We start from the raw sequence: 108,595 nt of genomic DNA on the forward strand, positions 1-108,595 counted from the left end.
GACTGGGCCGAACGTTTTGCCCTGACCGTGCGCAGCCTGGTGCGCGAGAACGACCCGACCGGACTGTTCTGCGATACCGGCGTGGCCCTGCACCCGGGCTTCGTCAGCGAGATGGTGGGCCGGCTGCAGAACCGCTTCCTGCCGCCGCCGCCCAACCGCAGCGACATGGCGGGGCTGTTTGCGCTGGTGTTCGTCGGTGATAAAGACGCGGAGTGGGTCGAGGCCGTCGACGATGAGCTGCTGGCCCGGCTGGCGCGCGTGCTGCAGGCCGGCAGCACCAAGGGCGAAGCGGCGGGCATGGCGCACTATCGCGATGCGCTGGGCCAGACGCTGGCCACCAGCATCGCGGTGCTGGTCAGCCAGGTGCGCGCCACCGGCCTGAGCCAGGCGATCCGTTCGCGCCTGGCCGGGCGCGTGGACGAGACGCCGTTCTTCCGCCTGGACGAGGCCGTCCAGGCCTTGCGTGAAGAGGGCCTGCGCCATGACGACAACAGCTTCGGCCATCGCCTGAACTATTTCCGCGCGCTGCTGGACGGCTGCCATGCCGCGATCCGCCATGTGTATGAAGACCTGGAAGAAAACGGCGTATCGATCGAGGTGGTGTTCCAGATCGAGCGCATGAAGGTGCAGCTCAGCCGCATCGAGCTGCTGCTGGCGGCCTGGGTCGAGCCCCACCGGCCCGGCATGCATGCGCACCTGGTGGCGGAACTGATCCGATCGACCCAGGCCCGGCGCAGCATCTCGCACCTGGCCGGCACCTCGTTCGCGCAGCTGGCGCGCAAGGTGGTGGAGCGCTCGGCCGAGACCGGCGAGCACTACATCACGCGCGACCGCAAGGAATACGCCGAACTGGTGCGCGCCGCAGCCGGCGGCGGCCTGGTCTCGGTCGCCACGGTGTACCTGAAGTTCCTGATCTACGGCCTGCACCTGGACAAGTTCAGTGAGGGGTTGCTGGCCTCGCTCAACTACGCCGGCAGCTTCCTGGCCATCCACTTTGCGCACTTCACGCTGGCGACCAAGCAGCCGGCCATGACCGGCCCCGCGCTGGCGCACCGGCTGGACGGGGCAGGGCGGCCGGAAGGGCGCGAGATATTCGTCGACGACACCATCGCCATGATCCGTTCCAACGCGGCGGCGATTGTCGGCAACCTGGCGGTGGTGTTCCCGGTGGCGCTGGGGATCCAGTGGCTGGCGCACAAGCTGCTGGGCGCCAACCTGATCACGCCGGCCAAGGCGATTGCCACCATCGAATCGTTCTCGATCCTGGGCCCGACACCGCTCTACGCCGCCTTCACCGGCGTGCTGCTGTGGCTGTCCAGCCTGATTGCGGGCTGGGCCGACAACTGGTTCGCGCTGCACCGCGTGCATGACGTGATGGCCTACAACCGGCGCCTGCGCTACGTGCTGGGTGCACGCGGCGCCACCCGGCTGGCGGATTTCTGGAAGCGTAACCTGTCGGGCATTGTCGCCAATGTGTCGCTGGGCTTGCTGCTGGGGTTGGGGCCGGAAATCCTGAGCTTCTTCGGGCCGCATATGGAAGTGCGTCATGTGACGCTGTCGACCGGCTCGGTCGGCGCGGCCATCGGCGTGCTGGGGATGGATGCGCTGCGCATGCCGTCGCTGTGGCTGGCGGTGGCGGGCATTGCGCTGATGGGGATGCTGAACGTGGCGGTGAGCTTCGCGCTGGCGTTCAATATGGCGCTGCGGTCACGCAACCTGCGGCGCGTGGACCGCGCCGAACTGAGCGCGGCCGTGCGGCGGCGCATCCTGACGCACCCGCTGTCGCTGGTGATGCCGCCGCGCGTGGCAGGCCCGGAGACGGCCGCAGGCGGGCGCGAAGCGTGATGGGGACGTGGTGCGGTGCGGCAGGGTAGTTGACTGAATTAGTCGGGTACCTTTATACTTGACGGAAACGATCAAGTATTGGCATCACCCCCAGAGCCCTGCACCATGAGACTGACCACCAAAGGCCGCTTCGCGGTCACTGCGATGATCGACCTGGCCATGCGCCAGGACCAGGGACCGGTCACGCTCGCCGGCATCAGCCAGCGGCAAAAGATCTCGTTGTCCTATCTGGAGCAGCTGTTTGGCAAGCTGCGCCGGCACGAGATCGTTGAAAGCGTGCGCGGCCCGGGCGGCGGCTACAGTCTGGCGCGCAAGGCCGAAGACGTCACCGTGGCGGACATCATCATCGCCGTGGACGAGCCCCTGGATGCCACCCAATGCGGCGGCAAGGGCAATTGTAACGGAGATGACGGCTCCGGGCGCTGCATGACCCACGAACTGTGGGCCACGCTGAACCAGAAGATGGTCGAGTACCTCGACTCCGTTTCCCTCAAGAACCTGGTGGACCAGCAGCGCGAGCGCCAGCCTGCCGTGCTGCACGACATGCGCGAAGACGCCGCGCAGCCGGTCGCGACCGCTGCGCGCGGCAAGGCCGACAAGCAGGAAAAGCCGGTCCGGGCCAGAATGGTGAATTCAGTTTTCAGCCTGGCGCAGTCCTGAGCGTGCCCAGGCAACGACAGCAAAACAGCGATCAGCGGTCCCTAACAAGGCAGTCATAACGATGAGCACCCCACATTTCCCCATCTACATGGATTACTCGGCCACCACGCCGGTGGACCCGCGCGTGGCGGACAAGATGATTCCGTACCTGCGCGAGCAGTTCGGCAACCCCGCCTCGCGCAGCCATGCGTACGGCTGGGAAGCAGAGCGCGCGGTGGAAGAAGCGCGTGAGCAGGTGGCCGCACTGGTCGGCGCCGACCCGCGCGAGATCGTGTGGACGTCGGGCGCGACCGAATCGAACAACCTGGCGATCAAGGGTGCCGCGAACTTCTATTCGGGCAAGGGCAAGCATCTCATCACCCTGAAGACCGAGCACAAGGCCGTGCTCGACACCACGCGCGAGTTGGAGCGCCAGGGCTTTGAAGTGACCTACCTGGACGTGAAGGAAAACGGCCTGCTCGACATGGAAGTGTTCAAGCAGGCACTGCGCCCGGACACGATCCTGGTCTCGGTGATGCTGGTCAACAACGAGATCGGCGTGATCCAGGACGTCGAGCAGATCGGCGAGATCTGCCGCGAGAAGGGCATCATCTTCCACTGCGACGCCGCGCAGGCGACCGGCAAGGTGGCGATCGACCTGAACAAGCTGAAGTGCGACCTGATGTCATTCTCGGCCCACAAGACCTACGGCCCCAAGGGCATCGGCGCGTTGTACGTGCGCCGCAAGCCGCGCGTGCGCATCGAGGCGCAGATGCACGGCGGCGGCCATGAGCGCGGCATGCGCTCGGGCACGCTGGCCACACACCAGATCGTCGGCATGGGCGAAGCCTTCCGCATCGCCCGCGAAGAGATGGCGACCGAAAACGAACGCATCCGCATGCTGCGCGACCGCCTGTGGAACGGCCTGTCGGACATGGAAGAGGTCTACCTGAACGGCGACCTGGAACAACGCGTGCCGCACAACCTGAATGTCAGCTTCAACTTCGTCGAGGGCGAATCGCTGATCATGGCGATCAAGGACGTGGCGGTGTCGTCGGGTTCGGCCTGCACCTCGGCCTCGCTGGAGCCGTCGTATGTGCTGCGCGCGCTGGGCCGCAACGATGAACTGGCCCACAGCTCGATCCGCTTCACGGTGGGCCGCTTCACCACCGAGCAGGAAATCGACTACACCATCGAACTGCTCAAGAGCAAGATCGGCAAGCTGCGCGACCTGTCGCCGCTGTGGGAGATGTTCAAGGACGGCGTCGACCTGAATTCGATCCAGTGGGCCGCGCACTGACGCGCCCGCCACAGATCAAAAAGCAATACCCCCGCAAAGATACGCAAGAGGTAAGCAAAATGTCATACAGCACCAAGGTTCTCGACCACTATGAAAACCCCCGCAACGTCGGTTCGTTCGACAAGAACGACGATGCGGTCGGCACCGGCATGGTCGGCGCGCCGGCCTGCGGCGACGTGATGAAGCTGCAGATCAAGGTCAACGAGGCTGGCGTGATCGAAGACGCCAAGTTCAAGACCTACGGCTGCGGCTCGGCCATTGCCTCGTCCTCGCTCGTGACCGAGTGGGTCAAGGGCAAGACCGTGGATCAGGCGCTGGAGATCAAGAACACCCAGATCGCCGAAGAACTGGCGCTGCCGCCGGTGAAGATCCACTGCTCGATCCTGGCCGAAGACGCGATCAAGGCCGCCGTCGAAGACTACAAGAAGAAGCACGGCGCCGAGCAGAAGGCTGCCTGATTCTGTCGCACTGACCACGGCATCGACGAAGGAAGACGCAACGATGATCACCATGACCGAGAAGGCGGCCAAGCATGTGGCCCGCTACCTGGAACGCCGCGGCAAGGGCGTGGGCCTGCGCCTGGGCGTGAAGACCACCGGCTGCTCGGGCCTGGCCTACAAGCTGGAATACGTGGACGAGCTGCTGCCGGAAGACGCGGTGTTCGAATCGCACGGCATCAAGGTCATCGTCGACGCCAAGAGCCTGCCGTATATCGACGGCACCGAACTCGACTACGCACGTGAAGGGTTGAACGAAGGTTTCCGCTTCAACAACCCCAACGTCAAGGACGAGTGCGGCTGCGGCGAGTCTTTCACGGTCTGAGCAAGCCAGCGCAAGCAAGCCCCGGTGGAGCGCAGCATCGTCGGGTTCCGCCGGGACGAGGAAGGCCACTGGGTGGCCGAACTCGAATGCGGGCACGGCCAGCATATGCGGCACGACCCGCCGTGGCAGTCGCGGCCATGGACGCAAAGCGAGCAGGGCCGCGCCGGCATGATCGGCATGCGGGTGAACTGCCTGAAGTGCGACCGCAACGAACCGCCGGCCGAGTGGGCACGCAAGCCCGCCTGAGCGGCACCGTGGCGGCAATGGACAAAGGGGCGGCGCGGCCGCTCCTTTTTCTTGGGGAAGCAGTTGAAAGACGATTTTTTTGCGCTGTTCGGCCTGCCGGCGCAGTACGGTGTCGACGAGGCCGCGCTGGATGCGGCATACCGCACCGTGCAGTCGCAGGCACATCCGGACCGCTTTGCCAAGGCGGGCGACGCCGAGCGTCGCGTGGCCATGCAGTGGGCCGCGCATGCCAATGAAGCCTACCGTACGCTGCGGCAGCCGTTGCGGCGCGCGACCTACCTGCTGAAGCTGCGCGGCGTCGATGTGCAGGCCGAGAACAACACGGTCATGACGCCGGCCTTCCTGATGCAGCAGATGGAATGGCGCGAAGCGCTGCAGGAAGCGGTGGAAGAGCGCGCAGTGGACCGGCTCGATGCGCTGCTGCGCGAGTTGCGCCAGGAAAAGCGCGAGCGCCACGAAACACTGGGCGCGCTGCTGGATTCCGGCGACAACGAGGCGGCCGGCGGCGCGGTGCGGCAACTGATGTTTATCGAGAAGATCGAACACGATACCAGCGAGGCCATCGACCGGCTGGAAGACTGACCGGCACGTTTGCCGGGCCCGTGACAAAATGGCGCCCGGCGCGAGATCCGCCCGCATGGCGGCTTCCCCTGCCGCACAAGACAGCGAAGAATTACCATGGCACTGCTCCAGATTTCCGAACCCGGCATGTCGCCGGCGCCCCACCAACGCCGCCTGGCCGTCGGCATCGACCTCGGCACCACCAACTCGCTGGTGGCCGCGGTACGCAGCAGCATTCCCGAAGTGCTGGGCGACGAACGCGGCCGCGCGCTGCTGCCGTCGGTCGTGCGCTACCTGCCGGACCGCACCACGCATATCGGCTACCGGGCCCAGGATGAAGCGGTGCGCGACCCCAAGAACACCATCGTCTCGGTCAAGCGCTTCATGGGCCGCGGCCTGCGCGACATCGCCAATATCGAGCACAGCCCATACGACTTCGTCGACGCGCCCGGCATGTTGCAGATCAAGACCGCGGCCGGCGTGAAGAGCCCGGTCGAGATCTCGGCCGAGATCCTCGCCACGCTGCGCCAGCGCGCCGAGGACACGCTCGGCGACGACCTGGTCGGCGCGGTCATCACCGTGCCGGCGTACTTCGACGAGGCCCAGCGCCAGGCGACCAAGGACGCCGCGCGCCTGGCCGGCCTGGAAGTGCTGCGCCTGCTGAACGAACCGACCGCGGCGGCTATTGCCTACGGGCTGGACAATGCGTCGGAAGGCATTTACGCGGTCTACGACCTGGGCGGCGGTACCTTCGATATCTCGGTGCTCAAGCTGACGCAGGGCGTGTTCGAAGTGATGGCCACGGGCGGCGACTCGGCGCTCGGCGGCGACGATTTCGACCAGCGCGTGCTGTGCTGGATCGTCGAGCAGGCCGGCCTGCAGCCGCTGTCGGCGCAGGACATGCGCCTGCTGATGGTGCGCGCGCGCGCGGCCAAGGAAGCGCTGTCGGAAGCGGACAGTACCGTGATCGATGCCGTGCTCGATTCCGGCGAGATCGTTCACCTGGCTCTGACCGACGAAACCTTTGAACAGATCACCGCACACCTGGTGCAGAAAACGCTGGCGCCGGTGCGCAAGGCGCTGCGCGACGCCGGTGTGACCCCCGATGACGTCAAGGGCGTGGTGCTGGTGGGCGGCGCCACGCGCATGCCATCGATCCGCAAGGCCGTGGGCGACTACTTCGGCCAGACCCCGCTGACCAACCTGGACCCGGACCGCGTGGTGGCGCTGGGCGCCGCGATGCAGGCCAACCTGCTGGCCGGCAACCATGCCCCTGGCGAAGACTGGCTGCTGCTCGACGTGATCCCGCTGTCGCTGGGCGTCGAGACCATGGGCGGCCTGGTCGAGAAGATCATCCCGCGCAACAGCACCATCCCGGTGGCGCGCGCGCAGGAATTCACCACCTTCAAGGACGGCCAGACCGCGATGGCGATCCACGTGCTGCAGGGCGAGCGCGAGCTGGCCAGCGACTGCCGCTCGCTGGCGCGCTTCGAGCTGCGCGGCATCCCGCCGATGGTGGCGGGCGCGGCGCGCATCCGCGTGACCTACCAGGTCGACGCCGACGGCCTGCTGTCCGTGACCGCGCGCGAGACCCATTCGGGCGTGGAAGCCTCGGTCACGGTCAAGCCGTCGTACGGCCTGGCCGACGACGATATCGCGCGCATGCTGCAGGACAGCTTCCGCGAGGCCGAGCACGACATGAAGAGCCGCGCGCTGGCCGAAGAGCGCGTGGAAGCCGACCGGCTGGTCGAGGCCACGCAGCGCGCGCTGGAAACCGATGGCGACCTGTTGTCCGCCGAGGAGCGCACTGCGGTGGAAGCGCTGATGGCCACGGTGCGCGAGATCGCCACCGGCGACGACCACCACGCCATCCACGCCGCGGTGGAAAAGCTGTCGCACGGCACCGACGAATTCGCTGCCCGCCGCATGGACCGCTCGATCAAGAGCGCGCTGGCGGGGCGCAAGGTGCAGGAGCTGGGCTGATCACCACGCCTGCACCGCATTACAGATACCAGGACACGAGATGCCACAGATCATAGTTTTGCCCCACGTCGAATACTGCCCGGATGGGACGGTGATTGAAGCCGAGACGGGTGTCAGCGTCTGCGATGCGCTGCTCTCGCACGGCATCGCGATCGAGCATGCGTGCGAGAAATCGTGCGCCTGCACCACCTGCCACGTGATCGTGCGCGAGGGTTTCAACTCGCTCAACGAGGCTGAAGAGAAGGAAGAAGACCTGCTCGACAAGGCCTGGGGGCTGGAGCCGAATTCGCGGCTGTCGTGCCAGGCCATCGTCGATGAGGAAGACCTGACCATCGAGATCCCGAAGTACACCATCAACCACGCCAAGGAAGGCCACTGAGCGGCCCGGCAGACCTCAGCGGAGAATAACCCCATGAAGTGGACCGATACCTACGACATCGCGGCAGCCCTGTACGACAAGTATCCCGATGTGGATCCCATGTCGGTGCGATTCACCGACCTGCGCCGCTGGGTGCTGGAACTGGATGGCTTTGCCGATGTGCCGGAGCGTTCCGGCGAGAAGATCCTGGAAGCGATCCAGGCTGCCTGGATCGAAGAATCCCAATAAGCAAGAACTCCCCTGAAACAGGCCGGCTCCGCCGGCCTGTTTGCTTAGAAGCGGTAGCCGACGCCCGCCAGGATCACGTCGGTATCGTGGTCGTAGCCGGTCATGGTGCGGTTCCATGTCAGCCGCGTCAGCCAGTGGTCGCCGAGCCGGTAGCTGGCCGACATCGACATCAGGCCAGACCATCGCGACGGCGAGCTGGCTGCGCTCAACCCTTTCTGGCTCAGGTCGATGGCGTAGTACGGGCCCACGCCGACCCCGAGTGTCAGTTTGTCGTGGAAGAACGCGCGCGTGAGCCACGCCTGCGCGGCCACGCCGTTGCGGCGCAGCACCGCGTTTTCTCCTTCGTTGATGTAGCTGATGGTGCCGTCCACGTATTGCCACAGCCCGCGCCGGTATTCCACCGCTTTGGCGAAAGAAGTCTGTGGATCGAAGCTGTTGACGATGGTTCCGCCAAGGAGCGCCGTCAGCTCATTCTGCGTGACATTGTCTGTCCGGCCCGGCGGCGGCACCACCGGCCCGCCGCGGTCACCGCGATCGAGCTGGTAGCCGACGCCCACCAGCAACGTGTTGGTCTTGATGCTTGACGACGTCTGTGTTCGGTTGTAGCGCGCCTGCAGCATCCAGGGGCCACCGTTCACATACCAGGTTGCCGCAGCGCTCAGCAGCGCGCCCCAGCCGTGGTGGTTGTCGTAGGTGCCGTCCGAGCGCTGGTCGGTGGTATCGAAATAGCGGTAAGGGCCGGCACCGAGGGCCAGCGTCAGCCTGCGGTCCAGGGCCAGGTAGCGCCACCAAAGCTGGACGCTGTGGCCGTCGCGGTGATGGTTGGTGACATGGCCTTCATTCAGGTAGGTGAAGGTCGCGTACCAGTTCTCGCCGAGGTTGTGCTGGTAGGAGTAGGCGTAGCCGTAGCTGCGCTCGCCGAGGGACTCCGTCGACTGGAGGCCGCCGAGCACAAGCAGTTCCTGCCCGAACGCCGCGTGGTGCGACAGCGCCAGCAGCAGCGCGCCGGCCAGTGGGAGAAGCCGTTGCCAGGTCCTGCAAGTGTTGTGGGTGGCTGGCTGCATGGTATGGACTCCGGTTCACCGGGAGGTGGCGCCCAAGAATCATAGCAAAGCGACCATGAAAAAGGCCGGCGACAAGCCGGCCATGGTTTGTAACGGCACACTAAATGCGCCGGCGCGTGCTGTGGGCGGTCACCCGGTCACCAGCGCACCATTCTCCAAGTGCACGCGCTGGCCCACCTGCACGCCAGGGTTCTGCTCGTAAGTGAAGCTGCGATGGCTGCCATCGTCCATGCGTACGCGGACTTCGTAATGTGTGTCCTTGCTGACCGCCTTCTCGATCTGGTTGCCGGCTACGCCGCCGCCCACGGCACCGACCACGGTGCCGACGATGCGGCCGTTGCCCTTGCCGACCTGGTTGCCCAGCAGGCCGCCCACCACAGCGCCGCCGAGCGCGCCCAGGCCGCTGGTGTTGGGCTTCTGGGTCTGGACCGGCGTCACGGCGACGATACGGCCGGCGTAGGGGCTGCCCTTGGCAGCTTGGCGCTCGGTGTCGGCGCGCTGGCTGGCGCGCGGCTCGCTGTCGCGCTGCGCGGCCTGGCGTGCCGGGGCGGTGCGCGGTGCGGTTTGCGACGAACGGGCAGCGTCCTGATTGGCCGGGCGCGGCTGGCCGTCATCGTAGACCGGTGGGCGCGTGGTGCTGCCCGGCGGGGGCGCGGTTTCCGCGGTGACTGGCAGCGGGCCCTGCGGACCTTGTTGCGTTTGCAGGTCCGGGTTGGCCTTGCTGATTGGCAGCACGCCGGTCACGGCGGCGACAGCGGTCAGGCTGGCGATCACCACGGCCACGGCCGCCGCGCCGATCAGCGGATGCAGCCGGCGTTGCGGCGGCAGCGGTGCAGGGGTGTGGTCTGGCGAGGTGGCTTGGCTCTGCATTGTGGCTCCGGTGCGGCGAAGGCCGCGATGGGATGGAGCCAGTGTGGCCGAAGCGGGTGCCGTTTTCCGTTTGTTTTTGTAAATATATGTAGGCGGAAAAATCCTTTCGATTCAATGGGTTGTGGTCGTCCTGGCGGCGCGGTTGCGGACCGGGTTGTAACAATCGACACGCTGGAGTGCCTTTCGCGACCCTAAGAAAAACCCCACCGCAGGCGGTCACCGCAGGCGGTGGCGTTCACGGTTTCCGCAGTGGGGCGTCCTGCCGGACGCCGCCTGCATCAGTCTTCCCGGCGCAGGTGCGGGAACAGGATGACGTCGCGGATATTCGGGCTGTCCGTCAGCAGCATCACCAGGCGGTCGATGCCGATGCCGCAGCCGCCCGTCGGGGGCATGCCGTATTCCAGCGCGCGGATGTAGTCGGCGTCGAAGTACATGGCTTCTTCATCGCCGGCGTCCTTCTGCTCGACCTGCTTGCGGAAGCGGTCGGCCTGGTCTTCGGCATCGTTCAGCTCCGAGAAGCCGTTGGCGATCTCGCGGCCGGTGATGAACAGCTCGAAGCGCTCGGTGATGCCCGGCACCGTGTCCGAAGCGCGCGCCAGCGGCGAGACCTCGACCGGGTAGTCGACGATAAAGGTCGGCTCCCACAACTGGCTTTCCGCGGTTTCCTCGAACAGCACCAGTTGCAGCGTGCCCAGGCCGGCGTTGAGGAACTGCGGCGCGTTGGTGTTGACGCCGAACTTCTTCAGCTCGGTGCGCAGGAACCCGGCATCGGCCAGTTGCGCATCGGTGTACTGCGGCGCGAACTTCTGGATCGCCTGGCAGATGGTCAGGCGATGGAACGGCTTGGACAGATCCAGCTCGCGGTCCTGGTACGTCAGCACGGCGCTGCCGCGCGCATCGATGGCGGCCTTGCGGATCAGGTCCTCGGTGAAGTCCATCAGCCAGCGGTAGTCCGTGTAGGCCGCGTAGAACTCCATCATGGTGAACTCGGGGTTGTGGCGCGGGCTCACCCCTTCGTTGCGGAAGTTGCGGTTGATCTCGAACACGCGCTCGAAGCCGCCCACGATCAGGCGCTTCAGGTACAGCTCGGGCGCGATGCGCAGGAACATCTGCATGTCCAGCGCATTGTGGTGCGTGATGAAGGGCTTGGCCGCGGCGCCGCCCGGGATCGGGTGCAGCATCGGCGTTTCCACTTCCATGAAGCCGGCATCGGCCATATGGCGGCGCAGCGACGAGATCGCGTTGGTGCGGGCGCGGAAGGTGTTGCGCGTTTCCGGCGACACGATCAGGTCGACATAGCGCTGGCGGTACTTCATTTCCTGGTCGGCCAGGCCGTGGAACTTGTCCGGCAGCGGGCGCAGCGACTTGGACAGCAGGCGCAGCTCGCGCACCTGCACCGACAGCTCGCCCTTATTGGTGCGGAACAGCTCGCCGCGGGCGCTGATGATGTCGCCCAGGTCCCAGTGCTTGAAGGCCGCGTAGACCTCTTCGCCGACCTTGTCGCGCGTGATGTAGAACTGGATCTGGCCGCTGCCGTCCTGCACCGTGGCAAAGCTGGCCTTGCCCATCACGCGCTTGAGCATCATGCGCCCGGCGATGGCGACCTCGACCGGCGCGGCCTCGAGCGTGGCCTGCTCGGTCTCGGCGTACTGCGCCTGCAGCGCGGCGGCCTGGTGGGAGGGGCGGAAATCGTTGGGGAAGGGCACGCCCTGCTGGCGCAGCGCGGCCAGCTTCTCGCGCCGCTCCGCGATGATCTTGTTCTCGTCGACGGCGGGGGTGTCTGCGGCGGCTGGCTTGGCCTGGGCGCGGTTCGGTTCAGTCATGATGTCTTGTCGGATCGCGCGCGGCTTGCCGCGCGCGGATTCAGATGGCTTTGATGGGTGCGGCTTAGTAGTTGCGGAGATCGTCCAGCTCGGTGCTGCCGAAATCCGGGCGGTGCAGGTAGGCGACGATGCGGCCGGCGGTTTCCTCGGCCGACGCCAGCTGTTCATTGGCTTTCAGCTCGCGGAAGCGCTGCACCTGGGCGAAATCGGCATTGCGGATGGTGGCCTGCATGCCGGTGTCGATCACGCCCGGGGCCAGCGCCACGGCGCGCACGGTGCGCGGGGCTTCGGCCTGGGCGTACTCGGCGTTGACCGAGCGCATGAACATGTCCAGCCCGGCCTTGCCGGCGCAGTACGCGCTCCAGCCTTCGACCGGGCGGCGCGCCGCGCCGGAGGAGATAGCCAGCACCTTGCGCGGGCAGTCGAACTTCTCGGTGCGCTCCAGGAACGCAGCGGTCATCGTCATCGGCGCCGCCAGGTTGGTCAGCAGGTGCGGCACCAAAGTCTTTTCCTGCAGGCGCGCGACCGGGCCGATCGGCTCGACCACGCCGGCGTTCAGGATCAGCGTGGCGCTGGTCGGCGGGATGTCGAGCGTATCGAGCACGCTGGCGAGCCAAGTCGCGGCGGGGCCGGCCTGCGACAGGTCCTGCAGGTGCCAGGCCACCGGCACGCCGCTCATGGTGGCGATGCGCTCCAGCTCGCTGTTGCGGCTGCGCGCCACGCAGATCAGACGGTTGCCCGGCACGAGCAGGGCATTGGTCAGTGCCGCGCCCAGCCCGCGCGAGGCGCCGGTGATGATGTAGAGGTGATTGGCTTCGCTCATGGTGCCCCGGTCGGAGATGTCGCCCTGCCGCCGTGCCGGTGTGGCGCGGGCGGCGGTACAGCGGTGGATGGAATGCTGTGCCGCCGCCGGCCGCGCCGGCAGGGCGGACGGCGGGTGCTGCCTTACAGTCCCTGCTTGAGGCTGGCCTCGATGAACGGGTCCAGGTCGCCGTCCAGCACCTTCTGGGTGTTGGACATTTCCACGTTGGTGCGCAGGTCCTTGATGCGGCTCTGGTCCAGCACGTAGGAGCGGATCTGGTGGCCCCAGCCCACGTCGGTCTTGCCGGCTTCGAGCTTGTCGGCCTCGGCCTGGCGCTTGCGCATCTCGTGCTCGTACAGGCGCGATTTCAGCATCGACATGGCTTCGGCACGGTTGCGGTGCTGCGAGCGGTCGTTCTGGCACTGCACCACGATACCGGTCGGGATGTGCGTGATCCGCACGGCCGAATCGGTCTTGTTGATATGCTGGCCGCCCGCGCCCGAAGCGCGGTAGGTGTCAACGCGCAGGTCCGCCGGGTTGACCTCGACCTCGAACGAATCATCCACCTCGGGGTAGACGAACACCGACGAGAACGAGGTATGGCGCCCGCCCGACGAATCGAACGGCGACTTGCGCACCAGGCGGTGCACGCCCGTTTCCGTACGCAGGTAGCCGAAGGCGTATTCGCCCTCGATCTTGATGGTCGCGCTCTTGATGCCGGCCACGTCGCCTTCGGACTCTTCCAGCACCTCGGCCTTGAAGCCCTTGCGCTCGCAGTACTTCAGGTACTGGCGCAGCAGCATCGAGGCCCAGTCGCACGCTTCAGTGCCGCCGGCGCCGGCCTGGATGTCGATAAAGGCGTTGGCCTGGTCCATCTCGCCAGAGAACATGCGGCGGAATTCCATGCCCGCGACGATCTCCTCGAAGCCCTTGACGTCGGCCTCGATCGCTTCGAGGGTGTCGTCGTCGCCTTCTTCCCTGGCGAGCTCAAACAGCTCTTCGGCACCGCTGAGGTCGTCGGTGAGCTTGCTAAGCACGCTTACCACGCCCTCGATTGCCTTCTTTTCCTTGCCGAGGTCCTGGGCCCGCTTGGGGTTGTTCCAGACGTCGGGGTCTTCCAGCAAACCGTTGACTTCGTCCAGCCTTCCTACTTTGACATCGTAGTCAAAGATACCCCCGTAGATCTTCCGTCCGGGAACGGAGATCGGAGATGGCACCGGAGATGGCGTTGAGGCGTTCTGCTTCCATGATGTTCCTGCGCTTAGAAAACCCCGAATTATAGCGGATCGGCGCGGCAACCCGGGGCTTCCGGGCCGCCTCGGGCGGGCCGCGGACCGAACGGAATGGCCGCCGCGCGGTCTATCCGCCGGTGCCGGGCGACGCACGCGGCGATAATACGGGTCGCAAGCCGCTCCCCGGCTAGACAAAGAACAGGGACGAATGACGCAAACCAGACATGACATCGAGCCAGGCCGGCGCCGCGCGCTGGGCCTGCTGCTGGCCGCCGCGGCCGCGGTCGCGGCCGGCTGCGGTACCACGGGCGGGCCCGTGCCGGACGGCTACTACCGCGTTGAGCGCGGCGACACGCTGTATTCGATCGCGCGCAAGCACCGCCGCAGCGTGCGCGACCTGACCCGCTGGAACAGCGACATCACCAGCCCCAGCCAGATCGAGGTGGGCCAGCTGGTCCGCGTGCGGCCGCCGGGTGGCAGCGCCCCGGCCTCCACCGGCACCGACCAGACCGTGACCGATACGCCGCGCGTCGACAGCGGCTCGTCCAGGCCGCCCGCCAGCGGCATCCGCCTGCAGTGGCCGGCCGATGGCCGCGTCACCGGAGGCTACGCGCCGCCGGCCAGCAAGGGCCTGCGCATTGCCGTGCCAGCCAATGGCACGGTGCGCGCCGCCGCCGCGGGGCGCGCCATCCACGTGGGCAACCTGCGTGGCTACGGCATGCTGGTGATCGTCAAGCACAACGACGACTGGCTGACCGTCTACGGCAACCTCGACCAGCCGCTGGTCACCGAGGGCGCCTCGGTCGCGGCCGGACAGGACGTGGGCCGCATGGGCGCCAGCTCGAGCGAGCTGCATTTCGAGGTGCGCGGCAACGGCAAGCCGGTCGACCCGATGGCCTACCTGCCGTCGCGCGGCTAAACGGGGCTAACGCCCCCCGGAGCACGCTACTGCGCGTGCTCGATCACCAGTTGCACGCGGGTGACGCCGTTGAAGGTGTTGTTGTCGAGCCGGTAGGCCACCTGCGCGCTGGCACCGAGCGAGTCGGCGTGGTTGAACCAGATCGCATCAAAGCGCTGGCTGCCGCGCCCCAGCTGCAGCTTCAGGTGCTTGCCCTTGAGCACGCTCTGGCGCAGCACGTCGAACTCGCCGCAGAAGGTCGGCGCCGGGAAGCCCTGGCCCCATACCTGCTGCTCCAGCAGGGTGACGAATTCCGGGCTGAAGCACTGGTCCTCGATATCGCCGTCGGTCTCGATCACGCGCGCCAGCTGGTCGTCGGTCAGCCATTCGCGGCCGACCGCCTCGAAGGCTTCCTGGAACTCGGCAAAGCGCTCTGCGCGCACGGTCAGCCCGGCCGCCATGGCGTGGCCGCCGAACTTGAGCAGCATGCCGGGATGGCGCTTGGACACCAGGTCCAGCGCATCGCGCAGGTGGAAGCCGGGGATCGAGCGGCCCGAGCCCTTGACGGTGGTCTCGTCGCCGGGGGCGAAGGTGATGGTGGGGCGGTGGAACTTGTCTTTCAGACGCGACGCCACGATGCCGATCACGCCCTGGTGCCAGGTGTCGTTGAACACGCTGACGGTAAAGCGTGCCGACGGATCCGGGCCGGCCAGCGGCTGCTCCAGGATCTGCAGCGCCTCCTGCTGCATGCCGGCCTCGATGTCGCGCCGCTCGCGGTTCATACCGTCCAGCTCCTGGGCGATTTCCCAGGCGCGGTTGGCATCTTCGGTCAACAGGCATTCAATGCCCAGCGACATGTCCGCCAGCCGGCCGGCCGCGTTCAGGCGCGGACCCAGCCCGAAGCCCAGGTCGAAGGTATTGGCGCGCGCCGCCTCGCGCCCGGCGGCACGGAACAGCGCCGCCACGCCCGGCTGCATCCGTCCGGCGCGCATGCGGCGCAGGCCCTGCGCCACCAGGATGCGGTTGTTGGTGTCCAGCTTGACCACGTCGGCCACCGTGCCCAGCGCCACCAGGTCCAGCAGCGTCTGCAGCGGCGGTTGCGTGGCCTGGGTATAGACGCCGCGCTGGCGCAGTTCCGCGCGCAACGCGAGCAGCACATAGAACATCACACCCACGCCCGCCAGGTTCTTGCTGGGGAATTCGCAGCCCGGCTGGTTCGGGTTGACGATCACCGCGGCCTGCGGCAGCTCAGATCCAGGCAGGTGGTGGTCGGTCACCACCACGTCGATGCCCAGCGCATTGGCCGCGGCCACGCCGTCGACGCTGGCGATGCCGTTGTCGACCGTGACGATCACGTCCGGCTGCTGCCTGGCCGCCAGTGCCACGATCTCCGGGGTCAGGCCGTAGCCGTACTCGAAGCGGTTCGGCACGATGTACTCCACCTGTGCGCCCAGCATGCGCAGCCCGCGTACGCCCACCGCGCAGGCGGTGGCGCCGTCGCAGTCATAGTCAGCGACGATCAGCAGGCGCTTGCCGGCGGCGATGGCGTCAGCCAGGTAGGCCGCGGCGTGGCCGATGCCCTTCATGGCCGCGGGCGGCACCAGTTCGGGCAAGTCGGTGGCAAGCTCGGCGGCGCGGGCCACGCCGCGCGCGGCCAGGATGCGGGCCAGCGTGGGGTGGAGGCCGGCGGCGGCCAGCGAGCTGGCGTGTTCGGGGGAAAACTGGCGGATGGCGATCCGGGTCATGGGCGGGGCGGCAGGTGATGTTTCGGTAGGGGCGGCGCGTGTCAGGCGGCTTCAGGCAGATTTATGCGGCATAGGCGAGGTCGGACAGCAGCGCGCGCCAGTCGCCGCGCTGGCCCATGCCGCGCCAGAACTTGCGCAGGTCGGCGCGGCGCACGGTGAACTCGGCAAAGTGGTTCTCGCCGCCCAGCACCAGCGTGATGGCGCCGACCTGGCCGGCCACCAGCGCTTCCAGCGCCGGCGCGAACCAGTCGGCATCCAGCACATGCATGCGGTCCAGCCACAGGCCCCAGTCTTCGGCGATATGGGCTTCGGTGGCGCTGTCGAGCATGGCCAGCACCGTGCCCTCCACCCCGGTGGCGCCGGCCAGGCCGGCCGGCACCGGCAGCACGCGGCTGCCGGCGGCCAGCGCCAGCCCGCTCAGGAAGGGATCGTTGCTCAGCACCGTATCGGCCAGCCGCGGCACCGGCTGCAGCGCGCCGCCGCCGTACAGCCAGACCGAATTGACCGGCGCCTCGCCGGCAGCCTCGCGGGCCTGGTTGACGCGGTGGTCATGCCAGGTCATCTGGACCTCGTTCTGCAGGCGGCGCCAGTCGCGGGCGCGCTCGCCGGCCTGCATCCAGATATCGATATTGCGGCCCGCCGCGCGCAGCGGCGTGGTCGCCTCCAGCGGGCCGAATGCGGCCTCGGGCAGGTACCAGCGCTGCGGGCAGGGCGATTCCAGCGCGATGCCCGATTCCAGCAGCAGTGCGTCGATGGCGGCGCGCAGGGCGGTGGCTTCCTGCGGCCGGATGCCCAGTTGGGCGGGCGGCATCAGCACCAGGTGATCGCGCGCGGCATGGATGTGCACCGGCTGCAGGCAGGTCCAGGACTGGCCATCGGAGCTGGCGGGGACGGCGCCGCCACTGTCGGCCAGCCGCATATAGGGCGCCAGCGGCACCCGGACCGGGTCCAGCCCCGCCTTGCCGGCCAGCCAGCGCTCCTGCGGCAGGCTGCGCAGGAAGGGGTCTTCATGCCGCTCGCGCGGGCCGGGCTCGGCCCGGGTCAGCAACTTTCCGAGCGCCGGCAGCTCCAATTGCCGCAGCAGCGCGCCGGGAACGACATCGTCGCGGCCGTCGTCGCCGGCGCCCGGTGGGACGGAAAAGGGCACAATCAGGGTCAGGTGCGTCATCATGGTGGCGAGATTGTAAACTCCCGGCTGGCCGGCGCCAGTCCCGGGCGACGCCGTGGCGTGACCGGGACGGCGCCCGCCAAGGCTGCATGAGTGCCGCCAGCGCCCCCGGGGGGGCACCGGCGCTTTCCCGAAACAACAGGAATCCTCTTGAACTTTCCCTACGAGTGGCAGATCGGCTGGCGATATACCCGCGCAAGCAAGCGCGCCAGCCGCAATACCTTCATTTCGTTCATCTCGATGATCTCGATGTTCGGGATCGCCCTTGGCGTGGCCGCGCTGATCGTGGTGCTGTCGGTGATGAACGGGTTCCAGAAGGAAGTGCGCGACCGCATGCTGTCGGTGCTGGCGCATATCGAAGTGATCGGCCCGTCGGCGCTGCCGGACTGGCAGAAGACCGCCGCCGAGGCCTTGCAGAACAAGGAAGTGGTCGGCGCCGCGCCCTACGTCGCGGCCCAGGCCATGCTGACCCGCGACGACGCTGTGCGCGGCGTGCTGCTGCGCGGCGTGGAGCCGTCGCAGGAGCCCAAGGTCTCTGACATCGGCAACCAGTTCCGGGCCGGCAGCATGACGGCGCTGGCGCCGGGCGGCTTCGGCATTGCGCTGGGCAACGAGCTGGCCAACGCCATGGGCGTGCAGGTCGGCGACAAGGTCACGCTGGTGGCGCCGCAGGGCACCATGACGCCGGCGGGCGTGCTGCCGCGGCTCAAGCAGTTCACCGTGGTGGGCGTGTTCTCGTCCGGGCATTTCGAGTTCGACAGCGCGCTGGCGCTGGTCAACATGCACGACGCCGAGACCCTGTTCCGCCTGAGCGGCCCCACCGGCGTGCGCCTGAAGCTGCAGGACATGCAGCGCGCGCCGCAGGTGGCCAACGAGCTGGCCGGCACCATGTCGGGCGAGCTCTACCTGCGCGACTGGTCCAAGCAGAACCGCAACTGGTTTGCCGCGGTGCAGACCGAGAAGCGCATGATGTTCATCATCCTGACGCTGATCATCGCCGTGGCGGCATTCAACCTGGTGTCCACGCTGGTGATGACCGTCACCGACAAGCAGGCCGATATCGCCATCCTGCGCACCATGGGCGCGCAGCCGGGCTCGATCATGAAGATCTTTATCGTGCAGGGCGTGGCCATCGGCTTTATCGGCACCATCCTGGGCGTGGCCGGCGGCACGCTGATCGCCACCAATATCGACGTTATCGTGCCTTTCATCGAGCGGCTGCTGCACGTGCAGTTCCTGCCGCGCGACATCTATTTCATCAGCGAACTGCCTTCGGATCCCCGCGTGAACGACATCGCCACCATCGGCATCATTTCCTTTGTGCTGGCCACGCTGGCCACGCTCTATCCCAGCTGGCGTGCCGCCCGCGTCAACCCGGCGGAGGCGCTGCGCTATGAGTGAAGCCGTGTTGCACGCCGATACCCCCACGCCCGCCGCGGACCAGCCGCGCACCGGCTCGCCGGTGCTGGTGGCCGAGGGCCTGACCAAGCGTTTCCGCCAGGGCGAACTCGATGTGGACGTGCTGCGCGGCGTCGACGTGCGCGTCAATGCCGGAGAGAAGGTTGCCATCGTCGGCGCCTCGGGCTCGGGCAAGAGCACGCTGCTGCATGTGCTGGGCGGGCTGGATGAGCCCGACTCCGGCCGCGTCGCGCTGCTCGGCAAGCCCTTCACGGCGCTGCGTGAACGCGAGCGCAACGTGGTGCGCAACCGCCAGCTGGGCTTCGTCTACCAGTTCCACCACCTGCTGCCGGAATTCACCGCGCTGGACAACGTGGCGATGCCGATGCGTATCCGCGGCCTGACCCAGCATGACGCGCGCGGCGTGGCGCAGGCCATGCTGGAGCGCGTGGGCCTGGGCGGGCGCGCGAAGCACCGCCCGGGCGAGCTGTCCGGCGGCGAGCGCCAGCGCGTGGCCATCGCGCGCGCGCTGGTAGGGCAGCCGGCCTGCGTGCTGGCCGACGAACCCACCGGCAATCTCGACGACCACACCGCCGGCGGCGTCTATGACCTGATGCTGGAACTGTCGCGCACGCTCGGCACCAGCTTCATCATCGTCACCCACGACCTGGACCTGGCCGGCCGCTGCGACCGCGTGCTGCGGCTGCGCGACGGGCACCTGCACCAGGAACGCTGAGCCGGGCCGGCCCATGTGGATCGACACTCATTGCCACCTCGACGCCAGCGAGTTCGACGCTGACCGCCAGCAGGTGGCCGACGCGGCCGAGGCTGCCGGCGTGCGCGGCATCGTGGTGCCGGCGGTGGCCGTCTGGAACTTCGATGCCGTGCGCGCGCTAGCGCGCCACGATGCGCGCTGCGTCTATGCACTCGGCATCCATCCGCTGTGCTCGCCCGGCGCCGGCCAGGCCGACCTTGACACGCTGCGGCGCGAGGTGGCGGCCAGCATGGGCGACCCGCGCTTTGTCGGCATCGGCGAGATCGGGCTCGACTTCTTCGTCGCGGGGCTGGATGCGGAGCACCAGACCTGGCTCTACGCGGAGCAGCTGAAGATCGCGCGGGAATTTGACCTGCCGGTGCTGCTGCATGTGCGCAAGTCACAGGACCAGGTTGGCGCGCAGCTGCGCAAGCTGGGCGTGAAGCGCGGCATTGCCCACGCTTTCAACGGCAGCAATGAACAGGCGCGGCGCTTTGTCGAGCAGGGCCTGAAGCTCGGCTTCGGCGGCAATGTCACCTTCAGCCGTGCGCGGCAGATCCGCCGGCTGGCGACGAAGCTGCCGCTGGAGGCGCTGGTGCTGGAAACCGACGCACCCGACATGGCGCCGGCGTGGCTGTCTGACGATCAGTTCGGCGAACAGCACAAGGCGCGCAACTCGCCCGCGGAGGTGGCGGGCGTAGCCCGTGTGATGGCGGAATTGCGCGGCATCGATGCGATGGCGCTGGCGCAGGCGACATGGCGCAATGCCGTGGATGCGATGCCGCGGCTGGCAGCGTTTGCGGACACCATGGCGCCTCCGGTTTCCGCCGGACACACAACTTCCAATTCTTCTTGACCAGGTGCGCGGCAAGCCTCGGCCTTTAGGCCGGAGAAGGATAGCGCGGACGCCGTCGGCGTCCTTTCGGCGGCTAATGCGGCGTCTGTTGTTGCTCAATGTATTGGCGGATGATCTCGATGGGCGCACCGCCGCAGCTCCCTGCGAAGTAAGACGGCGACCACAGCGCACCGCCCCATAGCTTCTTGCTGATGCTCGGGTAGTTCTTCTTTCGGATCATACGGCTGGACCCCTTTCAAGCTGTTTACCAGTGCGGACACCGCGACCTTTGGCGGGTAGTTCACAAGAAGGTGAACGTGATCGTCCTCCCCATCGAACTCCACCAGTTCAGCTTCGAAATCTGCGCAAACGCCGGTAAATATGTCGCGCAGGTCCTCTGCCGAATGTCATTGTCGTCGCTCATAGGCCAAGAGTATGATTGGGCCATGCAGCGTCTTCAAGCCTTCAAATACGAATTGATGCCGAACGGCGAGCAGCAGCGCAACATGCGCCGTTATGCCGGATCGTGCCGGTTCGTCTATAACAAGGCGCTGGCGTTGCAGAAACAGCGTTACGATCAAGGCGAAAAGAAGCTCAGCTATGCCGGTCTGTGTAAGCAACTCACGGAGTGGCGCAACAGCACGGAAACAGCATGGCTGGCCGATGCACCAGTCCATCCTCTTCAACAGACGCTCAAGGACTTGGAGCGGGCCTACACAAATTTCTTCGCAAAACGGGCCGACTTCCCGCGTTTCAAGAAGAAGGGTCTGGGCGACAGTTTCCGCTATCCCGACCAGAAGCAAATCAAGCTTGATCAGACCAACTCGCGTATCTTTTTGCCCAAGCTGGGCTGGCTGCGATACAGGAACAGCCGCGACGTACTCGGTGAGGTACGCAATGCCTGCGTCAGCCTGTCGGGCGGCAAGTGGTTTGTTTCGATCCAGACTGAGCGGAAGGTCGAGCGACCTGTGCCGAAAGCCACCAGCGCCATCGGCATCGACATGGGCATCGCTCGCTTTGCCACCATGAGCGATGGCACTTTCCTCGCGCCGCTCAACAGCTTTAGGAAGCACGAAGCCAGACTGCGCCGTGCGCAGCGGGCGATGAGCCGCAAGACGAAATTCAGCAACAACTGGAAGAAGTCCAAGGCCCGAATCCAGCGTATCCACGCACGCATCGGTAACGCCCGCCTCGACTACCTGCACAAAGCCACGACCACGATCAGCGAAAATCAAGCGATGGTGTGTATCGAGGACCTGAAGGTACGGAACATGTCCAAGTCAGCGGCCGGTTCAAGCGGGCAACCGGGCAAGAACGTCAGGGCCAAGTCCGGCCTGAACAAGGCCATCCTCGATCAGGGTTGGTACGAGTTCGGGCGTCAACTGGAATACAAGCTAGCGTGGAATGGCGGCTGGCTAATAGCTGTGCCGCCACAGCACACCAGTCGCACGTGCCCTTGCTGCGGGCATGTATCTACCGAGAACCGGCAGAGCCAGGCGAGCTTCGCCTGTGTGGCATGCGGCTATGCGAATCACGCCGACGTGGTCGGCGCGATCAACATTTTGGCGCGGGGGCACCGCGTTGCAGCCTGTGGAGAGTCGGCGTAGTCAAGCCGCTCTACGAAGCAGGAACCCACCGAAGTGACTACGTAGAGCATCACGTAGCGCCGTAGGAATCCTCGTCCTTTCCGCCGTAAGGCGGCAGCCGAAGGCTGAGGACGGGGGGATGTCAATACGCCTATTGGCTGCTGGCGCAAGGCTATGGCGCCACCGGCTATGTGCGCAGTGCGCAGGGCCCGCTCCAGGATGTGTCAGGAGAGCGGCTGGCGTGGCAAATAGAAGCCTGGCGCGCCGCCGTGCGCGATCACCTGCGCGCGGCACTGCCGGCCGATGCGCGCTTCGGTCCGGTGCTGATCGCACTGGTCATTGGCGACCAGCGTGGCATCGACGCGGACGACTGGCAACTGTTCCAGCGCACCGGCGTCAGCCACCTGGTTGCGATCTCCGGGCTGCATATCACCATGATCGCCGGCATGGCGGCGTCGCTTGCCGGGCTGCTGTGGCGGCATTCGTTCTGACTCGGCCGCTGGCTGCGCCGGCCGTTGCCGCTGTGGCTGCCGGCCCGGCAGGCCGCGCTGGTGGCGGCCGTGGCCAGTGCGCTGGCTTACGGATTGCTGGCCGGCATGCAGATCCCGGCGCTGCGCACCGTGGCCATGCTCTGCGTGGCGGCCATTGCGGTGTGGGGTGCGCGTGCGCCGCCCGCCTCGGTGGCGCTGGCCTGGGCGGCGCTGGTGGCATTGCTGCTGGATCCGTGGGCGGTGATGTTGCCCGGCTTCTGGCTGTCCTTCGGCGCGGTGGTGGTGATCTTCTTCGCGGCCCGGCCCGGGCGGGATGCTTCGACGCAAGGGCGTTGGCAACGCATGCGTTCCACGCTCGCCGCCGGGGCGCGCACGCAGTGGGCCGTGACCATCGGGCTGGTGCCGCTGACGTTGGTGCTGTTCGGCCAGGTATCGGTGGTGTCGCCGTTGGTCAATGCGGTGGCGATTCCGCTCGTCAGCCTGGTGGTGACGCCGCTGGCATTGCTCGGCGCGGCCTTGCCGATGGCACTGGCCGGGCCGGTGCTGGCGGTGGCCCACCTGGCCATGGTGGCGCTGGCCGCGGTGCTGGGCTGGCTTTCCGCGCTGCCATGGGCGATGTGGGAAGCGGCCAGCGCGGGGCCGTTGGCGCTGGTGCTGGCCGCGCTCGGGGTCGGGCTGCTGGTCGCGCCGGTCGCCACCGCGCGCGTGCGCCTGCACGGCGGGCTAGCGGTTGGCATAACCCAGCTGGAACACCGCCGCCGACGGGCGCACCGCCTCCAGCCAGGCTGCGCCGGACGAGGTGCCGCTGCCATGGTGGGCCACCACCAGCACGTCGGCACGCAGCGCCTCGGCCGGCAACCTGTCGATCAACGCACGCTTGCGCTTTACCGTGCTGCATCCGCTCGCGGAGCAGGCGCAGCAGGCCGCCATTGCCAGCAATGCGCGCAGCTGCGTTCGCCACCCGACTGGCGAAGTGTGGGAGCGCTGCGGCCGCGCGGGTGTCCTGCGCTACCGGACCGATGAAACCGGCGCGGTGACCATGGACACCGCGCCCGGGGGCTTTGCGTTGTCAATGTTCCGGCAGGCGCAGCCGCGCTACTGGCGGGCGCGACCGCCGGCGCCGCGTTAGCGAGTCAGCTGGCCTTGCGGCGGCGCGTGCGGGTGGCGGGCGTGGCTGGCTCGGCCGCAGCGGGCCTGGCGCGGCTTCGTGCCGGCGGTACTGGCCGGGCCGGCTCCGCACCGGCGATGCGCCGTTCGCGCAGATGCGCCTTGGCGCGCTGCAGGCGGGGGGCGACGGTGTCCGCGCGCGCCAGCGCCACGCCGGCGGCCAGGACGTCGCCCAGCACCAGGTGGCTGATGCGCGAGGTCATCGGCGTGTAGACCTCGCTGTCTTCCTCGACGTCGGAAAACACACACACGTCGGCCAGCCGAGCCAGCGGCGAGCCGCTGTGCGTGATCGCCAGCACGCTGGCGCCGCTGCTGCGCGCCAGCGTGGCGGCGGTCAGCATGTCCCAGGTGCGGCCGCTGTTGGAGACCAGCACGGCCACGTCGCCACGGGCGAGCAGCGCGGCCGACATGCTGAACACATGCGGGTCGGAATACGCAACGGTCGGCATGCCCAGGCGGAAGAACTTGTGCTGGATATCCAGCGCGACGATGCCGGAGTTGCCGCAGCCGTAGAACTCGATGCGCCGCGCGCCGGCGAGCAGCTGGATGCCATGCTCGATCTGGTCGGCGGAGAGCGCATTGCGCACGCTCATCAGCGTGGCAATGGTGCGGTCGAAGACCTTGCCGGCGATGTCCGCGGGGCGGTCGTCGGCCGCTACGTCCTGGTGCACGAAGGGCGTGCCGCCACCGACGTTCTGCGCGAACTGCAGCTTGAATTCGCGGAAGCCGTCGTAGCCCAGCGCCGCGCAGAAGCGCGCGATGGTGGGCTGCGACACGCCGGCGCGCTCAGCCAGTTCGGGCATCGACAGCCGGATCACGGCGGCGCCATGCCGGGCGACATAGTCGGCCAGGCGGCGTTCAGAAGGGCGGAGCGTGTCGTAGACGGCTAGGATTCGGTCGCGCATGGCGGCGGGGTGGCAGTGTCGGGGGTTCGGATATGTAGAGATTCTACATCGGATGGCGCCGCATCTTGCCCGAAATGGTGCGTCGTCCGCCCTCGGGGTTTGCCCTGATTCCGGGAATTTCTGCGCAATTGTGATGCATGAGCAGGTCGACGGCGCGCTTGTGCTCGGTATAATGGCAGCGATCTGTAGAAAATCTACATGCGATGGCGCGGCATTGCCGCGCTGCCACCCAGCCCACAAGGAACGTCTCCGCCATGCCTTCTGCCGTCCATGCCGAGCTTCTTGCCGTCACCGAGCGCATCGTTGCGCGCAGCCGCGCCAGCCGTGCAGCCTACCTTGCCCGCTGCGAGCGCGCGCAGGCTGAACTGGGGCCGCTGCGCGGCATGTCCTGCGCCAACCTGGCGCACGGCTTTGCCGCACTGCCGGCCAACGACAAGCTGAAGCTGCGCGTCGACCATGCGCCCAACCTGGGCATCGTCACCGCGTACAACGACATGCTGTCGGCGCACCAGCCGTACGAGCGCTACCCCGCCGTGATCCGCGAGGCCGCGCGCGCGGTCGGTGCGGTGGCGCAGGTGGCTGGCGGCGTGCCGGCGATGTGCGACGGCATCACGCAGGGCAACCCGGGCATGGAGCTGTCGCTGTTCTCGCGCGATGCGATTGCCATGGGCACCGCGGTGGCGCTGTCGCACAACACCTTTGATGCGGCCCTGATGCTGGGCGTGTGCGACAAGATCGTGCCGGGACTGCTGATGGGCGCGCTGCAGTTCGGCCACCTGCCGATGGTGTTCGTGCCGGCGGGCCCGATGGCCAGCGGGCTGCCCAACAAGGAGAAGGCGCGCGTGCGCCAGCTATACGCCACCGGCCAGGTCGGGCGCGATGCGCTGCTCGAGGCCGAATGCCAGGCCTACCACGGCGCCGGCACCTGCACCTTCTACGGCACCGCCAACAGCAACCAGTTCCTGATGGAAATCATGGGCCTGCACCTGCCGGGCGCGGCCTTCGTGCACCCGGACAGCGGCCTGCGCGATGCGCTGACCGCGGCGGCCGCGCAACGCGCGATCGCCCTGCGCGCGCGCGGCGACGAATACCTGCCGCTGGCGCGCATCGTTGACGAACGCGCCATTGCCAACGCCATGGTCGGCCTGCTGGCGACCGGCGGCTCCACCAACCACACCATCCACCTGGTGGCGATGGCGCGCGCCGCGGGCATCGTCATCGACTGGAATGATTTCGACCTGCTGTCACGCATCACGCCGCTGCTGGCGCGCGTCTACCCGAATGGCTCGGCCGATGTGAACCACTTCCATGCCGCGGGCGGCGCCGGCTTCGTCATCCGCGAACTGCTGCAGGCCGGTCTGCTGCACGAGGACGTGCAGACCGTGGCCGGCCCCGGGCTGGCCCGCTATGCGCAGGAGCCGGTGATGACCGACGGCGTGCTGCGCTGGCGCGACGGCGCGGCGCACAGCGGCGACGCGCAGGTGCTGGCGACGGTCGCGGAGCCTTTCTCGGCCGAGGGCGGGTTGCGGCTGATGCAGGGCAACCTGGGCCGCGGCGTGATCAAGGTCTCGGCGGTGGCGCCGGAGCACCGCGTGGTCGAAGCCCCGGTGCGGGTGTTCGATGCGCAGGAGGCGCTGCAGGCGGCCTTCGATGCGGGCGAGCTGACCGGCGACCTGGTCGCGGTGGTGCGTTTCCAGGGGCCGAACGCCAACGGCATGCCCGAGCTGCACCGCCTGACTCCGGTGCTGGGCGCGCTGCAGGACGCCGGCCACAAGGTGGCGCTGGTGACCGACGGCCGCATGTCCGGCGCGTCGGGGAAGGTGCCGGCGGTGATCCACGTCGGCCCCGAGGCGCTGGCCGGCGGCGCGCTGGCGCGCGTGCGCGATGGCGACCGCATCCGTGTCGATGCCGTTGCCGGCACGCTGCAGTGGCTGGGCGACGAAGGCGAATTCGCGGCGCGCGAACTGGCCGCGGCGCCGGACGACGATTTCGCGCAATTCAGCCTGGGGCGCGGCCTGTTCGGCCTGTTCCGGCGCCACGCGCGCATCGCGGAAGAGGGCGGCAGCGCACTTGACCTGTCTGAGGCGGATGCCGAGGCCGGCGCAGGCCGGCGCCAACGTACCGCAGCGGCGCAATCCGTCGCACAATAGCCAGGCCTGAGGCCGATTTTCCCCTGAAGTTTCCTGCGGGGCGGCAGCGCCCCCGGGCGTCCTTGCGCCGCCGCAAGGACGCCCAGCTGGACCGACAAGGACAGACAAGGATGGCGACACCATCCGATACCAAGACCGACGGAGCAGACATGATCTATATCCTGATGGGCGTTTCCGGCAGCGGCAAGACCACGGTCGGCCAGTTGCTGGCGCAGCGCCTGGGCTGCGGCTTCCATGACGCCGATGCATTCCACAGCGACGCCAACAAGGCCAAGATGCACGCGGGCATCCCGCTGACCGACGAAGACCGCTGGCCGTGGCTGGCGGCCATGCGTGCCGCCATCGACGCGGCCCGGGCCGAAGGCCGCACCCATGTGTTCACCTGCTCGGCATTGCGCCAGGCCTACCGCGACCGGCTGACTCCGCCCGACGGCGGCGTGACCTTCGTCTTCATGAAGGGCGACGCATCGCTGATCGGCACGCGCCTGTCCGCGCGCACGGAACACTTCTTCAACCCCGACCTGCTGCAAAGCCAGTTCGATACGCTGGAAGAGCCCAGCGACGCGCTGGTGCTCGACATCCGCCAGTCCCCCGAGGCGCTGGTCGCCACCATCCTGCAGGCCACGGTGTCGCAGGGCGCCGGCGCGGCGCGCTGACCGCGCCGGCCGTTCCGGTCGGCTCGTTCCCGCGCAGCCCGCAAGCGGCCGCCAGCCTGGCTGGCGCCCGTTTTTGCGTGCGCTGGCAGACATCTTGCTAGTTCACTTTCCGTGCCGGCCGGCACCCGCCAGCTTGCGGGATTCGCCGGTACGGGTATGCTGAAAGGGCCAGTGACTCGACAGTATCGCCGTGGGCGCCCCGAACGGGCAGGCGCGGCGGGCTGGGGACAGGAAAGCCAGGGCAAAACCAGGGCAGCCGGTAGCGACCACGAAGTCGCAATGAAGCGGTAGCACCGGAAGCCCGCGACATGGAGGAACGGCCATCATGGCGGGGCGGTATTTCGACGAGATGCTGGACTGGCGCACGGACGGGGCGCAATTAGTCATCCAGGCGGGGCAGGCATTGCCTGAAGGCGCGGTGCGCCCGCATTACCGGCATTTCGCTGACTGGCTGGCGCGGCAGTCTGAAAGCACGATGGGCAACAAGCGCGCCGAGGCCGACCTGATCTTCCGGCGCGTGGGCATTACCTTTGCCGTCTACGGCGACAAGGATGAGGCCAACAGCGGCACTGAACGCACCATTCCGTTCGACGTGATCCCGCGCATCTTCCCGGCCAGCGAATGGGCGCTGCTGGAAAAGGGCCTGCGCCAGCGCGTGGCCGCGCTCAACCGCTTTGTCCACGATATCTACCACGGCCAGGACATCATCCGCGCCGGCGTGATCCCACCCGACCAGATCTACAACAACGCCCAGTACCGGCCCGAGATGCTCGGCGTCAACGTGCCGCACGACATCTATGCGCACGTGGCCGGCATCGATGTGGTGCGCGCCGGCGAGGGCGAGTTCTACGTGCTGGAAGACAACCTGCGCGTGCCCTCGGGCGTGTCGTACATGCTGGAAAACCGCAAGATGATGATGCGGTTGTTCCCGGATCTGTTCGCGCGCAACCGCGTGGCGCCGGTGGCCCACTATCCTGACCTGTTGCTCGACATGCTGCGCGGGGTGTCGCCGCAGGCCATTGCCGATCCTACCGTGGTGGTGCTGACACCGGGCATGTACAACTCGGCGTACTTCGAGCATGCCTTCCTGGCGCAGCAGATGGGCGTGGAGCTGGTCGAAGGCAGCGATCTCTTCGTCGAGGACGACCACCTGTTCATGCGCACCACGCAGGGCCCGCAGCGCATCGACGTGATCTACCGCCGCGTCGACGACGACTTCCTCGACCCGCTGGTGTTCCGCCACGATTCCTCGCTGGGCGCGGCCGGCCTGCTGTCGGTCTACCGCGCCGGCAACGTGACCATCTGCAATGCCATTGGCACGGGCGTGGCCGACGACAAGTCGATCTATCCGTACGTGCCCGACATGATCCGCTTCTACCTGGGCGAAGAGGCGATCCTCAGCAACGTGCCGACCTATATGTGCCGACGCCCGGACGACCTGCAGTACGTGCTGGACCATATGGAAGAACTGGTGGTCAAGGAGACCCACGGCGCCGGCGGCTACGGCATGCTGGTCGGCCCGGCCGCGACGCGGGCCGAGATCGATGCCTTCCGCGAAGTGGTGAGGGCGCGCCCGGAGCAGTACATCGCGCAGCCGACGCTGGCGCTGTCGACCTGCCCGACCTATGTGGAGTCGGGCATCGCGCCGCGCCATATCGACCTGCGCCCGTTCGTGCTGTCGGGCAAGGAGGTGCGCATGGTGCCCGGCGGCCTGACCCGCGTGGCGCTGCGCGAAGGCTCGCTGGTGGTGAATTCCTCGCAAGGGGGCGGCACCAAGGACACCTGGGTGCTGGAACGATGAACGCGAACCACGTGATGACCGCCGCAATGACCGCCATGGCGACCGCCGCCATGCCAGGAGAGCCCGCATGCTGAGCCGCACCGCCGACCACCTGTTCTGGATGGCCCGCTACACCGAGCGCGCGGAGAACACCGCGCGCATGCTCGACGTCAACTACCAGACCTCGCTCCTGCCGCAATCGGCCGAGGTGGCCGAGCAGGGCTGGTGGGCCATGCTCGATATCTCCGAGCTGACCGACGTCTTCGACCACAAGTACGGGCTGCTGTCGCGCGACGATGTGATCGACTTCATGGTGCGCGACATGACCAACGCCTCGTCCATCATGAGCTGCCTGCGCGCGGCGCGCGAGAACGCGCGCGCGGTGCGCGGGTCGCTGACCACCGAGGTCTGGGAGACCGTCAACACCACCTGGCTGGAGGTGCAGCGCCTGATCGCCGACGGCGTGCTGAAGGAAGACCCGTCGCGCTTCTTCGAATGGGTCAAGTTCCGCTCGCACCTGGCGCGCGGGGTGCAGTTCGGCACCATGCTCAAGGACGATGCCTTCCACTTCATGCGGCTGGGCACGTTCCTGGAGCGCGCCGACAACACCGCGCGGATCCTCGACGTCAAGTTCCAGGCATCGGGCAGCGACGAGAGCGATGCCAACCGCGACCAGAACGATTTCTATCACTGGGCCGCGGTGCTGCGCTCGGTATCGGGCTTCGAGGTCTACCGCAAGGTCTATCGCGCGGTCATTACGCCGCAGCGCGTGGCCGAGCTGCTGATCCTGCGGCCCGACATGCCGCGCTCGCTGGTGTCGAGCATGGACGAGGTGGTGGCCATCCTGCACACGGTGCGCAACCAGCAATCGGCGGAAACCGAGCGCCAGGCTGGTAAACTCCACGCCGACCTGAAGTACGCGCGCATCGACGACATTTTCGCTGTCGGCCTGCACGCGTACCTGACCAGCTTCCTGGAGCGCATCGGCGATCTCGGCAATGGCATCAGCCGGGACTTCCTCGTGCCGCTGCTGGCTGCCTGAGATGGGCCGCCGGCAGCCTCCATGTGCCGCCGCGCCCTGATACCGTGAAATACAAGATCCACCACCATACTGTTTACCGCTACGCCGAGCCGGTGCGCCGCAGCGTGCACGAAGTGCGGCTCGAGCCGCGTTCGGGCCCGCTGCAGACCGTGCACCGATGGCAACTGGTCGCGCCTGGCAATCCGTCAGCGGCGCATGACGGCTTCGGCAACATCGTGCACAACTTCACGGTGGCCGGACCGACCAGCACCATTTCGATCGAAGCCAGCGGGGAGGTGGAAGTGCTGCAGCCGCATGGCGACCTCGACCGGGACGGCCACCATGCGTTCTGCGACGCACCGCCCCCCGGCGAAGCGCGGGTGTCGCCGCTGTACTTCCTCGGCAGCACGCCACTGACCTCGGCTCCGCCGGAGATGCAGGCGTTTGCCGCACCGTTCCTGGCGGCCGGGCACGAGATTCCGGCGCTGCTGGCGCTGGCCCAGGGGATTGCGGAGCGGGTGCGCTACAAGCCCAACACCACTGACGTCGGCACCTCGGCGGCCGAGGCCTTCAGCCTGGGCAGCGGCGTGTGCCAGGACCAGGCGCAGGTGATGGTGGCGGCGTGCCGGGCGCTGGGTATCCCGGCACGCTATGTGAGCGGATACTTTTACGATCCGGCCGCGATCGAGATGGCCAGCCATGCCTGGGCCGACGTATGCCTGGACCCGGCGCGCGAGGTGTGGTGCAGCGTCGATATCACCCACGGCTGCCTGACCGACGAGCGTCATATACGCCTCGCGGTGGGGCGCGATTACGCGTCGGCTGCGCCGGTAAGGGGCATCCTGGAAGGGGGTTCCGGCGAGACGCTTGAAGTCGATGTGGGCATAACGCCGCTTTTTCCCTGATTAGGTGCCTGATTCCAGACAGGGCGCGGTGCCGCGGCACCGGCGCTAGAATCCGGGGTATGCAGGCCATCGGCTGGCCACTTCCGGCCGCCGCGAAGCACACCAAAACAAGACCATGACTTACTGTGTAGCCATGCGGCTGGATGCCGGCCTGGTATTCCTGTCCGATTCCCGCACCAATGCGGGGGTAGATGCCATCTCCACGTCGCGCAAGATGACGGTGTTCGAAGAACCCGGCGACCGCGTGATGGTGCTGATGACCGCCGGCAACCTGGCGATCAGCCAGTCGGTGCGCCAGATCCTGGCCGAGAACCATGACGAGAAGCGCTCGCTGTGGACCGCGCGCGACATGTTCGAGGCCGCTTCCATCGTCGGCGAGGCGGTGCGCCAGGTGCACAAGCGCGATGCGCATGCGCTGCGCGATGCCGGCATCGAATTCAATGTCAGCCTGATCTTCGGCGGCCAGGTGCGCGGCGAGCGGGTGCGCCTGTTCAACATCTACGCGGCGGGCAATTTTGTCGAGGCCACGCCCGAGAACTGCTATTTCCAGATCGGCGAGGCCAAGTACGGCAAGCCCATCGTTGACCGCGTGGTGCACCCGTCGCTGCCGCTGGCCGAGGGGGCCAAATGCGCGCTGATCTCGATGGATTCGACGCTCAAGTCGAACATCTCGGTCGGCCTGCCGCTGGACCTGCTGGTCTATGAGGCCGATACGCTGTGCGTGACGCGCTTCGTCAACATCGACGAGCGCAACGCCTACTTCCGCATGATCCGCGATACTTGGGGGCAGCGCCTGCGCCAGGTCTTCGGCGAGATCCACAACCCGGAGTGGGATCCGGCCGCGCCCGCCGAATTCTCGCTGGCGCGTCCCGGCGAGGCCGACCGCTGGGGCCAGCCGGTGCGCGCCAAGCGCAATCCGTCGCGTACCCAGGACTGAGGGCCGGGCGAGGAAGCAAGCGATGCGCGAGATCATTCATTTTTCCCATGCCAACGGCTTTCCGGTGACCACCTACCGCAAGCTGTTCGGCGAACTGGACGGCGACTTCGAATTCCGCGCCGTGGACCGCTACGGGCACAAGCCCGAATTCCCGGTGACGCGCGGCTGGCCGCACCTAGTGGAGGAGCTGCTCGGCGAGATCGACCGCCAGTACCGCGAGCCGGTGTGGCTGGTGGGCCATTCGCTGGGCGGCTTCCTGTCGCTGATGGCGGCGCTGCGGCGCCCGGCGCGCGTGCGCGGCGTGGTGATGCTGGATTCGCCGATCATTGCCGGCTGGCGTGCTTCGCTGCTGAAGACCGCCCAGATGTTCGGCATGGACGAAAAGCCCGGCCCGGCGGCGGTGACCAAAAACCGGCGCACCCACTGGCCGGATGCCGAGGCGGTCTGGGAACACTTCCGCGCCAAGCCCAACTTCGCGGTATGGGACCAGGAAGTGCTGCGCGACTACGCCATCCACGGCACCGAGCCGACCGGCAAGGACAACGAGCGGCGGCTGCGCTTTGACCGCGAGGTCGAATACTGGATCTACCGCACGCTGCCGACCAGCCTGGGGCGCAAGGTGGCGCGCGGCGCGCCGGTGCCGGTCGGCTTTGTCGCCGGCACCCGTTCCCGCGAGGTGCGCCAGTGCGGGCTGGGTGCCACCCGCAAGCTGGTCGGTCCGAACCTGCGCTTTATCGAAGGCGGCCATCTGTACCCGATGGAGCGGCCGCAGGAGACAGCGCAGCTGGTGCGCGACCTGATCGGCGCGATGCGCCGCGAGGGGCGCTGAGGCGGGTGTTGCGGCGCATGCGCCGCAACACACCGGAAAACCCTGTTGCAGCCCCGCCGAGGAGGGGTGCTGTCACAATTTCCGGGTCGGCGGGAATCGGGCTCTCATGTATAATCCCGATTTCCCCGGCAAGCTCGGTTTATGACCAAATTCGTCTTCGTCACCGGTGGCGTCGTCTCTTCTCTCGGCAAGGGCATCGCTGCTGCCTCGCTCGCGGCCATTCTTGAGTCGCGCGGCCTCAAAGTCACCCTCCTCAAGCTAGATCCCTACATCAACGTCGATCCCGGCACGATGAGCCCTTTCCAGCATGGCGAGGTGTTTGTCACGGAAGACGGTGCTGAAACCGACCTCGATCTCGGCCACTACGAGCGTTTCGTCTCGGCCAAGATGCGCAAGTCGAACAACTTCACCACGGGCCAGATCTACGAATCGGTGATCCGCAAGGAGCGCCGCGGCGAATACCTGGGCAAGACCGTGCAGGTGATCCCGCATATCACCAACGAGATCCAGGCCTTCGTCGAAAGGGGCGCCGCGGCGTCGCACGACGGCAAGGCCGACGTGGCGCTGGTGGAAATCGGCGGCACCGTGGGTGACATCGAATCGCTGCCGTTCCTGGAAGCCGCGCGCCAGATGAGCCTGCGCATGGGCCGCAACCACTGCGCCTTCGTGCACCTGACGCTGGTGCCGTTCATTGCCAGCGCCGGCGAGCTCAAGACCAAGCCGACCCAGCACTCGGTGCAGAAGCTGCGTGAAATCGGCATCTCGCCGACCGCGCTGCTGTGCCGCGCCGACCGCCCGATCCCGGACGACGAGCGCGCCAAGATTTCGCTGTTCGCCAATATCCCGCAAGACGCCGTGATTTCGGTGTGGGATGCGGACAGCATCTACAAGATCCCGCAGATGCTCAACGAGCAGGGCCTGGACCGCCTGATCTGCGAGGAGCTGCGCCTGGACCCGAAGCCCGCCGACCTGTCGATGTGGCAGAAGCTGGTCAACGCCCAGGAAAATCCCGAGCACGAGATCACCATCGGCATGGTCGGCAAGTACGTCGACCTGACCGAGTCGTACAAGTCGCTGATCGAAGCCCTGCGCCACGCCGGCATGCACACCGCCACGCGCGTCAACATCGAGTACATCGATTCCGAGGAACTGGAATCGGGCCACCTCGAAGTGCTGGCCCCGCTGGATGCCATCCTGGTGCCGGGCGGCTTCGGCAAGCGCGGCACGGAAGGCAAGATCCGCGCGATCCAGTACGCCCGCGAGAACAAGATCCCGTACTTGGGCATCTGCCTGGGCATGCAGCTGGCCGTGATCGAGTTTGCCCGCCACCTGGCCGGCATGACCGATGCCAACTCGACCGAGTTCAACCTGGAAACCGAGCACCCGGTGGTCGCGCTGATCACCGAGTGGGTGGACCGCGAAGGCAAGGTCGAGCAGCGCTCGGCCGATTCCGACCTGGGCGGCACCATGCGCCTGGGCGCCCAGCGCGTGCCGGTCAAGGAAGGCACCAAGGCAGCGACGATCTACGGCGCCGAGGTCAATGAACGCCACCGTCACCGCTACGAGGTCAACAATCACTACGTGCCGACGCTGGAAAAGGCCGGCATGGTGATCTCGGCGCGCACGCCGACCGAGAACCTGCCGGAAATGATGGAGCTGCCCGAGTCGATGCACCCCTGGTTCGTCGGCGTGCAGTTCCACCCGGAATTCACCTCGACGCCGCGCGACGGCCACCCGCTGTTCAAGGCCTACGTCGAAGCCGCGCTGGCCAGCCAGCAGCGCAAGGGCGCGTAAGCCCCGGCGGCAAGCAGGAGAGACAGTCATGAAACTCTGTGGATTCGAGGCCGGCCTCGACAAGCCGTTCTTCCTGATCGCAGGTCCGTGCGTGATCGAGTCGGAGCAGATGGCGCTGGATACGGCCGGCGAGCTCAAGGCCATCACCGCTGAACTGGGCATCCCGTTCATCTACAAGTCGTCGTTCGACAAGGCCAACCGGTCTTCGGGCAAGTCGTTCCGCGGCCTGGGGATGGAAAAGGGCCTGGAGATCCTGGCGACGGTCAAGCGCGAGATCGGCGTGCCGGTGCTGACCGACATCCACGAGATCGACGAGATCAAGCCCGTCGCCGCCGTGGTGGACGTGCTGCAAACGCCGGCCTTCCTGTGCCGCCAGACTGATTTCATTCGTGCCTGCGCTCAGAGCGGCAAGCCGGTGAACATCAAGAAGGGCCAGTTCCTGGCGCCGCATGACATGAAGAACGTGATCGACAAGGCGCGCGACGCCGCGCGCGAAGCCGGTCTGCCCGATGACGTCTTCATGGCCTGCGAGCGTGGTGTCTCGTTCGGCTACAACAACCTGGTGTCCGACATGCGCTCGCTGGCGATCATGCGCGAGACCGGTGCTCCGGTGGTGTTCGACGCCACCCACTCGGTGCAGCTGCCGGGCGGCCAGGGCACCAGCTCGGGCGGCCAGCGCGAGTTCGTGCCGGTGCTGTCGCGCGCCGCCGTCGCCACCGGCGTCGCGGGCCTCTTCATGGAAACGCACCCGGACCCGAGCAAGGCCATGTCCGATGGCCCCAACGCGGTGCCGCTGTCGCGCATGAAGGAACTGCTGGCCGTGCTCAAGGACCTGGACACGTTGGTCAAGCGTGCCGGCTTTCTGGAAGACAACTTCGGCTGGCCGGCCTGCGCCTGAGCAGGCCCGGTTTTGTCACCACCGCAATGCCGGTGGTGACAAACCATATCGAAAGACAATACAAAAAATCGGGAGATTTTCCATGGCCGCGGGCTATATCATCGCCTACGTCGACGTGACCGACCCCCAGCAGTACGAAGAGTACAAAGTGCTTTCGAGCAAGGCCATGCAGATCCATGGCGCCGAAGTGCTGGTGCGCGGCGGCAAGACCGAGCCGCTGGAGGGCGAGTGGGCGCCGACCCGCGTCGTGGTGCTGAAATTCCCCAGCTATGAAGCCGCCAAGTCGTTCCACGACGGCGAAGCCTATCGCGCCGCCCGCAAGGCGCGCGAGCACGCGGCAAAGATGAACATGATCGTGGTGGAAGGCGCTGCCTGAGGGTTGTCGGGCAGTTTGACATGCGCCTGACACGGGCACAGCTTGAAGTAATCAGCAGCAGCAAGAATCAACAGTCAGAGAGGAATTCATGAGTGCAATCGTAGATATCATCGGTCGCGAGGTTCTCGACTCGCGCGGCAACCCCACCGTCGAATGCGACGTGCTGCTGGAATCCGGCGTGATGGGCCGCGCAGCGGTGCCGTCGGGTGCGTCGACCGGCTCGCGCGAAGCCATCGAACTGCGTGACGGCGACAAGTCGCGCTACCTGGGCAAGGGCGTGCTGAAGGCCGTCGAGCACATCAACACCGAAATCTCCGAAGCCATCATGGGCCTGGATGCCTCCGAGCAGGCCTTCCTGGACCGCACCCTGATCGACCTCGACGGCACCGAGAACAAGGGCCGCCTGGGCGCCAACGCCATGCTGGCCGTGTCGATGGCCGTGGCCAAGGCCGCCGCTGAAGAAGCCGGCCTGCCGCTGTACCGCTACTTCGGCGGTTCGGGCGCGATGCAACTGCCGGTGCCGATGATGAACATCGTCAACGGCGGCGCGCACGCCAACAACAGCCTGGACATCCAGGAATTCATGATCATGCCGGTGTCGCAGACCAGCTTCCGCGAAGCCCTGCGCTGCGGCGCGGAGATCTTCCACGCGCTGAAGAAGATCCTGGCCGACAAGGGCATGTCCACCGCGGTCGGCGACGAGGGCGGCTTCGCCCCCAACTTCTCGTCCAACGAGGAATGCCTGAACACCGTGGTGCAGGCCATCGAGAAGGCCGGCTACCGCGCCGGTGAAGACGTGCTGCTGGCACTGGACTGCGCCGCCAGCGAGTTCTACCACGAAGGCGAGGGCGTGTACCAGCTGGAGGGCGAAGGCCTGAAGCTGACCTCGACGCAGTTCGCCGACTACCTGGCCAACCTGTGCGACAAGTTCCCGATCGTGTCGATCGAGGACGGCATGGCCGAAGGCGACTGGGACGGCTGGAAGACGCTGACCGAGAAGCTGGGCACGCGCGTGCAGCTGGTGGGCGACGACCTGTTCGTCACCAACACCAAAATCCTGAAGGAAGGCATCGAGAAGGGCATCGGCAACTCGATCCTGATCAAGATCAACCAGATCGGCACCCTGACCGAAACCTTCGCCGCCATCGAGATGGCCAAGCGCGCCGGCTACACCGCCGTGATCTCGCACCGCTCGGGCGAGACCGAAGACAGCACCATCGCCGACATCGCCGTGGGCACCAACGCCGGCCAGATCAAGACCGGCTCGCTGTCGCGCTCGGACCGCATGGCCAAGTACAACCAGCTGCTGCGCATCGAGGAAGACCTGGGCGATATCGCCAGCTACCCGGGCAAGGGCGCGTTCTACAATCTGCGCTGACACCTTGCCCCGTCGTTCCCGCTCGCGCGGGAGCGGCAGCAAGCGGATGGAATGGCGGCGGCCGGGATTCCCTGGCCGCCGCCGTTTTTGTATCGAAATCTGCCTGGCAATTGCCTTATAGGCTGAGTTCGCAGATCATTGTGCGGAATTTCCTGTCCGCCATCTTTCATGCGCCTGATCTCGCTGCTGTTGTTCGTGCTGCTGCTTGCCATCCAGTACCCACTCTGGCTGGGCAAGGGCGGATGGCTGCGCGTGTGGGACCTGAACCGGCAGCTGACCGAGCAGGGCACCCGCACCCAGACGCTCAAGCTGCGCAACGCCAAGCTGGAAGGCGAAGTCGCCGACCTGCAGGACGGCACCGGCGCGATCGAGGAACGTGCCCGCTATGAGTTGGGCATGGTGAAGGAAGGCGAGGTCTTCGTGCAGTTTGTCGCGCCGGCGCCCAAGGTCAGCGCCACGCCGCCGTTGCCGCCGCCGCCGAATTCGGTCGCCGGCAGAGGTGGCCACTAAGAGGCGCCTTGCTTCTCGCTGTCGTCACCACCAGCCGTACGGATAACCGCCCCAGCCCCAGCCGGGCATGCCGACGCTGACGCCGCCGCCCCAGTGGCCGCCACCCCATCCCCCGTAATACAGGTTCCAGCTGGTGTTCGGATAGCCATAAGCCGCGCGCGCGGCCGCGGCCTGCTGGTCGAGCGCGATCGCGGCCGCCTGCTCGCGCAGTATCTGCTGGTTCAGCGTGTCGAGCTTCTCCTTGTCGTCGGCCGTCAGCGGCGCTGGCGGGATGGCGTTGGGCGTGAGCCGCGCCGTGGGCGGCGAGCCGTTGACGTCGCGCGGCAGCTCTGCGCAGCCGGCGGCCAGCAGCAGTGCGCCGGTCGCGGCGCAGGCGGCAATGCCGCGCAGCACGGCCGGCACGATGGCGGGAGATTCAGGCAGGGAGGAGGTGGCTCGGGCGGACATGGCTGTTCTCAGGCTCGCTTGCGGCAGTTGGATGCTGCCATCGTACAGCCGTTGGACAGGGCGGCAGGGCGGTTGTTTCCGCCGTGCCGCCCCGCGCCCGCCGCTCAGTGGTGCTGGTGCGCGCCGGCACCGGCGCCGGTGGCGATATGGGTGGCCGAGAACAGCTGGGCGCAGTCGACCGGATCAAACTCATAGCGCAGGCCGCAGAAGTCGCAGTGGATCTCGACCTGGCCGCGCTCGGCGATGATGCCTTCGATCTCTTCCTGGCCCAGCGACTGCAGCATGCCCGCCACCTTGGGGCGCGAGCAAGAGCAATGGAAATGCGGCGTCAGCGGCTCAAACACGCGCAGGCCGGCGGCCTGCAGGTCTTCCCAGAACAGGCGGCGCAGCAGGGTGTCGGGGGTCTCGGCCAGCAGTTCGTCGGCCTTGAGCGTGGCGCCCAGCTGCACGGCGCGGTCCCAGGTGTCCAGGTCCTGCGCGCGGGCATGGCTGGCCAGCGGCGCGCCGGTCTCGCCGACTTCCGCGGTGCCGCCGTAGGCCGGCAGCTTTTGCAGCAGCATGCCGGCGGCGACGTGGTCGTCCGCCGCCAGCCAGAGGCGCGTGTCGAGCTGCTCGGACGCCTGCATGTAGTGCTCCAGCACGGCGCTGATCGAGGCCAGCGGGCCGTGCGCGTCGGCCAGCGGCACTATGCCCTGGTACGCCTGCTGGCCCGGCAGCTTGTCCTTCGGGTCAAGCGTGATGGCAAAGCGGCCGTGGCCGTGGGCGTTGACCATCTGCGCCAGCGTGGCGTCGTCGGCGATGTGCGCGTCCTCGGCCAGCTTGGCGGTGGCGCGCATCGACAGGTCGGACAGGCATTCCACCACCAGCATGCGCACCGGGCCGTCGCCGTGCAGCTGCATCACCAGCGCCCCGTTGAACTTCAGGTTGGCCGACAGCAGCGCCGCGGCGGCCATCATTTCGCCCAGCAGCCGGCGCACCGGTGCGGGGTAGCTGTGGCGGCCCAGCACTTCTTGCCAGGTGGCTTCCATGCGCACCAGCTCGCCGCGCACGGGAGCCGCGTCGAACAGGAATTTCTGCAGGGTGTCGGGGGTGGTGGTATCGGTCACAATAATCTGTCGATGATTCGGTAAGTGCCGCCGCGGTCGTCAGCCGATCCGCTTGAGCTGTTGCTTGTACATGGCCTGCCGGGTGGCGTAGGTCTCGGCGTTGCGGTACAGGTTGGCGACGTCGGCGTCGGTCAGCTGGCGCACCACCTTGGCCGGCGCGCCCAGGATCAGCGAGCGGTCCGGGAAGACCTTGCCTTCGGTCACCACGGCACCGGCGCCGACCAGGCATTCCTTGCCGATCACGGCGCGGTTCAGCACCACGGCCTGGATCCCAATCAGCGAGCCTTCGCCCACAGTGCAGCCATGCAGCATGGCCTGATGGCCGATCGAGACCTTGTCGCCCAGGGTCAGCGGGCAGCCCGGGTCGGTATGCAGCACCGAGCCTTCCTGGATGTTGGTGTCCTCGCCCACCACGATCGGTTCGTTGTCGCCCCGGATCACGACACCGGGCCAGGCGCTGGCGCGGGACTTGAGGGTCACGTTGCCGATGACGGTGGCTTCGGGGGCCACGTAGGCATCGCTGTCGATATTGGGCTTGACATCGCCGAGCTGGTAAAGCGCCATGAGGTCTCCTGCACGAAAGGCTTTTGTTGAAGTGGGGGTTGCCGCCGGACTTTAAAGGGCCAGGGTGGGGTGCGGGCGCGCGGCGCCAAGGCGACTGCGCGGCTTGCCCGGCAGTCGGGCACCGGCCAGGCCCTACAATGGCGGCAGACCCGGATTTTACGCTCATGCCAGAAAAAACACCCGCCGCCGCCTTGCCTGAACCGTCACTTTCGCCGCGCCACCAGGCGCTGGCGGTGCTGTGCATGACGGATCCCCGGCAGAAGTCCGTGGCGGCGCGGGCACTTTACCGCCATGTGACGACGTTGCCGGACGAGGCGCTTGCCGCCGGCGAGGCGATCCAGGCCGGTGCCGGCCAGGCCATTCCCGGCCGCCCCGCGCGGCCGCCGCTGGTGGCGCCGCAGGGCGTCGAGCGGCGCCGCTCGCTGCATACCCCGGCCGGGCGCGCGGCGATGATCCATGCGCTGTGCCATATCGAGTTCAATGCCATCAACCTGGCGCTGGACGCGGCCTGGCGCTTCGCCGGCATGCCGCCCGGCTACTACCGCGACTGGCTGCGCGTGGCCGATGAAGAGGCGTACCACTTCACGCTGCTGGCCGACCACCTTGGCACGCTGGGCGCGGCCTACGGCGACTTCCCTGCCCACAACAGCCTGTGGGAGATGACCGACAAGACCGCCGACGACGTGCTCGCGCGCATGGCGCTGGTGCCGCGCACGCTGGAGGCGCGCGGGCTCGATGCCTCGCCGCCGGTGCGCGCCAGGCTGGCCGGCGCCGGCGACCACGCCGCCGCGGCCATCATCGACATCATCCTGCGCGACGAGGTCGGCCACGTCGCCATCGGCAACCACTGGTACCGCTGGCTGTGCGCGCAGCGCGGCCTGGACCCCGTTGCCACCTACGCGCAGCTGGCCGGGCAGTACCGCGCGCCGAAGCTGCGCGGGCCGTTCAATCTCGAGGCGCGGCGCGCGGCGGGCTTCGATGAAGAGGAACTGGCCTGGCTGGAGGCATCGGCCGGTTAGGCCTGCCGTCCTGTACCTCAGCCGCGCGGCGGAAAGCCATGCCTGCGCGCCGACCAGACCGCCAGCCAGGTGGCGGCGAGCAGGGCAGCCAGCACGGGCGGGAATGCGCCGATCCCGAAGCCATCGAGCAGCAGCCCGCCAATGACGCCGCCGCCGGCGATGGCAATATTCCAGGCCGTGACCAGCATCGACTGGGCCACGTCCGCGGACTTTCCGGCGGTCTTTGCCAGCGCCGTCTGGAACAGCGTGGAAACGCCGCCGAAGCCCAGGCCCCAGATCGCGGCCGCGGCATAGACCACGGCCGGGTGCCCGCCCCCGGCCCCAAGCGCCAGCACCGCAAGCTCGAACAGCAGGGTGCTGGCCAGCGTCAGCGCCCGCAGCCACTGGTCGATCAGTACGCCGGTGATCCAGATGCCGGCGAGCGAGGCCACGCCGAACACGAACAGGACCAGATCAAGCCGTGCCCCGGCGTTGCCGGCTCGCAGGAACGGCGCGATATAGGTGTAGAGGATGTTGTGCGCCAGCACGAAGGCGAGCGTCACGAACAGCACGGGACGCACGCCCGGCACTGTGAACACGCGCGCGATCGGCAGCCGCTGGCCGGCGGGCTGGCCGGCAAAATCCGGCACGCTGGCCAGCACCCAGGCAACCAGGCCCAGCGTCAGCATGCTGATGATGCCGAAGCACGCGCGCCAGCCCATGAGCGCACCGAGGAAGGTCCCGGATGGCACGCCCAGCGACAAGGCCAGGGGGATGCCAACCATCGCGACAGCAATGGCCCGGCCCTTGAGGTGATCGGGAACCATGCGCGCGGCATAGCCAGCCAGCAGCGCCCACAGCAGTCCGGCCGAGACCCCCGCAAGAAAGCGCGCCGCCATCGTCAGGACATAGTTGCCGGACCAGGCCGTCGCGGCGTTGGCGACGGCAAAGCCCGCGATGGCAAGCAGCAGCAGCGGCCGTCGCCGCAGCCCTTGCGTGGCTGCCGTCAGCGGCATGGCGGCTACCAGAGAACCGAAGGCGTAGATGGTGACGAGCTGGCCGGCAAGCGGCTCGGAGATGGCAAGGCCCGCGCCGATCTGCGGCAGCAGCCCTGCCGGCAAGGCCTCGGTCAGGACGGTGATGAAGCCTGCGACGGCAAGCGCAAGCAGTGCCGGAAGCGGTAGCCGCGCAGGCTGGGTGCCCTGCTGTGCATCGTTCGCAAGCGTGTTGGTGGCTGTGGTCATGTTGGCGCCTTGATCAGGGGTGATGCGTTGCGTGGAGGGTTACGCGGCAGCGGGGGCGACACCGTAGACCGCGTCGCGCAGATCGGTGACAAAGCGGCCGGACATGCCCTCGTACAGCGTGTTGGTGAACGCCACCACGCTCAGCCCCTGGCTGCGGTCGACGAACCAGGCGTGGCCGTAGGCGCCGCCCCAGCGCCAGGTGCCGGTGGATTCCGGGGAGCCCGCCCGGCGCGGATCGCGCAGCACCGAGAAGCCCAGCCCGAAGCCGGTTCCCGGCGCATCGGGCAGGTCCAGGCCGCCGGTCTGGTCGCGCGCCATGTCTTCGACCAGGGCGGATGGCAGCAACACGCCGCCGCCCTGGCGCAAGCTTTCCAGCAGGCGCAGGAAGTCTTGCGCCGTGCCCGCCATGCCGGCGCCGCCGGACGGGAAGGCCCGCGCGTTGAAGAGGCGGGCGGGGCTGTAGGGAATGCCAACCGTGCCTTCGAGCACGGGCACGGTTTCGCCTTCGCGCAGGCGGTGCGGGTGCGGGCTGTCATTCACATACGAGGTCGGCACGCGGTGCGCATCGCGTGCCACGAAGCCGGTGTCGTCCATGCCCAGCGGGCCCGTCACCAGCTGGCGCACTGCCGTGTCGAGCGGCGTGCCATGGACGCGCTCGATCAGCGCGCCCAGCACGTCGGTCGCGAGCGAGTAGCCCCACGCGGTACCCGGTTCGTACAGCAAGGGCACGCTCGCGATGCGCCGCAGGTTTTCCGCCAGGCTGATGGTGGTGTCGTCCATGCCGTCGGAGACACCGGCGCTGGCATAGGGTCCGGCTTCGCCGGACTCGAAGAAGCGATAGCCCAGCCCCGCGGTATGGCTCAGCAGCTGCCGCGCCGTGATACGTGCCGGTCGGCCGTCGGCCAGGCGCGGGCAAAATTCGGGCAGCCAACGGTCGATACCCTGGTCAAGGTCGAGATGGCCTTGTGCCACCAGCACCAGTGCAGCCACGGAGACGATCGGCTTGCTTACCGAAGCCAGCCGGAACACCGCATCCATGCGCATCGACTGTCCGCTTTCCCGATCGGCCAGGCCTGCCGCCTGCTGGTAGACCGGTTCGCCGTCACGGCTGACCAGCACGACGGCGCCGACCAGCCGCCGTTGCTCCAGCGCCTGCCGGACCACGACGTCGATGCGCGCATTCAGGGGGGATACATGGGACACACCTGGACGCGGTGCAATCGTGGGGAGGGACACAGCGGAATCCTTGTTCAATGAGTACCCGCTCACGATAAGGACCCGGCCATTAAAGAAAAAGTGGGCTACAGTTCCTTTTTCTCCGGAACTTTGTGTCCGCAATCGGGGGGGCATCATGGATAGCCTCAGTGGCTTCGCAGTGTTTGTGCAGGTGGCCGAGACCCGCAGTTTTGTCGCGGCGGGACGCTTGCTGGGGGTGTCGGCCTCCGCCGTCGGCAAGAGCGTGGCGCGCCTGGAAGAAAGGCTCGGCGTACGGCTGTTCCACCGCAGCACGCGCAGCGTGACGCTGACCGCCGAAGGCACGCTGTTCCTGGAGCGCAGCCGCCGCGTGCTCGCCGAGATCGAAGCGGCGGAGCTGGAGCTGGCCGAAGCCACCGCGGCGCCGCGCGGGCGCCTGCGCGTGAGCCTGCCGCTGGTCAGCTCACTGGTCTTGCCCGTGCTTGGCGATTTCATGCGCGCGTATCCGGACATCGAGCTGGACCTGGATTTCACCGACCAACTGGTCGATGTCATCGAGGAGGGCTTCGATGCGGTGGTCCGCACCGGCGAGCCCGCCGACTCGCGCCTGTCGGCGCGCAGGCTGGGTGCGTTCCAGGCGATGCTGGTGGCATCGCCCGATTACCTGGCGCAGCGTGGCACGCCGAAGGTGCCTGCCGACCTGGCCGCCCATGCCTGCCTGCATTACCGCTTTCCCCACACCGGCAAGCTCGAGGCCTGGCCGCTGCAACGCGCGCCGGGCGAGCCCGAGCTGGCGCTGCCGACATCGATGATCTGCAACAACATCGAGACGCGCCTGTGTTTTGCGCTGTGCGGCCTGGGCATTGCCTGCCTGCCGGATTTCGCCATCCGCGAGCAACTGGCCGATGGCAGCCTGTGCCAGGTGCTGTCGGGCCATGTGGGGCCGGCCAAGGCCTTTCACGTGCTCTGGCCGGCGAGCAGGCATCCCTCGCCCAAGGTGAGGGCGTTGGTCGACTTTCTGTGCGCGCGGGTCTTTCCTGCAGACGAGGCGCGCTCCTAGCCCTACCTTCGCAAGCTCGGTGTTGTTCCGCGGCGGCATCGAGTCGGAATGCCGCGTAGATACTGGATTTCGCTTGATTCTTTGGCTCGGAGATGCTGCATGAAAAAATGATGCGCATCCTCGAACGGGAAGTCAACGGCCATCGCTACCGCATTGCCGCGCAGGGCCTGGCGCCCAACTGCCCCGCAGAATCCGAAGCGATGCGCATCACCAGAATTGGTTAGTGAGGCAATTTGATACATCCTTCCTTGGGGTGGTATTCGCCAGCCCGCATGGCCCCATACATTGACGTGCGCGGATGAGAAGTCAGCGGTCGTCATAGCCCAAAGAGAGAACTGCAACTTCACGCCGTTCGTGGCACTCCCGCGCAACACAGGAACCCCATAAAAGACCGGGAGGAAGTACCGCATGAAGAGCAATCGCTCCAAACTTGGCCTCGCCATGGCCGGCGCCGCACTGGTAACGCTTGCCGGTTGCGGAGGCGGTGGAGACAGCGCCAGCAGCAACACCACGACCCCGCCGCCTGCGACGACGGCGCCGGCAGCCAAAGCCGTGATGAGCGGGACCGCGGCAACCGGTGCGGCCCTGGCCAATGCCAACGTCACCATCACCAACAGCAGTGGCAACTCGCCTTGCGAGGAATCGTCGATCACGACGACAGCCCTGGGCACCTACACGTGCACCCTCAAGAGCGGAGAGACGGCGCCCTTCTTTGTCGTGGTGACCGACCCGACCGGCAACAGTGCCCCGCTGGTGAGCGTGGCCACCACCACCCCCGCCGCGGGCGCCGCGCTGACGGTCAACGCCACCCCGCTGACCACGGCCATCGTGGCACAGCTTGCTTCAGACGGTAACGCGCTTTCCGTGGTCAGCAGCAAGACCGTGGATACGGCCGCGTTGCAAAAGGTCACCGCTAACGTCTTGACGCAGCTTGCGAGCGTGTTGACGTCGATCGGCGCACCCGCGGACTACAACCCGTTCAGCACCTCTATTTCCGCGGCCACGGCTTCCAGCTCGGGCAACACCGCTGACCAGCTTCTGGATATCGTCAAGGTAACGACCGATCCCGCGAGCGGCAAACCGGCAATCGCCACCGTCGACAATCCGACGCCGGTGCCCCTGGCCACCGCAGACAGCAGCGGCACGGCGCTGCCCGCGCCGGACGCCGGCGTGGCTGATCTGCCCAAGGCCGCGCAACTCGTCGCCAAATCCCTGACTGCCTGCTTTGCGCTGCCAACGTCCCAGCGCGTGCTGGCCACCGACACCACCGTGCCGCAATCCCAGGGCGGCCCGACGGTGACGTCCGCGGCGCCGCAGTGCCAGGATATCGCGGGCGCCAGCGACAACGCGGCAGGCGTCGAGTTCCTGCACAATGGTTACGAGGCCGGCCAGTATCTGTACAACACGCTCACCAGCGATACGATGACCGGTGCGCAGTTCAGCGTTCCTGAGGTGATGGCTTTCTACGGCGCAAGCAGCACCGCGTCGGGCAAGGACGAAGCCGTGCTGAACATCAAGTACCTGGATGCGGGAGGCAATCCCGGCAACCTGATCACCGTCGCGCGCAACATCGCCGGCGGTGCCACGCAATCGCACCCGAGCCCCTGGTGGCTGGTCGGCAACCAGCAGCCGGTCGACGTCAGTGTGCGGCCGTTGGTCCGCAGGGTTGAGCAACTCAACCCTGCCAATACCCAGGCCTTCAGCCACTTCCAGACCGGCCTGCAATTCCAGGTGAACGCGAAGGGGCCGGGCAGTGTCACAGCGAACGGCAACCTGGCCTATGCCCGCATTACCGGCCCGATGCTGCCCAAGGCAGGCCTGGTCTATATTGCTCCGGTCCCTGAGGAAGTCGGCCAGAACTATATGGATGTCACCAACAAGACCGGGACGGTCGGCACTACCACGCGCTGCAGCGACAATGCCGCGAACACTGGCCCGCGGTTCTACAACTGCCCGAACTTCTGGATCGGCCGGACCGCCGGCTTGACTGGCACGGCCGCTACGACCTTCGCCAACAATCAGGGGGGGCTGGTGTGGGCGCAGAATGCCGACAATCTCGATACGACCTTCCCTGCGAAGGGCCAGCGCTACAAGATCGAGCTGTTCTACGGCAGCAACACGACGGCGACTTACACGTACCACAAGACCCTGTTGAGCGACATGATCGTCGCCACCCAGGCTGGCAACTTGCCGTGGAACACGCCGGGCAGCGCAACGTTGGCATTCCTGGATCCGAATGGCAGCCTTGCCGGCGCGCAGACGTCGACCAAGGCCGACTGGATCCAGAATATTGCTGCCGAGCAGATCGGCGGTGTTTCGGTGACTGTGGACACGAACGGCACCTATGGCGCGTCCCAGCAGGCTCCGAAGGGCTCCACGTCTCTCGTAGTGGATGCCCCGGTTCCAGCCATGACGCCGACGTCGGTTCGTGCGGTGCTGTTCGGCTACCGGATGCTGAACAACAGCAACAAGACCGCGGTGTACACCTATAACTGACCTGGTGTTATCAGCGACCCTTGCGCAAGGATCGCTGATTTCCGGACCCCGCCAGCCCCAAAGCCGGCGGGTTTTTTTTTGGAAGCAAGCCTGAAGACAAAGATGAACTGAAGCCGCGCGGTGGAATTGGTGAGGCTGGCGCTTCAAGCGCAACGGTAGGGGCTAGGCGCGCTTGCCCGCGCGCTCTTCCTCCAGCAGGCGCAGCACGCGCCGCTGGATCTTGCCGGTGGTGGTCATCGGCAACTGGTCGATGAACTCAATTGCCTTCGGGTATTCATACGGCGCCAGCTGGCCGCGCACATGCGCCTGCAGCTCTGTGACCAGCGCTGCGTCGCCGTCGAACGAGCGCGCCACCGACGGCGTCAGCACCACGAAGGCCTTGACCACGGCGCCGCGCTCGGGGTCGGGCGAGGGCACCACGGCGCAGTTGGACACTGCCGGATGCTTGAGCAGGCAGTTCTCGATCTCGCTCGGCCCGATGCGGTAGCCCGAGGACTTGAACACATCGTCGGCACGCCCCTGGTACCACAGGTAGCCATCGGCATCGACGCGCGCCAGGTCGCCGGTGCGACACCAGCGCAGGCCGTCGCGCTCGGTGTACTTGCCCGCGGTGGCGGCCTCGTTCTTCCAGTAGCCGAGGAAGAACACCGGGTCCGGATGCCCGGCGCTGTCGGTGGCGCACACCGCCACCTCGCCGTCTTCGCCGGGCGGGCAGGGGTGGCCTTCGTCGTCGATCACCTGCACGCGGTGGCCCGGATAGGGGCGCCCCATCGAGCCCGGCCGTGCCGGCCAGCCCAGCTGGTTGTCGTCGTTCTGCGCGGTGCAGTTGCCGACGATGTAGTTGATCTCGGTCTGGCCGAACATCTCGTTGACGATCACGCCCAGCGCATCGCGGCACCAGCCGAACACGGTCTCGCCCACGGCCTCGCCGGCGCTCATCAGCGCACGCAGCCTGATGTCGTAGCGCTGCCGCGGCTCGGGGCAGGCCTTCATCATCTGCTTGAGCGCGGTCGGGAACAGGAAGGTGTTGGTGACGGCGTAGCGCTCCAGCAGCTCGAAGGCGCGCTCGGCGGAGAAGCGTCCCTGGTAGCCGACGATGGGTTTGCCGAAATACAGCGCCGGCATCAGCGCATCCCACAGGCCGCCGGTCCAGGCCCAGTCAGCGGGGCTCCAGAACACGTCGTCGTCCCGCGGATACCAGTTCTGCGAGCAGACAAAGCCGGTCAGGTTGCCGATCAGCGCGCGGTGCGGGATCAGCGCGCCCTTGGGCGGACCGGTGGTGCCGCTGGTGTAGATCAGCACGGCGGCTTCGTCAGCCTTGGTCTGCTCGGCGGTAAAGACGGGCAACTGCGCGGCCAGCAGCACGTCCCAGTCGTGGTCGCCGCGGCCATGCGCGCCGCCGGCGGCAATCACGGTGGCCAGCGTCGGGCATTCCGGGCGCGCGGCCAGCACATTGTCGATGGAAGTCTCGTCGGCGATCGCCACGTTGGCTTCGCTGTGTGCGATGCGGTAGGCCAGCGCCTCGGGCCCGAACAGCATCGACAGCGGCATGGCGATGGCGCCGAGCTGGTAGATCGCCATATGCGCGATCACGGTCTCGATCCGCTGCGGCATCACGATTGCCACGCGGTCGCCGCGCGCCACGCCCAGTGCGCGCAGCGCCGCCGACAGGCGGTTGGCTTCGGCCTGGATATGGGCAAAGGCATGCGCGTTGCGGCGGCCGTCCTCGTGCTCGGTATAGACCGCGATGCGGTCCATCGTGGCCGGGTCGCGCGCCCAGCGCCCGCAGCAGGCCTCGGCGATATTGAAATGCGGGGGAATTTCCCAGCGGAAGGATTCATACAGGGCGCGATAGTCGTCGCGCCGGCTTGCCGGCAAGGCAGCTGCGGCCATCCAGGGTCTCCGGTAGGTTCGGATCGCGGCAATGGCGGCCCCCGAGATGGCGGCGGCCGCTATAATGCGCTCAAGCGAACGATCGTTCTATTTTGTGTGGGCTTCCCTCGCCAGCCCCCGTGGCGCCGCGCCCGGCGGCAGGAAGACCCACGCGCCAGGGTGGAGACAATGACAATCAAGGAAACCTCGCGGTCTGAATTTATCACGTTGCGCGGGCTGCGCTACCACGTGCGCCACTGGGGCAAGCCCGGCGCGCGCAAGCTGTTCATGCTGCATGGCTGGATGGATGTGGCCGCGTCGTTCCAGTTCCTGGTCGATCACCTGCGCGGCGACTGGCATGTGATTGCGCCCGACTGGCGCGGGTTTGGCGAGACCGACTGGCCCACGCGCTACCCGGGCACGCAGTCGTACTGGTTCGCGGACTATATCGCCGACCTGGAGGCCTTGCTCGACCATTACGAGCCCGACGGCCAGGTCGACCTGGTCGGCCACAGCATGGGCGCCAACGTGATCTGCCTGTATGCCGGCATCCGCCCGCAGCGCGTGCGCCGCGTGGTGGACCTGGAGGGCTTCGGCATGACGGCGACGCGGCCGGTGCATGCGCCGAAGCGCTATGCGCGCTGGCTCGACGAACTGCGCACCGGCTCGGAGCTGAAGACGTATGACAGCGTGGACGGCGTCGCCGCCCGGCTGCAGAAGACCAACCCGCGCCTGCCCGACGACCGCGCCGCCTTCCTGGCCGAGCACTGGTCGCGCCGCAATGCCGAGGGCCGCTGGGAGATCCTGGGAGACCCGGCGCACAAGCTGGTCAACCCGATGCTGTACCGGCTCGATGAGGTGATGGCGATCTGGGAGCAGGTCAGCTCGCCCGTGCTGCATGTGGAAGCGCGCGATTCGGAGACGCTGCGCAATATCGCCCACAAGCAGGCCATCGACGAATTCAAGGAGCGCTTCCGCGCCTTCCGTGACTTCCGTGAAGCGGTGGTCGATGATGCCGGCCACATGCTGCATCACGACCAGCCCGCCGCCGTGGCGGCGCTGGTGGAATCGTTCTGCGGCGCGGTGTGAGCGCCGGCGCCGCCGCTCAGGCGTGCGTCAGCTTTTCCTTCAGCGCGGCGTTGTTGCTGGTGTGCACATGCACCAGCGCCTTTTCCGGGAAGGCGTAGTGGTAGGCGCGGCGCAATGCCAGCGCGGCCTCGTGGAAGCCTGACAGGATCAGCTTCTGCTTGTTGGTGTAGTAGGCGATATCGCCCGCGGCAAAGATGCCGCGGCGCGAGCTTTCATAGGTGGTGGTATCGACCAGGATGCGGCCGGCGCGCATGTCCATGTCCCACTGCGCGATCGGGCCCGGCTCGGACACCAGGCCGTACAGCGCCACCAGTTCATCGGCGGGCAGCACCGTGCTGCCGTCGCGGGTGCGCACCTCGACCTCGGTCAGCGGGCCGTCCTGGCCTTCGGTGCGCAGGGCGCCGAGCATGCCGACCACGAAATCCATCTCGCCGGCCGCCGCCGCCTCGCGCATTTCCGCGACGGTGCCGTCGGCCGCGCGGAAGCCTTCGCGCCGGTGCACCAGCGTCACGCGCGCGGCCACCTTGCGCAGCGCCAGCGCCCAGTCCAGCGCCGAGTCGCCGCCGCCGGCCACCACCACGCGCTTGCCGGCAAAGCGCGACACATCGCGCACGGCGTAGTGCACGTGGCGGCCTTCCAGCGCCGGTGCTTCGGGCAGCGCCACGCGCTGCGGCGCGAATGCGCCCGCGCCGGAGCAGACCAGCACCGCGGCCACATCGAAGCGCTTGCCGCTGTCGGTGGTGACCAGCAGGCGCTCATGGGCAGCATGCCCGTCAGGTGCCGGCTGCCGCGGGATTTCGGACAAGCTTTCCGCGCGCTGGCCGAAGTGCATCGGGAAGTCGAACGGCGCGCACTGCTCCAGCAGCCGGTCGACCAGGTCCTGCGCCAGGCAGCCCGGCACGGCGGGGATGTCGTAGATCGGTTTTTCGGGGTAGAGCTCGGTGCACTGGCCGCCGGCGCGGTCGAGCACATCGATCAGCTCGCATCTGAGGCCGAGCACGCCGGCCTGGAACGCGGCAAAGAGCCCGACCGGGCCGGCGCCCACGATCAGGACATCGGTGGTGGTGACGGGGGCTGGTGTGAGGGGGGTAGCGGTGGGCATTGGGCGTGGCGGGCACGCCAGGTGCCCGCAAAAGGGACGGTGCAAGGCCCGACTATACCCCGCACATCGCCCGTTTCCGCCGACGCCAGCGTTGCCGGCAGGGCTTTCCAGGGTGCGCCGGCGTCACGCATGCAGGGGGCGACGGGAGTAGAATGGCTCCATGCAAAACGCCCACGCCATCAATGCCGACCTGCATTGCCATTCCACCGTGTCCGACGGCACGCTGGCGCCGCGCGCCATCGCCGAGATCGCCCGCGACGCGGGGGTCGCATTCTGGGCGCTGACCGACCACGACGAACTGGGCGGGCAGGCCGAGGCGCGTGCCGCGGCCGAGGAATTCGGCATGCGCTATGTGCCTGGCGTGGAGATCTCGGTGACCTGGGCCGGGCAGACCGTGCATATCGTCGGGCTGCAGATCGACCCGCACTGCCCGGAACTGATCGACGGCCTGACCGATACCCGCTCGGGCCGCGCGCGCCGCGCGCGCGATATCGCTGACGCGCTGGCAAAGGTGGGCATCACCGGCGCCTATGAAGGGGCGCTGCAGCACGTGGGCAACCCGGACCTGATCTCGCGCACGCACTTTGCGCGCTGGCTGGTCGACCAGGGCCGTTGCGCCACCGTGGGCGAGGTCTTCAGCGAGTACCTGTCGGAAGGCCGCCCCGGCTATGTCGGCCACCGCTGGGCCAGCCTGGCCGACGCAGTCGGCTGGATCCGCGCCGCCGGCGGCATCGCGGTGATGGCGCACCCGGGCCGCTACCATTACACCGATACCCAGCACGACGCGCTGTTCGATGAGTTCACTGCGCTGGGCGGTGGCGCCGTCGAGGTCGTGACCGGCAGCCACACGCCCGACCAGTACCGCCGCTATGCCGAGGTGGCCCGCCACTACGGGCTGCTGGCCTCGCGCGGCACGGACTTCCACGGCCCCGGCGAAGGGCGCGTCGAGCTGGGCAAGCTGCCGCCGCTGCCGCCGACGGTGACGCCGGTCTGGCACGACTGGTAGGCGCAAGCCCGGCCTGGCCGGGGTACCCCCCAGATTCCGCTCCGATCCGTCCGAATCCGCCTCCCTGGTCCATGTCACAGTACTTCGAGATCCATCCGCTCAATCCGCAGTCGCGCCTGGTCAAGCAGGCCGCCCAGATCCTGCAGAAGGGCGGCCTGATTGCGCTGCCGACCGATTCCAGCTATGCGCTGGCCTGCCGGCTCGACGACAAGGGCGCCGTCGAGCGCCTGCGCCGGCTGCGCGGCATCGATGACCGCCACCACCTGACGCTGATGTGCCGCGACCTGTCCGAGCTCGGCAACTTTGCCCGCGTCGACAACCGGCAGTACCGCTGGCTCAAGGGCGCCACGCCGGGCCCCTACGTGTTCATCCTGGAGGCGACCAAGGAAGTGCCGCGGCGGCTGTCGCACCCGGCGCGCAAGACCATCGGCGTGCGCGTGCCCGAACACGCGATTCCGCTGGCGCTGCTGGGCGAAACCGGCGAGCCGCTGATCTCGGCCACGCTGCAGATGCCGGGCGACGAAGCGCCGCTCAACGACCCGGCGGAAATCCGCGCGCGGCTGGAGAAGCAGCTTGACCTGGTGGTGTGCGGCGGCCCGGCGCCGGCGCAGCCGACCACGGTGATCGACCTGACCAGCGGCGAGCCCGAGCTGATCCGCGCGGGCCGCGGCGACGTCGAGCGCTTCGGGCTCTGAGTTCCCCCGGGCGCTGCCACCCCGCCTGGCGGGTGCACAAGCGTGCGCCCGGGCGGCGCCGGGCCGTTACAATAGGGACCATGGATTCCTCCCTTATCCAGACCTTCGCGGTCTATGCCCTGCCGGTGCTGTTCGCCATCACGCTGCATGAGGCCTCGCACGGCTACGTGGCCAAGCTTTTCGGCGACGACACGGCCTATGCGCTCGGGCGCGTCAGCCTGAACCCGATCCGCCATATCGATCCGATCGGCACCATCGCGGTGCCGCTGCTGCTCTACATCATGACCAGCGGCCAGTTCGTGTTCGGCTACGCCAAGCCGGTGCCGGTGGCGTTCGAGCGCCTGCGCAACCCGCGCTGGCACGGCATGTGGGTGGCGCTGGCGGGGCCGGCCAGCAATGTGGTGCAGGCCTTCGTCTGGGTGCTGCTGGCCATCGGCCTGACCTGGGGCGGCGTGCGCGAGCCGTTTTTCGGCGAGATGGCGCTGGCGGGCGTGCGCGTCAACCTGGTGGTGGCGGCCTTCAACCTGTTTCCGGTGCCGCCGCTGGACGGCGGCCGCGTGCTGACCGCGCTGCTGCCGCAGGGCATTGCCCGCGCGGTGTCGCGCATCGAGCCGTACGGCATCTTCGTGGTGCTGGCGCTGGTGGCCGCGGGGGTGATCACCACGGTCTGGATGACGCCGGTGGTCAATGTGCTGATGTCGCTGATCGAGCTGCTGCTGCGCCCGATCGTGATGCTGCTGCATTGACGTGCCGGGGAACGCCATGATGCATACTGGGATTTCTGCCCCGTCCCCCTGGGTTGCCCGCTGGGCCCACCTGCTGCGCCCCGGCGCGCGGGTGCTGGACCTGGCCTGCGGCAGCGGCCGCCATGCCGCCTGGCTGGCGGCGCGCGGCCATGCGGTGCTGGCCGTCGACCGCGACGCCGAGGCCATCGCCGGCCTGCCGGCCGGCGTGACCGGCCGGGTGGCCGACCTGGAGCAGGGCGCCTGGCCGCTGGCCGGCGAGGCGCCGTTCGACGCCATCGTCGTCACCAATTACCTGCACCGGCCGCTGTGGCCGCACTTGGCGGCGGCGCTGGCGCCCGGCGGCGTGTGGATCTACGAAACTTTTGCTGCCGGCAATGAAACCGTCGGCAAGCCGTCGCGGCCGGATTTCCTGCTGCGGCCGGGCGAATTGCTCGAAGTGGCGCGCCAGTATGGCCTGCGCGTGGTCGCCTATGAGGATGGCCTGGTCGAAGTGCCGAAAACAGCCTTCATGCAGCGGATATGTGCGGTGCGCGAGGCGGCTGCGGGCGCCGATGCGCCCGCGCCGGCACGCTACCGGCTCGACGCCTGAGCCAGCCATGGCGCTGTCGGCGAGAATGCCGCTGCACACGTTGAAACAGTTGGTATCAACCCCTGTCCGGGCGGCGGTCGAAGCGGCCTGCGGTTCCGGTACAATCCCGTTATTCGCATCCCGAATTCCTTAACGTTATGACACAGATTACCGGCAGCATCGTCGCCATCGTTACCCCGATGCATGAAGACGGCAGCCTGGACTTCCCGGCCCTGCGCGCATTGGTCGACTGGCACGTGGCCGAAGGCACCGACGGCATCGTGATCGTGGGCACCACCGGCGAGTCCCCGACGGTTTCCGTCGAGGAGCACTGCGAACTGATCCGCGTTGCCGTGGAACAGGCCGGCAAGCGCATTCCGATCATCGCGGGCACCGGCGGCAACTCCACCAAGGAGGCCATCGAGCTGACCGCCTTCGCCAAGAAGGTGGGCGCCGATGCGTCGCTGCAGGTCGTGCCGTACTACAACAAGCCGACCCAGGAAGGCATGTACCGGCATTTCCGCACCATCGCCGAAGCGGTGGAGCTGCCGGTGCTGCTGTACAACGTGCCGGGCCGTACGGTCGCGGACATGAACAACGAGACCATCCTGCGCCTGGCGCAGGTGCCGGGCATCGTCGGCGTCAAGGAAGCGACGGGCAATATCGACCGCGCCGCGCAGCTGATCAAGGACGCGCCGGAAGGCTTTGCCATCTACAGCGGCGATGACCCCACCGCGGTGGCGCTGATCCTGCTGGGCGGCCACGGTAATATCTCGGTCACCGCCAACGTGGCACCGCGCAAGATGCACGAGATGTGCGTCGCGGCGCTCAAGGGCGACGTCGTCACCGCGCGCCGCCTGCACATGGAACTGATCGGGCTGAACAAGGCCATGTTCATCGAGGCCAACCCGATCCCGGTCAAGTGGGCGCTCCAGCAGATGGGCAGGATGGAAGGCGGTATCCGCCTGCCGCTGACCCCTCTGTCCGAGGCCAACCACGACTATGTACGCAAGGCACTGGCCGCCGCCGGCCTGCTGGCCTGATCTTTCGCGGCGTCCTGCTGTCGCCTCACCTACTAGGATTGCGTGTCAATGAAACTGAAGCTTAACCGCCGCGGCGCGACGCAAGTCCGCCGCGCCGCCCTGGTTGTGCCCGTGCTCGCCGCTGGCGTGATCACCGGCTGCAGCAGCATCAACGAAGCGATGCAGCCGGACAAGATCGACTACAAGTCGTCGGCCTCGAAGCGCACGCCTACGCTGGATATCCCGCCCGACCTGACCAAGCTGGAGGGCGATCGCCGCTATTCGGTGCCCGATGCGAACGGCACCTCGACGCTGTCGACGTACAGCCAGGCCACCAAGGTGCGCGAGCAATCCCCGAGCGAGAACGTGCTGCCCTCCGCCCAGGGCATCCGCATGGAGCGTGATGGCAACCAGCGCTGGCTGGTGATCAGCAACGGCATGCGCGGCGACCAGCTGTGGCAGCAGCTGCGCGGCTTCTGGCAGGAAAGCGGATTCCTGCTGGTGCAGGACTCGCCCGAGACCGGCATCATGGAAACGGACTGGGCCGAGAACCGCGCCAAGATCCCGCAGGACATCATCCGCAACACCATCGGCAAGGTCTTCGACGGCCTGTACTCGACCTCGGAGCGCGACAAGTTCCGCACCCGCGTCGAGCGCTCGCAGAATGGCACGCTGGAGGTCTTCATCAGCCACCGCGGCGCGCAGGAGCAGCTGACCGGCATCGACAAGTCGAGCACGGTCTGGACCCCGCGTCCGGCCGATCCTGAGCTGGAAGCCGAATTCCTGTCGCGCCTGGCCCAGCGCCTGGGCGTGCAGAAGGAACAGGCCGACCGCATGGCCAAGAACCCGGCGGCGGCGGGCAATGCCGCAGCCGCTGCGGGCACGGCCGCCGCTGCCGGCACCGCAGCCGCCGCTGGTGCCGATGGCGCCGCGCCGGCCAAGTCGTACCTGTCCCAGGTCAACGGCGCCCCGGCGCTGCAGCTGCCCGAACCGTTCGACCGCGCCTGGCGCTCGGTCGGCCTGTCGCTGGACCGCGTGAACTTCACCGTGGAAGACCGCGACCGTGGCCAGGGCCTGTACTACGTGCGCTATGTCGACCCGCGCACCGTTGCCGACAGCCGTGGCTTCTTCTCCAAGCTGTTCACCAAGCCGGAAGATTCCAAGACCGCCAAGAAGTATCGCGTGGCGCTCAAGGGCACGGGCAGCGGCACGCTGGTGACGGTGCTCAACGATGCCGGCCAGCCTGAGAACGGCGAAATCGGCAAGCGCATTCTGTCGCTGATCGACGAGCAACTGCACTGAGCCGGCGCATGACTGCTGGCTTGCCAGCCGGCCTTCCTGGCCGGTGCCTGGCGGGGAGGGCGCGGCCATGATGCGCTTCGCCTTCCTCGGCAGCGGCAGCGAGGGCAACTCGCTGCTGATCGAATCCCGCGAAGACACCACCACCACGCGCGTGCTGCTGGACTGCGGCTTCGGCATCCGCGAGACCGCCCGGCGCCTGGAGCGCCTGGGCGTCGCGCCGGACCAGCTCGACGCCGTGCTGGTCACGCACGAGCATGGCGACCACGTCGGCTCGGCCTATGCCTTTGCAGCCCGCCATCGCCTGGCGGTCTACACCAGCCACGGTACCTGGCTGGCGACTTCGCACCTGCGTGGCGCCGATGCGGCCGATGTGCGCGTCTGCTGCGCCGACCATGCCTTTGCCATCGGCGGACTGCAGGTGCTGCCGTACACCGTGCCGCACGATGCGCGCGAGCCGGTGCAGTTCGTCTTGTCGGACGGGCAGGCGAGGCTGGGCGTGCTGACCGATGCGGGCATGGAGACGCCCTACGTGACGGCGCGCCTGGCAGGCGTGGATGCGCTGGTGCTGGAATGCAACCATGACCGCGAGATGCTGCGCAATTCGGTCTATCCGGCTTCGCTGAAGCGGCGCATTGGCGGGGACTTCGGCCACCTGGCCAATGAAGTGGCGGCCAGCATCCTGGCGCAAGTTGCCCATGCCGGCCTGAACCGCGTGGTCGCGGCCCACCTCAGCAAGCAGAACAATACGCGTGAGCTGGCAACCGGGGCGCTGGCGGTGGCATTGGGTGCGCTGCCGTCCGAGGTGCTGGTGGCAGACCAGGACGAGGGCCTGGACTGGCAGGCAGTGCGCGTCTGAGGGATACCTGGATGCAGCAGGGCGCAGTGCGGTAGCGGCGCCCAAATAAAAAAACCGGCCCGAAGGCCGGTTTTTTCATCGGTCAGGAACCGATTACTGCTTGGCAGCCGGAGCCGAAGCGTCAGCAGCGGCAGCAGCCGGGGCTTCAGCAGCGGGAGCCGAAGCGTCAGCAGCGGCAGCAGCCGGGGCTGCAGCAGCGGGAGCCGAAGCTTCAGCAGCCGGAGCGGCAGCAGCCGGAGCAGCCGTTTCAGCGGCCGGAGCGGCAGCTTCTTCCTTCTTGCCGCAAGCGGCGAGAGCAACAGCGGCCAGCAGCGATGCGATCAGGAGAGACTTCTTCATTGTTCGTCCTTTAACTTGTAATAACGGAAAACAGGCGATGAATAATTACCGGTAATTATCGCTCTTGAACTGCAAAATAGAGGCCCTCCCGGGTCCCGACAAATGCAATGGTCCACAGTACTAGCCAGCCAACGATTATATCCGCGTTTTCCCGGCTTGTGTAGCGCCGAAATTTACTGATTCGCAATGTTACGCATTATTACAGCCGCGGTCCCAATTGCAGCCATCCTTCCAGCGTCCAGTGATGGAAAGTTTCCATCAGATCGGGTAGATCCGCGCAAGCCGCAACATCTTCGCCACTAAGTTGCCGATAATCGGCCAACTTTTTCAGCCACTGCATCAGTTCGGCCGGCGGCTCGTAGGCTTCTCCATTGAGGAAGAAATTCGCGCGGTCGTAAAGCGCAATCGATGCCGATGGCAGGACGACGCCATGGCGGGCCGCCAGTGTCGCATAACGGCGCAACGGCATGTCAGGTATCTCTGCGAATTCCACGCCAGGCTTGGGTTCTGACAGATGGCTGCCGAGGAATTCAGACACCATCTGGCTATTCCATTGCAGCGCCTTGAGCCGCTCGGCAACTGCCTTGGCCATGCCGGCGGGCAACTGCGCGGGCCGCGTGGCGGCGCGCTCGCCGGCGTCGGCATAACGGCCGCCGAGGTCTTCGTTGTCTTCGACCGTTTCAGACAGCCAGGCCAGGAAATGCCCGGCCAGTTCGCGGTAGGCCGGCGCGCGGAAGCCGATCGAGCAGGTCATGCATTCGCCCTCGGCAATGCCATCGTGCGCATATTGCGGCGGCAGGTAGAGCATGTCGCCGGGTTCGAGCACCCATTCCTGTTCCGCGTTGAAGTCGGCGAGGATCTTCAGCGGCATGTCCGGGATCAGCTCAAGGCTGGTCTGCGACGAAATGCGCCAGCGGCGCCGGCCCGAGACTTGCAGCAGGAACACGTCGTAGGAATCGAAGTGCGGGCCCACGCCGCCGCCGTCGGTGGCGTAGCTGATCATCAGGTCGTCTAGGCGCGCATCGGGCACGAAACGGAAGCGGCCCATCAGCTCCGCCGCGGCGGCGTCGTGCAGATTTACCCCTTGCACCAGCAGGGTCCACTGGCGGGTCTTGACGCCGGGCAGGTTTTCGCGCGCAAATGGGCCATGCGCGAGTTTCCAGCGGTTGCGGAAGTGCGTCACCAGGCGCGATTCGACGTCGTCGCTGTCGGCCAGGTCGAAAAGCGCCTCGCGCGACACAGGCGGCACGATTCCGGGTACTGCCTGTCGAATCACCAGGGGCTTGCGATGCCAGACATCCCGCATGAATGCAGCAGGCGTCATGCCACCAAGCAGGTCGAGCGGAGTGTCTGGATCGACGGGGCCAGGGGGCAGGGCCTGCGCGTATAATGCGGAATCGTTCATGGAGTCAAGAATTGAAAATCGCTAAGAATACTGTGGTGTCCGTGATGTACAAGCTATCGGACACACAAGGCAATCTGATCGAGGAGTCAGATGAAGCCATGGTTTATTTGCACGGCGGGTATGATGGCACGTTCCCCAAGATCGAGGAAGCGCTCGACGGTCATGACGCGGGCTTCGAGACCCAGCTGCAGCTGGAGCCGGAAGACGCGTTCGGCGACTACGACGCCGATATGGTGAAGGTCGAGCCGCGCAACCGCTTCCCCGAGCCGCTGGAAGTCGGCATGCAGTTCGAAGGCATGCCCGAGGACGGCGACGAAGAGGACTCCGTCATCTACACCGTGACCGACGTGGCCGAGGACAAGGTCGTGCTGGATGGCAACCATCCGCTGGCCGGCATGGCGCTGCGCTTCTGGCTGAAGGTCTCCGAAGTCCGCGAGGCCACCGCCGAAGAAATCGAGCACGGCCACGCCCATGGCGCCTCGGGCGTTGAAGTCGTGGATGAGGACGAGGACGACGACACGCCGCGCACGCTGCACTGATCGCGCTGCACGGATCGTATTCCGCACCCCAAGAAAAAGCCGGCCGCAGCCGGCTTTTTCGTTTTCGGCCGGCAAGCCGCCTCAGTGCAACACCGGTGCGTCCTTGAGCATGACCGCGAACGGTGACGCCGCGCCTGGCGTGATCACCAGCTCGGCCCATTGCGCGACCGTGTCGGTGGGCAGCGACACGCGCGTGAAGTTCTGCATGACCTTGCCGGCCGCATCGCGCAGCGGCTTGTCGATGCCGAAGCCGTTGTCGGCCCCGTTGGCCCCGTTTCCGCCAGCATGCACCAGCAGCACCTGGCCGCGGAAACGACCGGCCAGCTCGCGCAGCTGGCGCTTGAATTCCAGGTAGCCATCGCGGGTGCGGTGGCGCATGAAGCCGTCGAGCAGCGTCGGGCGGCCTTTCTTCTCCCAGCCGTTGGCAAAATGCGGGTCGGCGTGGACCACCACCACGATGCCGTTCAGGTCGCGTTGCCGCGCCACCGAGAACGCGCGCGCCAGCCACTGGCGGTTGGCCTCGCGCCGGTCCTCGAACTCGCCGTTGCGCCCGCCTTCGTCGCGGTAGTGGTTGTTGTCGCCCGGCAGGTTCATGCCGACGAGCAGGATATCGCCCACCTCCATGCGCATGTTCTCGCGGAAACTGCGGAACAGCGCCTGGTCCGACTGCCGCAGCAGCGGCCGCGGATGCCGGCCGAGCGTGGCGTCTTCAGGGAAGAACAGCTCACGCAGCCGGTTCAGGCGCTCGACCGCGTCAAAGCCGCCGTTGACCGGCAGCCGGCATTCGGACCAGTCGGTCTCGCCGGGCACGTAGACCAGCGGTAGCGGCGACTGGTTCAGCAGTTGCTGGCGGCTGCCCAGCACAGCATCGCTGCACGATTCCGTATCGCCCTTGATGCCGCCGGCATGAATGACCAGGTCCAGCTTGCGCTCGCCGAAGTAGTCGAGCAGTGCTGCCGCGTTGGCCTCCGCGGCCGGCCACTGGGGCAGGTCGGCGATCAGCGCGATGCGCGTCAGCTGTGGCCTGGCCGGGGCCTTGGCGTTGCGGCCCGCGGGCGCGGCCGATGCCATGCCGGCCGTGCAAAGCAGCGGCAGCAGCATGGCAAGCAGGGCACGGCGCGCAGCGTTCATGCGGCGTCGAGCGCCTCGCCTGCCAGTGCCTTGAGCCGGTACAGCGCCTCCAGTGCGGCGCGCGGCGTCAGGGTGTCGGGGTCCAGGCCGGCCAGCGCATCGACCAGCGCGGCCTGTTCGGGTGCGAGCGCGGGCGCCAGCGGCCCGGACACGGTCGCCGGGGCGGCGCCGAAGTCGTCCTCGTCGTCCTCTGGCGTTGGCGGCGCCGCGAACAGGTCCAGCTGCGGTGTGGGCGTGGCGTCGGCCGATTGCTGCTCCAGCCAGGCCAGGTGCTTGCGCGCGGCGCGGATCACCGGCTGCGGCACGCCGGCCAGCTGCGCTACCTGCAGGCCGTAGCTCTGGCTGGCAGGGCCGTCCTGCACCGCGTGCAGGAAGACAATGCCGTCGCCATGCTCGACTGCCGACAGGTGCACGTTGGCTGCCTGCGGGAACTCTTGCGGCAGCTGTGTCAGCTCGAAGTAATGCGTGGCGAAGAGGGTATGGCTGCGGTTGTGCGACAGCAGGTGGCGCGCGATGGCCCAGGCCAGCGCCAGCCCGTCGAAGGTCGACGTGCCGCGTCCGATCTCGTCCATCAGCACCAGCGAAGCCGGGGTCGCGTGGTGCAGGATGCCGGCGGCCTCGGTCATCTCCACCATGAAGGTTGAGCGGCCGCCCGCGAGGTCATCGGCGGCGCCGATGCGGGTAAAGATGCGGTCGATCGGCCCGATCACGGCGCGCCGCGCCGGCACGTAGGCGCCGACACAGGCCAGCAGCACGATCAGTGCGGTCTGGCGCATGAAGGTCGACTTGCCGCCCATGTTCGGGCCGGTGATCAGCAAGAGCTTGCGCGCTTCATTGAGCTGGCAGTCGTTGGCGATGAACGCCACCGACTCCGCCGCGAGCTGGCCTTCGACCACCGGATGGCGGCCCTGCACGATGTCGACCACGTTCTCGGCGACGCGCTCCGGCGCGGACCAGTCCAGCGTCTGCGCGCGCTCGGCCAGTGCCGTCAGCACGTCCAGGCGCGCCAGCGCGCCCGCCACCCGCTGGAGCTCGCCGATATGCGGCAGCAGCGCCTGCAGCAGGCCGTCGTAGAGCTGCTTCTCGCGCGCGAGCGCGCGGTCCTGCGCCGACAGCGCCTTGTCTTCGAAGGCCTTCAGCTCAGGCGTGATATAGCGCTCGGCATTCTTCAGCGTCTGGCGGCGGCGGTAGTCGTCGGGCACCTTGTCGGCCTGGCCGTTGGTGACCTCGATATAGAAGCCATGCACGCGGTTGAACTCGACGCGCAGGTTGGCAATGCCGGTGCGGGCGCGTTCGCGCGTTTCCAGGTCGATCAGGAACTGGCCGCAGTTCTCGGAGATGTCGCGCAGTTCATCCAGGCCGGCATCGTAGCCGCGCGCAATCACGCCGCCGTCGCGCACCACCGTGGCCGGCTCTTCGGCCACGGCGCGCACCAGCAGGTCCAGGCAGTCCTGCGGCACGGCCAGGTCGTGCAGGGTCTGCGCCAGCAGGGTGCTGCCCTGGTCGTCGCGGATGCAGGCCTGCACCTCAGGCAGCGCGCGCAAGGTGTCGCGCAGCGAGGACAGGTCGCGCGGCCGCGCATTGAGCAGCGCCAGCCGCGAGGTGATGCGCTCAACGTCCGCCAGCCGGCGCAGCGCCGTGCGCAAGGCATCGGTGCCCAGGTCGATCAGCACGCCGATGGCCTGCTGGCGTGCCTGCGGCAGCGCCGGGTCGCGCAGCGGGTGGTGCAGCCAGTGGCGCAGCGCGCGGCTGCCCATGGCCGTGCAGCAGGTGTCCAGCAGCGAGAACAGCGTCGGCGACTCGCCGCCGCGCAGGGTCTCGGTCAGCTCCAGGTTGCGCCGGGTGGCGGAATCCAGGCCGACGTACTCTGATTCGCGCTCCACCTTCACGCCCTGCACATGGCGCAGCGACTGGCCCTGTGTGGTGGCGGCGTAGTTCAGCAGCGCGCCGGCCGCGCCCAGCGCGGCACCCAGCCCGGCACAGCCGAACGGGTCCAGGCTGGCCACGCCCAGCTGCTCGCGCAGCCGGCGCGTGCCGGCGTCCTGGTCGAAATGCCATTCGGGCAGGCGGGTACGCGCGCACGCCAGCGCGGGCAGCTCGATGCCGTCGGCATACAGCAGCTCGGCCGGGCGGATGCGCTCCAGTTCGCGGCCCAGTTGCGCCGCTTCGCATTCCATCAGGCGCAGCTCGCCGCTGGCCAGGTTCAGCCACGCCAGCCCGGTCTTGCTGACGCCGCGGCGCGTGGTCTGCTGGTGCACTGCCATCAGGAAGGTATCGGCCTTGTCCGGCAGCAGCGCGGCATCGGTCAGCGTGCCGGGGGTGACGATGCGCACCACCTTGCGCTCCACCGGCCCCTTGCTGGTGGCCGGGTCGCCGATCTGCTCGCAGATCGCCACGGATTCGCCCAGCTTCACCAGGCGCGCCAGGTACTGGTCCGCCGAATGGAAGGGGATGCCGGCCATGCGGATCGGCACTCCGTTGGATGCGCCGCGCGCGGTCAGCGTGATGTCGAGCAGGCGCGCGGCTTTTTCGGCATCGTCGTGGAAGAGTTCGTAGAAGTCACCCATGCGGTAGAACAGCAGGGTGTCGGGGTGGTCTGCCTTGATGCGGAGATACTGTTGCATCATGGGAGTGTGACGCTCCGCGGGCGATTCCGTAACAGCCTGATCCACCTTGGATTTTCCGCGCGAACCCTTTGTTGGTGCGGCTTCCGCGCCAATTGGGGGACTCTCGTTCATCTCGTCAACACTCATCGTCACTCGCCTACACTCCTGTCGTCAGCGTAGGTTTCTAGCGTATCATCCCGAAAAAACCACGCCGGGGTGCGCCTATGCCATTCCGGCAAAACCTACGCTATTGAAATCCTACGCCATGCAATTCGACGCGCGCGCTGCCAAGCTGCTCAAACCGGGCGAGCACATGACGATCGCAGACCATCCAGGCCTGCGCCTCGAATGCACCGCCAGCCGGCGCGCGTGGATCTACCGCTACAAGTCGCCGGTCGACGGCCGCATGAAGCAGACGAAGATCGGGGCTTGGCCTGCGATGTCGCCAGCGGCTGCCATTGTCGAATGGGAAAAGCTCAGGGCTGCCCGGGACAGTGGGCGCGACGTGGCCGCAGAGAAGCGCACGGCACGCACCAACGCGCGCGCGGTCGAAAACGGGAGTTTACCGCACGCCGGTCCGTATACGGTGCGGCGGCTGTGCGCGGACTACCTAGTGGGCCACGTGGAGCGCAATCGCGCGCTGAAGGGGGCAAAAGAGATCCGGCGGATGTTTGACACGATGCTCGCGCCAATTGCCGGCATGCTCCCGGAGGAGGTCACCCGTGCGATTGCATTCGATCTCCTGAATTCGTTCGCGCACATCCCAGTCCAGGCTGCCAAGCTGCGATCTGAACTTGGGGCCGCCTGGGATTACAGTCTCGACGCCGGTCGGCTGCGGGAGGATACGCCGAACTGGTGGCGCCAGATCATGCGCGGCCGGCTACGAAGCAATGGGAAGAAAATCCAGGGAAAAGCCGTCGGGCAGGTGAAGCGGGTGCTTGCTGAGGCCGAGGTGGGCGAACTGATCCGCTGGCTGCCGAACTTCAGCCGTATCGTGGATGATGCGTTGGTGATGTATTTGTGGACTGGCACGCGCGGCTCTGAGATTGCTTCCATGGAGGCGGCTGAGATCGCCGAAGAGAAGGATGGTCTGTGGTGGACAATCCCAAAATCGAAGACCAAGAACGCCCGCCGGCCGGGCGCGACGGATCTGCGCGTGCCGCTGTTCGGCCGGGCCGCGCAGATCGTGCGGCGGCGCCTGGCGGTGGCCGGTGACGGGTATCTATTTCCGGCCAGGGTGGGCGGGCCCATCGAGCAGAAGGTAATTCAGACGGCCGTGCACTACCATCAGCCGTATTCCAAGACTCGGCCAGAGGACCAGCGCCCACGGCTTACCATCACGCACTGGGCGCCGCACGATCTCCGGCGCACGACGCGCACGCTGCTAGCCTCTATGGGCTGCCCGAACGATGTTGCAGAATCCATCCTCGGCCATATGCTCCCAGGCGTGCAGGGTGTTTACAACCGGCACACGTACGACCGAGAGCGGCATGAGTGGATGGGAAAGCTATCAGTGAAATTGGAATCCCTAGCCAGCGATGGCGGTGCTGACTTTGTCACAAAAGATTGATTTGTGATTAAAAATCAATGAGTTATTGTTCGGTTGTGCCAAGGCTGCAACAGGCTTGCCAGGCAAAAAAGTAGTAGTAACGCTTCTTTTGTGCAGTGCGGAGATATGTTAGTATCCGCTCCAATTTGCGTTCGACTACGTCACAGATCGGGCCAAAATAACAAAAATTCGGGAGAGTCCGGTGTCATCTTTCGAGGTGCGAAAGCCCTTGTTCGAGCGACTCGCTTCAATGCGAGGGTCGTCAGTGATCTCGTACATCACTGGCGATAGGCGTCAGCTTGAAACGCAAATCTCGCCAGAGATTATTGACATATTTGTTCAACATCTGGACGCCATCGGGCCCGTTAAAAAGCTATCGCTCGTGTTGTACACGAACGGTGGCGACACGGCCGCTGCTTGGCGTCTGATCAACCTGCTGCACACGTTCTGTGATGACCTTGAGGTCATCATTCCGGCCAAGGCACTGAGCGCTGGCACTCTGATCTCGCTCGGCGCAAATCGTGTCGTTATGACGAAGCAGGCGGCACTTGGACCGATTGACCCCAGTGTGAATCATCCCCTGAGCCCGCCGGTGCCTCAGGCGCCACATGTTCGAGTTCCCGTAAGTGTCGAGGCTGTCACGGGCTACCTGGACGCCGCAAAGCAGTTCGGCGCCGATCCAGCCGCTCTCACGCAACTCCTGCTGGATCTGTCCAATAAGGTCCATCCGCTGGTGCTCGGCCAGATTTTTCGCTCGCGCGAACAAATTCGGTTCCTGGCTAAAAAGTTGCTTGTTCGTCAAGTGCAAGACCAGGAAAAGAGCAAGGAAATCATCGATTTTCTCTGCGCAGAGTCTGGAAGCCACGACTACACTATCAATCGACGTGAGGCGCTCGAGTTGGGGTTGCAAGTCGAGAAGCCCAGCGACGAGTTGTATGGGGTTCTGAAGCAAATCCATGAAAGCTATGTCGAAGAGATGAAGCTGCTGGAGCCCTATGACCCCTTCAGCATGCTGGCCCAACAGCCAATGGTGGAGTATCGACTTCCGCGAGTGATGATCGAAAGCGCTCCGTTTGGTAGCCACCGGTTTGTATCCGAGGGAGTGATCAGTAGGGTCGCTCAGGTTCCGCAGATGCCGCCTGGGATGCAAGTTCCAGCCGTACCGTTTCAGCAGGACCCAATCAACGACAACCGCCGCTTTGAAGGATGGAGAAAAATATGAACGACTACTACTTCCGAGGTTCGGCCGACGCAAGCCAGTTGTATCGCCCCTCTGCAGCTGTGGGCTCTGTCGACACTGTTGGAGCTGCGGTGAGCGGCAATCTGTCGGATTTCATGAAGAACTCGACCGTGTACAGAGTTCCGATGCCAATTCAAGGCACAATCTATTATCCGGAGACATCGGTCGCCGGCTTGGTGACCCAGCGAAGCTGAGCTGTCGCTAGCAATGAAAAAGGCCCCTTTCAGGGGCCTTTTTCATTGCTAGTTGGTGCGGCATCCCCTGCGCCATAACGCGTTGGGGTCTATGCGCATGCGGCGCGACGCGAGGCGTTGAAGGGAAAGCCGAGCTTCGCGTGGAAGCGCTGGGCGGCGGCTGGGTCGGCATCCAGTTCGCGGCGCGACGGGATCTCGCAGACGGTGCGAATCACGGCGGCGGCCCGCTCGACATCCTCCAGTTCAGAAAAGTCCTTCCACTCGGCGGGAAAGCGCTCAGCGACGAATTGGCGGAAGGCGGAATTGCCGCACAGGATGCCGGCGGTGCGGGCGAGGGCGGGGCGGGTCATGATTGCTCCCCTGGTGCAGGATGCTGCCGGCGATCCACCACGATCTCGCATTGCGCCTCGTACTTGTAACCCGTACTGGTGCTCGTCGAGGATAGCCAGAGGCGTTTAATGCTGACATTGCGGTGGGTCAAATCCAGTCCGGCACTCTCCGCAACAGCCTTTGCCACCAGTTCCTCTAGTTGCTTCTGGTCTAGGTGAGCGAAATATCGCTCTTCGTCGACCTCCGACCGATTCACATTGATCTCGCTCACTTGACCTCCTTGCTGGCGGTCATGGCGGCGCGACGATTTCGCAGGATCTCGACCAGGCCGGCCCGGTCGATCTGAACGGCGCCGAGCTGCACAGCCAGCGTCCGCTTGCTTTTGGCGATGTCGAAGTGTTCGTGGTGCGTACCTGCCTTCTGGAGCCACTTCCGGTCCACTCCGATCTTGTCGGCCATCCCCAGTAATTCTTCGGTCGTGTCGGCCAGCATGTGGCACATCACCATGCGGCCGTAGCTGGCTTCCATGTCGTCAACGTAGACGGTCATTACGCAACCCTCCGAAATTCGACCACCCATACCCACGGGTTGGCATTCCATGCGTCGGCGCCGTTGATCTGCTCCCATAGTTCATGGAACGGCTCGACTGCGGCGCGCCTGTAGGTCGCCGCACATTCTTCAGCGCTTGCGCCAAATAGCCACATCTGGCGCACCTCGCGCGGCGTTATGCCCTCGGCCTTGGCGTCCGCCTCGCTGATGTCATGCAGCCGCTCCACGCGCACCCCGGTGATCTCCAGCACAAGACGGCAAGCGGAGCGGGGCATATGGATGCTCGGCCGCCATTGGCGACGAATACCATCTGCGGAGTGCTCCAGATCCGGCCCGAGCGGATCGTCCAGATAGTCGGCTCGGTAGAAAGCGAGACAGTCGGAGTCGTACGGGCCGAGCGGGTGGTTGCTGTGCTGCCATGTCTCGCGCACCCACAGACGGTCGCCGGGCTGGCCGTACGGGGAGGCCGGGCTGTCTCCTGTGCGCGTGTGCCAAATTCCACCCTGCAGGGGGATGGTTCTGCCGTCTGCTGTGCGGCCGCCATTGGGGCCACCGAACGTCGTCGGCTCCCATGCGCCGAGTGGGTTGCTGTGTGGCAGCTTCACGGCGCGCCGTGTCTGCGTCTTCTGGCCGGCCAGGATGGCGCGCACCATGGCGCCGCTGAAGAGGATAGGGCGTTCTTTCATTGGATCGGGCTAAAGTGTTGAGAGCGGGCGCCGATATGGCGCGCATGACCAAATTTTTCGACAAGAAGCTCGAGGACGAGCTGGGAACTGGCGCGGCTATCGCAGTAGCTGCGCTTTCGACTGATCTGCGAGCCACCATGGCTCGAATGGACGCCATCCGCGTCGCCCAGGGCAAGCCAACGCTTCAGGAAGAAGCTGAGGCGGCTGAGGCCTACATCCGGCAGATGATCGCGGACGGCGACGCTACCAAGCAGGACTACCCGTGGCTGTTCGAGGACGAGTCGCTTCAACCACCGGAGGGTGAGGCGCGCGAACCAAAGTAGGATCACGTCTGGCTCTCCTTGCTGGCTGCGTGGGCCGCCTCAGCGGCGGTGAGCATGGATGGACTGGGTCATGGTCATTCCTCGAAAAGCGCCACCTGGCGCGAGTCAAGTTCGGTAGGAGAGGGCTCGGTCTTCGCTGTGCGAGCGGCCGGCTTGTCGGCCTGCGGCGGTGTCGGCCGGTGGATGAGGCCGCCGGCGTGCACGTGCGCGAACAGCCGGCGGATCGCGTCGACTGGGTTCGCGCAGGCCCGCGCTTCGCCTGGGATGAAGAGGCCGGCGTTGTGCGGGACCATGTCGCTGTAGAAACAGCCCAGCTCGCGCGCGAGATCCGTCATGGCGGCCTCGATGGCGCTAGCCACGTCAGCGTTGCCGCACGCTGCGGCGGTGATCGCAGTCGGCTGCTCGCCTGGCAGGACCTCGCGCACCAGCACACGCTCCATCTCGGCCGGGCTGCGGTTCCAGGCGCTGGGGTCCATGCACATCACGCCGCGGGCCGGGCTGGTGAGGGCGGCATACCATTCACGGGGTTGGCTCATTAGTGCTCCTCCTGGTCTTCGGTGTCGGCATGCCTTTTGAACCAGCGGTACTGGGCGTGCAAGCTGATGGCCAGGGCGATAAGTAACCCTACGGCGGTGACGATCAGCGAGATTCGGTAGCTCATGGCTTACTCGGCGTGTATGCGTCGACGGCGGCGTCAGCGTCAGCGCCACAAAGGCCGCGGCGCGGGCCCCCTGGGAGCGAAATGCACGGGATGCCGGATACGCCGAGTTGCTCGGCGGGAACGGCGCGGAGCTTGCGGTAGCGCTCGGCATCGCAGGCGAGTAGCTCGCGGCTGCCGTGCAGCAGGGCGCGCATGGCCTGCTCAGCGATGACCTGGTGATCGCCGCCGCGCACGTGCAGCATCATGGCGAAGTTGGCCACGTCGACTGGGTCGCCTTTGCATACGGCTTCGCCCAGCATCACGGCCAGCCGCTCGATCGAGCATTCGAGTGGACTGTCCCAGCCGCCCCGGCCAGCAGCCCGGCACCTGGCCAGCTTGCGCTTCATCGCGCCCGCCAGCTGGTCGACGCCGATGTCATCGGCATTGATGTTCCGGCGCGTGCGAAAGGGGCGGTCCGGGTTCGATGCCGCGGCGAGCCGCAGGCCTTGCTCTTCGGTGATGCGTGCGCCGATGCTGGTGATGGAAGGCATGCGGCTGGTGCGGGAATGCTTTGCCATGGAGATCTCCGGGATGGTGGTTAGCTGGCCAGCAGCTCGTCGAGGGTCTTGCCGGCCTTCAAGGCGGCCTCTACCCAGCCTGGCCGTTTGCCGCGGCCGGTCCAGGTGTTGCCGTTCTCGTCGCGGTAGCGCACCGGTGGCCGTGCTGGTTTGTTTGTGGCGGTTGCCTTCGGCGCCGCCCTCTTCGGGCCGCGCAGGATCTTCGGCAGCCAGCCGGTGCCGGCGAGCAGCTGCTCGGCATTGGCGGCCAGGTCAGCCTTCTTCATGCTGGCCAGCGGCGCGGCAGCCTTCTTGCCGCAGGCCTCGGTCACGGCTGCGATCGCGAGCGTCTTCGGTACGAGGCTCAGGTAGCCGTCTGCGGTGGCCGACCACCAGTCCGCCATATCCAGGCCGGTGGCTTCCGCGACGGCGTCGGCCGCGCGCGGGCCCTCGGCGGCGAAGACGGCGCTGGTGCTGGCGGCGGTGCAGAGCGCGAGCAGCTGCAGCAGATCCTGCTGGGGTAGTGCGATCAGATGCGCCAGCAGTGCACCGTCGGCCTTCGGCAGGCCAGCGAGCAGCTGCGCGCGCAGCTCCTGCAGCCGGGTCCAGGCCGGGTTCGAATTGAGGTCGTCGGCGATTCCCGGCAGGCCGTGCATCTTGTCGCTGACGGACAGATCCAGCGCGCTCAACGTGGCGAACTTGTAGGTGGCGTTGCGGAAGAGCTTGAGCAGCATACCGTGCACCAGCACCGCCAGCGCCAGGGTGGGCTGCTCGACCAGGTGCAGCTGCAGGGCGGCAGTGCGGTGCGCGGTCAGGCGGCTGGCCAGGCTGGCGGAAAGGGTGGTCTTGTCGGCAGGCTTCTTCGCGGGGGCCTCGCCGTCATCGACGCCGGTGCGTGCCTTCTTCTTATCGACCAGGCCGCGGTGGATCTGCGCTAGGCCGCCCTCGGTGATGGCGAGGATGGCGCCGCTCCTGTCCTTGTCCTCGGCGCTCCATTGCTGCTGGCTCTGCTTGATGGCGGCAAGCTCGTCGTTGATCGCTTCCAGGCGGGCGGAATGCTCATCGTGCGCATCGCCATAGTCGTCGTTCTCCTCGAGCTGGTTGATCGCCTTCTCGGTCTCGGCGCGTTCCTTCTCCAGCGCCTTGATGCTCGCCTTCTGCGCCTTGCTGGGTTCGGCGGTGGTCGAGGGCAGACGCTCGTAGTCGTAGTGGATCCGGTAGGCCTCGAAATCCGGCTTGGCCTCGACCCAGGCCCAGCCCTCGGCGCGGATCTCGGTGGCGGCCGCTTCAAGCTTGTCGCTGGCCAACTGCTCGAGCAGGGCGCTGTCGGCGAGGTAGCCGTTGCCGGCATCGCTGAACAGATCGCGCTCGACGTGGCCGCCGGCGGCCTCGTAAGCCTCCAGCGTGACGAACTTGGCCAGCTTGCTGTTGCGCACCTCGATCTCGCCCTTGGCAAGCTTGCGGCGCAGGGCTTCCGGGTTGCGGTCCCACGAATTGGCGGCTTCCTTCCACGTACGTTCCTGGGCCTTGGGGTCGTCGGTGATGGCCAGCGCCATCAGTTGCTCGAGCGAGGCCTCGCCGTCGCGATAGATCTGGATCATCTTGGGCGACACGTTGGCCAGTTTCAAGCGGCGCTGCACGACCAGCGGCGAGACGCCGAAGCGGGCGGCGACGTCCTCGATCGCCGTGCCGGCATCGACCAGGCGCTTGAAGGCAACAAACTCGTCGGCGGGGTGCATCGCTTCGCGCGCGCTGTTCTCCGCCAGGCTGATTTCTTCTGCCTGTTCGATTGCGCGCTCCGCCACGTCGACCGGGTGATCGTGGCTCCAGCTCCCGCGCTCGACGAGCAGCTGCATAGCGCGCCAGCGGCGGCCGCCGGCGATCACTTCATAACGGCCCGTCGGCGCGCCATCCTTGATCTCTTTCGTGACGATCAGGTTTTGCAGCTGGCCCTGCGAGGCGAGCAGGGCGGCCAGCTCGTTGAGTGCCTTGGGGCTCGTCTGGCGAGCGTTGCGCGGGGAAAGGGTGAGCTGTGACAGGGGGACCTGCAGGACGGCGTTGTGCTGAATGGTGGTCATTGCGGATTCCTAGGGATCAGGCTTCGATGGGCGCGCCTTGTGCTTGCATGGCGGCCTTGGTGAGGGTGTGTGCGGCGGTGAACGTGTCGAGGCCCGTGCGGCCGATCGCTTCCTCGACGGCGGGTGCAGCCGCGCGCAGCGTCAGCGCTTCGAGATCCAGCACGGTGATCCGGGCGGTGCGCTGCCAGCGCCAGAAAACGCCAGCCATGGCGCGCTTGGCTGATCTCAGTTGCACGTCATAGTCCGGGATCCCCTGTGCTGCCATGGCGATGGTGATCAGCTCCAGCGTGCGCATCAGGCGGTTGTAGCCGGTCTCGCTGGGTGCGCTGATAAAGCAGACCAGGTCGACGTAGTAGGTGCGCTTGCTCATGCTGCAATTCCCGAGAACTCGGCTTCGCCGATCACGCGGTCGAGCAGGTCGAAGGCGCGGAAGAAATCGCGCGACACGGTGACCTGGTGATCGATGTCTCGCAGCGCGATGCCGTTCTCGGGCCCGAGGTCGGGCAGGTTGGGATCGCGCAGGTGGATCACGATGCCGCCACGGTCGACCAGGATCTCGGCGTCAATGCGATCGCGGATGTGCGTCACCACGATGTGGTGGCCAGCCAGCTCGTCGACGAGTTGGTCGGTGATGAGCTTGGTGGTGGTGAAAGCGTGGGTGCGCGCGAGATAGTCGGCGACCACGTCCTGGCCGACACCTGGGCGGCCGGTGAGTCCGATCAACATGATTTTCTCCTCAGTCGAGGTCGTTGGCTTGAAGTCGTTTCAGGTCGACAGCCGGCCGGCGTTCTCGCTGGCGGGCGGCGACGCATTGAGCCTTGAGTCGCGCTGCGATCAGGCGGATCAGGGCTTTGCGAATGGCGGGCTTTTTGACCTCCTCCTCCGCAATGCCGCTGCCCTGGATGCGCAGGAACTCTGCGACCAGGGAGGCATGGGAGAAGGGCCGCCCACTCATGCGCGCGTGACAGAAACGGAGCGCGCGCCGCGATCGAAGCCGTCTTCGATCGCATCCCAGGAGCTGCGGTAGAGCCCGAAGTAGGTGTGCCGGCCGTCGATGGTGATGCGGAAGACAATCATTGCGGCTTCCTCCTCGACGTGTTGGGCGGCGGCAGCAGATCTGAAACAGGACGGGCCTCGGCCCATTCCTCCACTTCGCGAACGAGCCAGGCAACCCGACGGCTCGAAACGGTGCGCGGTTTCGGGAACTGCTCTTCGCGCACTAGCTTTTGCACGCTGGTCTCGGAGAGCGACACGATAGCCGCTACCGTGGGCAGGTCGACATAGAAGGGCCGGATCATTGCTTGCCCTCCGCGGCTTTCGGTGCTGGCGCAAGCGCTTCGGCTGCCGCGAGCTCTGCGCGTTCCAAATCAGTCAGGCGCAGGGTGCTGCGGATGGTTAGCCGGCCCTTTTTGAACCGAATGGAGGGGTAGGTATCAGAGGTGCCGCGGTCGACGATGGTGAAGCCTGCAACGAGGAGCGCGCGCGCGAGGCGGAAATCGCCATCAAAGATGGTCCCGCATACGCTGAGCGTCAGCTTTTCGCCGAAAGAGGGCGAAATCCAATCCCCGGTTAGGTTGTATCCAGTCGCCTGGATTGCAGGGCGCTCTGCTTCAAGAAGCGCGAGGGCGCTGGTCATATCCTTCAGCTCGCGCAGGCGTGCGCTATGGCGGCGCTCTTCAAGGAATGCCGCTTGTTGGGTCAGCGGCATTGCCAGAATTTGCTCGTAAGTCGGGTTCTTCGCCATGGCCGACCTCACACTTGGCGCGCAGTTGCGGTGTCGGGCTCCGCCTGCAAGTCGGATTCAACTGCGCAGGCGTGGGCGAAAAAGGCAGCGGCTACCAGGGCGAGGTAGGCAATCCAGCCTTTGATGTGTTTGGATTTGTTCACTGCGCCTCCATCTGGGTGCGCACCGGGTGGTGCGTCGGTGGAGGCAGTATGCGCTAGAAAAACTAGTAATACAAGAGAAACTAGTAAGCGCTATTGCCCTCTTTCCGTGGGGAGTTGGGCTCTAAATCGACGGCTTTCCGAATACGAGACTGCTCGTCCTACTGAAGGCAGGGCTTTTAAGGGCGGAAAAAAACCCGCCGATGGGCGGGTTCCGGGGTGTGCGGGTAGGGTTGGATTACATGCGCGTCTTGATCTTTCGTGCCGGTACCGGATGCGCGATGTAGTACATCCACGAAATCTCTTCTGGCGCGTAGGTGAGTACTTCTGGGTCGTTGTAGCTGCCTAGGCGGATACCTTGCCGGCGCGAAAGTAGGCGCTTGATCATCGTCTCGCCCGTGACGAGGCGCACCAGCACGTCGTCTTCAAGCTCGGGCTCAGTGCCTGGCTCAACTAGGCCGAACTCGCCTGGATTGTAGCGAGGCGCCATCGACAGCCCTACGACAGGCACCAAGAAGGCATGCGGGTCCGGGCTGGCGAGTTCTGCATACTGGTCTGTTGCTCCCACTGGGTAATCACCATCCGTCCAAATGCGATCAGGCAGGCCACCTTGAGCCTTGCCGACAACAAACACGCGTCTGAACTTCGATGTGTCTGCAGGGTAAGTCAACGGAATCGGCCCGTTTGAAAGGGCATTGTAAGTGTCTGCCGAAATAACTGATCTCCCCTCGGGAGAGGGGTGGGGAGCCCAGTTTGGTTCTGGTGTCCATTCGGGATCGTGACCAAACATCAGCCATTGCGGTGTCGTCTGCAATGCCTTCGCAACGGCAGCTAGGCGTTCCCGCTTCGGGGACGTGCCGCCGTCTTTTTCCCATTGCTGAATCGTTTGCCAGGCCTTGACGCCTACCAATGCGGCGAGCTGCTCCATCGACAGCCTCAGGAACTCGCGTCGTTGCTTGATACGGGTATGGATAGTCATGCGCGAATCCTATCCACAAGAAAAAATTGTGGCCATACAAAAGAAACTAGTAACACTAGAAAAACTAGCATAAGATGTGCCCCATGAACGGGATAGAGCGAGCCATCGAGCATTTCAAGGGACTCTCCGCAATGGCGAGGGCTTTGGGTGTGAGCAGCTACCAGGTCGTCCAGCAGTGGAGGGACTCGGGGCATGTTCCACCGAAGTACTGCCCAGCGATTGAGCGCCTGACGAATCGCGAGATCAAGTGCGAGGAGTTGGATAGCACGGTCGATTGGGCCTACGTCCGGGAGTACTGCTGTACGAACGGAGAGGCCGGCCGCGCGGAATAGCGCGTTGGGGCCGGAAAGGATGTGCGTCACGATCCAGCGACATCGGATGCCGCGGCGTGGATAGGGGCTGTGGCAGGGGAGCTGCCCGTGGTGCGTTGCTGCACCCGCCCCCGACGCTGGGAGGCAATTCGCCGCCTCTCCAGAGGGGATAAAAGGCGAAGTTTTGGCTTGGGTTGGAACATGGTTTCTCCCTGAGTCCGCGGTCATCGCGCCGCGTTTGAGATGAAGCATATACGGCTGTGACGTGGAGGCGGCACGGCCAAATTTCCGGGGGTTTACCGATCGTGACATACCAGTATTCAGACATCGATCAGCACGAAGCGCTCTATAACCTGGCGCGCCGGTATCCGGGCAGCATCGAGGCCCTGGCGCATGCGATGGGCCGGCGCCAGGGCAAGACCGTCTCGCCTAACGTGCTGCGCAACAAGCTGCGGCCCGGCATCGACACCCATTTCCTTAACGCCGAAGAGTACTCGTTGGTTGTCGAGCTGTGCCAGGAGGGGGGCGTCGAGGGGGCATTGATCCCCCTGCAGGCGATGTGCTGGCGCCATGGGCTGGTCGCGGTGTCGCCGCCGCCAGCCGGGCAGGACTCTCGCGATATTTTCGCCAGGCTGTCGACGGTCAGCCGCGAATTTGCGGACCTGGTTGCCGAGGTGACGGCCGACGCGGCCGATGGTCGCATCAATGCGGGGGAGCGCGAGCGCATCCACAAGGAGGCGCTGGAGGTCATGCAGGCCGTCATGGCCCTGACCATGTCCATCGACGCGATCGCAGAGCCAGGCACGACGGATCGCGCATGACTCGAATCAATCTGATGCCCGGCGCTCCCAGCGCGGAGCCGGTGGCTCGCGTGCGCCCGAAACTCATCCTCCGCCCGCGCAAGCCGCTCAACAAGCGCGAACTGGCTTCGGTCTTCGACCGCGTCAGAAAGCGCGTCCTGAAGGGTGGCGAGCCTTTTGGCATCTTCGTCATCAAGCACGGGGAGGGGCGCGTCTTCCGGCTGCTCAGCATCCGAGACCCCAACTTTGAAGCGCAGTTCCGTGTCAACAAGGCGCTGCAGCACATGATCGGGATCTACGACGGCGGTGCCGAGCTGGGCGATGTCTATGACGACCTGTACCAGTTTGATCGGCTGTCGGCCGCGTGAAGATGGAAGTCCGCTTCCGGCCGGAGATGGCGTGCTGCAAGTCGACGCGCGAAGCGATTGGCATGTCGTGCGCGAAGCCGGATCGGATGTGCTGCGCCTGGCATCACGCCTGCCGCCTAGCAGCGGACAAGGGGATGCGCGGCCTGCGCGCCTTTGCTCAGCATCTGCTGGGCTTTTGGCCGCTGTGCGACGTCTTCTGGATCTTCGCCGCGGCTGGCCAGATGTCGGCGCTCGCGGAGATCTGCTGCGAGCGCTGGGTGCGCATGCCGGACGCTGCGGCCCGCGCCGCCTATCGAGCGGAGGTGGCCGACGCCACGCAGGTGTATCGCGTGGAGAGCGGGCCTGACAACGCGGACGCCTTCCTCTTGACCTTCGATGTTCTCTGTGAGGCCGCGGCAGTGCGGCCCTAGCTTATTTCCACTATGGACTATCCCATCAAATCAATCGAAGACCTCATGGTCGAGGGCGCGACGGCAAAAGTCGCGGGCGCTGAAGAGGAAGCGTGCCCTTATGAGGAGGGTCGCAGCACCGTCACATCTGGCAACTCGGCTGGTTGGCGCCGCTTGCCGTGCTGAAGAACTGCTCCCGAGGTGCGGCATGACGGCCTTTGTGATCGACGACAACGAATGGATGCTGATGCGCCGGGTCGACCATCTCGCGCGCGACCTCTATGTCGCCCTGCGCAGGCGCATGGACTTCGCCACGGGCATCGTGGGCGACGACCCGGCGGCCGTGTCTTGGTGGGCGCTGCGCGAGGACACCGAGCTGGAGGGCCGCCCTGGTGTGCGCGGGTGCAAGCCGACCGAGCAGCAGCTGCGTCGCCGCGTGGCCCAGTTGGAGAAGGTTGGCCTGGTGGAGTCCATCGGCAACAAGCTGCGCCTGAAATTTCGATTGCTTGCCGCCCGTAAGCTTTCGCGCGCCCAAAAAAAAGCCGGAGGGGGCGCGATAGCCCCAGAGCTTGCCGGCAATGCCAATGCGGACAAGGATTTCGCGGGTGGCGCGAAGGATGGTTCCGAGCCGAAAGCCGGCACACATCCGTTTTCCGGTTTTAAAAGCTTAAACCCTCCCCCTACCCCCTCCGGGGATGGGCATATCGACCCTGCCCCGCTGGGCGCGGGTCAGGAAAGCAACCCCTCTAACGAAACACCGACCGAGCGCAAGGAACGTTCGCCCTCGGAGAAGCGCCAGCGCAGGCCCAGGGCCGAAAAAGGCGAGCTTGCAGGAGGGAGGTCTGCGAGGGAGATCGCATGGGAGACACGCCTGCGCTGGCCGACCGGCATCGAGGACCGTCAGCGGGCCTACATTGCGCGATCGACGCTCGGGATGACGGAAACGCTGGCCCAGCGCGTTCTGGACGAATGGCACGGTGCCCACAAGGCCGGGGTCATCAGGGGCGCGAGCCCGTGGCCGTACTTCCGGACACTGTTGCGGAATGCGAAAGAATTGGGGGACGCTTGGGAGGCGAAATTCGCCGATCAAATCGCGGCCGCCCGCGCCAACGCCGTTGCCGTCGCGGCGTCTACGGCCGCCGAGGAGGCCGCGCACCAGGCGCGCGTCGCGGAGAGCGTCGAGACCGCTCCTCAGCCGGTGGTCGAGCAGTTGCCGTCGACGGCTGCCGTGGCCGAGCGGGCAATCGCGCAAGCGCGCGCAACCCTCAAGGCAGGGGGCAGGAAATGACTTGGGGCGCGTCCGAGATGTGCGCTGAGCAGGCCTATGCTGAGGCGGTCGAGCAGCTGCCGCTGCGCGCTGGGCGGCGCGATCAGTGGAGCAGTCGCGCCGTCTTCTGGACGGCGGTGCGCTATGGCGCGAGCGAGATCCGGCTTGGCACTTGGCAGGCGGCCGCGGTGCGTTGGACCAGGCTCTGGGAAGTCGCGCGGCGAGAACACCTGCCGCCGATCCCGGGCATTCCCGAAGTCGAAAATCTGCCGGCAACAGCCTCGGTGGCTGAACGCGGGATCGCGTCGGTCCGGGCCATCGTCAGCAAACGGAGGTGAGCATGGCGAGCACTGGTGACAAGCTGCAATGGGTGAATGCGCGCCTGGAGTCATGGGGCGCGTGGGTGTCGAGGGGCGGGCAGCGCAATGGCTATGGGCCAAGCTGCTTGACGCTGGAGGAGATCCGCGCGCTGCCGGTGCGCGCGTACATTCCGGTCTCAGAGCCGGAATGCGAGCGGACGCATGAGGCCCTGCGCAAGCTGCCGTTGGAGTGGTTCCAGTTGACGTGCCTGGTCTACATCAGGCAGATGCCCGTGTACCTGGCCGCGAGCGAGCTCGGCATGGGCAAGGATCGCGCCTATCGTGTGCAGCAGCTGGTTTTCAAGGGAGTCGATTTTCTCATTAAGAATCCGGGGCTTAAGAGCCCCCCCTTGCACCTGCTCTTGAAAACGTGAGAAAAAATCAGTAGATTTCCGCTACGCTGTGGTTTCAGTGCGTCCCGCAACGTTCCAGGACGTTCCGGCAGAAACCAGGACGTTTCACAGCACTAAGAAGGCCCTGCATCGTTGGCGATGCGGGGCCTTTTCGCTTCTGCGGCTCGTTAGATGGTTTCGATGGCCGCCGCCAGGGCGGTCAGGAAGGCCGGGTGGCCGGCGCCGTTCCTGCCTGCATCGCGCACCAGTTCTGCGATGCGCATCTTCTCCGCTTGGAACAGCTCAGAGCTGGCGTACTGGCCTCGATAGAGTTCCAGCGCTGCCAGTGCCTGGCGTGCGATTTCAAAAGCTTTTCCGTCCATAACCTTTTCCGATAGGTGTTGTCATGAGGGTGATCTCCCTTGCCGTGCTGATCGATGTAGCTACGCACGACTACCGTGCGAAAGGAAAAGTCGTGCGCGTCTTCGACCAAAACAGCCAGGGCGATCTGCTGCCTGTGCCATACCAGCAGCGCGGCGAGGATAACAAATTCCGCCTCGACTGCGCGCCGGCCGGCGCTGTGTATGCCGAGATCGACGGTCGGTCGCAGTCAAGCCTGTGAGGGTGGCGTGTACGGGTGGCTGCTTGGTATGACCGTGGGGTCGATCATGACTCTCGAACTACTGGACAACGGCGCTGCGCGCGCAAAAAGGAGGCGGCGACATGAAGGGAATCTGCAGGCTGATCGCATGGTGGCGGAGCAAGCGGAGCGAGCCGCTGCCGCCGATCCGCATGCCGGTGATAGCGCCGACGCTAGCGGCCGGGCGCAGTCCTGACGTGCTCGCCTCGCGCGCGCTATTGCTGGCTGCCGTGTCGGTCCCGCGTCGTGCGCCGGCGTCGTCGCGCCTGGCGCCGGGTGCATCCGCTTCCCGCTTGTGTGGGCTCGAAGAGCGCATGTCGATGCTGCCGGCGGCGATGCTGCTGGCCAGCCACTGCGACGAGTGTGGGTGCGCGGCGGACGCGGGCTCGTTCGGCGCTTGAACCGTGTCTCCTCTCTGCCTGGCTATCGGGGGATGGCTGGCAGGGCTTTTCGGGCCGATGCGCCGCTACGCATCGGCCCGATTTTCTTCTCCCTGGGGCTCGCAAGTGCGGGCCCTTTTCGATAGGCCGGCGCGTTCTTCCCGTTCGCGCCGACCTGTTCTTTTTCCTGATTCGGAGTGGCCATGGCGAATGTGACGGCTTCCACCAACATCGGCCCGTTCCTGCGGCTGATGGAAGACCAGCTCGGCCGGCAGTTCCCGTTCGCGGTGGCCAAGGGCCTGACGCAGACTGCGCTCGATGCCAAGCAGCGCCTGGTCGAAGAGATGGGCAAGCGCTTCGATCGGCCCACGCGGTACACGCTCAATGCGATCTACATTCGCTCGGCCACCAAGCAGACCCCCGAGGCGCGGGTGTGGGTCAAGAGCGACGCGGGCAAGGGCACGCCGGCCGAGAAGTACCTGTTGCCCGAGGTCTACGGGGGCGAGCGGCGCCTGAAGCGCTACGAGCGCTCGCTGCAGTCCGCCGGCATCCTGCCCGCCGGCAAGGCCACCGTGCCGGGCAAGGCGGCCCAGCTCGATGCCTTCGGCAACTTGAACCGTGGCCAGATCGTGCAGCTGCTGTCGTATTTCCGCGCGTTCGGCGAGCAGGGCTATCGCGCCAACATGACGGACAAGCGGCGCGACAGCCTGGCCAAGGGGCGGCCGTCCAAGGGGCTGCGCGGTTTTTCGTACTTCGCGCTCAGCCAGCCCGACGGCAAGCTGCCCGCCGGTATCTACCGCAAGGACGCGTACAGCACGGCCGAGCGCGCGCGCATCGGCCACCTGCAGCGGGGCGCGGCCAAGCCGGTGCTGCTGTTCATCGACGCGCCGCAGTACGCCGCGCGCTTCCCGTTCTTTGACCTGGTCGGCGAGGTGGCCAGCACCAATCTCGTGCCGAATCTGCGCGCCGCGGCCGACCTGGCCGAGGCCACGGCGCGACGCTGACGAAAAGTGCAGCGGACGCCGCCACCGGCCCGGCCTGCCCGCCGGGGCCGGCCGGGTCCTTCCGGAAACCGCGTCATGGGGGTAATTCGATCCGCGTTTCGTTTCTAGATAAAGGGGGCGCAAGGGTTAGTTAGTTGGAGATCCGATGGGCAAGACGGTCAACCTGCAGGAGCTGGCAGAGATCACCGGCTTCGCCGTACAGACGCTGATTCGCTGGCAGAAAGATGAGGGCATGCCAGTGACGCTGGCTGGCCAGCGCGGCCGCGGCAATGAGTACGACACCAGCGCGGTGATCACTTGGCTAACGCAGCGGGAGATGCATCGCGCAGGCCTGTCGAGCCCCAAGGATGAGCTCGATCGCGCCCGCAAGATCGAGGTCGAGATCCGCATCGGCGAAAAGCTCGACATGCTGGCGCCGGCCGCCACGTTCGAGCGCCTGTGGGGCGATCACGTCGAGGCCGCCAAGACCGAGTTGCTGCTGCTTCCCGGCAAGATCGCCGACGCCATATTCGAGAAGCACAGCGTCGAGGTCGACGAGGCGTTGGTGCTGCCATTCATTGAGGAGTGCCTGGGCAAGCTCCAGCACCTGAGCGAGGACGATGATGGAGATCCCGACGCTGAGCATCCTGACGATGCCGGCGACGATGAAGAGGATGACGACGACGGCTAAGCGCACGCTGCGCTCCGCTGTCGCGCGTTGGGCGCTGCCGCCGCGCATGAACGCGCTGGAGTGGGCGCGCAAGTTCCGCTTCCTGTCGTCGATCGAGGCCGACCGCGCCGGCAAGTACGACCCGGAGGTGACGCCATATCTGTGCTGGCCAGGCAACCCACTCGAGGCGCTCGATGACCCGACCGTGATCGAGGTGTGCTGCCAGAAGTCGGCGCAGGTCGCCTGGACCTCGGGCGTGCTCGGCAACGTGCTGGGCAAGTGGATCGACCTGGACCCGTCGCCGATCCTGGGCCTGTTCCCGAAAGAGGGCGCGGCCAAGGAATACATGGCCGAGAAGTTCGAGCCGATGGTCACCGCCACGCCGCGGCTGCGCCAGGCGGTGGATCTGCGCAGCCGCAAGTCGCAGCAGCGCATGCTGTTCAAGCGCTTCCGCGGCGGCTTCCTGAAGCTGGTCGGCTCCAACTCGCCCAGCTCGGTGAAGTCGAGTCCGATTCCGCGGATCTTCATCGAGGAGCCGGACGACTGCAACCTGAACCTGCGCGGCCAGGGCGACTCGATCAAGCTGGCCAAGGAGCGCACGAAGACCTTCCGGCGCTCGCGCGTCAAGATCGTGATCGGCGGCACGCCGACGGTCGAGGGCACCTCGACGATCGCGGCCGAGATGGAGCTGTCCGACAAGCGCGTCGGCATGGTGCCTTGCCACCACTGCGGCGAAGAGCATGCCCTCAGCTTCGACAACCTGAAGTGCCCCGAAGACCCGGCGGTCTCGCATCCGATCTTCGGCAACAAGGTGCCCGAAAAGGCCTACTACGTCTGCCCGCATTGCGGCGGCCTCTGGAACGACGCGGAGAAGCGCCGCAACGTGCGCGCCGGCCGCTGGATGGCGACTGCGCCGTTCAATGGCATCGCCGGCTACTTCATCAACGAGCTGTACAGCCCGTTTCCGGGCTCGACCATGCCCACCTTGATGGAGAACTGGCTCACGGCGCTGCATCACCTGGCGATGGGAGACGAAAGCAAGCTGGTCGCCTTCACCAACAGCTCCAAGGGCGAGGCCTACTCGTTCAAGGGCGACCAGGCCAAGCCGGAAGAGCTGGCCGAGCGCGCTAAGGACTACCTGCCGCGCACCGTGCCCGAGGGCGGCCTACTGCTGACCATCGGTGTCGACGTGCAGCCGGATCGTCTCGAAGTCGTCATCCGCGCCTGGGGCCGCGGCGAGGAGACCTGGCTGGTGCTGTACGAGCGCCTGTACGGGCAGACCGCGCTGATCCAAGACGACTGCTGGAATCAGCTCGACAAGCTGATCTTTGGCAAGTACCGCCACGCGCGCGGCATGGCATTGAGCATCAGCGCCGCGTCGATCGACAGCTCGGACGGCAATACCTCGGATGCGGTCTACAAGTACGTGCGATCGCGCCAGGGTCGTGGCGTGCCGCACGTGATGGCGATCAAGGGCGCGCGTAGTCCCGATGCGGAGATCTTCCGCAAGCCTGGCCCGGTGATGGAGACCAACAAGAAGAACACCAAGGCCGCGCGCTATGGCGTGTCGGTGTTCATGGTCGGCGTCGGGCGCGCCAAGGACCTGCTGATCGGCGAGCGCGGCCGCGTCAGCCTGGAGGGCAGGGGGCCGGGCCGCTTTCACGTCTACAAAAACGTGATCGCGGACTACTTCGAGCAGCTCCTGGCTGAGGTCAAGGCGCCGGTGCGCCAGAAGAACGGCCACGTAATCCGCGTCTGGCAGAAGAAGGTCGGCAAGCGCAATGAGGCGCTCGACTGCGAGGTGTACGCACTGCACGCATCGCGCGCGGCCAAGGTGCACCTGATGCAGGAGCGCGACTGGTCGATCCTGGAGGCGCGTCTGTCGCAGGGCGGGCTGTTCGATGAGCCCGAGCCGGTACCGGATCCGGTCGAGTCTGGGCCGGCGGCCGATGCACCCGTTGCCGACCAGGCGGACGAAGTCGACGACGTCGACGACGCGGACGAAGCGCCGAAACTGCCGCCGGTACCGAAAGTGCTGCCCGCAACCGTCGATTCACCCAACCTGCCACCCCGACGCCGGCGCCGCTATGGCACCGTCTCGGGCGGCGTGGAGATTTGATTCATGATCACAGCCGAACAAGCCCAGCAGCAGCTCGACCTCTGGCTGGCCGCCAGCAGCGCCGTGGCGAAAAATCAGGCCTACACCATCGGTGGGCGCAGCTTCACCCGCGTCGATGCCGCCGAGATCCGTCAGCAGATCGACTACTGGGAAGGTAAGCTCCGCGTCGCCCGCCGCGGTGGTCGCCGCATGACGATCGGCTACGGGGTGGCGGAATGAAGGTCGCAAAGCCCACTCCACGGCTGACGATGGTCGACCGCGTCGTCAACTACTTCAGCCCGGCGGCCGGCAACCGGCGCGTGCATGCGCGCACGGTGCAGGCCTATTCCGGCGCCTATGACGGCGGCTCGACCATCAAGCGCTCGCTCAAGAACTGGTTTGCGTTCGGTGGCTCGGCCGACGCGGACCTGATCCCGCAGCTGGCCGTGCTGCGCAACCGCAGTCGCGACCTCGCCCGCAATAACCCGCTCGCCCGCGGCGCGATCAACACGGTGGTCACCAACGTGGTCGGCACGGGCCTCGCACCGCAGCCCACCGTCGACCGAGATGTGCTCGGGCTCACGCCGGAAGAAGCGACCGCCTGGCAGCGGCAGGCGCAACGCGAATTTGCGCTGTGGGCCGAGAGCAAGGAATGCGATGCAGCGCTGACGCAGACGTTTTACGAGCTGCAGCAGCTGGTGTATCGCTCGACGGCGGAGAACGGTGACCTATTCGTGCTGACGCCGATGCTCGAGCGCCACCGCACGCGCTACCGCACGCGCCTGCAGTTGATCGAGGCCGACCGGTGCAGCAACCCGCAGGGGCGGCGCGACGACGACCAGTTTGCCGGCGGCGTCGAGCTCGACAATGTGGGCGCAGCGGTCGCGTACCACTTTCTGCGTAAGCACCCGGGAGCACTGGGCGCCGTCGGCGGCAAACGCGTGTGGGACCGGCGCGAGGCCTTCGGCAGCGGGTCCGGCCGGCGCAACGTGCTGCACCTGTTCGAGCGCCGGCGGGTCGGTATGACGCGCGGCGAGCCGTACCTGGCGCCGGTGATCGATCCGCTGCGCCAGCTCGGCACCTACACCGATGCCGAGCTCGCCGCCGCGGTGGTGTCGGGCATGTTCACGGTCTTCATCAAGACCGAGGGCAGTGATGCGATCGTTGCCGATGAAACGGACAACCCGGAATACCGGCTGGGCAAGGGCGCGGTGATCCAGGGCGCGCCCGGCGACAGCGTCGAGGTGATCAACCCGGGCCGGCCCAATGCGCTCTTCGACCCGTTCGTGCAGTCGATCCTGCGGCAGATCGGCGTCGCGCTGGAGTTGCCCTTCGAGGTGCTGATCAAGCACTACACCTCGAGCTACACCGCGGCGCGGGCGGCGATCCTGGACGCGTGGCGCTTCTTCAAGATGCGCCGCTTCTGGCTGGCCACCAACTTCTGCCAGCCGGTGTACGAGCTGGTCATCGACGAGGCGGTCGCCAACGGCTACTTGTCGGCGCCGGGCTACTTCGAGCACCCGCTGATTCGCCGCGCCTGGCTCGGTTGCCAGTGGGTGGGCGATGCGCCGGGCGCGATCGATCCGCTCAAGGAAGCGCAGGCCTCGGAGAAAAACCTGCAGATCGGGCGCACCACGCTGGCCAAGGAAACCATGGGCTACGACGGCAGCAACTGGGAAGACAACCACGCCCAGCAGGCGCGCGAGCAGGAGGCCCGCAAGCGCGACGGCCTGCTGAGCGCGACGGCGGGGCAGGCTGTCCCGCCGCCGGATCCGCTCGATAGCGCAGACGACCAATGACAACCCGAACCCGCCCCATGGCGGGTTTCGCTTTTCTGGAGCGACGATGAACCGACTACTGGATGTGGTCACGGGCGCCTGGGCCATCATTCCCGACAAGCTGGTGGCGATCACCAATGCCTACGAGCGCCACATGCTGGGGCAGGCGGTCGACCTGAAGGCGATCGAGGCCAGCATCGGCAAGCCGCTGGGCAGCGCGCCGCAAGACTACGAGATTGTCAACGGCGTGGCCATCGTGCCGATCATGGGCACCATCGCGCGCCGCGCGAACCTCTTCAGCGACATCTCCGGTGGCGCCTCGAGCGACCTGGTCGCCCGGGATCTGCGCGCCGCGGCGGCTAATCGCCAGGTGAGCTCGATCCTGCTGCATATCGACTCGCCCGGCGGCACGGTGGCCGGCACGCAGCAGCTCGCCGACATCGTGCGCGAGGTCGGCGCGATCAAGCCGGTGATCGCGCTGGCCGACGGCACCATGGCTAGCGCCGCCTACTGGATCGGCAGCGCGGCACAGGCGGTGTACATCGCTGACACCACCACCGAGGTCGGATCGATCGGCGTGGCCACCGTGCACCGAGACGTGTCCGGCGCGGAGGCCCAGCGCGGCGTCAAGACGACGGACATCTATTCCGGCAAGTTCAAGCGGATCGCCACCAGCTATGCGCCGCTGTCCGAAGAGGGGAAGTCCTCGATCCAGGACTACATCGACTACCTCTACGGGCAATTCGTCGATGCGGTTGCCAAGAACCGAGGCGTGTCTGCCGACAAGGTTCTCTCCGATATGGCCGACGGGCGCATCTTCGTCGGCCAGCAAGCGATCGATGCTGGCCTGGTGGATGGCGTTGCCACGGCCGAGCAGCTGATCACCCGACTCGCCGCCGGCGAGTTCAAAGCCCCGGGGGCCAGTCCTGCGCCTCCTTCCAAGACCCGGGCAGATCTGCCCACCTCTCCGAAAGGACCCACGATGAGCATCACCCGCGAAGAGCTGGCGGCCCAGTCGCCCGAGCTGTTGGCAGAAATCCAGGCCGAGGCGCGCACCGCCGGCGCGACCGCCGAACGCGATCGCATTATCGGCATCGAGGCGCACGCGATGGTCGGCCATGAGGCGCTGATTGCCTCGCTCAAGGCCGACGGCAAGACCACGCCCGACCAGGCGGCGGCGCAGATCCTCGGCGCCCACCGCGCGGCACTGGCCAAGCAGGCCGCCACCCTGGCCGCCGACGCACCGGCACCGCTGCCGGCCGCGCCCACCAGCGAGCCGGCTGCGGCCGCCGCCAAGCCGGACCAGAAGGCGATCGCCGCTCGCACCCGCGAGCTGGTGGCGGCCGCCCAGGCCTCCGGCCAGAAGCTGAGCTATGCCGCGGCGGCCACGCAGGCCGCGAAAGAACTGGCGCAGGCGTAATCGCCGCGCTCTCCCTTCGATCCATCACAGGACCCCACCATGAGCAATCCCGGACTCCTCAAGACCCACACCGCAGAGAGCGCGCTGGCCAAGAACCGCATCGTCACCCATGGGGCGACCGATGGCACCGTCAAGCAGGCCGCCGCGGCCACCGATACCTTGCTCGGTGCCACCGAAGGCTTTGCCTACGTCGCCGGCGACCGTCCCTCCATCGTGCGCAGCGGCATCGCCGACATCGAGTACGGCGGCAACGTGACGCGCGGCCAGCCGCTCACCTCGGACTCGGTCGGTCGTGCCGTCGCTGCGGCGCCGGGCGCCGGCTCCAACGTTCGCATCATCGGCTTCGCCGAGGTATCGGGCGTCTCGGGCGACATCTGCGGCGTGTTCCTTTCGCCCGGTCTGATGCAGGGTTAAACGCCCCGCTGTCCTCGCTATTTTTTTCCTTTCCCCATTTCTAGGAGTCATCCATGACGACTGCTGTCGCTCCGTACCCGATCAATCTCGCGCTCATCGCGTCGATCGTGATCGCCTACGCCAACGGCGAGATGATCGCCGACCGCGTGATGCCGCGCGTGACGGTCTCGCAGGCCGAATTCAAGTATCTGGTGCAGACGGTCGCCGACCACTTCACCGTGCCCGACACCCGCGTCGGCCGCAAGGCGCGACCCAACCAGGTCGAAAGCAGCGGCACGATGCTGACCGGTGCGGTGTTCGACTACGGCCTGGACGAAATCGTCCCGATCGAGGACGTGCGCAATGCCCCGGAAGGTGTCGACCCGCTGGCACTCGCCGCCGAGTTCGTGATGAAGCTGGTCACGCTCGACCGCGAGGTGCGCGTGGCCAACACCGTCTTCGGTGCGGCCAACCACAGCAACAAGGTGACGCTGTCGGGTACCTCGCAGTGGTCCGACTACACCAGCTCGGATCCGATCACGGCCATTCTGACCAACCTGGACACGCCGATCATGCGGCCCAATGTCGCGATCTTCGGTCGCTCTGTCTGGACCAAGCTGATCCTGCACCCGAAGGTGATCGACTACGTCAACGGCAAGGGCGGTACCAGCGGCGGCGTGACGCGCCAGCAACTGGCCGATGCGCTCGAGCTGGAGGAGATCCTGGTGGGCAGCGCCTTCGTCAACACGGCGCGCAAGGGCCAGGCGATGTCGCTGCAGCGCGCCTGGGGCAAGCATGCCGCGTTCATCTACCGCGAGATCCCGGCCGAGACCACCCGCTCGACTACCTGGGGCTTCACCGCGCAGCAGGGCGAGCGCATCTCCGACGCGGAATTCGGCAAGCAGCATGGCGGCCTCGAGGGCGGCTACCAGGTGCGCGCCGGCGAGCGGGTCAACGAGCTGGTGACCGCGCCGGATCTGTCGTTCTTCTTCCAGAACGCAATCGCCTGACCGGCGCATTCCTGAAACCCTGACAGCCCGCCGCGTGCGGGCTGTTGTCATTGCGAGAGAAAGCATGAAAGTCAAAGCGAATTGGTTGGTTGACGCCGACGGCAAGGAGCATCAGGCCGGCGACAAGTTCGATCTGCCGGATGACCAGGCCGAGCAGCTGGAGAAGCTGGGCGCGATCGAGATCCTCAGCCGCAAAAAGGCCGCGGCCAAGGCCGGCGAGGCCGCCGCGGGCGATGGTGAGCCCGGCGACGGTGGCGAAGGGGCTGGCGCCGACAACGGCGACCCGCAGAGCTGATGCTGCGCGGCGAGGATCTCGACATTTTCGTCGAGGACTTCGGCGACCTGGTGACCGTGGCGAGCCTGGACCTGTCGGCCAGGGCGCTGCTCGATCAGGGTTTCAAGGACGTGCTCGACGGCACCGTGCGGGCGAGCTCCTGGACCCTGACCGGTCGCGCCGATGTGTTCGGCGTGCTGTCGCGAGTGCACCAGGTCGTGGTGACCAGCGGCGCCTCGGCCGGCACCTATCGCCCCTTTGGCGAGCCGATGCCGATCGACGATGGCGCCTTCGTCGCGGTGGAGTTGCATAAGGAGCTGCCATGACCACCCTGCGCGAGTCCTACGCCGAGCAGCTGCGCGCCGCCCTCGAAGCGGTGCCCGCGCTGCAGACGCTGGGCATGCAGTTCTCCCGCTCGATCTTCGAGGCGCTGGAGATGCGCGCCACCAAGTACGTGCTGGTGCTGCATCACGGTGCTGATGCTCCTGGCCAGGAAACCACCGGCGCGGTCGACCGCCACAGCGAGCTGCTTGTCACGCTGGTGGTGCGCGACACCAATCCCGACCCGCTCTCCGAGGCGGCGCTGGCGATCGTGCATCCGCTGGTGATGGGCTTCACCGCGGCGCAGCTCATCGATGTCAGCGAGCTCGCGACCGATGCGCCCGCTTATGACCACACCGGGGGTATGCGCTCGGCCCGCACCGTGCATTACGACCTCTTCTATCGCACCCAGCGCGGCAGCCTGAGTGCCTAAGGAAACCATGAAACGAACCCCTTCGAGTCAGCCGGAAGCGGCTGACGGCGCGACAGCGCCGCTGGACTCGGCGGCCGCCATTGTCTCGGACGAGTACTCCGGGCTGGGCGGCAGCTACGTATTCGACCCGGCCACCGGCAAGCGCACGCGCGTCGAAGGTCCGGACCACCAAGATCCGGCGCCGGCCGCCCCCGCCCCATCTCAGGAGTAAGCGATGAAAATCATGCGCAAGGCCTTGATCCTGGCCAAGCTGGAAACCACCTACAACGTCGACCCGACGCCGACGGCTGCGGCCAACGCGATCCTGGTGCGCAACATGAGCGTGCAGCCGGTGACCGGCGACTTCGTGCCGCGCGATGTGGTGCGCCCGTACCTGGGCGGCGACGAGCAGCTGCCGGCGGCGATCTACTCGACCGTCAACTTCGAGGTGGAACTGGCGGCCAGCGGCACGGCCGGCACCGCGCCGAAGTTCGGCCCGCTGCTGCGCGCCTGCGGCCTGAGCGAGACCGTCACGGCGGCGACCGACGTGAAGTACGCGCCGGCGAGCGGCACCTATGAGTCGGCCACGATCTACTACTACCTGGACGGCCTGCTGCACAAGCTGACCGGCGCGCGCGGCACCGTGGTGTTTTCGCTCAACGCCAAGCAGATCCCGGTGGCGCAGTTGACCTTCACCGGCATCTATTCGCCGGTGACCGATGCGGCGCTGCCCGCCTCGCCGGATTTCAGTGGCTTCCGGGTGCCGCTGGTGGTGAACAACACCAACACGGCCGCCTGGAGCCTGCACGGCTTCACCGGTGCCTGCGAGGCCCTGTCGATCGACCTGGGCAACACGATCAGCTATCGCAACTTGATCGGCCTGGAGACGGTGGAGCTGACCGATCGCGCCACCACCGGCAGCGCGACGCTGGAGCTGCCGTCGATCGCCACCAAGGACTTCCCCGGCATCATCCGCGCGGCTACCACCGGCGCGCTTTCGATCACGCACGGCACCGTCGCCGGCAGCAAGGTCAAGTTCGACGCGCCCAAGGTGCAACTGAGCAATCCGCAGTATCAGGATTCCGAGGGCAGCGTGTTCCTGCAGACGGCGCTGTCGCTGGTGCCCAACGCCGGCAACGACGAGCTGCTGCTGACGTTCCTGTAACCCACTTTCCACCACGCCACACGGCCCGCCATGCGCGGGCCGCAAACATTTCAGGAGAACCCCCATGGCTTTCAAGCTGGCAATCAACCCCACCTTCCGCGATGTCGTCCAGGTCGAGATGCGCGGCGAAACCGGCAAGATCGAGCGCTCGTCCTTCACCGCCGAATTCAAGCGCCTGCAGCTGCCCGAGCTCGAAGAGCTGAAGGCATCGGTCGAGAAAGAGGCCGCCGAGCTGCCCGCCTCGGAAAAATGGCGCGCGCAGGCGAGCGCGATGCGCCAGGTGCTGGTCGGCTGGCGCGACATGGTCGGCGAGGACGGCAAGACCGTGGTCGAGTTCAGCGAAACCAATCGCGAGCTGCTGCTGGTGATCCCGCAAGCGCTTTTCGCGACGCAGCTGGTGTTCTGGACCAATTCCTACGGCAACGGGGCGCGCGAAAAAAACTGATTGCGATCGCTCGCCATTGGGCCGGCTACCGGACCGATGACTTCGAGGTCGACGCCGACATGGCCGAGATGCTGGAGGCCTTCGGCGTGGCGAGCGATTGTGTCGACGAGGTCCGCGCGCGCGGCAGCGCCGAGGACTGCCCGGTGCATGCCGACAACTGGGAATCGCTGCAGCTGTTCCTGACGGTGCAGACCCAGTGGCATCAAGTTGCCGGCATCGCCGGATGCGTGCGCACGGGCCTGAACTATCCCGCGATCGAGACGCCGCTGCGGCTGTATGGCGTCAAGCGCAAGCGCCGCGCCGCGCTCTTCAATGACCTGCGTGTGATGGAGGCGGCGGCGCTTGAGGAGTTTGCGGCGCAGCGAGAGCGGCGCAGCCAGCAGGGCAACTGAGGGTACAGGCATGAAACTGGGCGATCTGCTCATCAAGCTCGGGCTGGACCTGAGCGACTACACGCGCGGTCTGAGCAAGGCACAGGCCGATACGCAGGGCTTCGGCAAGAACATCGGCGAGGTCGCCGGCGAGGCCAAGGGCAAGATCGGTGACTTTGCGCAGGAAACCGTCACCAAGGTCGCGGCGGCGGTGGCCGCCTTCGCGGGCGTGTCGGCCGTGCTGATGTCGGTCAAGTCCTCGATCGATGGCCTGGATGCCGTCGACGAGCTTTCCGAGCGACTGGCGGTCAACGCTACCACGCTGCAGAAGTACGCCTACCAGGCGCATTTCTACGGGCTCGGCCTCGACGAGGTGGGCGGCGCCGTCAAGAAGCTCTCGGTCAACATGGCCGAGGCGGCTGGCGGCGGCAAGGACCAGGCGGCGCTGTTCCGCGCAATCGGCGTGTCGGTGGTCGACGCAGGCGGGCAACTGCGCGACGTCGACGCGGTGATGGCCGACGTGATGGAGAAGTTTTCCGACATGGAGGATGGCGCCGGCAAGACCGCACTGGCCGTGGATCTGTTTGGCAAGTCGGGCGCCAACCTCAATGCCTGGCTCAGCAGCGGCGCCGACGGCATCAAGAAGGCGACCGAGGAGGCGGTGCGCTTCGGCGTGATCGTGCCGGAGGCGGCGACCAAGGCCGCCGGTGACTTCAACGACAACCTCGACCGCATGGCGATGGTGGCCCGCGGCACCTTCAACCAGATCAACGCCGCGGCGCTGCCGGCCATGAACGCCTTCATGGAGGCCATGATCGAGGCGGCGACGGACACCGACTCGCTCAACCAGTCGGCGCAGCGGCTGAGCAAGGACGGCACGCTGCGCGAGTGGGCGATGGATACCGCGCGCGTGCTGGGTTTCATTGTCGACGCGGGGCAGGGCGTCTATCGCACCTTCGAGCTGATCGGCAAGGGCATTGGGGCCGCGGCCGCGCAGGCCGTGCTGCTCGCACAAGGGGAATTCAAGGCGGCCGCCAATGTCGGGGACGCCTTTCTCGCGGATGTCGACGAGATCCTCAACCGCAAGCTGTTTTCGCAGGAGCTAGAGAAGCGGCTGGCCAATCTAAAGGCCGGTGGTGGCGGCGAGGATGATGGGGCTGGTGGTGCCAAGCGCAAGGCGCCGGTGCAAAGCAAGTCCGGGGAGGCCAAGGAAAGCGAGGCCGACAAGCTGATCAAGTCGCTGCATGAGCAGATCGCGGTGCAGGACGCGGTCACCGCGTCGACCAAGGAGCTGACCGACGGGGAAAAGGCCTACGCCAAGTTCCTGGAGGATTTGCGCATCGGCAAGGATGCGTCGCTCAAGCAGAGCAAGGCGCAGATCACCGCGCTCTACCAGGAGGTGATCGCCGGCGAGAAGGCGGCCAAGTCGCGCAAGGAGTACCTCGAGGCCCGCGACAAGGAGTGGGACGCGATCGAGAAGGGCACCGACGCGCTGCGGACCAACATCGAGACGGCGCTCCTGGAAGGCCAGGCGATCGGCCTTAACAAGCAGCAGCTGGTCGAACTCGAGTCGGCGCGGCTGGCCGAGCAGGCGGCGGCCAAGCGGTCCAAGGCGGCCATCTATGACCTGATGCCTGGGTATGAGGCGCAGGCCGCAGCGCTGCGCGAGCAGGCCGATCTGCTCAACGTGCTGGCCGACCAGAAGCTCGCCAATGCGCGCAAGCAGTCGCGGGCTGACGAAGCGGAAGAGACCGCCAAGGAATGGAGCAAAGTCGCCGACCAGATCAACCAGTCGCTCACCGACTCGTTCTTCCGGGCCTTCGAGAATGGCGCGAGCTATGGCAAGGCCTTCCTGGACGGCCTGAAGAATATGTTCAAGGCCACCCTCCTGCGCATCCCGTTCCAGTATGTGCAGACCACCGCCATGACCGCGCTGGGCTTCGGCAGCAATACCGCCAATGCCGCCTCGGGCAACGGCGGGAGCACGGATTGGCTGGGGTATGGCCGGGATGCCTACAACTGGGCAACCGGCCTGTTCGGCGGCGCACCGGCCGGCGTGAGCGGCGCGGCCTTCGGTGGCAGTGGTTACCTGGCGTCCGGCGTGTTCGGTGCCGGCACCGGTGCCTCGATCCTTGGCTCGGGGGTGTCGGGCGTGGGCTACGGCGCCAACGCTGGCCTGTCGCTGTACGGGACCGGATCGGCCATGTCGCTGTCCGGGGGTTCGGCGGGCCTGTCGGCCACGGCTGGCTCGGCGGCGTCGAACCTGTCCTGGCTCAATGGCGCGAGCGGCCTGTGGGGCGCCGGCGCCGGTATCGCCGGGGGCTTGCTGGGCGGGGCGCTGTTCAACAACAAAGGCTACTCGGCCATGGGCGGCAGCCTGGGCGCCATCGGCGGGCTGGCGGTGGCCGGCTCCAGTGCCGCGGCCGCCTCCGCGATCGGCGCCACGGTGGGCTCGGCGCTGCCGGTCGTCGGCACCATCATCGGCGCGGTTGCTGGCGCGGCGTTGGGGTCGCTGATCGGTGGCGGCGGCGAAACGCGCTATGGCGCCTCTTACGCGGTCGACGCCAACGGCCGGGCGCAGAAGTTTGCCGGCCCGTCCGGGGGCGATCGCGCGGCCGAGCAGGTCACGGCTGCCATCGGCTCGACCTATGCGTCGATGGAGGCGCTAGCGACGCAGTTCGGTGGGTCGATGGCTGGCCTGGGGCAGTTCAAGGCCAGCTATGAAGTCAGCCCGAAGAAGGGCAATTCCTTCGTCGCGGCAGGCTTCGGCGACGGCTGGTATCCGGGGCGTGAGGACCTGAAGGGCGAGAAGGACCCTGAAAAGGTGATGGCGGCCTTCGAGCTGCAGCTGCAGCGCTCGGTCATCCAGGGGCTGCAGCAGGCGAACCTGGAGGCGCCGTTTGCCGAGTTCTTGTCGGGCATTGACGCCAGCAAGCTCAGCGCCACCGATGTGCAGGCGGTGCTGGGCACGCTGGACGCCCTGAAGAGCTTCAGCGATGCCGTGCAGGACATGCCGTTCAAGGGCTTCGCCCAACTGTCTGCCACCGCGGCGCTGGCGCTGGCCAAGGCGGCTGGCGGCATGGACGCGCTGGTCAACGGGTTGACCACGTATTACCAAACGTTCTACAGCGCCGAGGAGCAGCAGGCGCTCGCGCAGGACCAGCTGGCCAAGCAGTTCGCCGCTCTGAACGTGGTCATGCCGCAAAGCAAGGAGGCCTTCCGCGCCATGATGGAAGGCATCGACCTGAGCAGCGACAGCGGGCGCAAGCTGTACGCCAACCTGCTGGAGATCGCGCCCGCCTTCGCGCAGATGACCGATGTCCTGGGGCAGGCCGGTCAAGCCATGGAGGCCTTCGGCAAACAGGTGCAGGAGTTCCAGCAGTCGCTGGGCTTGAGCAACCTGTCCACGCTCACGCCGGAGCAGCAGTATGCCGAGGCGCGGCGCCGCTACGAGCAAACCTCGGCCGCGGCGCAGGGCGGGGATGCCGAGGCGCAGGCCAAGTGGACGCAGATCGCGCAGGCCTTCCTGGAGGCCTCGCGCGGCTTCTACGCGAGCGGCGGGCAGTACGCCGCCGACTACGCCGCGGTGCAGGGCTTCCGCCCGGACGGCTCGCACGCCGGCGGCCTCGCCTATGTGCCCTTCGACGGCTACCTGGCCGAGCTACACCAGGGCGAGCGGGTGCTGACCCGGGCGGAAAGCGCGCAGTATGCGCAGTCGCCGAACTGGTCGCAGTACGGCCAGGGCGCCAACGCCGCGCTGGTGGCGGAGGTCAAGGCGCTGCGCAACGAGCTGGCGACGCTGCGTGACGCCGTGGGCCAGGTCGAGGCGGTCAAGGAGGCCCAGGCCGCCGCGCGCCATGAGGAGGTCATGGCGGTGCAAACCAAGCAGGTGCGGCTGCAACAGGACTTACTCAACAAGTAGCCATGACCATTGCCATTGAAGTGAGTGCATGGCGGCTGTCGACCGGGCTGGTGGAGACCCTGCGGTATTCCGACGCAGGCTTCACCACGCGCCCGACCGACACGCCGGCCAATGCGTTTTTCGACCCGCGCCTGGTCGAGCCGCCGCGGCTGTCGCGCGTGCTGTTCGACCAGGCCACCACCTACGGCGCCTCGCGCGCCTCGGTGGGCGAGATCCTGCTGTCCAACCCGGACGGCCAGCTTGATGCGTTGCTGACCGACTATGCGTTTGACGGCCGCCCCTTCGTGGTCAAATCCGGCGCGCTCGGCACGGCGGTGTCGGGCTGGCCGGTGGTGCTGTCGGGGCTGCTCGACGACGTGCGCAGCGCGGGCAGCGACATCAGCCTGGTGGTGCGCGATCGCCTGGCGGCACTGGGCAGGCCGCTGTCGCGCGCCAAGTACGCCGGTAACAACGTGCTGCCCGATGGCCTGGAGGGCACCAAGGACGACCTGAAGGATCAGTACAAGCCGCGCGTCTACGGCAGCGTACTGAACCTGCCGGCCAAGCTGGTCAACAGCAGCAAGCTGGTCTACCAGGTCTCCGACCAGGGCTGTACGGTCGGCACGGTCTACGACAACGGCGTGGCGCTCACGCGCGGCGCCGACTATGCGAGCTCGGCGGATCTCCTGGCCACCGCGCCCGCGGCCAGCACGGTGCGCTGCTGGGGCGGCCTGTGCCGGCTGGGCTCGTCGCCGGCGGGGCAGGTGACCGTCGACGTGGCCACCACCGAGACCCGGGCGGGGGCACTGCTCCAGGCGGTGGCGCTCGATGCGGGGATCCCGTCCGGCGACATTGTCGCGGCCGACGTGACCGCGCTCAACGCCGCCAACGCCGCGCCGGTGGGGGTCTGGGTCGATGGCGAGGCGAGCGCGCAGGCGGTGATGGATACGCTGGCCAACGCGATCGGTGCCTGGTACGGCTTCGACCGCCTCAACCGGCTGCGCATGGGGCGCCTGACCGCGCCCAGCGGCACGCCGACCACGATCTACGCCGACGCCGAGATGGCGCTCACGGTGCGCTCGGCCGGCGTGCCGAGCTGGCGCTCGGTGGTGCGCTTCGCCCGCAACTACACCGTGCAGGCGCAGCCGGCGGGATCGGTCAGCGCGGCGCGGCGGGCGTTCCTCGCGCTGGATCTTCGTCAGACCGCCAGCGAGCGCACCACGGTACAGACGGCCTGGCCGTCGTCCGAGGCGGTGATCTTCGATACCGCGCTGGTGGCGGAAGCCGACGCGGCCGCCGAGGCCAGCCGGCGCGCCGACCTGTACAGCGTGCGGCGCGCGCTGGTCGATATCGAGATCCCGCTCGCCGAGCTCGGCGCGATCGACCTGGACAGCGTGGTGACGGTGCAAACCAGTCGCTACGGCTTAAGCGGCCGTCTGCTGCGGGTGATCGGCTTGGACACCGGCGTCGATCGCGGCACGGCCAAACTGACCTTGTGGGGCTAAATGGCAAATGTACTCCTGGCGCATCCAAACGTCGCCGACGGCGGCACCCTGTCGGGTGGCAGTTGGCAGGTGGCGCTCAACAATCTGATGGACCGGCGGCTGTCGCGCGTGGCGCGCAGCACCACCGCGGCCAAGGCTGATACCCAGTTCGTGCTGGATCTCGGGCAAAGCCGGCTGGTGTCGGTGATCGCAGTGGTGCGACACAACCTGTCGACGGCCGCCAAGTGGCGCCTGCGGATGGCCAACGATCCGAGCTTTGCGAGCCCGGTCTACGACAACGCGGTGGTGGTGCCGCCCGACGGTTCGGCCTCGCTGCAGTTGGATTTCGTCGCGGCCTCCTATCTGCTGTGGGACCCTGACTGGCAGCTGGCGTGGCCAACGCTGTTTCCGCCCTCGGCGCTCGAGTGGGAGGATGACAACTTCTGGACCGGCTCGATCACCGAGGAGGCGCGGCGCGAGTATCCGTCGCTGCTGCTGGTGGTGCTGCCCAAACCGACGGCGGGGCGCTACATCAAGGTGGAGGTCGACGACGAGGCCAACCCGGACGGTTATGTCGAGTTCGGGCGCGTGTTCGTCGGGCGCGCCTGGCAGCCGCAATACAACGCCAAGTGGGGCGCATCGCTGGGCTGGGAGACCGACACCACGGTGCAGCGCGCGCTGTCCGGCACGCCGTACTTTGACCGCAAGAGCGGGCGGCGCGTGACGCGCTTCGAGCTCGGCTTCCTATCGCGCGATGAGGCGCTTGGCCGCGTATTCGAGCTCCAGCGCCAGGCCGGCGTCGACCGCGAGGTGCTGCTGATCTGGGACAAGGACGATGCCATTAACCTGCTGCGTCAGTCGTACCTCGGGCGACTGCGCCAGCTCAACCCGATCACGCGTGCCTTCGTCGGCAATCACAGCAACCCGTTTGAAATCGAGGAACTGACATGACCAGCGTCACCTTTACCACGGACGTCGGCGGCGACAACATCACCATCGACGACACCGACAACGCCACCACGGGCCTCGCCAACGGTGGCCACCGCACCCGCTTCATGGTCGCGCTGCAGCAGCTGATGAAAGTGGCGCAGTGGATCAAGGCCACCGCGGCGACGGTGCTGCAGTACAAAACCGATGCCGCCACCTCGGCCACCCAGGCGCAGACCTATGCCTCGGCAGCGCAGGCCGCGGCCGGGGCGCCGGCGCTGGCCGGCAATGCCAACAAGGTCATGGCGGTGAACGGCGCGGCCAACGGCGTCGCGTGGGTGCAGTCGCTGCCGGCGCTGACGGTGACCGCGCTGACGGCGACGTCGGTGACGACGGACACGCTCGCCGGCAAGACCGCGACGCTCACCCACACGGTGCCCTACACGCGCTACGTGGAGAGCGACCAGAGCGGCGCCGCCGGCGTGTTCCAGAGCCAGGTCGAGAGTGGTGCCTATTCGTTGGTGCGCAATACGGCGACGGCTCGGGACTTCAGCACCTACGTGGCCGAGCACCTGGTCAACAGCTCGGGCCGCCACCTGTTTGGCGGCGCGGCGGACGATTCGCTCTACAAGTACATTTTCCAGGGCGATCTGCGCTGCGTCGGCACCCTCTCCGCCACCGTGAACGTGGTCTGGGCGTCGGACGCGCGACTCAAGGATGACGTCCAGACGATCCCGGCAGCGGTCGCCAAAGTGAAGCGCATGCGCGGCGTGTCCTACGTCCGTAGCGACATCGCGGACAGCCCCCGCTTCGTCGGTGTGCTGGCGCAGGAACTGAGGGATGTGCTGCCGGAAGCCGTGCGGGAAGGCGGCGATGGGATGCTGTCTGTCGACTACGGCGCTCTGGGACCGGTGCTGATCGAGGCGGTCAAGGAGCTGTGCGCTCGCATTGAGGTACTTGAGCGGAGGGGCGCATGACAACGCCCGCTTCCGCGCCCATTTCTCTGGCGAACGTGGCCACCGAGCTGCGAGCCGCCGGGGGCATGTTTATCAACCACGATGACGTGAAGCGCTTGCTCGGCATTAGTCGACTCAGCGGTGGGCCGATTACGCTGGCGCAACTCCTCGGCAAGACGCGTCCCTGGTGGGGCCTGGTGCCTGTCAAGCAGACGACCGGCTCGACGACCTACTACAGCTGGCTAACCGCGGACGGTGGCCTGGCGGAGGCGGTCGATCCCTACTTCGGGAATGTGGCCATCACTGCAATCCAGTCCTCGCTCAACACTGCCGGGTCTGGCAGCGTTCTGAACTTTGCCTCGGACCCGGGCTTCCGGAATGACATCAAGGGGCAGTTGCTGGACGGCGACTGGGGGGTGTTGCGTGAGGTCGTGTTCTCCTACAACTCCTCTACCGGTAACTGGCGAACGCCAGAGACGACCGGGACCGACCACAGCACCTGCCTCTTCCAGTCTGCCGGCTACTGGGACGTCAACCTCATCAAGCTCTAGGGCTCGCCCGGGCTTCTGTTCCATCGTGCCACCTGCGGGTGGCTTTTTATATTTGGAGGCCTGCATGCCTGCAGAAGACAAGTTCAAGTTTCATGTCCCCGGTCTGAACTCGCCCTCGTCCGAGTACTTCGCGATTACCAAGGGCGACACGTCGGCCAGTGATTTCCCGACGGTGTCCCGAGCCATCCGCGTCGGGACCGGCGGCGATGTGGTGGCGATGCGCATGGACGGCTCGACGGTGCTGTTTCGTAACTGCTATCCCGGCGAGATGTTGCCTGTGCGCGCCGTGCGCGTGATGGCGACTGGTACCACGGCAGCCGACCTGGTGGCGCTGTGCTAGGGCTGGGACTCGGTTTGACGGGGCGCGGTGGGGGTGGCGCCTATGACGCGGACGATCTCAGTAAGGGCACGCTCAAGCTCGATTTCGTCTCCGTCAATGCGCTGACCCTCGATCTCAATCTGATCGTCGACGCGCACCAGGCGTGGGACGATGACCCGAGCTGGCCGTATGGCGCCGTCGGTGTGTTTCAACGTAAGGGATAACGATGCTGACAAGCAAGAATTTCAGCGACATCGTCGCGTTCACGCGTGCGTCTGCTGCCTGGCGTTACAGCAGCGGCGGCATCCTGGTGCAGGAGTCGGCCAACGTGCCGCGCCTGGACTATGACCCGGCAACGCTGGCGGCACGTGGGTTGCTGGTGGAGGAGCAGCGCACGAACCTTGTTCTACAGTCCGAGAACTTTTCGAACTCGTACTGGATTAAGACCGCTATCGCTGTTGCAACGTCGGCGCAATTAGCGCCGGACGGCGCACTGTCCGCGTTCGACATCACCGAGAACAACGGGGCCGCAGGTAGTAAGGAGCTAGCGGGATCGGCGATCGCGTACACCGCTGGGCAGACCTATACCTGTTCCATCTTCTTTCGAGCCAAGACGGTAGGCGCTGCTCGCCGCTTGCGCTTAGCACTCTCGTCGGCGTCGGTGATTGCAGGCAGCCTCGCGGTAACCTTCGACCCCTCCGGCGGGGGCTCTGTGTCGCAGGTCGTGAACGCGGCCAACGCGAGAATTGAGGCTCTTCCCAACGGCCTGTTCCGGGGGCAGTTCTCTTTCACCGCGACGAACAGCGCCTCGGCCAACACGTACATCACGCTAGCAGACACCAATAACCTGACCACATACACAGGTGACGGTGTGTCAGGCTTGACCGTCTACGGCGCGATGATCGAGGCGAGCGGGGCCTTCGGATCGTCCTACATTAAGACGACCGGCTCCCAAGTTACTCGCAGCCCCGACAATGCGATCATCACCGACCTGAGCAAGATCGGATTCAATCCCAGCGAGGGGACGATCTTTGTTGACGCGGAATGCTACAACGCCAACTCGGTGCAAAACGGCGGCAATTCGCCTCGCTTGCTAGTGCTCTATTCCAGCGCGAACGGAAGCGAAAACATTGCCATGTATCGCAGTTCCGCCGCAAACCTAGGCTCCGCACAAATCAGCACCGGTGGGCAGGGTTTTCCGGTGAATGGCCCCACCATTGCTAACGGAGCCAAGTTCAAGATGGCTTTCGCTTACAAAGCTTCGGACAACGCGCTCTGCTTGAACGGCGCAGCCGTCAACACGCTAGCCCAGGCAACGCTGCCTAGCGGACTTGATCGTCTGGTTATCGGGTCTACGGGCAGTGCTGGTTATTGGGGAGGCTGGATTCGACAGGCCAGATATTTCCCGCGCCGCTTGACCAATGCCGAACTCCAAGCCCTGACCGCGTGAGGTGACAATGTTCCACGACTACTATCTGCGCGGGCCCGACCGCGACACCGTCCGCGCTGGCTTGCTAGCAGCAGGGCTCACGGTTGAACTGCTAGGCGACGATGGACAACCGCAGCGCGTGCCAGCCGACGGCGTCAGCATCACCTCACCCGGCGAGATCTCGACCGGCGGCGAGTGGGATGCCGAGGGCAACATAATCACGCCGCCCACGCCGGTGCCGGGCTGGCACACCAACCTGCGCCTGGTGCGGTTGTTGACCGAGGCCGAGCTCGCGCACGTCGGCGCCTGGATCCTTGACCCGGCACCGACGACACCGTATCGGGTGTGGGCATGAAGCTCGGCACGCATCCGCTAGCGCTGATCGTCACCACGACGCGCCTGATCCCGGCCCGCTTCGATGGCTACGCCGTCGGCCCGGTGGTGCTGGTGCGCCCCGGTACCAGCACGGCGCTGCTCGCGCACGAGCTCACACACGTACGCCAGTTCTGGCGCTGCTGGGGCTTCAATGGGCTGCTGTACCAGATCAGCCGCCGCTGGCGCCTGCGCTTCGAGCTGGAGGCCTACCGCGCCCAACTGGCGGTCACCGGGCCGCTGCCGGCGCTGCTGTTTGCCGGGATGCTGGCCAGCAACTACGACCTGGACGTCACGCAGGAGGAGGCCTATCGCCTGCTGACGGCCTAGCCCGCCACCACGCCAATACGGGCCACCCTGAGGGGACACCCTGAGGGGTGGCTTTTTCTTGCCCGCCGCGTGCGGGCTTTTTTATGGAAAGGAGCCATGGACAAACAGACGTTTCAGCAGGCAGCCAATCTCAGCGCTGCCTTGGCCGATCGCTGGTGGCCACACGTCGACGCCGCGCTGTTCGAATTTGGCATCTTGCTTCCGCACCGGGTGGCGGCCTGGATTGCCCAGGTCGGCCATGAATCGAAGGGCTTCTCCTCCCTGGCGGAATCCTTCGATTACTCGGTGCAGGGCCTGGTGGTCAACTTCGGTGCGCGCATGCCGGTCAAGCTGGCCGGCACCTTGGGTCGCCAGGCGGGCGAGCGTGTGGTGCCGCTTGAGCGGCAACCGCGCATCGCCAGCATCGTCTACGCCAGCCGGTACGGCAACGGCGAAGCGGCCACCGGTGACGGCTGGAAGTTCCGCGGCCGCGGCCTGAAGCAGATCACTTTCCGCGCGAATTACGAGGCCTGCGGTCATGCGCTCGGCGTCGACCTGGTCGCGCAGCCGGAGTTGCTCGCCACCGATGATCGCCTGGCGGCTCGGTCAGCGGCGTGGTTCTGGTTCGCGCACGGCTGCAACGAGCTGGCCGATCGTGGCGACTTCGCGCAACTCACGCGGCGCATCAACGGCGGTACCAACGGGCTCGACGACCGGCGGCAGCGCTGGCTGCGTGCCCAGCAATTCATCCACGCATAAACGACCGCAAAGGAAACGGGTACATGCAAGAACCAGAAAAGAGCTTGTTTATGTTGGTGGTCGTCGGCGCCATGATTGGCCTGGGCAAGTTGCTGGCCAGCGACGAAGCCATCACCGTGCGCCTGGTGGTCGCTCGGACGGTGATGGGGGCAGCTGCCTCGATGGTGGCCGGTATGGCGCTCATTCAGTTCCCCGAGCTCAACCCGGTAGCACTGGTGGGGCTTGGCAGCGCATTCGGCATCGTTGGCGCACAGGCCCTGGAAAGTTACTTTAAGCGCAGGCTGCGCCAGAGCGAGGGCCGGCATGGCAAAGGCACTTGAGTTCTTGGCCGCATGGAAGGGCCGCCTGGCGGCGGCCTTTTTTATGGTGGCGGTCGGTGCGGTGCTGGGCGGGGCGCTCGCCTGGTGGCTGCAGGGAAATCACTATGAGCGCCAGCTTTCTGAGTACGGGCGCGAGCTGGCCGAGCTTCGCGCGGAGCAAGCCAGGCAGGTGGCCGAGGCGGTCAACGCCGCGCGCCTCGAAGAACAACGCCGCACCGCGGCACAGACGGAGATCGCCAATGCGGCCATCCAACAAGCCGAGGCCGCCCGGGCCGATGCTCGGGCTGCTGACACTGCTCGTCGCGAGTTGCTCGCACGTGCAACCGCCCTCGCCAATGCCAGTCGAGGCCCCGGCGATCCCGCCGCTGTCGGCGGCGGCGCGCCAGCCGCCACTCCCGTCGATCTGCTCGCCGACGTGCTCGGCCGGGCTGATGCGCGAGCGGGAGAGCTGGCTGCAGAGCTTGACGCCAGCCGAGGCGCCGGGCTCGCCTGCGAACGCAGCTATGACGCGTTGACCGAGCGAGTAGTGAATCGGTGAGCCGCAAGCTCAAAAGTAGAAGGGATAAAAGCGGCAGCAGAGCTTCCGGCAGCAGCCTCTATTCGAGGGGGGCGGCCAGTCTCAGTGCGTCGGACAGGTGCCGGTTTCAGGCGCCGTCCGACAAAAGAAAAAGCCCTCGGCCAAGGTGGGCGAGGGCTGTGTCCATCTAATGACGGAAAAAAAGGCCCTTGGGGCCTGGGGGCGTTCCCCGGTGGCCGTAAAGGCGAGGTCACGAGCCCCGCTTATTCCATGCTGGACGATTTTCGTTGAATTGGCATCCGCCACAATGTCTACACCGCAGCCCCATTAAGTGTGTTTCAACAACGAATTCCTCAATCGAGATGCCCGTTGACGTGGTGACGCTCAAGCTCATTGGATGTTCGTCGGTCGACATGCGAGTGGGACAATTCGCTGAGTACACCGATCATGCCAGGAAGGCAGGCCAGCCCTCGGAGCGCAGCGACGGCGTTGATACCGGCCCGATAAGGAAAGGTTCTCGGCCAAGGTTGGCGAGGGCTTGAAGTCGTATTGGGCGAGCCGCAGAACCCTCGGCCTAGTCAGTAAGAGGTGTAAAAGCACCCCGCCGCTTGACTAGATCGCGGCGGGGCGAAATGCACAGTGGATGCCCCGGGGGGTGGGCATCGCCTACCGTGCCTTTCTAGCGTAGGGGGGCATTCAGCAAAAGCAATGTGGGCTCTCGCACAGAGCAATTACGATGTTTATCTCTTGAACCGCTCAGGTGGCACCCCTGGTCGCTTAATCGTTATCCAGTCGCGCTATCGCTCGCCAGAGCGGTACGCCGACCTGGCGGCGCTTTCCAACCACGCCCTCCAGGCCGAAGTCGGGGGCTGTTAGCATGCCAAGCCTGTACCGCGGTGGCGCGTCTAACGTGGCGTCGCCGCCTTCACGCAGGCGAACCGCGGGTTCGCCCGTGCGCGCCAGCAGGCGATACCCGTCGAATTTCAGTTCGTATTGCCAGTCGTCGCCATGCGGCATCACGCCGCGCTTGGCCAGCATCAGCGAGAAGCTGGCCAAGTTCAGGGGTGCGGCCGCAGGCCGGCCGGGCATAGGTGTCAACCCTTGATGTCGCGGGGGTCGTGGCCGAAGCTGTTGCGCTCCCGGATCTGGCCGTCACGGCCATGAATGAACAGTTCGACCTGCTTTTCCCTGGCGCGCTCCGTGCCGGCGGTAATAGCCTCATCCTGCGTGTCGAACGTTTCGCGGCCATGCCCGCCTTCAGCTTCAACCGCCCAGCGGTCTCCGGCCGGTACAACATGAATGTCATTGCCTGGCATGTCTGTCTCCTGAAGTTTATGGAGCCAGTCCCCGCGCGCGTAGTAGGCTGCTGGTATCAGGCCTCCCAGCAGCCTACTACGCGCTGTCCGCGGGAGCGATCAATTGATCAACGGTACATCGCACTCACTGAAGTCGATGGCGCTTGGCTCCTCGTTGACGCCATGGATCATCAGGACGGCGTCCTCTGCCATGGCGATTTGAACGCCTGCCGCGATCGCGGCGCCTCGTGATGGGTAGGTGACACGCTGACGCCCGTCATCTGTCTCTACTGCCCAACGATCTTCGTCGGGAAATATATGTACTGTTGAAGTGGACACCGAACACTCCTATGTTCGCATTGGTCATGTGTTCGTTCTAGATTTAACGAGCCGCGCCTTGTGTCGGGCGCATTCCTACTTTCGTGGATTGCGAAAGGGCAAGTCTTGGGAAGAACACCCAATGGGAGCAATGTGCCTATAGCGGCAGCTCCCGTCAGCGCTGGGAGGCGGTTCCCAGCCGGCGTCGCTGGCCTCCTGCAACTGGTTCGCGCGGCGCAGCAGGATATGGAGCCGGTGTGGATTTCGCAAGCAATTCGCGCACCTCAACGCCCGGGTTGCGCTCGTAGATCGCCCGGAGCTGGGCACAGGAGAGTCGCGGTTTGAAACGTGCTGACTGGCGGAAGGGCCTTGGGCCTTGGACTGCGTCGCTCAACCTGCCCTTGATCGTGGTCATGGAAATGGGGTTGCGTGTAGAACCTGCGTGGCTACACTCTCGAATATGACCGATCCTTGCAGTTGCAGCCATGGCAACCTATGAGCGTAGTGGCATATCCATCATCACTGCGGTGGAGGAGTTGGCCGCTGGCCGCTACCGAGGCTTTCTCATGATCGACTCGGGGGCCGGGCAGTGGCGTTTTCATTGCGCCAAATGCCGGAGCACGCCGTTGGAAGCCCGTGCCGATGCGGACGCAGATGTCGAATTTGCGTATCGCCGATATCTAACGGATCCTCTCGGTCAGAGCGACGCAGATTCCGTGCACTGATGTGTCCGTCCTCCCGCTATCACCTGTGCCCGACCTAGAACAGGAGTGCGGCCCCGAGCGCGACCTTTTTAGGCGGGTGGGCTACTACGATTTCCGCGCCTACACCCAACTCACCAGTAGCGGATTGAGTCAGGGCTTTGTGCTGGCGCGACATCACACGCTGGTGGGCACCGTACAGACTGTGTTCCGCGCCGGCAAGCCTCACGCTAGCAGTGCTGAAGCCCTGCAGATGGCCCTCGAAAAGCTCGCCCGCCTGGTCGAAATCGCCGGCGAGACGGGCCTACCTATGGGCTTACTGCCCTTGGCCCCCGGAGAGCAATCCATCTGAGCGCGCCTCGGTCACAACCTGGTCCAGGGGGCGACCAGGGTCGGGAAGAGACGACCGGGTAGATGCAAGCGGGCATCAGGCCTGCTGGGAAAGTGCTTTTTGCTGCATAAGTTCGGCGTGGGTTTTGGCGTAGTGCCCTGCTCAGTGGCTTATGTGGCGCGGGACAGGCGCTGCTGCATCATTGGCGTGTGGCGGCTCGCGGCCGAATCTGCCTGCGCCTGTTCCGGGTCGGTTTTCTTCTGCAATCCCATTGCCATTTAGCCTGTCTGGCGGTGGGCCTGCCTGATGCTGCCCGCTCCGCTCGGATCGCCGCCTTGCGCAAGCCGGGTGGCGGCCGCGCGGGGCGTCCGGGCGGTCATCCAGCGGCCTGGGGCCGTGGCGCGAAGGGGCGTTTTCGAATATGGGCGATATGGTACAGCACGGGGCAGCGGTTGCCGCGCCGCGTGGGCCGGATCTGGCCCGGCGGCGGGGTCGGCGGCGTGCCGTCAGCGGAACACCAGCACCGGCACGTCGCTGTGGGTCAGCACCTTCTGCGTCTCGCTGCCCAGCAGCAGCCCGCTGATGCCCTTGCGGCCGTGCGAGGCCATGAAGATGACGTCGCAACCCAGGTCCCGGGCGGCGTTGATGATGCCGTGATACGGGGCGCTGGCGGCCGAGACGTGGCCCGCGCAGGGGACGCCGGCCATTGCCGCCGCGGCCTCGATCTTGGCCAGTTCCTGGCGCGCCAGTGCCTCCACGCGTTGCTGGAATACCTCGCGCCGCTCATGGGTGCTGTCGCTGCCCACCATGTAGGGGTAGGTCTCCACGCACATGTAGGGCGTCAGGCGCGCCGCGGCAGTGCGGGCAAACTGGATGGCGGCGGACACGGCCTTGTGGGAAAGCTCGGAACCGTCGACGGGCAGCAGGATGTGCTTGAACATAGGGGCCAGCTCCACCTGCAGGCGGTACTTCTGCTTTTCGTAATTGCGCCGCGACATCAGGTTCTGGTACGGGTACGCGCCTTCGCGCCAGCCCGCGGACAGCTCGTCGTCCGGATGGCGCTTGCGGCCGGCCTGCCACGCGGCGGGATCGCCTTCGAGGATCAGGCTGCGCAACTGCGCTGCTTCGTCGGGCGCCAGGCCGTCAAGCAGCGTGCGCACGGCGTCGAGCATGTCGGCGCTGTGGCCGGCGCGGCTGGCCAGGATGTCCTGCATGCTGCTGGCCACCAGCTGCACCGCGGCGTCGACGGCGCTGTCGACTTCATTGCGCTGGGCTGAAAGCGCCGAGTTGGTGGGCAGCACGTCGCCCCTGGCCGTGGCGCGGGCACGTGGCGGGGTAGCGGCGTGGGAGGGCTGGATGGTGTCGCGATCGGTCATCTGCGGTCCTCCGTCAGGCAGCGGTGTTGCGCAGGATCGCGTACAGCTGGTCCTTGAGCAGGAGCTTCTCTTTCTTCAGCCGCTCGATCTCGAAGGTGGAGGCCGGCACCAGCCCCGACTCCATGTTGTGGATTTCCTGGTCCAGCGCGTTGTGGCGGTGGAACAGGCGCGCGAAGCGGGCATCCTGCGTCTTCAGGGTGGTGATCTGGTCGCGGTATTCGGGAAACATGCTGGCTCTCCTGCTGGATCCGCGCGCACGGGGCGTGGCGCATGGTTTTATTTTGGGGAGGGCAGGGTGGGGCGACCTTGACGAGGATCATGGCCGTCTGGGGAATGAGAAAGGTCTGCAGTGCAGGGCGCGGTGGCAGGCGGGGCGCACCATGCAAAACGCCCGCCGGGGTGCGGCGGGCGTCGGTGTATGGCTGATCTGGCCGTCAGGCCAGGTGCCGGTGTCAGGCGGCGGGCTTGGCGTTGTCCAGCGAGAACGGCGACAGCAGGCGCACCATCTGGGCGAACGCCTTGGGGTTGCCGGCCAGCACTTCGCCCTGTTCCATCTGGCGCGGCTCGCCGGCGTAGTTGCCGACCAGGCCGCCTGATTCGGTGATCAGCAGCATGCCGGCAGCCATGTCCCACGGCTGCAGGCCGCGCTCGAAGAAGCCGTCCAGGCGGCCGCAGGCCACATAGGCCAGGTCCAGCGCGGCTGCGCCCGGGCGGCGCAGGCCGGCGCAGCTGCGCGTCATCAGCGCGAACAATTCCATGTATTCGTCCAGGCCTTCCAGATCGCGGAACGGGAAGCCGGTGCCGATCAGGCAGTCGGCCAGCTTGTCGCGGCGCGTGACGCGGATGCGGCGGTTGTTCAGGAAGGCGCCGGCGCCCTTGCTGGCGGTGAAGAGTTCATCGCGGGTCGGGTCGTAGACCACGGCCTGCACGGGCGTGCCGCGGTGCAGCTGGGCGATCGAGACCGCGTATTGCGGGAAGCCGTGGATGAAGTTGGTGGTGCCGTCCAGCGGGTCGATGACCCAGGTGTACTCGTGGGTGTCTTCACCCTCGGCCCAGGACTGGCCGGATTCTTCCGCTAAAATGCCGTGTTCCGGGTAGGCCGTGCGCAGGATCTCGATGACCGCGGCTTCGGCGGCGCGGTCCACTTCGGTGACAAAATCGTTGTGTTGCTTGCGCGAGACGCGCACCAGATCGACGTCGAGCGACGCGCGGTTGATGATGGATCCCGCCTTGCGGGCCGCCTTGACGGCGATATTGAGCATCGGATGCATGAATCTCTCCAGGCCGGCCATGACGACGCGGCGGGGCGCAAAAGCGCCGCACGCCCGCTCATGGGCAGCTGACAACACAACGGATTGTAGAAGAACGTCGGGCGTCGCCGGTTCTGCTGCAAATGTGCCGCGAGAGTCTCGCGAGCAAGCAAAAACCTGGCGCCGCGCCAAAGAAGAACCTCGAATTGTATATGAACCCGGCAATTGATACGAGCCAGCCCGCTGCCGATGGCAACAGCGGAGACCCCGGCGGCGACGCCTTCGGCCGCGTGCGTTTCGTGCTGGTCGAAACCAGCCACCCGGGCAACGTGGGCTCGGTGGCGCGCGCGATCAAGACCATGGGCTTCGGCAGCCTGGTGCTGGTCTCGCCACGCGAGCCGGAGGTGCTGCGGCACCCCGACGCCATCGCCATGGCCAGCGGTGCCGACGATGTGCTGGCGGGCGCGCTCATCGTCGACCAGGTCGACGCGGCGCTGGCCGGCGCCGCGCTGACCGTGGCGATGACCGCGCGCCACCGCGAGTTCGGCCCGCCGCGGCTGTTGCCGCGCGCGGCCGCGGAACGTGCGCGGCAGACGCTGTCCGGCAGCGGCGGCGTTGCCTTCGTGTTCGGCAACGAGCGTTATGGCCTGCCCAATGAAGTGGTCGAGCGCTGCAACGCCGTCACCCATATCCCCGCCAATCCCGCCTATACCTCGCTGAACCTGGCGCAGGCGGTGCAGCTCATCGCCTACGAGTTGCGGCTGGCGCTGCTGGAGGCGGCCCCGGACGCCGGCGCCAATATCGGCTATGCTGGTGAGCCGGCCACGGCCGAGCAGGTCGAGGCCATGTTCGGCCATCTGCAGACGGGCCTGGAGGCGATCGGCTTTCTCGATCCGTCCAACCCGCGCAGGCTGATGACCCGG

At 66.5% G+C, this 108,595-nt stretch carries 126 protein-coding genes and 2 pseudogenes (2 of these 128 running past the window's edge); 84 read left to right on the forward strand and 44 right to left on the reverse strand.

Annotation, left to right across the window (positions count from 1 at the left end; genetic code table 11):
- From KB879_RS05755 to iscX, 10 genes are all read left to right on the forward strand, one after another.
- On the forward strand, window positions 1-1,845 hold the 3' portion of the coding sequence (locus KB879_RS05755) for a site-specific recombinase (protein WP_211980881.1). 252 nt of this gene lie to the left of the window's left edge; 1,845 of the gene's 2,097 nt are visible here — the last part of the coding sequence; its start codon lies beyond the left edge, outside the window; the stop codon is at window positions 1,843-1,845.
- 105 nt (window positions 1,846-1,950) lie between these two features.
- On the forward strand, window positions 1,951-2,505 hold the full coding sequence (iscR, locus tag KB879_RS05760; protein WP_013956116.1) for a Fe-S cluster assembly transcriptional regulator IscR: 555 nt from the start codon (window positions 1,951-1,953) through the stop codon (window positions 2,503-2,505).
- 55 nt (window positions 2,506-2,560) lie between these two features.
- Window positions 2,561-3,784, forward strand: a complete 1,224-nt coding sequence (locus tag KB879_RS05765; protein ID WP_269148715.1) for an IscS subfamily cysteine desulfurase — start codon at window positions 2,561-2,563, stop codon at window positions 3,782-3,784.
- Between the two features lie 59 nt (window positions 3,785-3,843).
- Entirely contained in the window at window positions 3,844-4,242 is a 399-nt protein-coding gene (gene iscU / locus KB879_RS05770; protein WP_010809025.1) for a Fe-S cluster assembly scaffold IscU, read from the forward strand.
- A gap of 43 nt (window positions 4,243-4,285) precedes the next feature.
- Window positions 4,286-4,606, forward strand: coding sequence for an iron-sulfur cluster assembly protein IscA (gene iscA, locus KB879_RS05775; protein ID WP_010809024.1), 321 nt, complete (start codon window positions 4,286-4,288; stop codon window positions 4,604-4,606).
- 24 nt (window positions 4,607-4,630) lie between these two features.
- Window positions 4,631-4,852 (forward strand): DUF3565 domain-containing protein, encoded by a 222-nt coding sequence (locus KB879_RS05780; RefSeq protein ID WP_010809023.1) that lies wholly within the window; start codon window positions 4,631-4,633, stop codon window positions 4,850-4,852.
- 63 nt (window positions 4,853-4,915) lie between these two features.
- Window positions 4,916-5,434 (forward strand): Fe-S protein assembly co-chaperone HscB, encoded by a 519-nt coding sequence (hscB, locus tag KB879_RS05785; protein ID WP_153955632.1) that lies wholly within the window; start codon window positions 4,916-4,918, stop codon window positions 5,432-5,434.
- A gap of 96 nt (window positions 5,435-5,530) precedes the next feature.
- On the forward strand, window positions 5,531-7,396 hold the full coding sequence (gene hscA, locus KB879_RS05790) for a Fe-S protein assembly chaperone HscA (protein ID WP_013956119.1): 1,866 nt from the start codon (window positions 5,531-5,533) through the stop codon (window positions 7,394-7,396).
- A gap of 40 nt (window positions 7,397-7,436) precedes the next feature.
- Complete coding sequence (gene fdx, locus KB879_RS05795; protein ID WP_013956120.1) at window positions 7,437-7,775, forward strand: ISC system 2Fe-2S type ferredoxin; 339 nt, start codon at window positions 7,437-7,439, stop codon at window positions 7,773-7,775.
- Between the two features lie 33 nt (window positions 7,776-7,808).
- On the forward strand, window positions 7,809-8,003 hold the full coding sequence (gene iscX / locus KB879_RS05800; protein ID WP_013956121.1) for a Fe-S cluster assembly protein IscX: 195 nt from the start codon (window positions 7,809-7,811) through the stop codon (window positions 8,001-8,003).
- 44 nt (window positions 8,004-8,047) lie between these two features.
- On the opposite strand, the gene KB879_RS05805 is transcribed toward iscX, so the two are convergent.
- The 5 genes from KB879_RS05805 to prfB all read right to left on the reverse strand — a co-directional run bounded on the left by KB879_RS05805 (window position 8,048) and on the right by prfB (window position 13,810).
- Window positions 8,048-9,067 (reverse strand): hypothetical protein, encoded by a 1,020-nt coding sequence (locus tag KB879_RS05805; protein WP_153955633.1) that lies wholly within the window; start codon window positions 9,065-9,067, stop codon window positions 8,048-8,050.
- Window positions 9,068-9,196: 129 nt separating this feature from the next.
- Complete coding sequence (locus KB879_RS05810; RefSeq protein ID WP_153955634.1) at window positions 9,197-9,937, reverse strand: glycine zipper 2TM domain-containing protein; 741 nt, start codon at window positions 9,935-9,937, stop codon at window positions 9,197-9,199.
- Between the two features lie 278 nt (window positions 9,938-10,215).
- The gene (lysS, locus tag KB879_RS05815; protein WP_013956124.1) at window positions 10,216-11,760 is read right to left on the reverse strand and encodes a lysine--tRNA ligase; all 1,545 of its coding nucleotides are present in this window, start codon (window positions 11,758-11,760) and stop codon (window positions 10,216-10,218) included.
- A 64-nt stretch (window positions 11,761-11,824) separates the two neighbouring features.
- The gene (locus KB879_RS05820; RefSeq protein WP_013956125.1) at window positions 11,825-12,583 is read right to left on the reverse strand and encodes an SDR family oxidoreductase; all 759 of its coding nucleotides are present in this window, start codon (window positions 12,581-12,583) and stop codon (window positions 11,825-11,827) included.
- 122 nt (window positions 12,584-12,705) lie between these two features.
- A protein-coding gene (gene prfB / locus KB879_RS05825) for a peptide chain release factor 2 (protein WP_099045607.1) occupies window positions 12,706-13,810 on the reverse strand; the annotation gives its coding sequence in 2 pieces (ribosomal slippage) (window positions 12,706-13,728 and window positions 13,730-13,810; 1,104 coding nt in all).
- Window positions 13,811-14,002: 192 nt separating this feature from the next.
- On the opposite strand from prfB, the gene KB879_RS05830 reads away from it, so the two are divergent.
- The gene (locus KB879_RS05830) at window positions 14,003-14,713 is read left to right on the forward strand and encodes a peptidoglycan DD-metalloendopeptidase family protein (RefSeq protein WP_013956127.1); all 711 of its coding nucleotides are present in this window, start codon (window positions 14,003-14,005) and stop codon (window positions 14,711-14,713) included.
- A 26-nt stretch (window positions 14,714-14,739) separates the two neighbouring features.
- On the opposite strand, the gene recJ is transcribed toward KB879_RS05830, so the two are convergent.
- On the reverse strand, window positions 14,740-16,437 hold the full coding sequence (gene recJ, locus KB879_RS05835; protein ID WP_153955635.1) for a single-stranded-DNA-specific exonuclease RecJ: 1,698 nt from the start codon (window positions 16,435-16,437) through the stop codon (window positions 14,740-14,742).
- A gap of 61 nt (window positions 16,438-16,498) precedes the next feature.
- Window positions 16,499-17,608, reverse strand: a complete 1,110-nt coding sequence (locus tag KB879_RS05840; protein ID WP_153955636.1) for a hypothetical protein — start codon at window positions 17,606-17,608, stop codon at window positions 16,499-16,501.
- Between the two features lie 147 nt (window positions 17,609-17,755).
- Here KB879_RS05840 and KB879_RS05845 point away from each other — a divergent pair, with 147 nt between their 5' ends.
- The 3 genes from KB879_RS05845 to KB879_RS05855 are packed head-to-tail and all read left to right on the forward strand — an operon-like array spanning window position 17,756 to window position 20,613.
- Window positions 17,756-19,006: a lipoprotein-releasing ABC transporter permease subunit gene (locus KB879_RS05845; RefSeq protein ID WP_013956130.1), complete on the forward strand. Its 1,251-nt coding sequence runs from the start codon at window positions 17,756-17,758 to the stop codon at window positions 19,004-19,006.
- Window positions 18,999-19,739, forward strand: coding sequence for a lipoprotein-releasing ABC transporter ATP-binding protein LolD (gene lolD, locus KB879_RS05850; protein ID WP_013956131.1), 741 nt, complete (start codon window positions 18,999-19,001; stop codon window positions 19,737-19,739). The genes KB879_RS05845 and lolD overlap by 8 nt, the downstream gene beginning before the upstream one ends.
- A 13-nt stretch (window positions 19,740-19,752) precedes the next feature.
- Complete coding sequence (locus tag KB879_RS05855) at window positions 19,753-20,613, forward strand: TatD family hydrolase (protein WP_211980882.1); 861 nt, start codon at window positions 19,753-19,755, stop codon at window positions 20,611-20,613.
- 73 nt (window positions 20,614-20,686) lie between these two features.
- Here KB879_RS05855 and tnpA read toward each other — a convergent pair.
- A pseudogene (tnpA, locus tag KB879_RS05860) lies at window positions 20,687-20,936 on the reverse strand (IS200/IS605 family transposase).
- A gap of 102 nt (window positions 20,937-21,038) precedes the next feature.
- Between tnpA and KB879_RS05865 the strand changes: the two are divergent.
- Together KB879_RS05865 and KB879_RS05870 are read left to right on the forward strand one after the other, a co-directional pair.
- Window positions 21,039-22,199 carry an RNA-guided endonuclease TnpB family protein gene (locus tag KB879_RS05865; RefSeq protein ID WP_211982130.1) on the forward strand — a complete coding sequence of 387 codons (1,161 nt, stop codon included), beginning with the start codon at window positions 21,039-21,041 and terminating at the stop codon, window positions 22,197-22,199.
- Window positions 22,200-22,498: 299 nt separating this feature from the next.
- Window positions 22,499-23,692, forward strand: a pseudogene (locus KB879_RS05870) (ComEC/Rec2 family competence protein).
- Between the two features lie 110 nt (window positions 23,693-23,802).
- On the opposite strand, the gene KB879_RS05875 reads toward KB879_RS05870, so the two are convergent.
- Window positions 23,803-24,741, reverse strand: coding sequence for a MurR/RpiR family transcriptional regulator (locus KB879_RS05875; RefSeq protein ID WP_013956134.1), 939 nt, complete (start codon window positions 24,739-24,741; stop codon window positions 23,803-23,805).
- Between the two features lie 43 nt (window positions 24,742-24,784).
- Complete coding sequence (locus tag KB879_RS05880) at window positions 24,785-24,997, reverse strand: hypothetical protein (RefSeq protein ID WP_211980883.1); 213 nt, start codon at window positions 24,995-24,997, stop codon at window positions 24,785-24,787.
- Here KB879_RS05880 and edd point away from each other — a divergent pair.
- The 12 genes from edd (at window position 24,996) to ftsB (ending at window position 37,975) form a co-directional block, all read left to right on the forward strand.
- Window positions 24,996-26,891 (forward strand): phosphogluconate dehydratase, encoded by a 1,896-nt coding sequence (gene edd, locus KB879_RS05885; RefSeq protein ID WP_153954429.1) that lies wholly within the window; start codon window positions 24,996-24,998, stop codon window positions 26,889-26,891. The two genes, KB879_RS05880 and edd, sit on opposite strands and share 2 nt — an antisense overlap.
- A gap of 149 nt (window positions 26,892-27,040) precedes the next feature.
- A complete protein-coding gene (locus tag KB879_RS05890; RefSeq protein WP_194946826.1) occupies window positions 27,041-27,547 on the forward strand; it encodes a gluconokinase in 507 nt (168 codons plus the stop codon).
- Between the two features lie 325 nt (window positions 27,548-27,872).
- Complete coding sequence (locus KB879_RS05895) at window positions 27,873-29,348, forward strand: circularly permuted type 2 ATP-grasp protein (RefSeq protein WP_153954427.1); 1,476 nt, start codon at window positions 27,873-27,875, stop codon at window positions 29,346-29,348.
- 67 nt (window positions 29,349-29,415) lie between these two features.
- Entirely contained in the window at window positions 29,416-30,369 is a 954-nt protein-coding gene (locus tag KB879_RS05900) for an alpha-E domain-containing protein (RefSeq protein ID WP_013956138.1), read from the forward strand.
- Window positions 30,370-30,413: 44 nt separating this feature from the next.
- On the forward strand, window positions 30,414-31,253 hold the full coding sequence (locus tag KB879_RS05905) for a transglutaminase family protein (protein WP_211980884.1): 840 nt from the start codon (window positions 30,414-30,416) through the stop codon (window positions 31,251-31,253).
- A 115-nt stretch (window positions 31,254-31,368) separates the two neighbouring features.
- A complete protein-coding gene (locus KB879_RS05910) occupies window positions 31,369-32,190 on the forward strand; it encodes a peptidase (RefSeq protein ID WP_114134596.1) in 822 nt (273 codons plus the stop codon).
- Window positions 32,191-32,212: 22 nt separating this feature from the next.
- The gene (locus tag KB879_RS05915; RefSeq protein WP_211980885.1) at window positions 32,213-33,019 is read left to right on the forward strand and encodes an alpha/beta fold hydrolase; all 807 of its coding nucleotides are present in this window, start codon (window positions 32,213-32,215) and stop codon (window positions 33,017-33,019) included.
- A gap of 141 nt (window positions 33,020-33,160) precedes the next feature.
- Window positions 33,161-34,813 carry a CTP synthase gene (locus KB879_RS05920; protein WP_010808999.1) on the forward strand — a complete coding sequence of 551 codons (1,653 nt, stop codon included), beginning with the start codon at window positions 33,161-33,163 and terminating at the stop codon, window positions 34,811-34,813.
- A 28-nt stretch (window positions 34,814-34,841) separates the two neighbouring features.
- The gene (gene kdsA, locus KB879_RS05925; protein WP_010808998.1) at window positions 34,842-35,711 is read left to right on the forward strand and encodes a 3-deoxy-8-phosphooctulonate synthase; all 870 of its coding nucleotides are present in this window, start codon (window positions 34,842-34,844) and stop codon (window positions 35,709-35,711) included.
- An 82-nt stretch (window positions 35,712-35,793) separates the two neighbouring features.
- Entirely contained in the window at window positions 35,794-36,087 is a 294-nt protein-coding gene (locus KB879_RS05930; RefSeq protein WP_013956142.1) for a DUF1330 domain-containing protein, read from the forward strand.
- Window positions 36,088-36,175: 88 nt separating this feature from the next.
- Complete coding sequence (gene eno, locus KB879_RS05935) at window positions 36,176-37,465, forward strand: phosphopyruvate hydratase (protein WP_013956143.1); 1,290 nt, start codon at window positions 36,176-36,178, stop codon at window positions 37,463-37,465.
- Between the two features lie 168 nt (window positions 37,466-37,633).
- On the forward strand, window positions 37,634-37,975 hold the full coding sequence (gene ftsB / locus KB879_RS05940; protein WP_013956144.1) for a cell division protein FtsB: 342 nt from the start codon (window positions 37,634-37,636) through the stop codon (window positions 37,973-37,975).
- 24 nt (window positions 37,976-37,999) lie between these two features.
- Here ftsB and KB879_RS05945 read toward each other — a convergent pair whose 3' ends face one another.
- From KB879_RS05945 to KB879_RS05955, 3 genes are all read right to left on the reverse strand, one after another.
- Complete coding sequence (locus tag KB879_RS05945; RefSeq protein ID WP_211980886.1) at window positions 38,000-38,422, reverse strand: hypothetical protein; 423 nt, start codon at window positions 38,420-38,422, stop codon at window positions 38,000-38,002.
- Window positions 38,423-38,526: 104 nt separating this feature from the next.
- The gene (locus KB879_RS05950) at window positions 38,527-39,528 is read right to left on the reverse strand and encodes an Hsp33 family molecular chaperone HslO (RefSeq protein WP_013956146.1); all 1,002 of its coding nucleotides are present in this window, start codon (window positions 39,526-39,528) and stop codon (window positions 38,527-38,529) included.
- A 39-nt stretch (window positions 39,529-39,567) separates the two neighbouring features.
- A complete protein-coding gene (locus KB879_RS05955) occupies window positions 39,568-40,092 on the reverse strand; it encodes a gamma carbonic anhydrase family protein (RefSeq protein WP_010808992.1) in 525 nt (174 codons plus the stop codon).
- A 137-nt stretch (window positions 40,093-40,229) separates the two neighbouring features.
- Here KB879_RS05955 and KB879_RS05960 point away from each other — a divergent pair, with 137 nt between their 5' ends.
- Window positions 40,230-41,111 (forward strand): ferritin-like domain-containing protein, encoded by an 882-nt coding sequence (locus KB879_RS05960; protein ID WP_013956147.1) that lies wholly within the window; start codon window positions 40,230-40,232, stop codon window positions 41,109-41,111.
- A gap of 17 nt (window positions 41,112-41,128) precedes the next feature.
- Here the strand turns inward: KB879_RS05960 and KB879_RS05965 are convergent, their stop codons facing one another.
- Window positions 41,129-42,334 carry an MFS transporter gene (locus KB879_RS05965; protein ID WP_013956148.1) on the reverse strand — a complete coding sequence of 402 codons (1,206 nt, stop codon included), beginning with the start codon at window positions 42,332-42,334 and terminating at the stop codon, window positions 41,129-41,131.
- 39 nt (window positions 42,335-42,373) lie between these two features.
- Entirely contained in the window at window positions 42,374-43,570 is a 1,197-nt protein-coding gene (locus KB879_RS05970; protein ID WP_211980887.1) for a serine hydrolase, read from the reverse strand.
- A 115-nt stretch (window positions 43,571-43,685) separates the two neighbouring features.
- Between KB879_RS05970 and KB879_RS05975 the strand changes: the two genes are divergently transcribed.
- Both KB879_RS05975 and KB879_RS05980 read left to right on the forward strand, forming a co-directional pair.
- Entirely contained in the window at window positions 43,686-44,588 is a 903-nt protein-coding gene (locus KB879_RS05975; protein WP_013956150.1) for a LysR family transcriptional regulator, read from the forward strand.
- A gap of 408 nt (window positions 44,589-44,996) precedes the next feature.
- Entirely contained in the window at window positions 44,997-47,084 is a 2,088-nt protein-coding gene (locus tag KB879_RS05980) for a hypothetical protein (RefSeq protein ID WP_211980888.1), read from the forward strand.
- Window positions 47,085-47,246: 162 nt separating this feature from the next.
- Here KB879_RS05980 and KB879_RS05985 read toward each other — a convergent pair whose 3' ends face one another.
- The gene (locus KB879_RS05985; RefSeq protein ID WP_013956153.1) at window positions 47,247-48,977 is read right to left on the reverse strand and encodes an acyl-CoA synthetase; all 1,731 of its coding nucleotides are present in this window, start codon (window positions 48,975-48,977) and stop codon (window positions 47,247-47,249) included.
- Between the two features lie 168 nt (window positions 48,978-49,145).
- Between KB879_RS05985 and KB879_RS05990 the strand changes: the two genes are divergently transcribed.
- Window positions 49,146-50,045 carry an alpha/beta fold hydrolase gene (locus KB879_RS05990; RefSeq protein ID WP_211980889.1) on the forward strand — a complete coding sequence of 300 codons (900 nt, stop codon included), beginning with the start codon at window positions 49,146-49,148 and terminating at the stop codon, window positions 50,043-50,045.
- A gap of 16 nt (window positions 50,046-50,061) precedes the next feature.
- Here the strand turns inward: KB879_RS05990 and KB879_RS05995 are convergent, their stop codons facing one another.
- Complete coding sequence (locus KB879_RS05995; RefSeq protein WP_013956155.1) at window positions 50,062-51,147, reverse strand: NAD(P)/FAD-dependent oxidoreductase; 1,086 nt, start codon at window positions 51,145-51,147, stop codon at window positions 50,062-50,064.
- 160 nt (window positions 51,148-51,307) lie between these two features.
- On the opposite strand from KB879_RS05995, the gene KB879_RS06000 reads away from it, so the two are divergent.
- The 7 genes from KB879_RS06000 to KB879_RS06030 all read left to right on the forward strand — a co-directional run bounded on the left by KB879_RS06000 (window position 51,308) and on the right by KB879_RS06030 (window position 57,342).
- Window positions 51,308-52,153 carry a 3',5'-nucleoside bisphosphate phosphatase gene (locus KB879_RS06000; protein ID WP_013956156.1) on the forward strand — a complete coding sequence of 282 codons (846 nt, stop codon included), beginning with the start codon at window positions 51,308-51,310 and terminating at the stop codon, window positions 52,151-52,153.
- Window positions 52,154-52,224: 71 nt separating this feature from the next.
- Window positions 52,225-52,848, forward strand: a complete 624-nt coding sequence (locus tag KB879_RS06005; protein WP_013956157.1) for an L-threonylcarbamoyladenylate synthase — start codon at window positions 52,225-52,227, stop codon at window positions 52,846-52,848.
- An 80-nt stretch (window positions 52,849-52,928) separates the two neighbouring features.
- The gene (locus KB879_RS06010; protein ID WP_013956158.1) at window positions 52,929-53,594 is read left to right on the forward strand and encodes a site-2 protease family protein; all 666 of its coding nucleotides are present in this window, start codon (window positions 52,929-52,931) and stop codon (window positions 53,592-53,594) included.
- 16 nt (window positions 53,595-53,610) lie between these two features.
- A complete protein-coding gene (locus KB879_RS06015; protein WP_013956159.1) occupies window positions 53,611-54,183 on the forward strand; it encodes a bifunctional 2-polyprenyl-6-hydroxyphenol methylase/3-demethylubiquinol 3-O-methyltransferase UbiG in 573 nt (190 codons plus the stop codon).
- A 137-nt stretch (window positions 54,184-54,320) separates the two neighbouring features.
- Window positions 54,321-55,205 carry a 4-hydroxy-tetrahydrodipicolinate synthase gene (gene dapA, locus KB879_RS06020; protein WP_010808980.1) on the forward strand — a complete coding sequence of 295 codons (885 nt, stop codon included), beginning with the start codon at window positions 54,321-54,323 and terminating at the stop codon, window positions 55,203-55,205.
- Between the two features lie 48 nt (window positions 55,206-55,253).
- Window positions 55,254-56,486: an outer membrane protein assembly factor BamC gene (bamC, locus tag KB879_RS06025; protein WP_013956161.1), complete on the forward strand. Its 1,233-nt coding sequence runs from the start codon at window positions 55,254-55,256 to the stop codon at window positions 56,484-56,486.
- Window positions 56,487-56,553: 67 nt separating this feature from the next.
- Window positions 56,554-57,342 carry an MBL fold metallo-hydrolase gene (locus KB879_RS06030; RefSeq protein WP_153954421.1) on the forward strand — a complete coding sequence of 263 codons (789 nt, stop codon included), beginning with the start codon at window positions 56,554-56,556 and terminating at the stop codon, window positions 57,340-57,342.
- 93 nt (window positions 57,343-57,435) lie between these two features.
- Here the strand turns inward: KB879_RS06030 and KB879_RS39230 are convergent, their stop codons facing one another.
- Window positions 57,436-57,681: a hypothetical protein gene (locus KB879_RS39230; protein ID WP_013956163.1), complete on the reverse strand. Its 246-nt coding sequence runs from the start codon at window positions 57,679-57,681 to the stop codon at window positions 57,436-57,438.
- A 199-nt stretch (window positions 57,682-57,880) separates the two neighbouring features.
- On the reverse strand, window positions 57,881-59,086 hold the full coding sequence (locus tag KB879_RS06035; protein ID WP_194946823.1) for a cupin domain-containing protein: 1,206 nt from the start codon (window positions 59,084-59,086) through the stop codon (window positions 57,881-57,883).
- Between the two features lie 11 nt (window positions 59,087-59,097).
- On the opposite strand from KB879_RS06035, the gene KB879_RS06040 reads away from it, so the two are divergent.
- Window positions 59,098-59,625, forward strand: coding sequence for a peptidylprolyl isomerase (locus tag KB879_RS06040; RefSeq protein ID WP_041227837.1), 528 nt, complete (start codon window positions 59,098-59,100; stop codon window positions 59,623-59,625).
- Window positions 59,626-59,706: 81 nt separating this feature from the next.
- Here the strand turns inward: KB879_RS06040 and KB879_RS06045 are convergent, their stop codons facing one another.
- Together KB879_RS06045 and mutS are read right to left on the reverse strand one after the other, a co-directional pair.
- Window positions 59,707-60,756: a hypothetical protein gene (locus KB879_RS06045; protein ID WP_211980890.1), complete on the reverse strand. Its 1,050-nt coding sequence runs from the start codon at window positions 60,754-60,756 to the stop codon at window positions 59,707-59,709.
- Entirely contained in the window at window positions 60,753-63,383 is a 2,631-nt protein-coding gene (gene mutS / locus KB879_RS06050; protein ID WP_153954419.1) for a DNA mismatch repair protein MutS, read from the reverse strand. Before mutS ends, KB879_RS06045 begins: the two co-directional genes overlap by 4 nt.
- Window positions 63,384-63,627: 244 nt before the next feature.
- Between mutS and KB879_RS06055 the strand changes: the two genes are divergently transcribed.
- The 3 genes from KB879_RS06055 (at window position 63,628) to KB879_RS06065 (ending at window position 66,345) form a co-directional block, all read left to right on the forward strand.
- A complete protein-coding gene (locus KB879_RS06055; RefSeq protein ID WP_211980891.1) occupies window positions 63,628-64,932 on the forward strand; it encodes an integrase family protein in 1,305 nt (434 codons plus the stop codon).
- 244 nt (window positions 64,933-65,176) lie between these two features.
- The gene (locus tag KB879_RS06060; protein WP_211980892.1) at window positions 65,177-66,133 is read left to right on the forward strand and encodes a hypothetical protein; all 957 of its coding nucleotides are present in this window, start codon (window positions 65,177-65,179) and stop codon (window positions 66,131-66,133) included.
- Window positions 66,130-66,345 (forward strand): hypothetical protein, encoded by a 216-nt coding sequence (locus KB879_RS06065; protein WP_153954417.1) that lies wholly within the window; start codon window positions 66,130-66,132, stop codon window positions 66,343-66,345. The genes KB879_RS06060 and KB879_RS06065 overlap by 4 nt, the downstream gene beginning before the upstream one ends.
- Window positions 66,346-66,434: 89 nt before the next feature.
- Here the strand turns inward: KB879_RS06065 and KB879_RS06070 are convergent, their stop codons facing one another.
- The 4 genes from KB879_RS06070 to KB879_RS06085 are packed head-to-tail and all read right to left on the reverse strand — an operon-like array spanning window position 66,435 to window position 67,910.
- Complete coding sequence (locus KB879_RS06070; RefSeq protein ID WP_211980893.1) at window positions 66,435-66,695, reverse strand: hypothetical protein; 261 nt, start codon at window positions 66,693-66,695, stop codon at window positions 66,435-66,437.
- Window positions 66,692-66,946: a hypothetical protein gene (locus KB879_RS06075; protein WP_211980894.1), complete on the reverse strand. Its 255-nt coding sequence runs from the start codon at window positions 66,944-66,946 to the stop codon at window positions 66,692-66,694. The genes KB879_RS06070 and KB879_RS06075 overlap by 4 nt, the downstream gene beginning before the upstream one ends.
- The gene (locus KB879_RS06080; protein ID WP_211980895.1) at window positions 66,943-67,224 is read right to left on the reverse strand and encodes a DUF4031 domain-containing protein; all 282 of its coding nucleotides are present in this window, start codon (window positions 67,222-67,224) and stop codon (window positions 66,943-66,945) included. Before KB879_RS06080 ends, KB879_RS06075 begins: the two co-directional genes overlap by 4 nt.
- Complete coding sequence (locus tag KB879_RS06085; RefSeq protein WP_211980896.1) at window positions 67,224-67,910, reverse strand: hypothetical protein; 687 nt, start codon at window positions 67,908-67,910, stop codon at window positions 67,224-67,226. The genes KB879_RS06080 and KB879_RS06085 overlap by 1 nt, the downstream gene beginning before the upstream one ends.
- A 44-nt stretch (window positions 67,911-67,954) precedes the next feature.
- Here KB879_RS06085 and KB879_RS06090 point away from each other — a divergent pair, with 44 nt between their 5' ends.
- Window positions 67,955-68,233, forward strand: a complete 279-nt coding sequence (locus KB879_RS06090) for a hypothetical protein (protein ID WP_211980897.1) — start codon at window positions 67,955-67,957, stop codon at window positions 68,231-68,233.
- 74 nt (window positions 68,234-68,307) lie between these two features.
- On the opposite strand, the gene KB879_RS06095 is transcribed toward KB879_RS06090, so the two are convergent.
- From KB879_RS06095 to KB879_RS06135, 12 genes are all read right to left on the reverse strand, one after another.
- On the reverse strand, window positions 68,308-68,769 hold the full coding sequence (locus KB879_RS06095; protein ID WP_211980898.1) for a hypothetical protein: 462 nt from the start codon (window positions 68,767-68,769) through the stop codon (window positions 68,308-68,310).
- Window positions 68,769-68,894: a hypothetical protein gene (locus KB879_RS40170; protein ID WP_256449302.1), complete on the reverse strand. Its 126-nt coding sequence runs from the start codon at window positions 68,892-68,894 to the stop codon at window positions 68,769-68,771. Before KB879_RS40170 ends, KB879_RS06095 begins: the two co-directional genes overlap by 1 nt.
- Entirely contained in the window at window positions 68,891-69,451 is a 561-nt protein-coding gene (locus KB879_RS06100; protein ID WP_211980899.1) for a hypothetical protein, read from the reverse strand. Before KB879_RS06100 ends, KB879_RS40170 begins: the two co-directional genes overlap by 4 nt.
- A 20-nt stretch (window positions 69,452-69,471) precedes the next feature.
- A complete protein-coding gene (locus KB879_RS06105) occupies window positions 69,472-71,508 on the reverse strand; it encodes a ParB/RepB/Spo0J family partition protein (protein WP_211980900.1) in 2,037 nt (678 codons plus the stop codon).
- A gap of 16 nt (window positions 71,509-71,524) precedes the next feature.
- On the reverse strand, window positions 71,525-71,878 hold the full coding sequence (locus KB879_RS06110) for a hypothetical protein (RefSeq protein ID WP_211980901.1): 354 nt from the start codon (window positions 71,876-71,878) through the stop codon (window positions 71,525-71,527).
- Window positions 71,875-72,234 carry a hypothetical protein gene (locus KB879_RS06115; protein WP_211980902.1) on the reverse strand — a complete coding sequence of 120 codons (360 nt, stop codon included), beginning with the start codon at window positions 72,232-72,234 and terminating at the stop codon, window positions 71,875-71,877. The genes KB879_RS06110 and KB879_RS06115 overlap by 4 nt, the downstream gene beginning before the upstream one ends.
- A 10-nt stretch (window positions 72,235-72,244) precedes the next feature.
- The gene (locus KB879_RS06120; protein WP_211980903.1) at window positions 72,245-72,463 is read right to left on the reverse strand and encodes a hypothetical protein; all 219 of its coding nucleotides are present in this window, start codon (window positions 72,461-72,463) and stop codon (window positions 72,245-72,247) included.
- Window positions 72,460-72,585 carry a hypothetical protein gene (locus KB879_RS40175; RefSeq protein ID WP_256449303.1) on the reverse strand — a complete coding sequence of 42 codons (126 nt, stop codon included), beginning with the start codon at window positions 72,583-72,585 and terminating at the stop codon, window positions 72,460-72,462. The genes KB879_RS06120 and KB879_RS40175 overlap by 4 nt, the downstream gene beginning before the upstream one ends.
- Window positions 72,582-72,806 carry a helix-turn-helix transcriptional regulator gene (locus tag KB879_RS06125; RefSeq protein ID WP_371827392.1) on the reverse strand — a complete coding sequence of 75 codons (225 nt, stop codon included), beginning with the start codon at window positions 72,804-72,806 and terminating at the stop codon, window positions 72,582-72,584. The genes KB879_RS40175 and KB879_RS06125 overlap by 4 nt, the downstream gene beginning before the upstream one ends.
- Window positions 72,803-73,252, reverse strand: a complete 450-nt coding sequence (locus KB879_RS06130; protein ID WP_211980904.1) for a hypothetical protein — start codon at window positions 73,250-73,252, stop codon at window positions 72,803-72,805. Before KB879_RS06130 ends, KB879_RS06125 begins: the two co-directional genes overlap by 4 nt.
- Window positions 73,253-73,260: 8 nt before the next feature.
- Window positions 73,261-73,395: a hypothetical protein gene (locus tag KB879_RS40180; RefSeq protein ID WP_256449304.1), complete on the reverse strand. Its 135-nt coding sequence runs from the start codon at window positions 73,393-73,395 to the stop codon at window positions 73,261-73,263.
- 235 nt (window positions 73,396-73,630) lie between these two features.
- The gene (locus KB879_RS06135) at window positions 73,631-74,371 is read right to left on the reverse strand and encodes a S24 family peptidase (RefSeq protein WP_211980905.1); all 741 of its coding nucleotides are present in this window, start codon (window positions 74,369-74,371) and stop codon (window positions 73,631-73,633) included.
- An 83-nt stretch (window positions 74,372-74,454) separates the two neighbouring features.
- On the opposite strand from KB879_RS06135, the gene KB879_RS06140 reads away from it, so the two are divergent.
- From KB879_RS06140 to KB879_RS06170, 7 genes are all read left to right on the forward strand, one after another.
- Window positions 74,455-74,703 carry a Cro/CI family transcriptional regulator gene (locus tag KB879_RS06140; protein WP_211980906.1) on the forward strand — a complete coding sequence of 83 codons (249 nt, stop codon included), beginning with the start codon at window positions 74,455-74,457 and terminating at the stop codon, window positions 74,701-74,703.
- A 284-nt stretch (window positions 74,704-74,987) separates the two neighbouring features.
- Window positions 74,988-75,503, forward strand: coding sequence for a phage regulatory CII family protein (locus KB879_RS06145; RefSeq protein WP_211980907.1), 516 nt, complete (start codon window positions 74,988-74,990; stop codon window positions 75,501-75,503).
- On the forward strand, window positions 75,500-75,850 hold the full coding sequence (locus KB879_RS06150; RefSeq protein WP_211980908.1) for a hypothetical protein: 351 nt from the start codon (window positions 75,500-75,502) through the stop codon (window positions 75,848-75,850). The genes KB879_RS06145 and KB879_RS06150 overlap by 4 nt, the downstream gene beginning before the upstream one ends.
- Window positions 75,847-76,260 (forward strand): hypothetical protein, encoded by a 414-nt coding sequence (locus KB879_RS06155; protein ID WP_211980909.1) that lies wholly within the window; start codon window positions 75,847-75,849, stop codon window positions 76,258-76,260. The genes KB879_RS06150 and KB879_RS06155 overlap by 4 nt, the downstream gene beginning before the upstream one ends.
- A gap of 187 nt (window positions 76,261-76,447) precedes the next feature.
- The gene (locus tag KB879_RS06160) at window positions 76,448-77,527 is read left to right on the forward strand and encodes a hypothetical protein (protein WP_211980910.1); all 1,080 of its coding nucleotides are present in this window, start codon (window positions 76,448-76,450) and stop codon (window positions 77,525-77,527) included.
- The gene (locus tag KB879_RS06165; protein WP_249221258.1) at window positions 77,524-77,844 is read left to right on the forward strand and encodes a hypothetical protein; all 321 of its coding nucleotides are present in this window, start codon (window positions 77,524-77,526) and stop codon (window positions 77,842-77,844) included. Before KB879_RS06160 ends, KB879_RS06165 begins: the two co-directional genes overlap by 4 nt.
- A gap of 2 nt (window positions 77,845-77,846) precedes the next feature.
- A complete protein-coding gene (locus tag KB879_RS06170; RefSeq protein WP_211980911.1) occupies window positions 77,847-78,239 on the forward strand; it encodes a hypothetical protein in 393 nt (130 codons plus the stop codon).
- Between the two features lie 146 nt (window positions 78,240-78,385).
- On the opposite strand, the gene KB879_RS06175 is transcribed toward KB879_RS06170, so the two are convergent.
- Entirely contained in the window at window positions 78,386-78,580 is a 195-nt protein-coding gene (locus KB879_RS06175) for a hypothetical protein (protein WP_211980912.1), read from the reverse strand.
- A 23-nt stretch (window positions 78,581-78,603) separates the two neighbouring features.
- On the opposite strand from KB879_RS06175, the gene KB879_RS06180 reads away from it, so the two are divergent.
- The 30 genes from KB879_RS06180 to KB879_RS06325 all read left to right on the forward strand — a co-directional run bounded on the left by KB879_RS06180 (window position 78,604) and on the right by KB879_RS06325 (window position 102,422).
- A complete protein-coding gene (locus tag KB879_RS06180; protein ID WP_211980913.1) occupies window positions 78,604-78,819 on the forward strand; it encodes a hypothetical protein in 216 nt (71 codons plus the stop codon).
- A 101-nt stretch (window positions 78,820-78,920) separates the two neighbouring features.
- A complete protein-coding gene (locus KB879_RS06185; RefSeq protein ID WP_211980914.1) occupies window positions 78,921-79,238 on the forward strand; it encodes a hypothetical protein in 318 nt (105 codons plus the stop codon).
- A gap of 182 nt (window positions 79,239-79,420) precedes the next feature.
- Window positions 79,421-80,221: a hypothetical protein gene (locus tag KB879_RS06190; protein WP_211980915.1), complete on the forward strand. Its 801-nt coding sequence runs from the start codon at window positions 79,421-79,423 to the stop codon at window positions 80,219-80,221.
- Between the two features lie 145 nt (window positions 80,222-80,366).
- A complete protein-coding gene (locus tag KB879_RS06195) occupies window positions 80,367-80,891 on the forward strand; it encodes a terminase small subunit (protein ID WP_211980916.1) in 525 nt (174 codons plus the stop codon).
- A complete protein-coding gene (locus KB879_RS06200; RefSeq protein WP_211980917.1) occupies window positions 80,875-82,989 on the forward strand; it encodes a phage terminase large subunit family protein in 2,115 nt (704 codons plus the stop codon). The genes KB879_RS06195 and KB879_RS06200 overlap by 17 nt, the downstream gene beginning before the upstream one ends.
- Before the next feature lie 3 nt (window positions 82,990-82,992).
- Window positions 82,993-83,208 carry a DUF6148 family protein gene (locus tag KB879_RS06205; RefSeq protein ID WP_153954395.1) on the forward strand — a complete coding sequence of 72 codons (216 nt, stop codon included), beginning with the start codon at window positions 82,993-82,995 and terminating at the stop codon, window positions 83,206-83,208.
- Window positions 83,205-84,767 (forward strand): phage portal protein, encoded by a 1,563-nt coding sequence (locus KB879_RS06210; RefSeq protein WP_211980918.1) that lies wholly within the window; start codon window positions 83,205-83,207, stop codon window positions 84,765-84,767. Before KB879_RS06205 ends, KB879_RS06210 begins: the two co-directional genes overlap by 4 nt.
- A 46-nt stretch (window positions 84,768-84,813) precedes the next feature.
- Window positions 84,814-86,166: a S49 family peptidase gene (locus KB879_RS06215; protein WP_211980919.1), complete on the forward strand. Its 1,353-nt coding sequence runs from the start codon at window positions 84,814-84,816 to the stop codon at window positions 86,164-86,166.
- A gap of 39 nt (window positions 86,167-86,205) precedes the next feature.
- On the forward strand, window positions 86,206-86,580 hold the full coding sequence (locus KB879_RS06220; RefSeq protein ID WP_211980920.1) for a DUF2190 family protein: 375 nt from the start codon (window positions 86,206-86,208) through the stop codon (window positions 86,578-86,580).
- Window positions 86,581-86,633: 53 nt separating this feature from the next.
- Complete coding sequence (locus KB879_RS06225; RefSeq protein WP_211980921.1) at window positions 86,634-87,569, forward strand: major capsid protein; 936 nt, start codon at window positions 86,634-86,636, stop codon at window positions 87,567-87,569.
- Window positions 87,570-87,633: 64 nt separating this feature from the next.
- Window positions 87,634-87,864, forward strand: coding sequence for a hypothetical protein (locus KB879_RS06230; protein ID WP_211980922.1), 231 nt, complete (start codon window positions 87,634-87,636; stop codon window positions 87,862-87,864).
- Window positions 87,864-88,169: a hypothetical protein gene (locus KB879_RS06235; RefSeq protein WP_211980923.1), complete on the forward strand. Its 306-nt coding sequence runs from the start codon at window positions 87,864-87,866 to the stop codon at window positions 88,167-88,169. Before KB879_RS06230 ends, KB879_RS06235 begins: the two co-directional genes overlap by 1 nt.
- Window positions 88,166-88,597 (forward strand): hypothetical protein, encoded by a 432-nt coding sequence (locus KB879_RS06240; RefSeq protein ID WP_211980924.1) that lies wholly within the window; start codon window positions 88,166-88,168, stop codon window positions 88,595-88,597. Before KB879_RS06235 ends, KB879_RS06240 begins: the two co-directional genes overlap by 4 nt.
- A 7-nt stretch (window positions 88,598-88,604) precedes the next feature.
- The gene (locus KB879_RS06245; RefSeq protein WP_153954387.1) at window positions 88,605-88,808 is read left to right on the forward strand and encodes a hypothetical protein; all 204 of its coding nucleotides are present in this window, start codon (window positions 88,605-88,607) and stop codon (window positions 88,806-88,808) included.
- Window positions 88,809-88,811: 3 nt separating this feature from the next.
- Window positions 88,812-89,741 carry a phage tail tube protein gene (locus KB879_RS06250; RefSeq protein WP_211980925.1) on the forward strand — a complete coding sequence of 310 codons (930 nt, stop codon included), beginning with the start codon at window positions 88,812-88,814 and terminating at the stop codon, window positions 89,739-89,741.
- 64 nt (window positions 89,742-89,805) lie between these two features.
- Entirely contained in the window at window positions 89,806-90,186 is a 381-nt protein-coding gene (locus tag KB879_RS06255; protein WP_211980926.1) for a phage tail assembly chaperone, read from the forward strand.
- A gap of 59 nt (window positions 90,187-90,245) precedes the next feature.
- On the forward strand, window positions 90,246-90,578 hold the full coding sequence (locus KB879_RS06260) for a DUF1799 domain-containing protein (protein ID WP_211980927.1): 333 nt from the start codon (window positions 90,246-90,248) through the stop codon (window positions 90,576-90,578).
- A 10-nt stretch (window positions 90,579-90,588) separates the two neighbouring features.
- A complete protein-coding gene (locus KB879_RS06265) occupies window positions 90,589-94,479 on the forward strand; it encodes a hypothetical protein (protein ID WP_211980928.1) in 3,891 nt (1,296 codons plus the stop codon).
- 2 nt (window positions 94,480-94,481) lie between these two features.
- Complete coding sequence (locus KB879_RS06270; protein ID WP_211980929.1) at window positions 94,482-95,963, forward strand: hypothetical protein; 1,482 nt, start codon at window positions 94,482-94,484, stop codon at window positions 95,961-95,963.
- Entirely contained in the window at window positions 95,964-96,893 is a 930-nt protein-coding gene (locus tag KB879_RS06275) for a hypothetical protein (protein WP_211980930.1), read from the forward strand.
- Complete coding sequence (locus KB879_RS06280) at window positions 96,890-97,846, forward strand: tail fiber domain-containing protein (RefSeq protein WP_211980931.1); 957 nt, start codon at window positions 96,890-96,892, stop codon at window positions 97,844-97,846. The genes KB879_RS06275 and KB879_RS06280 overlap by 4 nt, the downstream gene beginning before the upstream one ends.
- On the forward strand, window positions 97,843-98,376 hold the full coding sequence (locus KB879_RS06285; protein ID WP_211980932.1) for a hypothetical protein: 534 nt from the start codon (window positions 97,843-97,845) through the stop codon (window positions 98,374-98,376). The genes KB879_RS06280 and KB879_RS06285 overlap by 4 nt, the downstream gene beginning before the upstream one ends.
- A gap of 64 nt (window positions 98,377-98,440) precedes the next feature.
- Entirely contained in the window at window positions 98,441-98,716 is a 276-nt protein-coding gene (locus KB879_RS06290) for a hypothetical protein (RefSeq protein WP_211980933.1), read from the forward strand.
- Between the two features lie 14 nt (window positions 98,717-98,730).
- Window positions 98,731-98,919: a hypothetical protein gene (locus KB879_RS06295; protein WP_211980934.1), complete on the forward strand. Its 189-nt coding sequence runs from the start codon at window positions 98,731-98,733 to the stop codon at window positions 98,917-98,919.
- A 2-nt stretch (window positions 98,920-98,921) separates the two neighbouring features.
- Window positions 98,922-100,145 (forward strand): hypothetical protein, encoded by a 1,224-nt coding sequence (locus KB879_RS06300; protein WP_211980935.1) that lies wholly within the window; start codon window positions 98,922-98,924, stop codon window positions 100,143-100,145.
- A gap of 7 nt (window positions 100,146-100,152) precedes the next feature.
- On the forward strand, window positions 100,153-100,479 hold the full coding sequence (locus KB879_RS06305; RefSeq protein WP_211980936.1) for a hypothetical protein: 327 nt from the start codon (window positions 100,153-100,155) through the stop codon (window positions 100,477-100,479).
- Window positions 100,476-100,826 (forward strand): hypothetical protein, encoded by a 351-nt coding sequence (locus tag KB879_RS06310; protein WP_211980937.1) that lies wholly within the window; start codon window positions 100,476-100,478, stop codon window positions 100,824-100,826. The genes KB879_RS06305 and KB879_RS06310 overlap by 4 nt, the downstream gene beginning before the upstream one ends.
- Before the next feature lie 96 nt (window positions 100,827-100,922).
- A complete protein-coding gene (locus tag KB879_RS06315; protein WP_211980938.1) occupies window positions 100,923-101,564 on the forward strand; it encodes a glycoside hydrolase family 19 protein in 642 nt (213 codons plus the stop codon).
- A gap of 23 nt (window positions 101,565-101,587) precedes the next feature.
- Window positions 101,588-101,884: a phage holin family protein gene (locus KB879_RS06320; protein WP_211980939.1), complete on the forward strand. Its 297-nt coding sequence runs from the start codon at window positions 101,588-101,590 to the stop codon at window positions 101,882-101,884.
- A complete protein-coding gene (locus KB879_RS06325; RefSeq protein ID WP_211980940.1) occupies window positions 101,868-102,422 on the forward strand; it encodes a DUF2514 family protein in 555 nt (184 codons plus the stop codon). Before KB879_RS06320 ends, KB879_RS06325 begins: the two co-directional genes overlap by 17 nt.
- Before the next feature lie 756 nt (window positions 102,423-103,178).
- Here KB879_RS06325 and KB879_RS06330 read toward each other — a convergent pair.
- From KB879_RS06330 to KB879_RS06340, 3 genes are all read right to left on the reverse strand, one after another.
- Window positions 103,179-103,457 carry a hypothetical protein gene (locus KB879_RS06330; protein WP_211980941.1) on the reverse strand — a complete coding sequence of 93 codons (279 nt, stop codon included), beginning with the start codon at window positions 103,455-103,457 and terminating at the stop codon, window positions 103,179-103,181.
- Window positions 103,458-103,495: 38 nt separating this feature from the next.
- Window positions 103,496-103,717 carry a DUF2188 domain-containing protein gene (locus tag KB879_RS06335; RefSeq protein ID WP_211980942.1) on the reverse strand — a complete coding sequence of 74 codons (222 nt, stop codon included), beginning with the start codon at window positions 103,715-103,717 and terminating at the stop codon, window positions 103,496-103,498.
- A gap of 99 nt (window positions 103,718-103,816) precedes the next feature.
- The gene (locus KB879_RS06340; protein WP_211980943.1) at window positions 103,817-104,035 is read right to left on the reverse strand and encodes a DUF2188 domain-containing protein; all 219 of its coding nucleotides are present in this window, start codon (window positions 104,033-104,035) and stop codon (window positions 103,817-103,819) included.
- Window positions 104,036-104,499: 464 nt separating this feature from the next.
- Between KB879_RS06340 and KB879_RS06345 the strand changes: the two genes are divergently transcribed.
- Window positions 104,500-104,739 carry a hypothetical protein gene (locus KB879_RS06345; RefSeq protein ID WP_211980944.1) on the forward strand — a complete coding sequence of 80 codons (240 nt, stop codon included), beginning with the start codon at window positions 104,500-104,502 and terminating at the stop codon, window positions 104,737-104,739.
- A gap of 25 nt (window positions 104,740-104,764) precedes the next feature.
- Window positions 104,765-105,067 (forward strand): hypothetical protein, encoded by a 303-nt coding sequence (locus tag KB879_RS06350; RefSeq protein WP_211980945.1) that lies wholly within the window; start codon window positions 104,765-104,767, stop codon window positions 105,065-105,067.
- Window positions 105,068-105,552: 485 nt separating this feature from the next.
- Here KB879_RS06350 and KB879_RS06355 read toward each other — a convergent pair whose 3' ends face one another.
- The 3 genes from KB879_RS06355 to KB879_RS06370 form a co-directional block, all read right to left on the reverse strand.
- Window positions 105,553-105,987: a universal stress protein gene (locus tag KB879_RS06355; protein WP_153954433.1), complete on the reverse strand. Its 435-nt coding sequence runs from the start codon at window positions 105,985-105,987 to the stop codon at window positions 105,553-105,555.
- A gap of 448 nt (window positions 105,988-106,435) precedes the next feature.
- Window positions 106,436-106,651, reverse strand: coding sequence for a YdcH family protein (locus KB879_RS06365; RefSeq protein WP_010808971.1), 216 nt, complete (start codon window positions 106,649-106,651; stop codon window positions 106,436-106,438).
- A gap of 223 nt (window positions 106,652-106,874) precedes the next feature.
- Entirely contained in the window at window positions 106,875-107,693 is an 819-nt protein-coding gene (locus tag KB879_RS06370) for an inositol monophosphatase family protein (RefSeq protein ID WP_013956226.1), read from the reverse strand.
- Window positions 107,694-107,815: 122 nt separating this feature from the next.
- On the opposite strand from KB879_RS06370, the gene KB879_RS06375 reads away from it, so the two are divergent.
- Window positions 107,816-108,595, forward strand: the 5' portion of a protein-coding gene (locus KB879_RS06375) for an RNA methyltransferase (RefSeq protein ID WP_211980946.1). The gene runs 120 nt beyond the window's last position; 780 of the gene's 900 nt are visible here — the first part of the coding sequence; it begins with the start codon at window positions 107,816-107,818; the stop codon falls past the right edge of the window.

The sequence above is a fragment of the Cupriavidus sp. KK10 genome (genome assembly GCF_018223725.1).
Taxonomy (GTDB): domain Bacteria; phylum Pseudomonadota; class Gammaproteobacteria; order Burkholderiales; family Burkholderiaceae; genus Cupriavidus; species Cupriavidus necator.

Bases quoted from the DNA above. Each gene is read 5' to 3' on its own strand.
- iscR (WP_013956116.1), top strand. From the start codon at position 1,951: ATGAGACTGACCACCAAAGGCCGCTTCGCGGTCACTGCGATGATCGAC.
- iscU (WP_010809025.1), top strand. From the start codon at position 3,844: ATGTCATACAGCACCAAGGTTCTCGACCACTATGAAAACCCCCGCAAC.
- iscA (WP_010809024.1), top strand. From the start codon at position 4,286: ATGATCACCATGACCGAGAAGGCGGCCAAGCATGTGGCCCGCTACCTG.
- hscA (WP_013956119.1), top strand. From the start codon at position 5,531: ATGGCACTGCTCCAGATTTCCGAACCCGGCATGTCGCCGGCGCCCCAC.
- fdx (WP_013956120.1), top strand. From the start codon at position 7,437: ATGCCACAGATCATAGTTTTGCCCCACGTCGAATACTGCCCGGATGGG.
- iscX (WP_013956121.1), top strand. From the start codon at position 7,809: ATGAAGTGGACCGATACCTACGACATCGCGGCAGCCCTGTACGACAAG.
- KB879_RS05805 (WP_153955633.1), bottom strand. From the start codon at position 9,067: ATGCAGCCAGCCACCCACAACACTTGCAGGACCTGGCAACGGCTTCTC.
- KB879_RS05810 (WP_153955634.1), bottom strand. From the start codon at position 9,937: ATGCAGAGCCAAGCCACCTCGCCAGACCACACCCCTGCACCGCTGCCG.
- lysS (WP_013956124.1), bottom strand. From the start codon at position 11,760: ATGACTGAACCGAACCGCGCCCAGGCCAAGCCAGCCGCCGCAGACACC.
- KB879_RS05820 (WP_013956125.1), bottom strand. From the start codon at position 12,583: ATGAGCGAAGCCAATCACCTCTACATCATCACCGGCGCCTCGCGCGGG.
- KB879_RS05830 (WP_013956127.1), top strand. From the start codon at position 14,003: ATGACGCAAACCAGACATGACATCGAGCCAGGCCGGCGCCGCGCGCTG.
- recJ (WP_153955635.1), bottom strand. From the start codon at position 16,437: ATGACCCGGATCGCCATCCGCCAGTTTTCCCCCGAACACGCCAGCTCG.
- KB879_RS05840 (WP_153955636.1), bottom strand. From the start codon at position 17,608: ATGATGACGCACCTGACCCTGATTGTGCCCTTTTCCGTCCCACCGGGC.
- lolD (WP_013956131.1), top strand. From the start codon at position 18,999: ATGAGTGAAGCCGTGTTGCACGCCGATACCCCCACGCCCGCCGCGGAC.
- KB879_RS05855 (WP_211980882.1), top strand. From the start codon at position 19,753: ATGTGGATCGACACTCATTGCCACCTCGACGCCAGCGAGTTCGACGCT.
- KB879_RS05865 (WP_211982130.1), top strand. From the start codon at position 21,039: ATGCAGCGTCTTCAAGCCTTCAAATACGAATTGATGCCGAACGGCGAG.
- KB879_RS05875 (WP_013956134.1), bottom strand. From the start codon at position 24,741: ATGCGCGACCGAATCCTAGCCGTCTACGACACGCTCCGCCCTTCTGAA.
- edd (WP_153954429.1), top strand. From the start codon at position 24,996: ATGCCTTCTGCCGTCCATGCCGAGCTTCTTGCCGTCACCGAGCGCATC.
- KB879_RS05880 (WP_211980883.1), bottom strand. From the start codon at position 24,997: ATGGCGGAGACGTTCCTTGTGGGCTGGGTGGCAGCGCGGCAATGCCGC.
- KB879_RS05890 (WP_194946826.1), top strand. From the start codon at position 27,041: ATGATCTATATCCTGATGGGCGTTTCCGGCAGCGGCAAGACCACGGTC.
- KB879_RS05895 (WP_153954427.1), top strand. From the start codon at position 27,873: ATGGCGGGGCGGTATTTCGACGAGATGCTGGACTGGCGCACGGACGGG.
- KB879_RS05900 (WP_013956138.1), top strand. From the start codon at position 29,416: ATGCTGAGCCGCACCGCCGACCACCTGTTCTGGATGGCCCGCTACACC.
- KB879_RS05910 (WP_114134596.1), top strand. From the start codon at position 31,369: ATGACTTACTGTGTAGCCATGCGGCTGGATGCCGGCCTGGTATTCCTG.
- KB879_RS05915 (WP_211980885.1), top strand. From the start codon at position 32,213: ATGCGCGAGATCATTCATTTTTCCCATGCCAACGGCTTTCCGGTGACC.
- KB879_RS05920 (WP_010808999.1), top strand. From the start codon at position 33,161: ATGACCAAATTCGTCTTCGTCACCGGTGGCGTCGTCTCTTCTCTCGGC.
- kdsA (WP_010808998.1), top strand. From the start codon at position 34,842: ATGAAACTCTGTGGATTCGAGGCCGGCCTCGACAAGCCGTTCTTCCTG.
- KB879_RS05930 (WP_013956142.1), top strand. From the start codon at position 35,794: ATGGCCGCGGGCTATATCATCGCCTACGTCGACGTGACCGACCCCCAG.
- eno (WP_013956143.1), top strand. From the start codon at position 36,176: ATGAGTGCAATCGTAGATATCATCGGTCGCGAGGTTCTCGACTCGCGC.
- ftsB (WP_013956144.1), top strand. From the start codon at position 37,634: ATGCGCCTGATCTCGCTGCTGTTGTTCGTGCTGCTGCTTGCCATCCAG.
- KB879_RS05945 (WP_211980886.1), bottom strand. From the start codon at position 38,422: ATGTCCGCCCGAGCCACCTCCTCCCTGCCTGAATCTCCCGCCATCGTG.
- KB879_RS05955 (WP_010808992.1), bottom strand. From the start codon at position 40,092: ATGGCGCTTTACCAGCTCGGCGATGTCAAGCCCAATATCGACAGCGAT.
- KB879_RS05960 (WP_013956147.1), top strand. From the start codon at position 40,230: ATGGCGGCAGACCCGGATTTTACGCTCATGCCAGAAAAAACACCCGCC.
- KB879_RS05965 (WP_013956148.1), bottom strand. From the start codon at position 42,334: ATGACCACAGCCACCAACACGCTTGCGAACGATGCACAGCAGGGCACC.
- KB879_RS05975 (WP_013956150.1), top strand. From the start codon at position 43,686: ATGGATAGCCTCAGTGGCTTCGCAGTGTTTGTGCAGGTGGCCGAGACC.
- KB879_RS05980 (WP_211980888.1), top strand. From the start codon at position 44,997: ATGAAGAGCAATCGCTCCAAACTTGGCCTCGCCATGGCCGGCGCCGCA.
- KB879_RS05985 (WP_013956153.1), bottom strand. From the start codon at position 48,977: ATGGCCGCAGCTGCCTTGCCGGCAAGCCGGCGCGACGACTATCGCGCC.
- KB879_RS05990 (WP_211980889.1), top strand. From the start codon at position 49,146: ATGACAATCAAGGAAACCTCGCGGTCTGAATTTATCACGTTGCGCGGG.
- KB879_RS05995 (WP_013956155.1), bottom strand. From the start codon at position 51,147: ATGCCCACCGCTACCCCCCTCACACCAGCCCCCGTCACCACCACCGAT.
- KB879_RS06000 (WP_013956156.1), top strand. From the start codon at position 51,308: ATGCAAAACGCCCACGCCATCAATGCCGACCTGCATTGCCATTCCACC.
- KB879_RS06005 (WP_013956157.1), top strand. From the start codon at position 52,225: ATGTCACAGTACTTCGAGATCCATCCGCTCAATCCGCAGTCGCGCCTG.
- KB879_RS06010 (WP_013956158.1), top strand. From the start codon at position 52,929: ATGGATTCCTCCCTTATCCAGACCTTCGCGGTCTATGCCCTGCCGGTG.
- KB879_RS06015 (WP_013956159.1), top strand. From the start codon at position 53,611: ATGATGCATACTGGGATTTCTGCCCCGTCCCCCTGGGTTGCCCGCTGG.
- dapA (WP_010808980.1), top strand. From the start codon at position 54,321: ATGACACAGATTACCGGCAGCATCGTCGCCATCGTTACCCCGATGCAT.
- bamC (WP_013956161.1), top strand. From the start codon at position 55,254: ATGAAACTGAAGCTTAACCGCCGCGGCGCGACGCAAGTCCGCCGCGCC.
- KB879_RS06030 (WP_153954421.1), top strand. From the start codon at position 56,554: ATGATGCGCTTCGCCTTCCTCGGCAGCGGCAGCGAGGGCAACTCGCTG.
- KB879_RS39230 (WP_013956163.1), bottom strand. From the start codon at position 57,681: ATGAAGAAGTCTCTCCTGATCGCATCGCTGCTGGCCGCTGTTGCTCTC.
- KB879_RS06035 (WP_194946823.1), bottom strand. From the start codon at position 59,086: ATGAACGATTCCGCATTATACGCGCAGGCCCTGCCCCCTGGCCCCGTC.
- KB879_RS06045 (WP_211980890.1), bottom strand. From the start codon at position 60,756: ATGAACGCTGCGCGCCGTGCCCTGCTTGCCATGCTGCTGCCGCTGCTT.
- mutS (WP_153954419.1), bottom strand. From the start codon at position 63,383: ATGATGCAACAGTATCTCCGCATCAAGGCAGACCACCCCGACACCCTG.
- KB879_RS06055 (WP_211980891.1), top strand. From the start codon at position 63,628: ATGCAATTCGACGCGCGCGCTGCCAAGCTGCTCAAACCGGGCGAGCAC.
- KB879_RS06065 (WP_153954417.1), top strand. From the start codon at position 66,130: ATGAACGACTACTACTTCCGAGGTTCGGCCGACGCAAGCCAGTTGTAT.
- KB879_RS06070 (WP_211980893.1), bottom strand. From the start codon at position 66,695: ATGACCCGCCCCGCCCTCGCCCGCACCGCCGGCATCCTGTGCGGCAAT.
- KB879_RS06080 (WP_211980895.1), bottom strand. From the start codon at position 67,224: ATGACCGTCTACGTTGACGACATGGAAGCCAGCTACGGCCGCATGGTG.
- KB879_RS06085 (WP_211980896.1), bottom strand. From the start codon at position 67,910: ATGAAAGAACGCCCTATCCTCTTCAGCGGCGCCATGGTGCGCGCCATC.
- KB879_RS06090 (WP_211980897.1), top strand. From the start codon at position 67,955: ATGACCAAATTTTTCGACAAGAAGCTCGAGGACGAGCTGGGAACTGGC.
- KB879_RS06095 (WP_211980898.1), bottom strand. From the start codon at position 68,769: ATGAGCCAACCCCGTGAATGGTATGCCGCCCTCACCAGCCCGGCCCGC.
- KB879_RS40170 (WP_256449302.1), bottom strand. From the start codon at position 68,894: ATGAGCTACCGAATCTCGCTGATCGTCACCGCCGTAGGGTTACTTATC.
- KB879_RS06100 (WP_211980899.1), bottom strand. From the start codon at position 69,451: ATGGCAAAGCATTCCCGCACCAGCCGCATGCCTTCCATCACCAGCATC.
- KB879_RS06105 (WP_211980900.1), bottom strand. From the start codon at position 71,508: ATGACCACCATTCAGCACAACGCCGTCCTGCAGGTCCCCCTGTCACAG.
- KB879_RS06110 (WP_211980901.1), bottom strand. From the start codon at position 71,878: ATGAGCAAGCGCACCTACTACGTCGACCTGGTCTGCTTTATCAGCGCA.
- KB879_RS06115 (WP_211980902.1), bottom strand. From the start codon at position 72,234: ATGTTGATCGGACTCACCGGCCGCCCAGGTGTCGGCCAGGACGTGGTC.
- KB879_RS06120 (WP_211980903.1), bottom strand. From the start codon at position 72,463: ATGAGTGGGCGGCCCTTCTCCCATGCCTCCCTGGTCGCAGAGTTCCTG.
- KB879_RS40175 (WP_256449303.1), bottom strand. From the start codon at position 72,585: ATGATTGTCTTCCGCATCACCATCGACGGCCGGCACACCTACTTCGGG.
- KB879_RS06125 (WP_371827392.1), bottom strand. From the start codon at position 72,806: ATGATCCGGCCCTTCTATGTCGACCTGCCCACGGTAGCGGCTATCGTG.
- KB879_RS06130 (WP_211980904.1), bottom strand. From the start codon at position 73,252: ATGGCGAAGAACCCGACTTACGAGCAAATTCTGGCAATGCCGCTGACC.
- KB879_RS06135 (WP_211980905.1), bottom strand. From the start codon at position 74,371: ATGACTATCCATACCCGTATCAAGCAACGACGCGAGTTCCTGAGGCTG.
- KB879_RS06140 (WP_211980906.1), top strand. From the start codon at position 74,455: ATGAACGGGATAGAGCGAGCCATCGAGCATTTCAAGGGACTCTCCGCA.
- KB879_RS06150 (WP_211980908.1), top strand. From the start codon at position 75,500: ATGACTCGAATCAATCTGATGCCCGGCGCTCCCAGCGCGGAGCCGGTG.
- KB879_RS06160 (WP_211980910.1), top strand. From the start codon at position 76,448: ATGACGGCCTTTGTGATCGACGACAACGAATGGATGCTGATGCGCCGG.
- KB879_RS06165 (WP_249221258.1), top strand. From the start codon at position 77,524: ATGACTTGGGGCGCGTCCGAGATGTGCGCTGAGCAGGCCTATGCTGAG.
- KB879_RS06170 (WP_211980911.1), top strand. From the start codon at position 77,847: ATGGCGAGCACTGGTGACAAGCTGCAATGGGTGAATGCGCGCCTGGAG.
- KB879_RS06175 (WP_211980912.1), bottom strand. From the start codon at position 78,580: ATGGACGGAAAAGCTTTTGAAATCGCACGCCAGGCACTGGCAGCGCTG.
- KB879_RS06180 (WP_211980913.1), top strand. From the start codon at position 78,604: ATGAGGGTGATCTCCCTTGCCGTGCTGATCGATGTAGCTACGCACGAC.
- KB879_RS06185 (WP_211980914.1), top strand. From the start codon at position 78,921: ATGAAGGGAATCTGCAGGCTGATCGCATGGTGGCGGAGCAAGCGGAGC.
- KB879_RS06190 (WP_211980915.1), top strand. From the start codon at position 79,421: ATGGCGAATGTGACGGCTTCCACCAACATCGGCCCGTTCCTGCGGCTG.
- KB879_RS06195 (WP_211980916.1), top strand. From the start codon at position 80,367: ATGGGCAAGACGGTCAACCTGCAGGAGCTGGCAGAGATCACCGGCTTC.
- KB879_RS06200 (WP_211980917.1), top strand. From the start codon at position 80,875: ATGACGACGACGGCTAAGCGCACGCTGCGCTCCGCTGTCGCGCGTTGG.
- KB879_RS06205 (WP_153954395.1), top strand. From the start codon at position 82,993: ATGATCACAGCCGAACAAGCCCAGCAGCAGCTCGACCTCTGGCTGGCC.
- KB879_RS06210 (WP_211980918.1), top strand. From the start codon at position 83,205: ATGAAGGTCGCAAAGCCCACTCCACGGCTGACGATGGTCGACCGCGTC.
- KB879_RS06215 (WP_211980919.1), top strand. From the start codon at position 84,814: ATGAACCGACTACTGGATGTGGTCACGGGCGCCTGGGCCATCATTCCC.
- KB879_RS06220 (WP_211980920.1), top strand. From the start codon at position 86,206: ATGAGCAATCCCGGACTCCTCAAGACCCACACCGCAGAGAGCGCGCTG.
- KB879_RS06225 (WP_211980921.1), top strand. From the start codon at position 86,634: ATGACGACTGCTGTCGCTCCGTACCCGATCAATCTCGCGCTCATCGCG.
- KB879_RS06230 (WP_211980922.1), top strand. From the start codon at position 87,634: ATGAAAGTCAAAGCGAATTGGTTGGTTGACGCCGACGGCAAGGAGCAT.
- KB879_RS06235 (WP_211980923.1), top strand. From the start codon at position 87,864: ATGCTGCGCGGCGAGGATCTCGACATTTTCGTCGAGGACTTCGGCGAC.
- KB879_RS06240 (WP_211980924.1), top strand. From the start codon at position 88,166: ATGACCACCCTGCGCGAGTCCTACGCCGAGCAGCTGCGCGCCGCCCTC.
- KB879_RS06245 (WP_153954387.1), top strand. From the start codon at position 88,605: ATGAAACGAACCCCTTCGAGTCAGCCGGAAGCGGCTGACGGCGCGACA.
- KB879_RS06250 (WP_211980925.1), top strand. From the start codon at position 88,812: ATGAAAATCATGCGCAAGGCCTTGATCCTGGCCAAGCTGGAAACCACC.
- KB879_RS06255 (WP_211980926.1), top strand. From the start codon at position 89,806: ATGGCTTTCAAGCTGGCAATCAACCCCACCTTCCGCGATGTCGTCCAG.
- KB879_RS06260 (WP_211980927.1), top strand. From the start codon at position 90,246: ATGGCCGAGATGCTGGAGGCCTTCGGCGTGGCGAGCGATTGTGTCGAC.
- KB879_RS06265 (WP_211980928.1), top strand. From the start codon at position 90,589: ATGAAACTGGGCGATCTGCTCATCAAGCTCGGGCTGGACCTGAGCGAC.
- KB879_RS06270 (WP_211980929.1), top strand. From the start codon at position 94,482: ATGACCATTGCCATTGAAGTGAGTGCATGGCGGCTGTCGACCGGGCTG.
- KB879_RS06275 (WP_211980930.1), top strand. From the start codon at position 95,964: ATGGCAAATGTACTCCTGGCGCATCCAAACGTCGCCGACGGCGGCACC.
- KB879_RS06280 (WP_211980931.1), top strand. From the start codon at position 96,890: ATGACCAGCGTCACCTTTACCACGGACGTCGGCGGCGACAACATCACC.
- KB879_RS06285 (WP_211980932.1), top strand. From the start codon at position 97,843: ATGACAACGCCCGCTTCCGCGCCCATTTCTCTGGCGAACGTGGCCACC.
- KB879_RS06290 (WP_211980933.1), top strand. From the start codon at position 98,441: ATGCCTGCAGAAGACAAGTTCAAGTTTCATGTCCCCGGTCTGAACTCG.
- KB879_RS06300 (WP_211980935.1), top strand. From the start codon at position 98,922: ATGCTGACAAGCAAGAATTTCAGCGACATCGTCGCGTTCACGCGTGCG.
- KB879_RS06305 (WP_211980936.1), top strand. From the start codon at position 100,153: ATGTTCCACGACTACTATCTGCGCGGGCCCGACCGCGACACCGTCCGC.
- KB879_RS06310 (WP_211980937.1), top strand. From the start codon at position 100,476: ATGAAGCTCGGCACGCATCCGCTAGCGCTGATCGTCACCACGACGCGC.
- KB879_RS06315 (WP_211980938.1), top strand. From the start codon at position 100,923: ATGGACAAACAGACGTTTCAGCAGGCAGCCAATCTCAGCGCTGCCTTG.
- KB879_RS06320 (WP_211980939.1), top strand. From the start codon at position 101,588: ATGCAAGAACCAGAAAAGAGCTTGTTTATGTTGGTGGTCGTCGGCGCC.
- KB879_RS06325 (WP_211980940.1), top strand. From the start codon at position 101,868: ATGGCAAAGGCACTTGAGTTCTTGGCCGCATGGAAGGGCCGCCTGGCG.
- KB879_RS06335 (WP_211980942.1), bottom strand. From the start codon at position 103,717: ATGCCAGGCAATGACATTCATGTTGTACCGGCCGGAGACCGCTGGGCG.
- KB879_RS06345 (WP_211980944.1), top strand. From the start codon at position 104,500: ATGGCAACCTATGAGCGTAGTGGCATATCCATCATCACTGCGGTGGAG.
- KB879_RS06355 (WP_153954433.1), bottom strand. From the start codon at position 105,987: ATGTTCAAGCACATCCTGCTGCCCGTCGACGGTTCCGAGCTTTCCCAC.
- KB879_RS06365 (WP_010808971.1), bottom strand. From the start codon at position 106,651: ATGTTTCCCGAATACCGCGACCAGATCACCACCCTGAAGACGCAGGAT.
- KB879_RS06370 (WP_013956226.1), bottom strand. From the start codon at position 107,693: ATGCATCCGATGCTCAATATCGCCGTCAAGGCGGCCCGCAAGGCGGGA.